Raw genomic sequence first — 84,033 nt, 5'->3', positions numbered from 1 at the left:
GTCGGCCATGACGGCTCTCCTTGATCCGCTCGGGCACATGCCCGCGTCGGTCAAGGTACGCCTCGCGTTCCACCCACTTCCCAGCAGGGTGAGTACCGCGTCAGCGGTTTAGTTCAACGTGTTGTAGACCGCACGTCGGCGCGGTCTATCACGGCAACCCGCGCAGTAACGGGTCGCCCCGCGTGCGATCCAAGTGCTTGTCGAGACTGGATTTTCGTTCCATTTGACTGTTCATTCATACAGTACTAAATTTCAGACCAAAAGCCGCATCCGTTACAAACTTGCTTGGCCGATTCGTGGCTCCGCCAAGTGGAGGCTGCCATGCTGCCTGCCGTCGTGCGTCCCGCCAGCCCTCGCGCGGCTTTGCGCCCGAGCAATGCTGTCAATCTACCGCCGTTGCGTGCCGTCAGGCTGCTTGACCAGTTGCGTGAGCGCGTTCGGATGTTGCACTACAGCCGGCGGACCGAGCAGGCGTACTTGTACTGGTCTCGGGCCTTCATCCGTTTCCACGGCCTCCGCCATCCGGCGGAGATGGGCGGTCCCGAGGTCGAGGCCTTCCTGACCTATCTGGCAGCCGACCGCGGGCTGTCTCCGTCTAGCCATCGCCAAGCCTTGTCTGCGCTCTTGTTCCTTTACGGCAAGGTGCTGGGGCTGCAGTTGCCCTGGATGCAGGAGATTGGCCGCCCGGTGCCCAAGCGGCGCTTGCCGGTGGTGCTCAGCGTCGAAGAGGTGTTGGCGGTGCTTGCCAGACTGCAGGGCGAGCATCAATTGCTGGCGCGACTGCTGTACGGCACGGGGTTGCGCATCACTGAGGCCTTGTGCCTGCGGGTCAAGGACATCGACTTCGCGCAATGCGCGATCTACGTGCGCCAGGGCAAGGGCGGCAAGGATCGGGTGGTGATGCTGCCCCAATCCCTGGTCTTGCCGTTGAGAGAGCAGTTGGGCCGGGTTCGCAAGGTTTGGGCGGCCGATGTGGAGTCAGGGCATGCAGGGGTGGAGTTGCCGCATGCGCTGGAGCGCAAGTACCCCCGGGCCGGTGCCAGCTGGGGATGGTTCTGGGTCTTCCCTCAAGACCATCATTCCACCGATCCCCGCAGCGGCGTCGTTCGCCGGCACCATCTCTACGACGAGACCTTTCAGCGAGCGTTCAAGCGTGCGGTTCAGGCCGCAGGCATCGACAAGCCCGCCACGCCTCACACGCTGCGGCACTGTTTTGCCACCCATCTGCTTCAGGCGGGTAGCGACATCCGCACCGTGCAGGAATTGCTCGGTCACGCAGATGTGGCGACGACCATGATCTACACCCATGTACTCAGGATGGGCGGCAGTGCGGTGCGCAGCCCCTTGGACTCGCTGCCTGGAGCAGAGGCGCCGCAAAGCAGTCGTTGGTGAACTTCCGCAATCAGCCGAGGCTGTGTGAGAACGCGTCAACGAGGCGCTGACGAGCGTGTGCCTCGCCGGTTGAACCCGCTCCGACCACAGGTGATCGCATCGTCCCGAACGGCGGGCATTCGCGTTTGGGCGCCTTGTAGGGCTCGCAGAGTTGGTTTGGCGCGCTGAGGGCGCTCACGCGCCCGTCACCCTCATCGCTTGGATCAGCGGACCGATGCCCAAGATGTGCATCACCCGCTTCAAGTTGTAGGCCAAGACGTGCAGGCTCATCTCCGTGCCGACATGCGCGAGCCGTCGCGTCAGGAAGTGCGTTGAGCCCATCCAATGCTTGAGCGTTCCGAAGACGTGTTCCACGGTGCGCCGTCGGACCCTCATGGCGTCGGGCGCTTGATCCAATCGCTGCTGAACAGATTCCATGACGGCCTCGTGCTCCCAGCGCCTGATGCGGCGGTACGCACTGGTGGTGCATTGCTCTTTCATCGGGCAACGCGGACATGCACTCGACCAGTACAGGCGTATCTGTTGACCCCTCTCGTCCGTGGTGAAGCGGTGAACGGCGCGCTGACCCGCCGGGCATTGGTACTGGTCGTCGCGGGCGATGTAGATGAAGTCGGCCTTGTCGAAGCGTCCTTCGGCCTTGGCGTTGGAAGTCATCGGTTTGGGCACGTACGCCGCGATCCCCTCGTCTTCGCAGGCCTTGAGCTCCACACCGTTGTAGTAACCGCGGTCTGCGATGGCTTGCAGCTCGGTGACGCCCATGGCCTCGCGCGAGACCACCGCCATCTTGCTCAGCTGCGCTCTATCACTGCTGTCGTTGGTCACCTCGTGCGCGACGATCAAGTGGTTCTTTGCATCCACGGCCGTCTGAACGTTGTAGCCAATGACCGCCGAGCCCGGTCGGCTGGTCGCCATGGCGCGTGCATCGGGATCAGTCGTTGACAGTTGCTCATCGGTCTCAGACGCCAGTTGCGCCTTGATCGCATCGAGCTGCTGCATGCGCTGACGAAGCTTCTTGATCTTCTCCTGCACGCGTTCTGTCTTGGCCTGCAGTCCAGCCGTCTGTGTCCGGTCCGCTGTCTCGAGACCGTCCAGATAGCGCTGGATGCTCTCGGTGACGTGCTCCTGGAATCGTTCGATCTTCACCGCGGTGAAGTTCCGATCGCGGTTGTTGACTGCCTTGAACTTGCTGCCGTCGATGGCCACGACGGCCTGCGAGAAGAGGTCCAGTTCGCGGCACAGCATGACGAAGCGTCGACAGACGTTGCGAATGCCCTTGCCGTTGTCGTGCCGGAAGTCGGCGATGGTCTTGAAGTCCGGCGCCAGGCGGCCGGTCAGCCACATCAGCTCAAGGTTGCGCTGGCATTCGCGTTCCAGGCGCCGGCTGGACTGGATGCGGTTGAGATAGCCGTAGATGTAGATCTTCAGCAGGACCGCCGGGTGATAGGACGGTCGACCAGTCGTCGCAGGGTTTGCGCCGTCAAAGCCAAGTTCTGGCAGATCCAGTTCCTCGACGAACGCATCAATCACTCTGACCGGGTTGTCTGCGCCGACGAAGTCGTCGAGGGACTCGGGTAGCAGCGTGACCTGGTGTCGATCCTCTCCCTCGATGAATCGCTTCATGGGCAGACCCGTGCTGTGGCGTTCCCACAATCTAGGCAGCGGCGCGGGCTATCCAAGGAGGGTTTTCACACAGTCTCAGCCTATTGGGGTCGTTGCTGGTCGGCAGCGCTTCGCGGATCGGTCGGTCATCATGGTTAGGATTTCAGCCGCCCCGCCATACGGGCTTCCGTTCCATCGCAGATAGAGCAGGGCGGGCCAGCGCAGGCGCGCAACACAAATCGCCGCTTCCGCGGGAGTTTCTCGGCGCAGCTGGCGACGTCTCATCAGAGCTTCAGCGCCGGTGGAACTTCTCGAGGGAGCGGCTACCAACCATCCATCCACGCCGTGAGCTGCAAGGTAGCCTTGGCAACGTGCTTCTGCACGGCGCTGATCGTGATGCCGAGATCGCGCGCGATCTCGGCATATGTCTGCCCTTCGACGCGGTGTGCCAGGAAGACGCTCCGCGTGGTTTCCGTCAGGCGACTCATCCCTTCGCTCAGGCGCGCCATACGCTCTCTGGCGAGGACCAAGGCGTCGGCGGGCGGAGACACGTCAATGATGACCACGTCTTCGACCAGCACTTCCTCTCCGTGCGTCAGCTGGGCACGATGGGCGTCAATCGACAGATTGAGTGCCGCGCGCATGAGGAAGGCCTCAGGCTGTTGGACCACCTGGTCCTTCTCGTAGCAAGCCAACCGGACCCAGGCCTCCTGCACCAGGTCGTCGGCGTCGTGCGAATTGCGACCGCGGCGCTTCAGCGCGCCCCGCACACGGGCGAATATCTCTTGCCAGCGGTCAACCCGCGGGGCCTTCATGCCGACCAGAAGCGCTGGTCGGCCCTCTGCAGCCTCTGCACGAGGAAGTCAGCGGCAGCGGCCTCGTCGGCAAACGGGCCGTGGCGCCTGATAGCCCTTGCAAGGCATGATTGCAGTTGTGAAGCCACCGCACCAGTGGATTGAACCGCAGCGAGCTGTCGACGGCTGAAGGCGTGCAACGCACGACTCGCGCCAACCTCTTCAGATGCAACCTTTGGCGGCCAGATGACGGCACGGGCGAAGCGTGAACGGCGGTGGATACCGTAGTCGTCGGCGATGGCGTCGATACGTTCAACGCCCCGCTCATGCAGGTTGCAAGAAACATATTCATGCGACGCCTGGGAAGGCCATGCACCTAGAAGCTCATACGCCCCCGGCTTGTACAGCCCCAGCGCCCATCGCCAGGCCACATCCCGGACTGCTCCGTCGTCATTGACGGGCAGGACCAAGATCTTGAACTCTGCGAACGCGTATCTGCTACAGAGAGGCTTCTCAAGCTGACCGGCTTTCATGAGAACGTTCCTTTCATCACGACGCAGAGCAAGGATACCGACAAAGCTACGCAAGTCGTAGTAGTCGGAGTGTACGAAAGCTACGACTCTCGTAGCAACATGGCAAGATCGGGAAACACCGCAGGGGAAGTTTGGCCAAAGCGCTTGAAGGAAGCGCGGACTGCCCGCGGTCTTAGTCAGAAGCAGCTCGGAATTGAGGCCGGCCTCGATGAGTTCGTGGCATCGACCCGTATCAATCGCTACGAGCAAGGCGTCCATGCACCCGACTACCCTATGGCCGTGCGTTTGGCCGCAGTGCTCCAGGTCTCAGTCGCGTTTCTCTACTGCGACGAAGATGAGATGGCCCAGATGATCATGGCATTTCATCGAGCGTCGCGGCCCGCACGGAGGCGCGCGATGGCCGCGCTACAACTTTAGAGCAAGCGAAACCACCGCTGTCGGGCAGCCCGCAACGTCGATACCGTTGAACACCTGACCGAGGTCGCCACCGTCGTCAGGCGCCGCCGAGTTTCGCAGCCACACTTCACGCTGCGAACCGTTGCCAGTCGACGGCGATCTCAGACAAGCCGCCTGCGCAGTCACGACGCTCCTGGCTCCGTATTTCGATCCAGATACTTGAACCCGTTTGAGGGACGCAGTAGCAGCGCGACAGTTGCAGGTCATCGACCTTCGGTCGACACCGGGCCGGGACCGGATGGCGAAAGCCGCCGCGCAGCAATCCGCGCGGCGGCCGGCGCCTCCCCCCGTTTGTTCTGTTCGCTCCGCTGACGCGACCGCGAGCATCGGCCGCATCCCACGGACCAGGGCCGGGGCGCGGCCCGCCTATCAACCCGACGGGTCTTACTTCTTCGACGCGGCGTCGACGATCTTCTTCACGCCGGTCGCGATGGTCTTCAGCGGCCCGCCCACCTTCTTGCCGAAGTCGACCGCCGCCTTGAGCTTGGTCACCACCGGACGCAGCTTGGGCAGCGCCACGAAGATGGCGTCCGGGTCGGACTTCGCCGCGGCGGCCTTCACCTTGGCCACCTCCGTCTTGAGGTCGCCGATGGTGTCCAGGGTCTTGAACGCGCTGTCGATGGACTTCTGCGTCGACAGCACTTCCTTCTCCAACTTGGCGGCCTCGGGGCTGCCGTCCTTGGCCTTGGCCAGCTGGTCGGCCAGACCCTGCAGCTCCTTGATCTGCTTGAGCGACTTGTCGCGAGCCACGGCCGTGAACTTGTCGAGCTGGCCCACGTGCTTGTCCAGCGCCGTGACGTCGGCCTCCATGTAGGCCTTGAAGGCCTTGACCTTGTCCCAGGTGCCGGCCGTCTTCTGGCGGGCCTTGGAGATGCTTTCGTTGGCCTTCTCCAGGTTGGCCATGTCCTTCTCCACGGCCGTCAGCGTGTTGCCCAGCACGTCGTAGCTCTTCAGGATCTCGCTGGCCGAGCCCAGCAGCGCCTTGGTGCCCGTGGCCAGAGCCGCGATGACCACCGGCGCCACGGCCGCCCCTGCGCCCATGGTCACCACGCTCACGGCGATGGTGACGGCCGCGGCAGTCAGCGTCAGCAGCACCACCAGCGCGATCTTCACCGCCACCTTGGCCCTGGCCTTGACGATCTTCAGCTTCATCGCCTTGAGCGAGGCGTCATAGGCTTCGGTGTAGGCCTTCTCGGCAAGCTTGCGCGCCAGCTCGACCCAGTCCTTGCAGCGCTTGGCCAGCACGGCGTTCGCCTTGGCGACCAGTTCCTCCATGAGCTTCTTGACGTCGCCCTTGGCGTTCTTGTCCTTCGCCAACTTCTCGACGGCGTCCTCGGAGTTGTCCAGCACCTTCTGCATCTCGGCGAACCAGCCGTTGCTCATCTTGTTGAACTCGGGCGTGAAGCGCTTCTCGAAGGTCTGCTCGAAGACCTTGAACTGCTTGTCCGGCATTTCCTTGACGTCCTCGGTCGAGAACTTGATGTCGACCGCGATCTCCGGTTGCTTGATCAGCTTCTTCTTCGAGATGACGGGCACCTTCCACGCGGGCACGTCGATGACCACGCCATCCTTCAATCCAGCCATGTCGAATCTCCAGTCCTTGTTGTGAGTGAGGGGTTGTCAGGCAGGCGGCGAGGCCTGGCTCAGTGGTCCTTGGAAACCTGCGTCAGGTTGACGTGCAGGGTCTTGCTCGGGATGTCGAATTCCAGCTCGAAATACAGGCGCCACTTGGTGCCGGTCTTCATCGTGGGCTCGTCGATGTAGGCCTTCCAGCCCTTGCCCGGCTGCTCGTGGCACTGGTGGCCGGTGAACTTCGGCGCCCATCCCTTGCTGCTGCCGCTGCCGCCGACGTAGGTGTAGCTGGCGGTCTTGCCCATCAGCTTCATCAGGTCCTTGAGGTCGCCAACGTAGTCGGTCGGGCAGTCGCCGAGCTTGGCGCCCTTGTTGTGCACCGCCACGTGCGGCGGGTTGCTGTTGCGCTTGATGGCGCGGCCGGTCTTGTCGCTGCTGGACGGCGGGTCGATCTTGAGCTTGAACTTCAGCATCCGGTCCCAGAGCTCGAGCTCGACGTTGTAGGTCCCGGGCTCGGTGATGTTGCTCGTGACCTTGCGCGGCTTGCCGGGCGACTTCACGCCGCTTTCCTTGACGACGGTGTCCCACAGCTGACCCTGCCAGCGCACGGCATCCACGAAGGCGCCGTCCAGGTCGAGCTCGGCATTGGTGCTCGCAAAGGCGAGCGTCTTGCCGTTGAGCTTGTTCTCCAGATCCTTGACGGCGGCCGAGGACAGCTCGGTCGCGCTCATGTCGATGTGGGCTTTCGCCATCGGTTCACTCCGCTGCGGTTTCGTGCAGCGTGAGTGACGGGCCGGCCCCGGCGGTTCCCGGCGTTATTTGCGGACGTTGTCGAGGTCGGGCGGCGGCGTGTAGCCGAGGTCGCGGGCGCGCGACTCGAACTGCGAAGCCAGCAACGGCTGCCCGGTGCTGCGGAAATGCAGGGCCAGCTCGTAGCTCGCGATGCCGTTGCCCAGGGCCACGGCGAACTGCAGCCAGCCCTCGTAGCGCGACTGGGCCGCCGACGAGGCACCGAAGCCGCGGAAGCGCCCGGCCATGCGCGCGGCGGCGTCCTTGTCGCCGCGCCCGCAGCGCAGCAGGTCCTGGCGCTGCTCGGCGGGCATGTCGTCGCTGAGCGCGAAGGCGGCGCGGTACAGGCGCACGTCGTTGCGCTTGAGGGCCTTGACGGCCGAGCGGGCGCCGTCGCGCGCGACCTGCACGCCCGCGGCGAAGCGGCTCTGCGGGCGGGCGTCGAGGAAGGCCTCGGCCACCTGCACGACCTCGGCCGGCCAGGCCAGCTGCTCGAGCTTCCTGAGCTCGGCCTCCTCGTCGATGTCCTTGACGACGGGCGCCGGCGGCCCGGCGCGGCGCGGCTCCACCGTCAGCCGCACGCGCGTGTGGTCGGCGATGAACGGGTCCTGGGCGAGCTGGCGGATGGCGGCGACCGGGTGGTTGAGCATGGTCTCGCGCACGTCGCTGCGCACCAGCTGCATCAGCTCGGGGAAGGTGGTCTCGTCGGAAACGCTGCCCATCAGCCGCACCAGCGAGCCGGTGTAGAAGGTGTTCTGCGTCTCGACGGCCGGCGCGATGGCGGGCTTGCCCGCGCCGGTGGAAAAGCTGATCAGGCAGCCCGGCGGCGCCTCGACCTGGTTCAGGCCCGAGACCTCGCCGGCGCGCAGGCCGGTGCGGCAGGCGTCCACGACGGCGATGACCATGCCGTCGCGACGCGGCGGCAGGCGGCGCACCACGTCGCCCAGGAGCTGCACGCTGGCCGTCTGCAGCAGCTCGCCCTTGGCCGAGGGATTCAGGCCCGCGGGCAGCAGCAGGTTGGCGGCGTCCACCTGCACGCCGTGGCCGCTGAAGTAGAAGAAGATGGTCGCGTCCGGGGGGCTGGCCGCCGCTTCGGCGATGAAGGCGTCCAGCGCGCGGCGCGCCGACGGCAGGTCCAGGTCCAGGGCCGAGGTGACCTTGAAGCCGCGCCGCTCCAGCGCCGTCTCGAGGTCGCGCAGGTTCTTGGGGATGGGCGGCAGGTCGAAGGGCTGGGGGTAGGCGCGGTTGCCCATCAGCAGGGCCAGGCGGATCTCGCTGCTGGGCGCCGGCGCGGCCTCCCCGGCGGCGGCCAGTCCGGCGCCGGCCAGGGCCCCCACGCCCAGCAGCGAGCCGCACAGGCGGCGGCGCTGCAGGTCGGGCTGGGAGGCGGCGGGTTCGGCAGGCTCGGCGGGCATCACGGTGGCGGTCACTTGCAGCTCAGGGCGGGTTGGGCGGCGGGGTCGCATTGCACGGGCGGCGTGGCGCCCTCGCTGCCCTGGGTGGACGGGCGGCCGGGGCCGACCTCGGCGATGACGCCGGAGCGCAGGCGCACGGTCACGTTCTCGGTCCGCACCGTCTCCTGGAAGCGCGCCCGGCGGGCGTCCTCGGCGTCGCCGTTGATGGAAGAAAGCGCGCCGGAGGCCGACGGGGTCAGCGGCAGTACACCGTTATAGATCACCGGGATTTCCGTCGCCTGACGGGCGCCGTCGTGGAAGAAGCGATAGGGCGCGACGGTGCCGGCGCCGACCTCCGGGCCGGCCAGCACGATCACGCTGGCGCCCTGGGCGCCGCCCTTGGGCAGCACCGTCAGGTAGCCGGCGTTGGGGCCGCTCGTGCGGTTGCCGGTGGCCGTCGACCCCACCTCGACCTGCAGCGGCGTGCCGCCGACCACGCCGAAGGCGCCGGACACGCCCAGGGCGCCGGGCGCCAGCTCCAGCGTCATGCTCGGCAGCGACAGGGTCTTGCCGAGCAGGGTCTCGTCGAAGGGCAGCCGGGCGACGAGCTTGGCGGTGCCGAGCGTGGCGAGCTGGTCGGCACGCAGGCTGAGCACGTCGGCCTCGATGCCGCTGCCGCCGACGTTGACCTGCTGCCCGGCCACGCGCACCACCGACTGCACGCCCAGGGCGCCCTTGACGTTGGGCGACCAGGCCGTGCCATAGCCCGCGCCGCTGAGCACCGAGAGCTGGCCCTTGAAGCTGTTGGCGTCCTGGGCCAGCAGCACCGAGCCGCCGCCGGCCGCCTGCACGGCCAGGCTGGCGCCCTCGGCCACCGTGATGGCGCCGGCACCGCCCTGCTGCACGGTCGCCTCGGCCAGGGCCAGACTGACGCCGGCCAGCGGCACCTGGGCCACACCCTGGGGCGTGGCCTTGGCGTCGTCGGGCGCGGCGGTGGCGACCAGGGTGAGGCTGCCGCCGGTCAGTGCGATCTTGCCGTTTAGGTCCAGCCGCGCCGCCTCGATGCGGCCGCCGCCCGACAGGGTGAGGTTGCCCAGCTGCAGGGCCTCCTTCACGGTGACCAGGGCCTGCCCGCCGCCCAGGTTGAGGGGCGCGGTGCCGAACTGGTTGCTGCTGCGGCTGGCGTCGATGGTCGTGCCCGTCAGCGTGAGGCCGGACGGGTTGGCCAGGGTCAGGCTGCCGGTGTAGACCTGCTCGGCCTGGGTGGTGAAGTCGCCGGCCAGGTGCACGCTGCCCGCGGCCTGCAGCGACGCGACCGTCTCCTTGCCGCCGAGTTGCAGCTGCGCTCCGGCGGCCACCTGCACGGCCGAGGCGTCGGGCAGGCGCTCGGCCGCCGTCGTGGCCAGGCTGCCGCCCAGCACCTGCGTGGCGCCCGCATAGGTGTTGCCGGCGCTCGCCAGCGTCACGGCCCCCTGCAGCACGGTCAGGCCGCCGCTGCCGGTGATGGCCTGCGTCAGCTCGACGCCATCGGCGCGGTCGAGGACGAGGCTGCCCTGGTTGCGGATCTCGCCCGCGCCGAGGCTGCCGCTGCCGGCGAGTCTGAGCGTGCCGGCCTCGATGGCGGTGGCGCCGCCGTTGGTCGCGGCGGCGGTGAGCGTCAGCGTACCCGCGCCCTGCTTGGCGAGGCCGCCGCTGCCGCTGACGCTGCCGTCGAAACGGCTGTCCGCCCCGCCGGCGCCGACGGCCAGCGTGGCGCCGTCCAGCACCAGGGCGCCGGAGCCGCCGAGAGTCGCCACGGCCTGGTTCGCATGCACCTGCACGCGGCCGGCCGCGTCGATGGCCAGGGCGCTGCCGCCCGCCAGGGCCTGGGCCGCGGCGAGGTCCAGCGTGCCGGCGGCGACGCGCGTCGTGCCCGTGTAGAGGTTGGCGCCGCCCAGCGTCAGCGTGCCGGTGCCCGCCTTGGTCAGGCCGCCGCTGCCGCTGACGACGCCGTCGAAGCGACTGTCGCGGCCGGTGGCGCCCAGGGTCAGGGTGCTGGCGTTGAGCTGCACCTGGCCGCTGCCCGACAGCGCGGCCAAGCCCTGGTCGGCCTGCAGGTCCAGCGTGGCGCCTGCGGCCACCGCGACGGCGGCGCTGCCCGGCAGCGCCCCGGCCGCGGCCAGCTGCAGGCGGCCGGCGTCGACCCGCACGTCGCCCGCGAGGCTGGCCGCGCCGCCCAGCGTCAGGCGGCCGGTACCGATCTTGGCCAGCCCGCCCGCGCCGGTCAGCGCGCCGTTGAAGACGGTGTCGCTGCCGTTGGCACCGACGCCCAGCTGCGGCGCCTGCACGGCCACCGTGCCGGCACCGGCCAGGGACCCGAGGTTGACGCTCTGTTTGACCGTCAGCGTCGCGCCGGCATCGACGGTCACGGCCGTCGTTTCGTTGAGCGCCGTGGCGCTGTCCAGCACGAGTTGGCCGGCCGCGACGCGGGTGGCGCCGGTGTGAGTGCTGCTGCCGCTCAAGGTGAGCGCGCCAGCGCCAAGCTTGGTCAGGCCGCCGCTGCCGGCGAGGCTGCCGGCGAAGCTGCTGTCGCCGCCGTCGGCGCCGACGCCGAGGGTGAAACCGCCCAGCTCGACGTGGCCGGCGCCGCCGAGCGAACCGGCCGTCAGGTCCGCACCCAGGGCCAGCACCGCGCCGGCCGCGATCTGCACGGCGCTGGTGGACGGCAGGGCCGCGGCGCCGTTGGCGCGCAGCGTGCCGGCGGCGATGTCGGTGACGCCGCCGTAGTGGTTGCTGCCCGTCAGTGTGAGCGTGCCTGAATCGGCCAGGCGCAGGCCGAAGCCGCCGCCCGCGTCGTCGATGGCGCCGGAGACCGTGAGGCCGCCGCCGGCCGCCGATGGGGCGAAGGTCGTCAGCGCCTGCAGCGTGACCGGCCCGGCCAGCGTGCCCGTGCCGGCGCTGTTCAGCACGCTGCCGCCCTGGCCGACGAGGGCGTTGGCCAGGGTCGCGCCGTCGCGCAGGTCGAGTTGGCCGCCGGCGCCGAGCTGCACCGCACCGCTGCCGGCCTGGGCCGCGCTGCCCTGCAGCACCAGCCGGCCTGACTGGATGCGCGTGCCGCCGGCATAGGCCTGGGCCGAGGCGATGGTGAGGCTGCCGCGGCCGTTCAGGACGAGTTCGCCTGCGCCCGACAGCGGCCCGGCCAGCGCGATGGCGCCGGGCGAGGCCAGCTCCAGGCCGGCGGACACGCTGCCGGCGTTGACGGTGACGTCGCCCGCGCTGGCGATGCGGGCCCGGCCGGCGCTGGCCACCGTGAGGCTGGGCAGGCCGTTGTCGGCGCGCAGCAGGGTGATGGCGCCGCTGCCGGCGGCGAACGTCGCATCGCCGCTGACCGCGAGCCGGCCGCTTTGCGTGATGGCCGCGCCGCTGGCGCTGGTGTCGGCCCGCAGGCTGGCGGTGGCGATGCCGGCGAGGTCGAGGGCGCCGGCCGAGCCCAGGTCGAGGCTGGCGGCGTCGCCGGCGAACTGCAGGCCGTCGTGCCGGATGGCATCGCCGTCGCGCAGCTGCACGGCGGCGAAGCTGCCGCCCGGTGACGCCGTCAGCTGCACGCGGGCGAGGTCGTTGCCGGCATGGCGCAGGTCCACGGCCAGGGCCGCGCCGCGTGCGACCAGGGTGGTGAGGCCGCTGACGTCGAGGGCGCCGGTCTGCACGATGCCGGTGGTAGCCGCGGCGGTAAGGGAGCCACTGCGCCCGCCGCCCAGCGTGAGCAGGCCGGTGCTGCCCAGCGACAGGACTCCGGCGTCGCCGCTGAAGCCGAGGTCGAGCGCGTTCTCGATCGTGGCCGCCGTGAAGCGGCCACCGTTGAGCGCCGCGGTGCTGACGGCGCCGTGCAGCTGATTGCCGGCCAGGCCGAGGGACAGGGTCGCGGCGGCGCCGTCCGCGGCGAAGGCGCTGCTGCCGCCCACGGTCAGGGCCCCGGACTGCGCGATGCCCGTGCCGCGCGTCGTGGCGCTGAGGTTGCCGCCGACGGTGCTGGCACCGAGCAGCAGGGCCGCGCCGTTGACCAGCGTGGCGTCGCCCGCCACCAGGCCGACCGCGCCGGTGAAGGCATTGCCGGCCTCGGCCAACTGGATGGCATGGCTGCCGGCGTCGAGCTGGCTGGTGCCGGCGACGGCGAGGCCACCGCTGGCCTGCGTGAGGGCACCGCCGCTGGTGGCCGTGAGGCTGCCGCCCACCGCGCCGCTGCCGAGCTGCAGGGCGCCACCGGACGACACCGTCAGGTCGCCCACGGCCAGCAGGCCCAGGGCGAGGCCGGCCGCGCTCGCCAGGCGCACATTGCCGCCGCTCAGCGCCACCGTGCCGGTGAAGGCGTTGCCCGCCTGCTCCAGCGTGATGGCGGCGCTGCCGGCGTTGAGGCCGGCGCCCGCGCCGACCGCGAGGGCGCCGGTCTGGGTCAGGGCGCCGCTGCTGACGGCCGTCAGGTGCCCGCCAATGCTGCCGCTGCCGAGGTCCAGGGCGCCGGCCGCCGTGACGCCGAGGTCGCCGGTGGCGAGGCTGCCGAGCCGCAGGGCCTCGGCGTTGGCCAGCACCGTCGCGCTGCCGCCGGCGAGGCTGACCAGGCCCTGGAAGTGGTTGGCCGCGTCGGCCAGCGTGATGCCGCCGCTGGCCTGCAGCGTCGTCGCGCCGGCCACGGTGAGGCCGCCGGCCGCCTGCGTGAGGGCGCCGCCGAGGGCGCGCGCCGCCAGCGTGCCGGCGAGGCTGGCATGGCCCAGCTTCAGCGCGCCGGCACTGGTGGCGTCGAGGCTGTCGAGGTTGAGGCCGGCCAGGTCGAGATCGGCCTGGTTGACCACGGTCGCATTGCGGGCCGTGAGGTGCAGGGCGCCTTGCAGCTGGTTGCCGGCCTGGGCCAGCGTGATGTCGGCCGAGCCGGCGTCGAGGGTGGCCGTGCCGTCGACCTGCAGGGCGCCGGACTGCGTGATGGCGTGGCTGGCGCTGGTGGCGACGAGGGCGCCCGCCACACGGCCCTGGCCGAGGCCGAGCACGCCGCTTGACGTGGCCGTCAGGTCGCCGGTGTCGAGCAGGCCGAGGGTGAGTGAACCGGCACCGGTGATCTGGGTGGTGGCGCCACCGAGCTGCACGGTCGACTGCCAGCGGTTGCCGGCCTGGGTGAGGGTGATGCTGCCGGTGCCGGCTTGCACGTTGGCCGCGCCGGCCACGTCGAGGGCGCCGGCCTGTCCGATGGCGCCGCCATGGCTGGAGGCGGCGAGGCTGCCGCCCACGCTGCCCTGGCCCAGGACGAGGGGGCCGGTGGCATCGACGCTGAGGGCGCCGACGGCCAGGGTACCGAGGGTGAGGCCGGCCGCGCTGGTGAGCTGGGTCGCCGCGCCGGAGAGGTCGACCGTGCCGCCCCAGTGGTTGCCGGCCTGGGCGAGGGTGATGGCGCCGGTGCCTGCCTGCACGCTGGCCGCGCCGGCGACGTTGAGTGCCCCGCCCTGGCTGACCGCGCCGCCGTTGCTGATGGCCAGCAGGTCGCCGCCGACCGTGCCCTGGCCGAGGACGAGGGCGCCGCTCGACCGCGCCGTCAGGGCACCGGTGCCGAGCACGCCGAGGGTCAGCGCACCGCCGCTGCGCACCTGGCTTGCGCCGCCCGTGAGCGAGACGCTGCCGCTGAAGCTGTTGGCGAACTGGCCGAGGTCGATGCCGGCGCTGCCGGCGTCGACGCTCAGCCCTCCACCCACGACCAGCGCGGCGTTCTGGGTGACGGCGCCGGTGGACGTCAGCGACAGCAGGCCGACGTTGGCTGCACCGAGCAGCAGGGCGCCGTTGGCCCGCAGCTGGGTGGTGCCGCCGGTCAGCGCGACGGCGCCGCCCCAGTGGTTGGCCGCGTCGAGCAGGGTGATGGCGAAGCTGCCGGCGTTGAGGCTGGTGCTGCCGGTCACGGTCAGGCCGCCTGCGGCCTGGTTGAGGATGCCGCCGCTGGCGGCGGCGAGGTTGCCGCCGACCGTGCCGGTGCCCAGGCGCAGGGCGCCGGCCGCCGTGGCGTTGAGGCTGCCGGTCGCCAGTGCCGCGAGATCGAGCGCGTGCAGGCTGGTGGCGGCAATCTGGGTGCTGCCGCCGGTGAGGCTGACAGCGCCCTGGAAGTCGTTCAGGGGGCGGTTCAGCGTGAGGGCGAAGGCGCCGGCGTCGAACTGGCTGGCGCCTGTCGCGCTGATGCGTCCGCCAGTCTGGACGATGCTGCCGGCGAGGGCCTGCACGTCGAGGGCGCCGGTGGCCGTGACGTCATGGCCGAGCGTCACCGACAGGCCGCCGAGGGTGACGTTGCCGCCCTTGAGCGTGCCGGCCGTGGCGAAGGCGCCGCCCTGGCTGACGAGCTTGAGGTCGGCGCTGCCGGTGTCGATGTTGGTGAGCGCTGCGGGCAAGGTCAGCGTGCCGCCGGCGGTCAGGCGCAGGGCCTGGCCGGGCGCCTGCGAGAGCGCCGCGAGGTTGAGGTCGTGGGCCGTGACCAGATCGACGGCACCGCCCGTGATGCCGATGGCCCCGGTCAGGTCGTTGGTCGGGTCCGTGAGGGTCAGGGCCGCCGTGCCGGTGTCGAAACTGGCGGTGCCGGCCACGGCCAGCTTACCGGCCTGCGTGAGGGCGCCGTGGCTGGTGGCCGCCAGCGTGGCCGCCGTCGTGGTGCCGAGGACGAGGGCGCCGCTGTCGGCGACCTGCACGGCGCCGCCACTGAGCTGCACGGCACCGGTGAAGTGATTGCCCGCCTGGGCGAGGCTGATGGCGGAGCTGCCCGCGCTCACCGTCGTCGTACCGCCCACCTGGATGGCGCCGGCGGTCTGGTTGACGCCGCCGCTCGTGGTGGTCAGCGAGAGGGTGCCGGTAGCGTCGATGTCGTGGCCGAGGTTGAGGCCGGTCTGCGCTGCCAGGGTGATGTTGCGGCCGGCGAGCTTGCCCCCCGCGGTGAAGCTGCCGCCCAGGCTGGTGAGGCTGAGGTCGGCCGTGCCGGTGTTGAGGTCGACGGCGCCGAGCACGAGGTTGCCGTCGGCCGCCAGGGTCAACGCGCGGTTGGCGGGCTGGCTCAGGGCCAGGATGCTGAGGTCGCCGGCCGAGTGCAGGTCCAGCGAATTGCCGGTCAGCTGGACGCCGCCGCTCCAGTGGTTGTGGGTGTCGGTCAGCACGACGTCGCCGGTCCCGGCATTCAACGTGGCCACACCGCTCACGGTCAGCCCGCCCGCCACCTGGCCGAGGGTGCCGCCGCCGCTGCTCGCGCCCAGGGCGCCGGCCACGGTGCCGGTGCCCAGCAGCAGGTTGCCGCCGGCCGTGCTGACGGTCAGGCTGCCGGTATTGAGTGCACCCAGGGTCAGCGTGGAGGCCGCCGTGCGGGTGCTGGACAACACCGTGGCGCCGCCGCTGATGGCGACGCTGCCCTGCCAGTCGTTGGCCGCGTCGTTCAGCGTGATGGCAGCGCCCGTGGCGGTGAGGCTGGCATTGCCCGTGACGACGAGGCCGCCCGCCGCCTGGGTGATGGCGCCGCCGCCGCTGTTGGCCGTCAGCGTGCCGGTGACCGTGCCAGTACCGAGCTTGAGCGTGCCGCCGCCGGCCGTGACGCTGAGGTTGCCGGTGTTGAGGCTGGCCAGGGTCAGTGCGTTCGCGGCGTTCTTGGTGTTGACGACCTGGGTCGCACCGCCGGTGAGGCTGACGGCGCCCTGCAGGTCGTTGGCCGCGTCGGCCAGCGTGATGGCGCCCGCGCCGGCGTCGAGGCTGGAGGCGCCGGTGACGACGAGGCCGCCGCTGGCCTGGGTGATGGCGCCACCGTTGCTGTGAGCCGTTAGCGTGCCGTTCACCGTGCCGGTGCCCAGCTTGAGCGCGCCGCCGCTGGTCGCAGTCAGGGCGCCGGTGGCGAGGCTGGCCAGCGTGAGGGCATGGCCGCTGCCGTTGAGGAGTTGCGTGGCGCCGCCCGTGGCGCTCACGGCGCCTTGCAGGTTGTTGGCGGCATCCAGCAGCGTGATGGCGGCGCCCGTGGCCGTGAGGCTGGAGGTGCCGGTGACGGCGAGGCCGCCGCTGGCCTGGGTGATGGCGCCACCGCCGCTGTTGGCGGTCAGCGCGCCCGTGACCGTGCCGGTGCCGAGCTTGAGCGTGCCGCCGCCGGCCGTGACATTGAGGTTGCCGGTGTTGAGAGAAGCCAGCGTCAGGGCGTTGCCGGCGTTCCTGGTGTTGACGATCTGCGTCGCGCCGCCGATGAGGCTGACGGCGCCCTGCAGGTCGTTGGCGGCGTCGGCCAGGGTGATGGCGGCGGTGCCGGCATCGAGGCTGGTGGTGCCGGTGACGACAAGGCCGCCCGCGGCCTGGGTGATGGCGCCGCCGTTGCTGTGCGCCACCAGCGCGCCCGTGACCGTGCCCGTACCGAGCTTGAGGGCACCGGTCGAAGTGACCGTCAGGTCGTTCGTCGCGAGGCTGGCGAGTGTGAGCGCGCCGCTGCTGAGCAGTTGGGTCGTCGCACCGGTGGCGCTCACGGCGCCTTGCAAATCGTTGGCGGCATCCAGCAGCGTGATCGCCGCGCCCGTGGCGGTGAGGCTGGACGTGCCGGTAACGGTGAGGCCACCGCTGGCCTGGACGATGGCGCCACCGCCGCTGTCGGCCGTGAGGTTGCCGGTGACCGTGCCCTTGCCGAGGTTGAGGGTGCCGCCACCGGCCGTGACGGTGAGGTTGCCGGTGGCGACGGTACCCAGGGTCAGTGCATTCGCGACGTTCTTGGTGTTGACGATCTGCGTCGCGCCGCCGATGAGGCCGACGGCGCCCTGCAGGTCGTTGGCGGCGTCGGCCAGGGTGATGGCGCCGGTGCCGGCGTCGAGGCTGGAGGTGCTCGTCACCACCAGGCCGCCCGCGGCCTGGGTGATGGCGCCGCCGTTGCTGGTCGCCGTCAACGTGCCCGTCACCGTGCCCGTGCCGAGCTTGAGGGCCCCGGTAGACGTGGCCGTCAGGTTGCCGGTGGCAAGGCTGGCCAGCGTGAGCGCGCCGCTCGTGAGCAACTGGGTCGTGGCGCCCGTGGCGCTGACGGCGCCTTGCAGATCGTTGGCGGCATCCAGCAGCGTGATCGCCGCGCCGGTGGCCGTGAGGCTGGAGGTGCCGGTGACGGTGAGGCCACCGCTGCCCTGGACGATGGCGCCACCGCCGCTGTCGGCCGTGAGGTTGCCGGAGATCGTGCCGGTGCCGAGGTTGAGCGTGCCGCCGCCGGCCGTGACGGTGAGGTTGCCGGTGGCGACGGTGCCCAGGGTCAGTGCATTCGCGACGTTCTTGGTGTTGACGATCTGCGTCGCACCGCCGATGAGGCCGACGGCACCCTGCAGGTCGTTGGCGGCGTCGGCCAGCGTGATGGCGCCGGCGCCAGCGTCGAGGCTGGAGGTGCCGGTGACGACGAGGCCGCCGCTGGCTTGGGTGATGGCGCCGCCGTTGCTGGTGGCCGTCAACGTGCCCGTCACCGTGCCCGTGCCGAGCTTGAGCACGCCGGTGGACGTGGCCGTCAGGTTGCCGGTGGTGAGGCTGGCCAGCGTGAGTGCGCCGCTGCTGAGCAACTGGGTCGTCGCGCCGGTGGCGCTCACGGCGCCTTGCAAATCGTTGGCGGAGTCGGTCAGGGTGATCGCCGCGGCCGCGGCCGTAAGGCTGGACGTGCCGGTAACGGTGAGGCCACCGCTGGCCTGGACGATGGCGCCACCGCCGCTGTCAGCCGTGAGGTTGCCGGTGACCGTGCCCTTGCCGAGGTTGAGGGTGCCGCCACCGGCCGTGACGGTGAGGTTGCCGGTGGCGACGGTACCCAGGGTCAGTGCATTCGCGACGTTCTTGGTGTTGACGATCTGCGTCGCGCCGCCGATGAGGCCGACGGCGCCCTGCAGGTCGTTGGCCGCGTCGGCCAGGGTGATGGTGCCAGCACCGGCGTCGAGGGTGGACGCCCCCGTCACCACCAGGCCGCCCGCGGCCTGGGTGATGGCGCCACCGTTGCTGTGGGCCGTCAGCACGCCCGTCACCGTGCCCGTGCCCAGCTTGAGGGCGCCGGTGGACATGACCGTCAGGTTGCCGGTGTTGAGGCTGGCGAGGGTGAGCGCACCGCTCGTGAGCAGCTGGGTCGTGGTGCCGGTGGCGCTCACGGCGCCTTGCAGGTCGTTGGCCGCGTCGAGCAGCGTGATGGCCGCACCGGTGGCCGTGAGGCTGGAGGTGCCGGTGACCGTCAGCCCGCCCGAGGCCTGCACGATGGCGCCGCCGCCGCTGTTGGCCGTGAGGTTGCCGGTCACCGTGCCGGTGCCGAGGTCGAGTGTGCCGCCGCCGGCCGTGACGGTGAGGTCGCCGGTGTTGAGCGTGCCCAGGGCCAGCGCGTGGGCGGTGCCCTTGGTGTTCTTGAGCTGGGTGGTGGCGCCGGTCAGGTTGACGGTGCCCAGCAGGTCGTTGGTCGGGTCGTTGAGGGTGATGCCGCCGCCGCCCGCGTTCAGGCTGGCCGTGCCGGTCACCTTGATGCCGCCGGTGCCCTGGACGATGGCCCCGCCGCCGCTGGTGGCCGTGAGGACACCGGTGACCGTGCCGGTGCCGAGGTTGAGCGTGCCGCCGCCCGCGATGAGGGTGAGGCTGCCGGTGCTGTAGCTGCTGAGGGTGAGGGCGTTGAGCGCGTTGAGGGTGTTGGTGATCTGCGTGGTGCCGCCGGTCAGGGCGACGCTGCCTTGCAGGTCGTTGGCGGCGTCGGTCAGCGTGATGGCGGCGCTGACGGCGTCGAGCGTGGACGCGCCGGTGACGACGAGGCCGCCGGCGGCCTGGGTGATGGCGCCGCCGCCGCTGTGGGCGGTCAGGGTGCCGGTGACGCTGCCCTTGCCGAGGTTGAGGGTGCCGCCGCCGGCGGTGACGTCGAGGTTGCCGGTGGACAGGGTGCCCAGGGTCAGGACGTTGCCGACGTTGGCCGTGTTGACGACCTTCGTCGTGCCCCCGGTGAGGTTGACGGTTCCCTGCAGGTCGTTGTGGGTGTCGGCGAGCGTGATGGCGCCCGAGCCCGCGTTGAGCGTGGAGATGCCGGTCACGACCAGGCCGCCGCTGGTCTGGGTGATGTTCCCGCCCGTGGTCGTCACGTCCAGGGCGCCGCTGACTGTGCCCTTGGGCAGGACCACCCCGCCGCCGTTGCTGGTCAGCGTCGCGTGGCCGCTCATGACGCTGACGAGGTCGATGGTGCCCTTGGACGTGGCCGTGAGGGTGCCGCCGTTGGTGTCGATCGTCGTGGCGGCGATGCCGGTGATGCTGCTGGTGTTGCCGCCCGGCGAATTGCCGCTGGCGTCGGAGCCGGCCAGGAGCTGGACGTTGAGCGCCGAGGGCCCGGCGCTGATCTTGCCGTTGGTGCCGAAGGCGATGTTGCCCTGGGCGATGAGCTGCAGGGTCGCCGCCCCCGCCGGGACGATGTTGGCCCGCACGTCGATGTTGCCGGACTCGGTGCTGCCGGCCGTGGTGGCCGTGCGCACGGTGATCGTCGCCCCGCCGGTGAGGGCCGCGTTGAGGGTGCCGACGTTGAGGACGGCCCCGTCGGCGGTCGTGACGAAGGGCGCCGTGCCCGGCACCTGCTGCGAGCTGGCGTTGGAGATGACGAGGTCGTTGGGATCGAGCAGCCACTGGCCGGCGCGGCCGAGCGAAGCGCCGACGTCGACCTGGCCGGTGGGCATGTTGAGCTGCAGCTTGCCCGAGGTCTCGACCTGGCCGCCGTTGCCGCCGAGGGCGCCGCCGCGGGCGGAGATCTGGCCCAGCATGTCGGTGCGCTGGTCGGCCCAGACGGCGACGCGGCCACCGTCGCCCTGGCCTGTGGCATCGGCGTTCAGGCGGGCGCCAGCGGCGATCCAGGTGCGCTGGGCGTTGTGGTCGGTGCCCTGGCCCTGGAAGCCGCCGCCCACCTGGAGGCTGCCGCCGCCGAGGGCGCCGGAGGCGTCGAGCCGGGCGGTGTCGAGCAGGGCGACCTGGCGGCCGAGGACGGTGATGCCGCCGCCGGTCTCGCCGCTGGCGTCGAGGCGGCCGCCGACCAGGGTGTCGCCGGCGGTGCCGCCGTCGATGACGATGCGGCCGCCCTGCTGGCGCAGGCCACGTGCCTGCACGACGCCGTCCATGTTGAGCACTTGGCCGGCAACGCCGCCGCGGGCCTGGGCGCGCAGCTCGGCACTGCCGCCTTCGGCAAGGATGCGTCCGCTGAACTTGAGCGCCACGTCGCGCTCGTCGTCGTTGCGGAGCTGGAAGAGGACGAGGCCGTCGCCCTCGATGTCGACGCTGGCGGCGCTGGCGGCGGCCAGGCCCACGCGGCGGGCCTGGATGCTGCCGCCGACGTCGAGCCGCGGCGCGAGCAGGGCGACGGTGCCGCCGGGCGCGGTGATGCTGCCGTCGGCCTGCAGGCCGCCTGCGCCCGGGCCGGCGGTGAAGCGGTAGTCGCCCGCCAGGAAGGCGCTGTCGGAGAGGTCCAGCGTGGAGGCGACGAGGCCGCCGACATCCACCTGCGAGCCGCGACCGAAGACGATGCCGCGCGGGTTGAGCAGGAAGACCAGGCCGTTGGACTGCATGCGGCCGAGGATGAGGGAGGGGTCGCCACCGACGACGCGGTTGAGCAGCACCGAATTGACGCCGGGCTGCTCGATGCGCAGGGACTCGTTGGCGCCGATGGAGAAGCCCTGCCAGTTGATGACGGCCTTGTCGGTGGACTGCTGGATGAGGCCCTGGCCGGGCTGGGGCGTCGACACCGTTGCCCGCCCCTGGACGACCTGCGCCCCCTGGGGCAGGGCCTGGGCCGCGGGGTAGGCCAGGGCCAGGCACAGCGCCAGGCCGAGGGGCTGCAGTCGGGAACGGCGGGGCGATGCGCGCATGTCGGCCTCAGAAGTTCCACGAGCCCTGGGCATAGGCGCGCAGCTTGCGAGGCTGCGTGCCGCCGCTGCCACCGCCCTCGGTGGGCGTGGCCAGGCTCATGCGGAAGGAATAGCGGTTGGCCCGCGCCCAGACGAGGGAGAGGCCGGCGCCGCCCAGCCGGGTGTGGTTGACGTAGTCGGGCTCGCGCTGGACGAGGCTGGCGTCGTGGCGGAATTGCACGAAGGCGGCGTCGTAGAAGGCCGCGAGCACCAGCTCGTTGGCCCATTGCCCGAAGAGGCTGGCCGGCGGCAGCCAACGCAGCTCGAGGCTGGCAACGGCGCCGCTGTCGCCGGTGCCCTCGCCGGGGGCGAAAGCGCGCACGCCGTTGGGGCCGCCCGCACGGAACTGCTCGGTGGAGTCGAGGTTGGACAGCGCCCACTGCCCGCGCACGTTGAGATAGGCCAGCAGCCGGTTGCTGAGCAGGTTCTGCAGCCGTGCGGCGGTGAAGCTGAGCTTGTGGAAGCGCGCTGCGTCGTCGCCGCCGCTGGGCGCGCCCCTGGGGTAGCTGAGCCGGCCCTGGGCGAGGTTGAGCTCGAAGGTGTTGACGCTGCCGGTGAGCAGGCTGTCGCGGAAGTCGCCGCTGACGCCGACGTTGACGTCATCGACCCGCTTGCGCGTGGCCAGGGAGGCGACCTTGTCGACGTAGCTCTTGGCGTCGACCGCGCCCAGCACGAAGAGGTTGAGGTTGCGCGAGCGCACCCACGGGTAGAGCCCGAAGAGGTTGACGGTGGTGCCGGTGCCGTGCAGGTCGAGGGGAAATTCCTTGGTGTCGAGCTGGTAGCGCACGGCCGAGAACGAGGCCCCGGCCTTGAAGCCGTCGGCCCCGATGGGGCTGGTGTAGCCGAGCAGGGCGAAGAGCAGGCCGCCGGTGCTGGAGCTGAGCACGGAGCCCGACAGGCCGTCGCCGCGGCCGAGGGGGCTGGAGACGATGGCCTGGGCGCCGAGGCGGGCGCTGCCGATGACCTTGGAGCCGTTGAAGTCGCCGTCGACGCTGCCGCTGTAGCGCGCTTCCGCGCGCGGCGTGAATTCGAGGATGGCCGTACCGGGCCTGGAGCCGGCCTTGACCTCGGCGCGGGTCACGATGCCGCGCAGGTCGTTGATGAGGAAGACGGTGCGCTCGACGGCCTCGACGGTCAGCACGTCCCCGGGCTTGAGGCGCTGCAGGTAGGCTTCCACGACTTCGCGCTTCACCGGCAGGCCCTCGCTCCAGTTCAGCACGACGCGATCGAGCCGCCCCTCCAGCACGGCGATGCGCACGGTCTTGCCGTCGAAGGCCTGTTCGGGGATGTAGGCGTAGCCGAGGTAGTAGCCGAGGTCGCGCTGCAGGAAGCGGGTCACCTCGTTGGCGGCGTTGACGAGGTCCTCGAAGCCGCGGTCGGGGCCGACGAAGGCGGCGGTCAGCCGGGGCAGGGCTTCGCGGAGGGCGGCCGGGGCGTCGTCGGGCAGGGTGTAGGCCTCGACGGTGATCTTGAGTTCGTCTTCGGGCTTGCCGAGTTCGCGCGCGGCGGGCGGGCGTTCGGGCAGGGCCTGGGCGTCGCGGGCCGGCTCCGGGGGCTTGGCCAGTTCGGCCGGCGTGGGCACCACCGGCGGCGTCGTGCCGGCGGCACCGGCCGAGGCACTGAACACCAGCGCAGCCCAGAGGACGGGCCAGCTGTGCAGGGGCAGGCGAGGTTGACGGGCGACGGGCGGCATTCGGGTCCGGACGGGGGACGGGAAGCGGACCGCACAGGATCAGGCCGCCCCACATAGCCTTTCGTCCGGGTGACGCCCCGCCAGGACCTGGCGGCCGCACCCTCGCTGAGTATCGACAGTGGCGTTTGAGTTCCGGCCGGCTCCGCAAATGAGGGGATGCCGGCCGGCGTTCAGATCTTGTGCTGAGGCGGCGTCTGGGGCGCTTCGCGGGCGGTGCCGTCGTCACGGCGGGCCGGCGCGGGCGCCTGTTTGCTCACGGTATGGGCCTGGGTCGCCCGCTCGGTGGCGAACTCGCTGGCGGTGTGCTGCACCGGGCCGCCCGAGCGGGTGGTCTTGGCGCGGTAGTGGGACTTCTGCATGAGGGGCTCCTTCGCGTTCGGCCGGCGATCGGCCTCGCTCCACTGTGCGCCGCCGTCCGGGGGGGCGGGGTCAGGCGGGGTTGCCCAGGAGCGTAGGCCCCGGCCGACGCCGCCTCACCTGCGAACGCCGGACGAAAAAAAGCCCGCGCGAGGCGGGCTTTGCGGGCTGGAGGACCAGCGGCTTATTCGGCGGCTTCGCCGGCGGTCTCGCCTTCGGGGCGGTCGACCAGCTCGACGTAGGCCATGGGCGCGTTGTCGCCGACGCGGAAGCCCATCTTCAGGATGCGGGTGTAGCCGCCCGGACGGGTCTTGAAGCGCGGGCCCAGCTCGTTGAAGAGCTTGCTGACAATGTCGCGGTCACGCAGGCGGTCGAAAGCCAGGCGGCGGTTGGCCAGCGTGGGTTCCTTGGCAAGGGTGATCAGGGGCTCGACGACTTTGCGCAGTTCCTTGGCCTTGGGGACCGTGGTCTTGATGGCTTCGTGCTGGAGCAGCGAAACCGCCATGTTGCGCAGCATCGCAGCGCGGTGGGCGCTGGTGCGGTTGAGCTTGCGGAGGCCGTTACGGTGACGCATGGTGCTTTTCCTTTCACTTCGTTAATGCCGCCAGCCGGATCAGGTACTGGCGGGTGCACCGGGTGGCGTTTGTCAACGCGCCACCCATTTCTTCAAAGACTGATCAGCGCTTGTCCAGGCCCTGCGGGGGCCAGTTCTCGAGGCGGGCGCCGAGGGTGAGGCCGCGGGAAGCCAGGACTTCCTTGATCTCGTTGAGCGACTTGCGACCCAGGTTGGGGGTCTTGAGCAACTCGGTCTCGGTGCGCTGGATGAGGTCGCCGATGTAGTAGATGTTCTCGGCCTTGAGGCAGTTGGCCGAACGGACGGTGAGCTCGAGCTCGTCGACCGGGCGCAGCAGGATGGGGTCGAAGCTGCTGGAGCGCTGGGCCGGCTGGTCGAAGGCGTCGACCAGGTCGGTGCCCTGCAGCTGGGCGAACACGGCGAGCTGTTCCACCAGGATCTTGGCGGAGGCGCGGATGGCTTCCTCGGGCGAGATGGCGCCGTTGGTCTCGATCTCCATCACGAGCTTGTCCAGGTCGGTACGCTGCTCGACGCGGGCGTTCTCGACGGCGTAGCTGACGCGCTTGACCGGGCTGAACGAAGCGTCCAGCACGATGCGGCCGATGCTCTTGGTCGGCTCGTCGCCGAAGCGGCGCATCGTGCCCGGCACGTAGCCGCGGCCCTTCTCGACCTTGATCTGCATGTCCAGCTTGCCGCCTTGCGACAGGTGGGCGATGACGTGCTCGGGGTTGATGATCTCGACGTCGTGCGGGGTCTGGATGTCGGCCGCGGTGACGGGGCCTTCACCTTCCTTGCGCAGGACCAGCGTGACTTCCTCGCGGTTGTGCAGGCGGAAGACGACGCCCTTGAGGTTCAGCATGATGTGAACCACGTCCTCTTGCACGCCGTCGATGGCCGAGTACTCGTGCAGCACGCCGGCGATCGTCACTTCCGTCGGCGCATAACCCACCATCGACGAGAGCAGCACACGGCGCAGGGCGTTGCCCAGGGTGTGACCGTAGCCGCGTTCGAACGGCTCCAGGGTGACCTTGGCGCGATGGCCGCCCAGGGGCTCCACGTTGATGGACTTGGGTTTGAGCAAGTTGGTTTGCATGAGGTCTTTCTTTCAATACCCTCGGTTCGTTACACCGATAAGGCTGAGGACCAGCCGGGCAGAGCCTTCGAGGGGCTTGGACGCCCGGACGAGGAAACGCCGACCGAGCCCCAAGCGGGCCCGGTCGGCGGGGGAAATCATTAACGCGAGTACAACTCGACGATCAGCGATTCGTTGATCTCGGCGCCGAACTCGTCGCGGTCCGGGGCCTTCTTGAACACGCCTTCGAGCTTGCTGCCGTCGACGCTGACCCAGGCCGGCAGGCCGATGGAATCGGCCAGCTTGAACGACTCGGTGACGCGCAGCTGCTTCTTGGCCTTCTCGCGCACGGCGACGGTGTCACCGGCCTTGACGAGGTAGGACGCGATGTTCACGACTTCGCCGTTGACCGTGATGCCCTTGTGCGACACGAGCTGGCGGGCTTCCGCGCGGGTGGAGCCGAAGCCCATGCGGTAGACGACGTTGTCCAGGCGCGATTCCAGCAGCTGCAGCAGGTTCACGCCGGTCGAGCCCTTGCGGCGCTCGGCTTCGGCGAAGTAGCGGCGGAACTGGCGCTCGAGCACGCCGTACATGCGCTTGACCTTCTGCTTTTCGCGCAGCTGCAGGCCGAAGTCGCTGGTGCGTTGGCCCGAGGTGCGGCCGTGCTGGCCGGGCTTGCTGTCGAACTTGGCCTTGTCGCTGATGGCGCGGCGGGCGCTCTTCAGGTAGAGGTCGGTGCCTTCACGGCGGGAGAGTTTGGCCTTGGGGCCGAGATAACGTGCCACTTTGCGTGTCCTTGATCAATCTGACGCCGGAGGCCGCTGGGCCTGGCGCGAGTCCAGCCGATGTTGTTGTGGGCTTGGACGGTGGGCTTACGAGGTGCGACCTGATTGGTTCACCTCAACGGTGAAGCCGGCGCGGCACTTGCGTGCCCGCCGGCTCCGGGGAAAACGCGCGATTATCGCACCGTCATCCGCTCGTGCAATATCCCTCTGGCGTTGCCGGGGCTTAGATGCGACGACGCTTCTGGGGACGGCAGCCGTTGTGCGGCACCGGCGTCACGTCGGAGATGGAGTTGATGCGGATGCCGAGGGCAGCCAAGGCGCGCACCGAGGACTCGCGACCGGGGCCCGGGCCCTTGATCTTGACGTCGAGGTTCTTGATGCCCTGCTCTTGCGCGGCACGGCCGGCCACTTCTGCCGCCACCTGGGCTGCGAAGGGGGTCGACTTGCGCGAGCCCTTGAAGCCCTGGCCGCCCGACGAAGCCCACGACAGGGCGCCGCCTTGACGGTCGGTGATGGTGATGATGGTGTTGTTGAACGAGGCGTGGACGTGCGCGATGCCGTCAGCAACGTTCTTGCGGACCTTCTTGCGAACGCGTTGAGCCGCCGAATTGTTGGGAGCCTTTGCCATATTGACCTTCTTTCAGTTCGGGCAGCTTACTTCTTGCCAGTCGCAGCCGACTTGCGCGGACCCTTGCGGGTGCGGGCATTCGTGCGGGTGCGCTGACCGCGCATCGGCAGGCCGCGGCGGTGACGGAAGCCGCGGTAGCAGCCGAGGTCCATCAGACGCTTGATGTTGATGGACTGCTCACGACGCAGATCACCCTCGATGGTCAGCTTGTTGACCTCGTCACGGATCTTCTCGAGATCGGCGTCGGTCAGGTCCTTGACCTTCTTGTCGAACGGGATGCCGCAGGTCGTGCAGATCTTCTGAGCGGTCGTACGGCCAATGCCGTAGATCGAGGTCAGACCGATCTCGGTGTGCTTTTGCGGCGGAATGTTGATACCAGCAATACGTGCCATGGTTGTCCTCTAGTCCTGTCGTGCGCGCGGCTGGTCAGCCCTGGCGCTGCTTGTGACGCGGGTCGGTGCAGATCACACGCACCACGCCCTTGCGGCGGATGATCTTGCAATTGCGGCACATCTGCTTCACGGATGCCGAAACTTTCATGGTCTGCTCCTTGGCCTACTCTTCTACGCTCTAGTCGCGTTCCCGGGGATACAAATCGCTCACTTCGCCCGGAACACGATGCGAGCACGACTCAAATCGTAAGGCGTCAGTTCGACGGTCACTTTGTCGCCGGGGAGGATGCGGATGTAGTGCATCCGCATCTTGCCGGAGATATGACCGAGAACGACATGCCCGTTCTCCAACTTCACACGGAACGTAGCGTTGGGGAGGTTCTCGAGAATCTCACCCTGCATTTGAATGACGTCGTCTTTCGCCATGCCGTACGTTGAGGTGTAGGTTGAATAAAAACCTTATCTAACGGTCAGCTCGCTGCCTCAGTTGGGCTTGAAGCTGGCCTTTTTCAGCAGTGATTCGTACTGCTGGCTCATGATGTAGCTCTGCACCTGGGCCCAGAAGTCCATCGTCACGACGACGATGATCAGCAGGGAGGTGCCACCGAAGTAGAACGGCACGTTGTACTTCAGCGTCAGGAACTCGGGCAGCAGGCAGACCAGCGTGACGTAGATCGCGCCGGCCAGCGTGAGGCGGGACAGGATCTTGTCGATGTGCTTGGCCGTCTGCTCACCCGGGCGGATGCCCGGGATGAACGCCCCGCTCTTCTTCAGGTTGTCGGCGGTCTCGCGGCTGTTGAACACGAGGGCCGTGTAGAAGAAGCAGAAGAACACGATGGCAGCCGAATACAGCAGCACGTAGATCGGCTGGCCCGGGCGGACCATGTCCGCCAGGTCCTTGAGCCAGCGCAGGCCGTCGCCCGTCGCGAACCAGCTCACCACCGTGGTCGGCAGCAGGATGATGGACGACGCGAAGATCGGCGGGATCACGCCCGACATGTTCAACTTCAGCGGCAGGTGGGAGGACTGGCCGCCGTACACCTTGTTGCCGACCTGGCGCTTGGCGTAGTTCACCAGGATCTTGCGCTGGCCACGCTCGACGAAGACGACGCCGTAGGTCACGCCGATCACCACCAGGATGATGAAGATGGCGGAGCCGTAGCCCATCGCACCGGTACGCACCAGCTCGAACAGGCCGCCGATCGCTCCAGGCAGACCCGCGGCGATGCCGCCGAAGATCAGGATGGAGATGCCGTTGCCCAGGCCGCGCTCGGTGATCTGCTCACCCAGCCACATCAGGAACATCGTGCCGGCCACGAGGCTGGACACCGTCGTGACGCGGAAGCCGAAACCCGGGCTGATCACGAGGCCCGCCGAGCCTTCGAGAGCCAGCGCGATGGACAGGCTCTGGAAGAGAGCCAGGCCCAGCGTGCCGTAGCGGGTGTACTGCGTGATCTTGCGGCGGCCGGCTTCGCCTTCCTTCTTCAGCTGCTCCAGCGTCGGGACGACGTAAGTCATCAGCTGGATGACGATGGAGGCCGAGATGTAGGGCGTGATGCCCAGCGCGAACACGGTGAAGCGCGACAGCGCCCCGCCCGAGAACATGTTGAACAGGCTCAGGATGCCACCGGCCTGGCCCTTGAAGAACTGGGCGAGCTGGTTCGGGTCGATGCCGGGAACGGGGATGTGCGCCCCGATCCGGTAGACGACCAGAGCCAGCAGCAGGAAGACGAGCCGGCGACGCAGGTCGCCGAACTTGCCGCTCTTGGCCAGTTGATTCGCGTTGGTAGCCACGCTGGGTCAGTTCCTTGCGCTGGTTAGGCGACCGAGCCGCCCGCCGCCTCGATGGCCGCCTTGGCGCCCTTCGTGGCGTTCACGCCCTTGAGCGCGACCTTGCGTTCGATCTTGCCGGACAGGATGACCTTGACCGACTTGGCCAGCTGCGGCACCAGGCCGACGGCCTTGAGCGTCGAGACGTCGATCTCGTCGCCAGCCAGACCTTGCAGGTCCGACAGCGTGATCTCGGCGTTGTACTTCAGCGTGGTCGACTTGAAGCCGCGCTTGGGCAGGCGGCGTTGCAGCGGCATCTGACCGCCTTCGAAACCGACCTTGTGGTAACCGCCGGCGCGGGACTTCTGGCCCTTGTGGCCGCGACCCGCGGTCTTGCCCAGGCCCGAGCCGATGCCACGGCCGACACGGCGCTTGGCATGCTTGGCGCCCTCAGCGGGCTTGATCGTGTTGAGTTCCATCGTCTTGTCCTCGGTGTGCGACGGCGCCTTACAGCACCTGCACCAGATAGGCGATCTTGTTGATCATGCCGCGCACGGCGGGCGTGTCTTCGAGGGTGCTTTGGCTGTTGAGCTTGCGCAGACCCAGGCCGACCACGGTGGCGCGGTGCGAGGCGCGGCAGCCGATGGGGCTGCGCACCAGCTTGACCGTCACGGTTTTCTTGTCAGACATCTTGTGCTCCGCTTGGGCGATCAGTTGAAGATTTCTTCAACCGTCTTGCCGCGCTTGGCAGCGACTTCCGCAGCGGTGGTGGAACGCTTGAGGGCGTCCAGCGTGGCGCGGACCATGTTGTACGGGTTGGTCGAACCGTGGCTCTTGGACACGATGTCGGTCACGCCCATCACTTCGAAGACGGCGCGCATCGGGCCGCCGGCGATGACGCCGGTACCGACGGGAGCCGGAGCCAGCATGACGCGCGAAGCGCCGTGCTCGCCGATCACGTTGTGGTGGACGGTGCCGTTCTTGAGCTGGACCTTGACCATGTTGCGGCGCGCCGCTTCCATGGCCTTCTGCACCGCGACCGGCACTTCCTTGGCCTTGCCCTTGCCCATGCCGATGCGGCCATCGCCGTCGCCGACCACCGTCAGAGCGGCGAAGGACAGCGTACGGCCGCCCTTGACCACCTTGGTGACGCGGTTGACCGCGATCATCTTTTCCTTCAGGCCGTCGTCGTTGCCTTCAGTCTGGGCGCCGCGGGGTTGAAACTTTGCCATTTCGTATTCCTATGCGTCAGAACTGCAGACCGGCCTCGCGGGCCGCTTCGGCCAGGGCCTTGACACGGCCGTGGTAGGCGAAGCCCGAGCGGTCGAAGGCGACCTTCTCGACGCCGGCAGCCTTGGCCTTCTCGGCGATGCGCTTGCCGATCAGGGCAGCCGCGGCGACGTTGCCGCCATTGCCCAGTTGCTCGCGCACTTCCTTCTCGGCCGTCGAAGCGGCGGCCAGCACCTTGCCGCCGTCTTCCGACACGACCTGGGCGTAGATGTGCAGGTTGGAGCGGAACACCGTCAGACGGGCCACACGCTGGATGGCGATGCGGGCGCGGGTCTGGCGCGAACGACGCAGGCGTTGTTCTTTCTTGGTCATCATGGCGCTGCTCCTTACTTCTTCTTGGTCTCTTTGAGGGAGACCTTCTCGTCCGAGTAACGGATGCCCTTGCCCTTGTAGGGCTCGGGCGGACGGAAGGCACGCACCTCGGCGGCGACCTGGCCGACAACCTGGCGGTCAGCGCCCTTGATGACGATTTCCGTCTGGGTCGGGCATTCGACCTTGATGCCGACCGGCATGTCCTTCACCACAGGGTGGGAGAAGCCGATCTGCAGGTTGAGCTTCTGGCCCTGTGCCTGGGCGCGGAAACCCACGCCGACCAGGTTGAGCTTGCGCTCGAAACCCTTGCTGACACCGTTGACCATGTTGGCCACCAGGGCGCGCATGGTGCCGCTCATCGCATCGGCCTCGGCCGACTCGTTGACGGGCACGAAGCTCAGCTTGCCGGCTTCGTTCTTGACGGTGACGAGCTTGTTCGCCGGACGCACCAGCGTGCCAAGCGAGCCCTTGACGCTGATGGACTCAGCGCCGATGGTCACATCCACGCCTTGCGGGAGGGTGACCGGCATTTTTCCAACGCGGGACATTGTTCCTACTCCTTCGCTTAGGCGACGTAGCAGAGCACCTCGCCGCCGATACCGGCAGCGCGGGCCTTACGGTCCGTCATGACGCCTTGCGGGGTCGTCACGATTGCCACGCCCAGGCCGTTCATGACCTGAGGAATGTCGTGGCGGCCCTTGTAGATGCGCAGGCCGGGGCGGCTCACTCGCTCGATGCGCTCGATCACCGGACGGCCGGCGTAGTACTTCAGCGAGATCTCGAGCTCGGGGCGGGCGGCGTCGCCGCGGATGGCGAAGTCGTCGATGTAGCCTTCGTCCTTCAGGACCTTGGCGATCGCGATCTTCAGCTTGGACGAGGGCATCGCGACGCTGGACTTCTCAACGCTCTGGGCGTTGCGAATGCGGGTCAGCATATCGGCGATGGGATCACTCATGCTCATTTGTGTACTCCTGTCGGCCGATTACCAGCTGGCCTTGACGACACCGGGGATGTCGCCCTTGAAGGCCAGTTCACGGATCTTGTTGCGGGCCAGGCCGAACTTGCGGAAGGTGCCGCGCGGACGACCCGTCAGCTCGCAGCGGTTGCGCAGGCGGCTGGGATAGGCGTTGCGGGGCAGCTTCTGCAGCTCGAGGCGGGCGGCGTAGCGCTCTTCCTCGGACTTCTTGCTGTCGTCGATGATGGCCTTGAGTTCGGCGTACTTCTTGGCGAACTTGGCGACCAGCGCTTCGCGCTTCAGCTCACGTTGTTTGATCGAGAGTTTTGCCACGGGTCACCTCAGTTCTTGAACGGGAACTTGAACGCGGCCAGCAGGGCCTTGCATTCGTCGTCCGTCTTGGCAGTCGTCGTGATGCTGATGTTCAGACCACGCAGAGCATCCACCTTGTCGTACTCGATCTCGGGGAAGATGATTTGCTCTTTGACGCCGATGTTGTAGTTGCCGCGACCGTCGAAGGAACGGCCGGAGATACCACGGAAGTCGCGAACGCGCGGCAGCGCGATCGTCACGAAGCGGTCCAGGAATTCGTACATCTGGACGCCGCGCAGGGTGACCATCGCACCGATGGGCACGCCGTCGCGGATCTTGAAGCCGGCGATGGCCTTCTTGGACTTGGTGACCACGGGCTTCTGGCCGGCGATCTTGGTCAGGTCGCCCACGGCGTGGTCCATGACCTTCTTGTCGGCGACCGCCTCGCTCACGCCCATGTTGAGCGTGATCTTGGTGATGCGGGGCACCTCCATGACCGACTTGTAGCCGAACTTCTCGACCAGGCCGGGCACGATTTTTTCGCGATAGTGCGTTTGCAGACGAGCCATGTCGGACCTCTTAAGCCTTGATCTCTTCGCCGGTCGACTTGAAGACGCGCACCCGCTTGCCGTCGACGAGCTTGACGCCCACGCGATCGGCCTTGCCGGAGGCGGCGTTGAAGATCGCCACGTTGGATTGATGGATGGGCATGGTCTTGTCGACGACGCCGCCGGTGGTGCCCTTCAGGGGGTTGGGCTTGACGTGCTTCTTCACGACATTGATGCCTTCGACCACGACGTGGTCGACATCAGTGCGCGCGGTCACGGTGCCGCGCTTGCCCTTGTCGCGGCCGGTCAGGACGATGACCTGGTCGCCGGTACGGATCTTGTTCATGGCTTACCTCAGACAGTGGGGGCTCAGAGCACCTCGGGCGCCAGCGACACGATCTTCATGAAGCGCTCGGTGCGCAGCTCGCGCGTGACCGGGCCGAAGATGCGGGTGCCGATGGGCTCCAGCTTGGCGTTGAGCAGCACGGCGGCATTGCCGTCGAACTTGACGAGCGAGCCGTCCTGGCGGCGCACGCCCTTGGCGGTGCGAACCACCACGGCGCTGTAGACCTCGCCCTTCTTCACGCGACCACGCGGGGCAGCTTCCTTGATGCTGACCTTGATGATGTCGCCAATGTGCGCATAGCGGCGCTTGGAGCCGCCCAGCACCTTGATGCACATGACGGACTTCGCGCCAGTGTTGTCCGCGACGTCAAGCCGCGATTGCATTTGAATCATGTCTGTCCCCAACTTGTCCCGAAATGCACCAGGGTGCGAGTCGGTCAGTCTTGGGCCCGTAAGTCAGACAGCTCGCGGCATTGCACCGCTTGCCGCCCGACGGTTGAGGGCGAATCCGAGGCCGCAGCACATGGGCTCATGTGCCTAGCTTTCGGCGAAGCTGCGCATTATGCAGTGAGAACCCTGGGGGCGTCAATGCCTGGCGCAGAAGATTTTGCCGGGCCGCCGGCGGCTGAGCCGGGACGGCCGGCGAGGCTCGTCAGTTCAGGCGGCGGCGCGGACCTGGGCCAGCAGGGTGTCGGCACCGCTGACCTCGAACTTGCCAGGCGCCTCGACGTTCAGCGTCTTGACGATGCCATCCTTGACCAGCATGGAATAGCGCTGCGAGCGCACCCCCATGCCCCGGGCGGTCAGATCCAGGGCCAGCCCCACGGCGTTCGTGAAGGCGGCGCTGCCGTCGGCCATCATGCGCACCTTGCCGGCCGTCTTCTGGTCGCGCCCCCAGGCGCCCATTACGAAGGCGTCGTTGACCGACACGCACCAGATCTCATCCACGCCGGCTGCCTTGAGTTCGTCTGCCTTGGCCACGTAGCCAGGCACGTGCTGGACCGAGCAGGTCGGTGTGAATGCGCCCGGGAGGGCGAAGATCGCGATGGTCTTGCCGGCCGTGGCCTGGCTGATGTCGAAGCTGTTGGGGCCGAGCGAGCAGCCCTCGCCCTCGACCTCGATGAATTCCTGCAGGCTGCCGGCCGGCAGCTTGTCGCCCACTTTGATCATGTGTTGCTCCAGGGAAGGAAATGAGAAAAGCCGGAGCGCCAGTTTCCCAGCGCGCCGGCTTCGTCGTCGGTCCTGCGACCGAAGGTCTTAGACGATCTGGGCCTTTTCGACCAGACGCGTCACAACCCAGCTCTTGGTCTTGGAGATCGGACGACCTTCGCTGATCTCGACCACGTCGCCCATCTTGTACTCGCCCTTTTCGTCGTGGGCGTGGTACTTGCGGGAGCGGGCCACGATCTTGCCGTAGAGCTCGTGCTTGGCGCGACGCTCGACCAGGACGGTGACCGTCTTGGCGCGCTTGTCGCTCACCACGCGACCGACCAGGGTGCGGGTGTTCTTGGCTTGGGCCTCAGTCATTTCGTGGCCTCCTTCTTCTTCTGTGCCAGGATGGTCTTGGCACGAGCGATGTCGCGGCGGGTCTTGCGCAGCTGGCTGTGGTTGGTCAGCTGTTGCGTCGCCTTCTGCATGCGCAGGCCGAAGTGGGCCTTCAGCAGGTCGGTCACTTCCTTCTCGAGGGCAGCGACGTCCTTGGCGCGGAGTTCAGTTGCTTTCATGGTGTCCTTCCTCAGGTACCGACCTGGCGGGCCACGAAGGTGCAACGCAGCGGCAGCTTGGCAGCGGCCAGCGTGAACGCCTCGCGAGCCAGCTCCTCGGGCACGCCGTTGATCTCGTAGAGCACCTTGCCGGGCTGGATTTCAGCGACGTAGTACTCCGGGTTGCCCTTGCCGTTACCCATGCGGACTTCGGCGGGCTTTTGCGAGATGGGCTTGTCCGGGAAGATGCGGATGAAGATCCGGCCGCCACGCTTGATGTGACGCGAGATCGCGCGGCGAGCCGCCTCGATCTGGCGGGCCGTCAGGCGGCCGCGCTCGGTGGCCTTCAGGCCGAAATCACCGAAAGACACCGCAGCGCCGCGGGTCGCAACGCCAGTGTTGCGGCCCTTCTGCTCCTTGCGGTACTTGCGACGAGAGGGTTGCAGCATGCTTATTCTCCTTTGGCCTCACCGGCGGCGGGAGCCTTGCGGATCACGCGCTTGCCGGCGGGCTTGGCTGCGTCACCCGTGGGGGCGGCGGCAGCGGGCTGGTCTGCTCCGTCACGCGGGCCGCGGTCGCCACCCGGACGGCCACGGCCACCGGGAGCGCCCGGACGGGCGTTACGGCGCGGGCGACGATCGTCTTCGGCGCCAGCGGGGGTGTTGATGACGGGGGCCTCGCCGTTGGCCAGGCGGTCACCGCGGTAGACCCAGACCTTGACGCCGATGACGCCGTAGGTGGTCTTGGCTTCGGAGAAGCCGTAGTCGATGTCGGCCTTCAGGGTGTGCAGGGGCACACGACCTTCGCGATACCACTCGGTGCGAGCGATTTCGATGCCGTTCAGGCGGCCAGCCGACATGATCTTGATGCCCTGGGCACCGAGGCGCATGGCGTTCTGCATCGCGCGCTTCATGGCGCGGCGGAACATGATGCGCTTCTCAAGCTGCTGGGTGATCGAGTCGGCGATCAGCTGAGCATCGACTTCGGGCTTGCGCACTTCCTCGATGTTGACGGCGACGGGCACGCCCAGACGCTTGGTCAGCTCGGCCTTCAGCGCCTCGATGTCCTCGCCCTTCTTGCCGATCACGACGCCCGGACGAGCCGAGAAGATCGTGATGCGGGCGTTCTTGGCGGGGCGCTCGATCAGGATGCGCGAGACGGCGGCGTTCTTGAGCTTGCCCTTGAGGTAATCGCGGACCTGCAGATCTTCGGCCAGCATCGTGGCGAAGTTCTGGTTGTTCGCATACCAGCGCGAAGCCCAGTTGCGGGTGACAGGCAGGCGGAAGCCAACCGGATGGATTTTCTGTCCCATAGTCTTCCTTGCGCCTTAGTTGCCGACGGCCACGAAGATGTGGCAAGTGGGCTTGCTGATGCGATTGCCGCGGCCCTTGGCGCGAGCCGAGAAGCGCTTCAGCGTGGCACCCTGCTCGACGTAGATCGAGGTGACCTTGAGCTCATCGATGTCAGCGCCGTCGTTGTGCTCGGCGTTGGCGATGGCGCTTTCCAGCGCCTTCTTGATGATGAGGGCCGCCTTCTTCTGGGTGAAGGTCAGGATGTTGAGGGCCTGGTCCACCTTCTTGCCGCGGATCATGTCGGCCACGAGGCGGCCCTTGTCACACGACAGGCGGACGCCACGGACGATTGCTTTGGTTTCCATCGTCTCTAGTCCTTACTTCTTCCCGGCCTTCTTGTCGGCCGGGTGGCCCTTGAAGGTGCGGGTCAGTGCGAATTCACCCAGCTTGTGGCCGACCATCTGGTCGGACACATAGACCGGCACGTGCTGCTTGCCGTTGTGCACGGCGATCGTCAGACCGATGAACTCGGGCAGGATCGTCGAACGACGCGACCAGGTCTTGATGGGCTTCTTGTCCTTGTTGGCAACCGCCTTGTCGACCTTGGCCTGCAGGTGGTGGTCAACGAACGGGCCCTTCTTCAGCGAACGAGTCATGGCCTAGCCCTTACTTCTTGCGACGCGAGACGATGAAGGTCTGCGTGCGCTTGTTGTTGCGAGTGCGGTAGCCCTTGGTCATGGTGTTCCAGGGCGAGACGGGGACCTGGCCCTCGCCGGTGCGGCCTTCGCCACCACCGTGCGGGTGGTCCACCGGGTTCATCGCGACGCCGCGGACGGTCGGGCGGATGCCCTTCCAGCGGATCGCGCCGGCCTTGCCGTACTGACGCAGGCTGTGCTCTTCGTTGCTCACTTCACCGATGGTGGCGCGGCAGTCGATGTGCACGCGGCGGACTTCGCCGGAGCGCAGTCGCACCTGGGCATAGACGCCTTCGCGAGCCATCAGGACGGCGGAGGCGCCGGCCGAACGGATCATCTGGGCGCCCTTGCCGGGCAGCAGCTCGATGCAGTGGATGGTCGAGCCCACCGGGATGTTGCGGATAGGCAGCGTGTTGCCGGCCTTGATCGGCGCCTCGGCACCGCTCAGGATGGTGGCGCCCACTTCCAGGCCGCGCGGGGCGATCACGTAGCGGCGCTCGCCATCGGCGTAGCAGACCAGCGCGATGTGGGCGGTGCGGTTGGGGTCGTACTCGATGGTCTCGACCTTCGCGGGGATGCCGTCCTTGTTGCGCTTGAAGTCGACGACGCGGTAGTGGTGCTTGTGGCCACCACCCTTGTGGCGCATCGTGATGTGGCCGTTGTTGTTGCGGCCGGACTTCTGCTTCTGGGGCTCCAGCAGCGAGGCCTCGGGCGCGCCCTTGTGCAGGTGCTTGTGCACCACCTTGACCACGCCACGGCGACCGGGCGAGGTAGGCTTGACTTTGACGATGGCCATTTACGCGGCCTCCCCGGAGAAATTGAGCTCTTGACCCGCCTTCAGGGCCACGTAGGCCTTCTTGACGTGGTCACGGCGGCCGGCGCGGCCACCGAAGCGCTTGGTCTTGCCCTTCACGTTGACCACGCTCACCGACTCGACCTCGACCTTGAACATCAGTTCGACGGCGGCCTTGATCTCAGGCTTGGTGGCGTCGCGCAGGACCTTGAACAGCACCTGGTTGTGCTTGTCGGCGACTTGCGTGGCCTTCTCGGACACGATGGGCGCGAGCAGCACCTGGGCCAGGCGGCCTTCAGCAAACTTGGGGGCGCTCATGCCAGCATCTCCTTGAGTTGCTCGACCGCAGCCTTGGTCACCAGCACCTTCTTGTAGAAGACGAGGGACAGGGGGTCGGCGTAGCGCGGCTCGACGACGAGCACGTTGGCCAGGTTGCGCGAGGCCAGCGCGAGGTTGTCGTCCACGGTGTCGGCGATGACCATCACCGAGTCCAGGCCCATGGCCTTGAACTTGGCAGCCAGCAGCTTGGTCTTGGGGGCTTCGACCGAGATCGAGTCCACCACGGCCAGGCGGCCTTCACGGGCCAGCTGCGACAGGATCGCAGCCATGCCGGCGCGGTACATCTTCTTGTTCAGCTTGTGCGAGAAGTTCTCGTCAGGCATGTTCGGGAAGATGCGACCGCCCCCGCGCCACAGCGGCGACGAGGTCATACCGGCGCGAGCGCGGCCGGTGCCCTTCTGGCGGAAAGGCTTCTTGGTCGAGTGCTTGACCTGTTCGCGGTCCTTCTGGGCGCGCGTGCCTTGGCGGGCGTTGGCCTGGAAGGCCACGACCACCTGGTGCACCAGGGCTTCGTTGTAGTCGCGAGCGAAGACGGTGTCAGGCGCATCCACCTTGGAGGTGGCCTGACCTTGCTCGTTCAGGAGCTCGAGCTGCATCAGTTGGCTCCCTTCTTGATCTTGACCTTGACGGCCGGGCGAACGACGACGTGGCCGTTCTTGGAACCCGGGACCGCACCACGGACCAGCAGCAGTTGACGAGCTTCGTCAATGCGCACGATGTCGAGGTTCTGGGTCGTGACGGTTTCGTCGCCCATGTGGCCGGTCATCTTCTTGCCCGGGAACACGCGGCCCGGGTCTTGCGCCATGGAGATCGAACCCGGCACGTTGTGCGAACGGCTGTTGCCGTGCGACGCGCGCTGCGAGCCGAAGTTGTGGCGCTTGATGGTGCCTGCGAAGCCCTTGCCGATGGACGTGCCTTGCACGTCGACCAGCTGGCCAGCGGCGAACAGGGTCACCGGGACGGTCGCGCCAGCCTTGTACTGGGCGGCGACGTCAGCAGCGACGCGGAATTCCTTGAGGACTTCACCGGCTTCGACACCCGCCTTGGCGAGGTGGCCGGCTTCAGGCTTGGTGACGCGCGAAGCTTTGCGCGCACCGAACGCCACCTGGATGGCGCTGTAGCCGTCGGTCTCTTCGGTCTTGACCTGGGTCACGCGGTTGTTGGACACGTCCAGCACCGTCACGGGGATGGCATCGCCATCGTCCGTGAAGATGCGCATCATGCCCACCTTGCGGCCCAGCAAACCGAGACGGTTGCTCAGACTCATGTTTTTCTCCAGCCCCGACCGCTCTCGCGATCAAAGCCATTGCGAACACCCGACATCGATTGGCCGGGCTGACTGTGCAACACCACCAAATCAGATTGGATGGCGCTGCGCGAATTCCGAGCAGGCATGGCCGACCCGGGAAAGCTGGCGAGTATAGCTCGAGGGATAGCCCCAATGCAAGCGTTATGCCGGAGCCCTCCAAAGACGAGGCCCCGGCCTGCATGGGCAGGACGGGGCCTCGGTGTCGCGAGCCCGCGGGCTCACGAAGTTACTGCAGCTTGATCTCGACGTCGACGCCGGCGGGCAGGTCGAGCTTCATCAGCGCGTCGACCGTCTTGTCGGTCGGGTCGACGATGTCCATCAGGCGCTGGTGGGTGCGGATCTCGAACTGGTCGCGGCTCGTCTTGTTGACGTGCGGCGAGCGCAGGATGTCGAAACGCTCCAGGCGGGTCGGCAGGGGCACCGGCCCCTTGACGATGGCGCCGGTGCGCTTGGCGGTCTCGACGATCTCGAGGGCCGACTGGTCGATCAGCTTGTAATCGAACGCCTTCAGGCGGATGCGGATCTTTTGCTTTTGCATGACGGTTCCTTAAAGAGCGGGGTGAGCATCGGGCGGCGGCCGCCCGATGCACGTCACGCGTGATTACTCGATGATCGTGGCGACGACGCCGGAGCCGACGGTGCGGCCACCTTCACGGATGGCGAAGCGCAGGCCGGTTTCCATGGCGATCGGGGCGATCAGCTTCACGGTGATGCCGACGTTGTCGCCGGGCATGACCATTTCCTTGTCCTTGGGCAGCTCCACCGCGCCGGTCACGTCCGTCGTGCGGAAGTAGAACTGGGGACGGTAGTTGTTGAAGAACGGCGTGTGGCGGCCGCCTTCTTCCTTGCTCAGCACGTAGACCTCGGCCGTGAAGTGCGTGTGCGGCTTGATCGAGCCGGGCTTGGCCAGCACTTGGCCGCGCTCGACTTCTTCGCGCTTGGTGCCGCGCAGCAGGATGCCGACGTTGTCGCCCGCCTGGCCCTGGTCCAGCAGCTTGCGGAACATTTCCACGCCCGTGACGGTGGTCTTTTGCAGGTCGCGGATGCCCACGATCTCGACTTCTTCACCGACCTTGACAATGCCGCGCTCCACGCGACCGGTCACCACCGTGCCACGGCCCGAGATGGAGAACACGTCTTCCACCGGCAGCAGGAAGGCGCCGTCCACGGCGCGCTCGGGCGTCGGGATGTAGCTGTCCAGCGCGTCGGCCAGGCGCATGATGGCTTGTTCGCCCAGGTCACCCTTGTCGCCTTCCAGCGCCAGCTTGGCCGAGCCCTTGATGATGGGGGTGTCGTCGCCGGGGAAGTCGTACTTGGAGAGCAGTTCGCGGACTTCCATCTCGACGAGCTCCAGCAGCTCGGCGTCGTCGACCATGTCGCACTTGTTCAGGAAGACGATGATGTACTTCACGCCGACCTGGCGGGCCAGCAGGATGTGCTCGCGGGTCTGGGGCATCGGGCCGTCAGCGGCCGAGCACACCAGGATGGCGCCGTCCATCTGGGCGGCACCGGTGATCATGTTCTTGACGTAGTCGGCGTGTCCGGGGCAGTCGACGTGCGCGTAGTGGCGGTTGGCCGTCTCGTACTCGACGTGCGCGGTGTTGATCGTGATGCCGCGGGCCTTTTCTTCCGGAGCCGCGTCGATCTGGTCGTAGGCCTTGGCCTCGCCGCCGAACTTGCTCGCCAGCACCGTGGCGATCGCCGCCGTCAGCGTGGTCTTGCCGTGGTCCACGTGACCAATCGTGCCCACGTTCACGTGCGGCTTGGTCCGTTCAAACTTGCCTTTTGCCATTTCAAATCTCCAAAAAGAGCATGCCGCCAGTCTGTTGGTTTAGCGTTTCCACAGCGCCCGTGATTCCCGCCGACTGGCGAAGCGGGTGGGCCGCCGTGAAGACGATTCGGTGAAGCGGCCGATCAGGACTTGCCGCGCGCCAGGATGATGGCGTCGGCGACGTTCTTCGGCGCTTCGGAGTAGTGCTTGAACTCCATCGTGTAGGTGGCGCGGCCTTGCGTGGCCGAGCGCAGCGACGTGGAGTAGCCGAACATTTCGCTCAGCGGCACTTCGGCCTTGATGACCTTGCCACCGCCAGGCATGTCGTCCATGCCCTGCACCATGCCGCGGCGGCTGGACAGGTCGCCCATGACGGTACCGGCGTAGTCTTCCGGCGTCTCGACTTCCACGGCCATCATCGGCTCGAGGATGACGGGGCTGGCGCGGCGGCAGGCTTCCTTGAAGCCCATCGAGGCGGCCATCTTGAACGCGTTTTCGTTCGAGTCGACGTCGTGGTAGGAACCGAAGGTCAGCGTGACCTTGACGTCCACGACCGGGTAGCCGGCCAGCACGCCGTTCGGCAGGGTGTCGATGACGCCCTTCTCGACCGCGGGGATGTACTCGCGAGGCACCACACCGCCCTTGATGGCGTCGACGAACTCGAAGCCCTTGCCCGGCTCCTGCGGCTCGACCGTCAGCACGACGTGACCGTATTGGCCCTTGCCGCCGGACTGGCGAACGAACTTGCCTTCGACGTCGGTCGCGGTCTTGCGGATGGTTTCGCGGTAGGCCACCTGCGGCTTGCCGACGTTGGCTTCCACGCCGAACTCGCGCTTCATGCGGTCGACGATGATTTCCAGGTGCAGCTCGCCCATGCCGGAGATGATGGTCTGGCCGGACTCTTCGTCGGTGCGCAGACGGAAGGACGGGTCTTCGGCAGCCAGGCGGCCCAGCGCGATGCCCATCTTTTCCTGGTCGGCCTTGGTCTTGGGCTCGACGGCCTGCGAGATCACGGGCTCGGGGAAGACCATCTTCTCGAGCGTGATGACCGCGTCCGGATCGCACAGGGTCTCACCCGTGGTGACGTCCTTCAGGCCCACGCAGGCGGCGATGTCGCCGGCCAGGATTTCCTTGATTTCTTCACGCTGGTTGGCGTGCATCTGCAGGATCCGGCCGATGCGCTCCTTCTTGCCGCGGATCGGGTTGTAGACGGTGGCGCCCGACTGCAGCACGCCCGAGTAGACGCGCACGAAGGTCAGCTGGCCGACGTAGGGGTCCGTCATCAGCTTGAAGGCCAGGGCGGAGAACTTCTCCTCGTCCGTGCGCTCGCGCGTGACGGGCTTGTCGTCCTCGTCGGTGCCGGACACCGGGGGAATGTCCAGGGGCGACGGCAGGAAGTCGATGACGGCGTCCAGCATGCGCTGCACGCCCTTGTTCTTGAAGGCGGTGCCGCAGAGCATCGGCTGGATCTCGGTCGCGATGGTGCGCTGGCGGATCGCGAGCTTGATCTCTTCCTCGGACAGATCACCCGTCTCGAGGTACTTGTTCATCAGCTCCTCGGTGGCCTCGGCGGCAGCCTCGACCATCTTCTCGCGCCATTCCTGGGCGACGCCGACCAGGTCGGCCGGGATGTCTTCGTAGCTGAACTTCATGCCCTGGGAGGCTTCGTCCCAGATGATGGCCTTCATCTTGAAGAGGTCCACCACGCCCTTGAAGTTTTCCTCGGCGCCGATGGGAATGACCACGGGCACGGGGTTGGCCTTCAGGCGGGTCTTCATCTGGTCGACGACCTTGTAGAAGTTCGCGCCGGTGCGGTCCATCTTGTTGACGAAGGCCAGGCGGGGCACCTTGTACTTGTTGGCCTGGCGCCAGACGGTTTCCGACTGGGGCTGCACGCCGCCCACGGCGCAATACACCATGCAGGCGCCGTCCAGCACGCGCATGGAGCGCTCCACCTCGATGGTGAAGTCCACGTGTCCGGGGGTGTCGATGATGTTGAAACGGTGCTCGGGGTAGGACATGTCCATGCCCTTCCAGAAGCAGGTCGTCGCGGCCGACGTGATCGTGATGCCGCGCTCCTGCTCCTGCTCCATCCAGTCCATCGTGGCGGCGCCGTCGTGCACCTCACCGATCTTGTGGTTCACACCGGTGTAGTAGAGGATGCGTTCGGTCGTCGTGGTCTTGCCGGCATCGATGTGCGCGGAGATACCGATGTTGCGGTAGCGCTCGATGGGGGTTTTGCGGGCCATGGTTTGCTCCAGAAGACAGGAGCCGCCAGCGGGTTGGTAAAAACCCGAGGCGGCTGAAAGACAGTGAATTTAGAAGCGGAAGTGCGAGAAGGCCTTGTTGGCTTCGGCCATGCGGTGGACTTCGTCACGCTTCTTCATCGCGCCGCCGCGGCCTTCAGAGGCCTCCAGCAGCTCATTGGCCAGGCGCTGGGCCATCGACTTCTCGCCGCGCTTGCGGGCCGATTCCTTCAACCAGCGCATGGCGAGGGCCATCCGGCGGACGGGACGAACTTCCACGGGAACTTGGTAGTTCGCACCGCCGACACGGCGGGACTTCACTTCGACCATGGGCTTCACGTTGTTCAGGGCGACCATGAACACTTCCAGCGGATCCTTGCCGGCCTTCTTCTCGACCTGGTCGAGGGCGCCGTAGATGATGCGCTCGGCGACGGCCTTCTTGCCCGATTCCATGATGACGTTCATGAACTTGGACAGATCGACGGAACCGAACTTGGGATCCGGCAGGATTTCGCGCTTGGGTACTTCGCGACGACGTGGCATGGGATTCTTCCTTCTGCTTCAGTTGGAGCGGCGTGTCTCGCCTGGCTCCGCTGGACGACCACCGACCTCTGGGGCCTGTCCACTTACTCGGCTCACTGCCTGGGCAGCAGCCGCAACAACGTTGGGTCGGCCTGAGCGGCCAGCCCGAACAAACGATTTACTTCTTGGGACGCTTGGCGCCGTACTTGGAACGGGCCTGCTTGCGATCCTTGACGCCTTGCAGGTCGAGCGAACCACGGACGATGTGGTAGCGCACACCCGGCAGGTCCTTCACCCGGCCGCCGCGCACCAGCACGACGCTGTGCTCTTGCAGGTTGTGGCCTTCGCCGCCGATGTAGGAGATGACCTCGAAGCCGTTGGTCAGGCGCACCTTGGCGACCTTGCGCAGCGCGGAGTTCGGCTTCTTCGGCGTGGTGGTGTAGACGCGGGTGCAGACACCGCGGCGCTGCGGGCAGTTCTGCATCGCAGGCGACTTGGACTTCGTGACTTCGGCTTCACGGCCTTGGCGCACGAGTTGATTGATGGTTGGCATAAAACGACTTGTTCCCGTTTGAAGTCAGTGAACTTCGGAACTCCGGGGCGCTGTTCGAGCTGGGTGGAGGCACTTCCGTGCGCCCATGGCAAAACGCGCCCAAAAGGCGAAGAGCCGGCGATTGTAGACCGTCGGGGTTTTTGGCACAAGGCCGGCGGTTAAGCTGTGCAGATGGACCTGCGACCGCCCTCCTCCGCCCTGCCGGCCGCTGCCGAACTCCGGCCGGGCATCGTGGTCGATACCCAGGTCGTCATGGACTGGCTGGTCTTCGACGATCCGCGCGTACAGCGGCTGGCGACTGCGCTGACCTCAGGCACCGTGCGCTGGCTGGTGGCGCCGGCCATGCGCGACGAGATCCGCCACGTGCTGGGCCGAGGCGTCGCGGCACGCTATCGGCCCGACCTTACCCGCATCGAGGCCCACTTCGACCGGCACGCCGAGGCCGTTCCCGCCGCCGAGCCCTCGCCCCGCCTCGTCTGCCGCGACCCGGACGACCAGAAGTTCATCGACCTGGCTCTGGCCCTGGGCGCCCGCTGGCTGGTGTCCCGCGACAAGGCGCTGCTGGCCCTGGCTCGACGCGCGGGCCCGCGCGGCCTGCTCATTCAGAAGCCCGAACTCTGGACGCCGGAATGAAAAAGCCGCCCGCGGCCTGAACCGGGGCGGCTTCGGGAGGGCAGACCCTCGCGGCTTACTCGGCCGACGACTCGCCAGCGTCGACACCGGCCATCTGCGCGGCGGCCAGTTCCTCGGCCTCCTGCAGGGCGATGGCGCGGCGCTCTGCGTCGTCCATGGCTTCCTTGGCGCGGCGGGCGTCGTGGAAGGCCATGCCGGTGCCTGCGGGAATCAGGCGGCCGACGATGACGTTCTCCTTCAGGCCACGCAGCTCGTCGCGCTTGCCCATGATGGCAGCCTCGGTGAGCACGCGGGTCGTTTCCTGGAAGGACGCGGCGGAGATGAAGGAGTCCGTCGACAGCGACGCCTTGGTGATGCCGAGCAGCACATCGGCATAGGTCGCCGGCAGCTTGCCTTCGGCGCGCAGCTTGTCGTTGGTGTCCAGCAGCTCCGAGCGTTCGACCTGCTCGTTGAGGATGTAGTGCGAGTCGCCCGGGTTGGTGATCTGCACGCGGCGCAGCATCTGGCGAACGATCACCTCGATGTGCTTGTCGTTGATCTTCACACCCTGGAGTCGGTACACGTCCTGCACCTCGTCGACGATGTAGCGCGCCAGTTCCTCGATGCCCAGCAGGCGCAGGATGTCCTGCGGGTCGGCCGCGCCGTCGACGATGAGTTCGCCGCGGTTCACCACCTGGCCTTCGTGCACCAGGATGTTCTTTTCCTTGGGCACGAGTTCCTCGTGGGCCTTGCCGTCCGGGTCGGTGATCTGCAGGCGGATCTTGCCCTTGGTCTCCTTGCCGAACGACACCGTGCCGGTCTGCTCGGCCAGCACGCCGACGTCCTTGGGCGAGCGGGCTTCGAACAGTTCGGCCACACGCGGCAGGCCGCCCGTGATGTCGCGGGTCTTCTGGCCTTCGACCGGGATGCGGGCGAGCACTTCACCGGGCAGCAGCTCCTGGCCGTCGCGGATCTGGATCAGCGCGCCGACCTGGAAGCCGATGGCCACCGAGTGGTCTGTGCCGGGGATCTTGACCTCGTGGCCCTGGGCGTCCAGCAGCTTGACCTGCGGACGCACGACCTTGGCAGCGCCGCGGCGCTTCGGGTCGATGACGACCAGCGTCGACAGGCCGGTCACCTCGTCCACCTGCTTGGCGACGGTCACACCTTCCTCGACGTTCTCGAACTTCGCCTGGCCCGCGAATTCCGTGATGATCGGGCGGGTCAGCGGGTCCCAGTTGGCGAGCACCGTGCCGGCCTTGATGGTCTGGCTGGGCTTGATGTTGAGCACCGCGCCGTAAGGCACCTTGTGGCGCTCGCGCTCGCGGCCGTGCGGGTCGGCAATGATGATTTCGCCGGAACGGGAAATCACCACCAGCTCGCCCTTGCCGTTGGTCACGTAGCGCATCGTGGCGTTGAAGCCGATGATGCCGTCCGACTTGGCTTCGACGCTCGAGGCCACGGCAGCACGCGAAGCGGCACCACCGATGTGGAAGGTCCGCATCGTCAGCTGCGTGCCCGGCTCGCCGATGGACTGGGCGGCGATGACGCCGACCGCCTCACCGACGTTGACCAGGCCGCCACGGCCGAGGTCGCGGCCATAGCACTTGGCGCACAGACCGAAGCGCGTGCCGCAGGTCAGCGGGGTGCGGACCTTGATCTCGTCGACACCGGCCTGCTCCAGCACGTCGAGGACGTCCTCGTCGAGCATGCTGCCGGCGGCCAGCAGCGAAGCCTGGGTCTCGGGATGGATGACGTCGATCGCAGCGACGCGGCCGAGGACGCGGTCGCGCAACGATTCGATGACTTCACCGCCTTCGACCAGGGCGCGCATGGCCATGCCGTTGTCGGTACCGCAGTCGTCTTCGGTGACGACCAGGTCCTGGGTCACGTCGACGAGACGGCGCGTCAGGTAGCCGGAGTTCGCGGTCTTCAGCGCCGTGTCCGCCAGGCCCTTGCGGGCGCCGTGGGTGGAGATGAAGTACTGCAGAACGTTCAGGCCCTCGCGGAAGTTCGCGGTGATGGGCGTCTCGATGATGGAGCCGTCCGGCTTGGCCATCAGGCCGCGCATGCCGGCCAGCTGGCGGATCTGAGCCGCGGAACCGCGGGCACCCGAGTCGGCCATCATGTAGATGGAGTTGAAGGACTCCTGGTCGACTTCCTTGCCGTGCCGGTCGGTGACCTTCTGGACCTTGAGGTGGTCCATCATCTTCTTGCCGATCTCGTCGCCGGCCTTACCCCAGATGTCCACGACCTTGTTGTAGCGCTCACCGGCCGTCACGAGACCCGAGACGTACTGCTGCTCGATCTCCTTGACTTCCTTCTCGGCGCGGTCGATGACCGTGTGCTTCTCCTTGGGCACCAGCATGTCGTCGATGGCGATCGAGATGCCGGCACGCGTGGCCAGGCGGAAGCCGCTTTGCAGCAGCTTGTCGGCCAGCACCACGGTCTCCTTCAGGCCGCACTTGCGGAAGCTCGTGTTGATGAGACGCGAGATTTCCTTCTTCTTCAGCGCCTTGTTGATGTTGCTGAAGGGCAGGCCCTTGGGCAGGATTTCCGACAGCAGGGCGCGGCCGACGGTGGTGTCGACGAGCTTGGTCTCGGGCACGAACTCGCCGGAGTCCTTGTCCTTGGTCCACTCGGTCAGGCGCACGCTGATCTTGGCCGTGATCTCGACGACGCCGTTCTCCAGCGCGCGCAGCAGTTCGGGGATGTCCGAGAAGATCATGCCTTCGCCGCGGCCGTTGGTGCGCTCGCGGGTGGCGTAGTACAGGCCCAGCACCACGTCCTGCGACGGCACGATGGAGGGCTCGCCGGAGGCCGGGAACAACACGTTGTTGGAGGCCAGCATCAGCGTGCGGGCTTCCATCTGCGCTTCGATGGACAGGGGCACGTGCACGGCCATCTGGTCACCGTCGAAGTCGGCGTTGAAGGCCGAGCAGACGAGCGGGTGCAGCTGGATGGCCTTGCCTTCGATCAGCACGGGCTCGAAGGCCTGGATGCCCAGGCGGTGCAGCGTCGGGGCGCGGTTCAGCAGGACCGGGTGCTCCTTGATGACCTCTTCGAGGATGTCCCAGACCACCGGCGTGCCGGCTTCGACTTCCTTCTTGGCGGCCTTGATGGTGGTGGCGATGCCCATCGCCTCCAGGCGGCTGAAGATGAAGGGCTTGAACAGCTCCAGCGCCATCAGCTTGGGCAGGCCGCACTGGTGCAGCTTGAGCGTCGGGCCGACCACGATGACCGAACGGCCCGAGTAGTCGACGCGCTTGCCCAGCAGGTTCTGGCGGAAGCGGCCGCTCTTGCCCTTGATCATGTCGGCCAGCGACTTCAGCGCGCGCTTGTTGGCGCCCGTCATCGCCTTGCCGCGGCGGCCGTTGTCGAGCAGCGAGTCGACAGCCTCCTGCAGCATGCGCTTTTCGTTGCGCACGATGATCTCGGGGGCCTTCAGCTCCAGCAGCCGCGCGAGGCGGTTGTTGCGGTTGATGACGCGACGGTAGAGGTCGTTCAGGTCGGAGGTCGCGAAGCGGCCACCGTCCAGCGGCACCAGCGGGCGCAGGTCCGGCGGCAGCACGGGCAGCACGTCCATGACCATCCAGTTCGGCTTGATGCCGGACTTCTTGAAGGCCTCCATGACCTTGAGGCGCTTGGAGTTCTTCTTGACCTTGAGCTCCGAGCCGGTCATGTCGTTGCGCAGGCGATCGATCTCGATGTCGAGATCCATCTCCTCGAGCAGCTTCTTGATGCCCTCGGCGCCCATCAGCGCGATGAACTCGTCACCGTACTCGGCACGCTTGGCGTCGTAGTCGTCCTCGCTCATGATCGAGAACTTCTTCAGCGGGGTCATGCCCGGGTCGACGACGACATAGGCTTCGAAATACAGCACGCGCTCGATGTCACGCAGCGTCATGTCGAGCACGAGGCCCAGGCGCGACGGCAGCGATTTCAGGAACCAGATGTGGGCGCAGGGCGCGGCCAGGTCGATGTGGCCCATGCGCTCGCGGCGCACCTTGGTCTGGGTGACTTCGACGCCGCACTTCTCGCAGATGACGCCGCGGTGCTTCAGGCGCTTGTACTTGCCGCACAGGCACTCGTAGTCCTTGATCGGGCCGAAGATCTTGGCGCAGAACAGGCCGTCGCGCTCAGGCTTGAAGGTGCGGTAGTTGATGGTCTCGGGCTTCTTCACCTCGCCGAACGACCAGCTGCGGATCTTCTCCGGGGAAGCCAGGCCGATCTTGATGGCATCGAAATGCTCATCGGGGGTGAATTGCTTGAAAAGGTCGAGTAGTCCCTTCATGCATCTGCTCCTTAATTGCGTTCCAGTTCAATGTCGATGCCAAGGGAGCGAATCTCCTTGACCAGGACGTTGAACGATTCGGGCATGCCCGCCTCGATGGCGTGCTCGCCCTTGACGATGCTTTCGTAGACCTTGGTCCGGCCGTTCACGTCGTCGGACTTGACCGTCAGCATTTCCTGCAGGATGTAGGACGCGCCATAGGCCTCCAGCGCCCACACTTCCATTTCGCCGAAGCGCTGGCCACCGAACTGCGCCTTGCCGCCCAGCGGCTGCTGCGTGACGAGCGAGTACGGGCCGGTCGAGCGGGCGTGCATCTTGTCATCCACCAGGTGGTGCAGCTTGAGCACGTGCATGTAGCCGACGGTGACCGGGCGCTCGAACTGCTCGCCCGTGCGGCCGTCGCACAGCCAGGCCTGGGTGCGCGTGGCCGTGAGCCCCTTCTTGGCGGCGATGTCGTCCGGGTAGGCCAGCTTCAGCATGCCGCGGATCTCTTCTTCCTTGGCACCATCGAAGACCGGGGTCGCGAAGGGCACGCCCTTGGCGAGATTGCCAGCCATCTCCAGCACTTCGTCGTCGGTCAGCTCGTCGATGTTCTCGGTCTTGCCGCCGCTCTGGTTGTAGAGCTCGTCGAACAGCTTGCGCAGTTCAGCCACCTTGCTGTGCTGCTGCAGCATGTCGCCGATGCGCTGGCCGATGCCCTTGCCGGCCCAGCCCAGGTGCACTTCCAGCACCTGGCCCACGTTCATCCGCGAAGGCACGCCCAGCGGGTTGAGCACGATGTCGGCAGGCGTGCCGTCGGCCATGTAGGGCATGTCTTCGATCGGCACGACCTTGGACACCACACCCTTGTTGCCATGACGGCCGGCCATCTTGTCGCCAGGCTGCAGGCGGCGCTTGACGGCGAGGTAGACCTTCACCATCTTCAGCACGCCGGCGGGCAGCTCGTCGCCCTGCGTCAGCTTCTTGCGCTTTTCTTCAAAAGCCAGGTCGAAGCTGTGGCGGGTCTGGTCGAGCGAGTTCTTGATGGATTCGAGCTGGTTGGCGACGTCCTCGTCCGCCGGACGCACGTCGAACCAGTGGAACTTCTCGACGGAGGCGAGGTAGTCCTTGCTGATGACGGTGCCCTTGGCGATCTTTTGCGGGCCGCCGTTGGCGACCTTGCCCACGAGCAGCTTCTCGATACGGTCGAAGGCGTCCGCCTCGACGATGCGCAGCTGGTCGTTCAGGTCCAGGCGGAAGCGCTTGAGCTCGTCGTCGATGATCTGCTGGGCACGCTTGTCGCGCTGGATACCTTCGCGGGTGAAGACCTGCACGTCGATGACGGTGCCGCTCGTGCCCTGGTCGACACGCAGCGACGTGTCCTTCACGTCCGATGCCTTCTCGCCGAAGATGGCGCGCAGCAGCTTTTCTTCCGGCGTCAGCGTGGTCTCGCCCTTGGGCGTGACCTTGCCCACCAGCACGTCGCCCGGGTTCACCTCGGCACCGATGTAGACGATGCCCGACTCGTCCAGGCGGCCCAGTTGCTGCTCGGACAGGTTGGGGATGTCGCGGGTGATTTCCTCGGCGCCCAGCTTGGTGTCACGCGCATTGACCACCAGCTCCTCGATGTGGATCGAGGTGTAACGGTCTTCGGCGATGACGCGTTCGCTGATGAGGATGGAGTCCTCGAAGTTGTAGCCGTTCCAGGGCATGAACGCGACCAGCATGTTCTGGCCCAGGGCCAGCTCGCCGATGTCGGTGGAGGCGCCGTCGGCAATGATGTCCTCGGCCGCCACCTTGTCGCCGCGCTTGACGATGGGACGCTGGTGGATGTTGGTGTTCTGGTTGGAACGCTGGTACTTGATCAGGTTGTAGATGTCGACGCCGACTTCGCCAGCCACCGTCTCGTCATCGTTCACGCGGATCACGATGCGGTTGGTGTCGACATAGTCGACCACGCCGCCGCGGCGGGCGGCCACGACCGTACCGGAGTCCTTGGCAGCCACGCGCTCGACGCCCGTGCCCACGAAGGCCTTCTCGGGACGCAGCACCGGCACGGCCTGACGCTGCATGTTGGCGCCCATCAGTGCGCGGTTCGCGTCGTCGTGCTCGAGGAACGGCACGAGGGATGCGGCGACCGACACGATCTGCGTCGGGGCCACGTCCATGTACTGGATGCGCTCGGGGCTGGTCAGCACCGATTCGCCGTTCTCACGGGCGGAAACCAACTCGTCGGTCAGCTCGCCGCCGGCGTTCAGCGTCGCGTTGGCCTGGGCGATGACGTACTTGCCTTCCTCGATGGCGGACAGGTAGTCGATCTGGTCGGTGACCTTGCCGTCCACCACGCGGCGGTACGGCGTCTCGAGGAAGCCGTATTCGTTCAGTTGGGCGTACAGGGCCAGCGAGTTGATCAGGCCGATGTTCGGACCTTCAGGCGTTTCGATCGGGCAGACGCGGCCGTAGTGGGTCGGGTGCACGTCGCGCACCTCGAAGCCGGCGCGCTCGCGGGTCAGACCGCCCGGGCCCAGGGCCGAGACGCGACGCTTGTGCGTGATCTCAGACAGCGGGTTGGTCTGGTCCATGAACTGCGACAGCTGCGACGCACCGAAGAACTCCTTCAGCGCCGCGGAGATCGGCTTGGAGTTGATCAGGTCGTGCGGCATCAGGGCTTCGGTCTCGGCCTGGCCCAGACGCTCCTTGACGGCCTTCTCGATGCGGGCGAGGCCGCTACGGTATTGGTTTTCGGCCAGCTCGCCCACGCAGCGCACGCGGCGATTGCCCAGGTGGTCGATGTCGTCCACTTCGCCACGGCCATTGCGCAGCTCGACGAGGATCTTGACGACGTCAAGGATGTCCTCGTTGGACAGGTTCATCGTGCCTTCCGGCGTGTCACGGCCGACACGCGCGTTGAACTTCATGCGGCCGACGCGGCTGAGGTCGTAGGTGTCGGTGCTGTAGAAGAGGCGGTTGAACAGGGCCTCAACGGCATCTTCCGTCGGCGGCTCGCCGGGGCGCATCATGCGGTAGATGGCCACGCGGGCGGCGAGCTGGTCGGCCGTCTCGTCGGAGGCCAGCGTCTGGCTGATGTAGGCGCCTTCATCCAGCTCGTTGGTGTACAGGCACTGGATTTCCTTGACGCCGGCAGCGCGCAGCTTCTTCAGCAGCGACTCGGTCAGCTCGTCGTTGGCCTTGGCAATGATCTCGCCGGTGTCGGCGTCGATCATGTTCTTGGCCAGCACGCGACCGACCAGGAAGTCTTCGGGCACCGAGATGTGCTGGGTGCCGGACTGCTCCAGCTGGCGCACGTGGCGGGCCGTGATGCGCTTGTCCTTCTCGACGATGACGGCGCCGGACTTGTCGACGATGTCGAAGCGGGCGACTTCACCCTTGAGGCGGTCGGCCACGAATTCGAGCTGCGCGCCGACGTCCATCAGGCGGAAGTTGTCGAACACGAAGAAGTGGGCCAGGATCTGCTCGGGGTTCAGGCCGATGGCCTTGAGCAGGATGGTGACCGGCATCTTGCGGCGGCGGTCGACGCGGAAGTAGAGGATGTCCTTCGGGTCGAACTCGAAGTCCAGCCAGGAGCCGCGGTAGGGAATGATGCGGGCGCTGAACAGCAGCTTGCCCGACGAGTGCGTCTTGCCCTTGTCGTGCTCGAAGAACACGCCCGGCGAACGGTGCAGCTGCGAGACGATGACGCGCTCGGTGCCGTTCACGATGAAGGAGCCGTAGTCGGTCATGAGCGGCACTTCGCCCATGTAGACCTCCTGCTCCTTGATCTCCTTGACCGTCTTCGCCTGGGGCGACTCGCGGTCGTAGATGATCATCTGCAGGCGCGCACGCACGGCGGCGGCGTAGGTCAACCCCCGCTGCTGGCACTCACGGGTGTCGAACGGCGGCTTGGCGATGTTGTACTCGAGGAACTTCATCTCGACGAAACCGTTGTGCGAAACAATCGGGAACGCCGACAGGAAGGCGGCCTGCAAGCCCTCGGGCTTGCGCTTGACGGGGGCCACGTCCTTCTGCAGGAAGGCTACGTAGCTGTCCTTCTGCATCGTCAGCAGATAGGGGACGTTGAGGACACTCTCGCGCTTGCCGAAGCTCTTGCGGATCCGCTTGCGCTCGGTGTAGCTGTAGGGGGTTGCTTGCGCCATAAACACTCCGTATCGAGTGCATCCCCGGCCGTGGGACGCACCGCGTCGGCGACTGGCTGGCTCATCCGCCCAGAACAGGCGGCTGCCTCGCTTGGTGGTTGGCCACTACCAACCGCTGGCGGACAACTCTGGCATTGCACCAAAGTCCGACCAAACTGGCTCTCTGCAGTCGGATCAGAGAACACGTGAAAGAACTGCGCATCATACGCTGCGCAACGCTTTCAGCTGTTCTCAACGGGGATTAACCCGCAAAGACGAAAAAGGGGAAGCCCTGAGGCAACCCCTTTCTTGAACCTCGGCCGAAGCACGAGATTCGGTCGGCGAGCGGCGTAGCGAGCCGGTCGAGGTCGGGCTTGAGACGCGGAACCGCACTGACGTGCGGTGAGCATCGAAGGCCCGAGACCGGCCGGCGCAGTAGCCGAGCGCCGATCGAATTACTTGAGTTCGGCCTTGGCGCCGGCGTCGACCAGCTTCTTCAGAGCGGCTTCGGCGTCGGCCTTGGCAATGCCTTCCTTGACGGGCTTCGGAGCGCCGTCGACCAGGTCCTTGGCTTCCTTCAGGCCCAGGCCGGTGATTTCGCGGACGGCCTTGATGACGGACACCTTGTTGGCGCCGGCGTCGGTCAGGACGACGTTGAACTCGGTCTTCTCTTCAGCGGCGGCAGCGGCGCCGCCAGCAGCGCCACCGGCGGCCGGAGCGGCCATCGAAGCGGCGGACACGCCGAACTTCTCTTCAATCGCCTTGACCAGGTCGTTGAGTTCCAGGACGGTCATGCTGTCCAGGGCGGTCAGGAAAGCGTCTTTATCGAATGCCATGATGAATTCCTAAATACAGAGTGTGTTTGCGAATAACGCGTGATTCGTCGATCAGGCCGCGGCTGCTTCAGCGGCGGGAGCGGCTTCGGCGCCACCACCACGCTGTTGGGCCAGGGCAGCCAGCACGGCCGCGGTGCGCTGCACCGGCGACTTGAGCAGGCCGGCGATTTGCGACAGCAGCACTTCCTTGCTCGGGACAGCCGCCAGCGCCTTCACGCCGTTGACGTCCAGAGCCTTGCCGCCGTAGGCACCGCCCTTGATGACGAGTTTGTCGTTGGTCTTGGCGAAGTCAGCGATGACTTTGGCCGCAGCGACAGCGTCTTCCGAAAAGCCGTAGATCAGCGGGCCGACCATGCTCTCCGCAGCAGCTTCGAACGGGGTGCCGGCGACGGCGCGACGGGCCAGGGTGTTCTTCAGCACGTGAAGATAGACACCCTTGGACCGCGCGTCGACGCGCAGCTTGTTCAAGGCTTCCACGGTGAGGCCACGGTACTCGGCCAGCGCAAGCGTTTGCGACTTGGCGGCTTGCGCTGCCACGTCGGTCACGACGGCTGCTTTCTCGTTGCGATTGAGACTCAAGGTCTACTCCTCACATTTGCTCTTCAGGCCTTGCAGCCTTGGAGCGCCAGGGATTCAGCGACCATCTGTCAGGAACTCACCCCGATCACTCGGAGCAGAAAACCCTTCAGCGGGACCGCCATCTGCGCTGGTTCCCGGCTTGCACCAGGATTTAAGGGGTCTCCACCAGCGGTCTTGGATGACGCGCCGCCCGGTTGCCCGGTCGGCGCCCCACCAATCTTGTTGTCCGGAGCCAGACTCGCCCCGGGCAGATTCAGTACCCCAGGCCTTGCGGCCTGGCTGCCGTTCAAGCCGCGGCGGATTGCGCGTTGATCGACGCGATTTCGACGCGGGCGCCAACACCCATGGTCGAGGACACGGCGACCTTGCGCAGGTAGATGCCCTTGCTGGACGCCGGCTTGGCCTTGTTCAGGGCCTCGATCAGCGCGCGCAGGTTGCCTTCCAGCTTGTCGGTGTCGAACGAGCGACGGCCGATGGTGCCGTGGATGATGCCGGCCTTGTCGACGCGGAACTGGACCTGGCCAGCCTTGGCGTTCTTGACGGCGGTGGCGACGTCGGGGGTCACGGTGCCGACCTTGGGGTTCGGCATCAGGCCGCGCGGGCCGAGGATCTGACCCAGCGTACCGACGACACGCATCGTGTCGGGGGAAGCGATGACCACGTCGAAGGGCATGTCGCCCGCCTTGACGCGCTCGGCCAGGTCTTCCATGCCGACGACGTCGGCACCGGCGGCCTTGGCTTCTTCAGCCTTGGCGCCCTGGGCGAAGACGGCGACGCGCTTGGTCTTGCCGGTGCCGTTGGGCATCACGACAGCGCCACGGACGACCTGGTCCGACTTCTTGGCATCGATGCCGAGTTGCACGGCGACGTCGATGGACTCATCGAACTTGGCGGTCGCCAGGCTCTTGACGAGATCCAGGGCTTCCGACAGCGCGTAGAGCTTGGTCGACTCGACCTTGCCAGCCAGCGCCTTTTGCTTCTTGGTGAGCTTGGCCATGTCAGACACCCTCCACGATGATGCCCATCGAGCGGGCGGAGCCGGCGATGGTCTTGACCGCGGCGTCCAGGTTGGCGGCCGTCAGGTCCTTGGTCTTGATCTTGGCGATCTCTTCGAGCTGGGCGCGGGTCAGCTTGCCGACCTTGTCCAGGTGGGGACGCTGCGAGCCCTTCTCGATCTTGGCGGCCTTCTTGATCAGCACGGTCGCCGGGGGCGACTTGATCACGAAGGTGAAGCTCTTGTCGGCGAAGGCGGTGATGACCACCGGCAGCTTCATGCCGGGCTCGAAGCCGGCGCCGGACGTCTGGGCGTTGAACGCCTTGCAGAACTCCATGATGTTCAGGCCACGCTGACCCAGCGCGGGACCCACCGGCGGCGAAGGATTTGCCTTGCCGGCCGGAATTTGCAGCTTGATGAAGCCGACAATCTTCTTGGCCATGTTTTCTCCAATCCAGCGAGCCCGCGGCCTGCGGGATCGCCTGAGTGCTAACGCATCGGACTCGGGCCAGGCCCTTACCTTTGCTCCTCTTGTCCGCCTCTCGTTGCAGACTGGTCACGGGTCGACGTTTTAGGGGACGCCGACCGAACCCAGCATTCTAGCCGCCAACCTTGCCTTAGGCCCCGCTGCGGGGTTTAACGAAGCGGCTGCTTCGTCAAACCTTCTCGACCTGCGCGAAGTCCAGCTCGACTGGCGTGGCACGGCCAAAGATCGTGACGGACACCCGGACCTTGGACTTGTCGTAGTTGACTTCCTCGACCGAGCCGTTGAAGTCGGTGAAGGGGCCTTCCTTCACGCGGACGATCTCGCCGACCGTCCACTCGACCTTCGGGCGAGGCTTTTCCACGCCTTCCTGCATCTGGTTGACGATCTTCATGACCTCGGCTTCCGAGATCGGAGCAGGACGGTTCTTGGCGCCGCCGACGAAGCCCGTCACCTTGGAAGTGTGCTTCACCAGGTGCCATGACTCGTCGTCCATGAACATTTCGACCAGCACATAGCCGGGGAAGAAACGGCGCTCGGTGACGGCCTTCTTGCCGTTCTTCAGCTCGACGACTTCTTCCGTCGGCACCAGGATGCGGCCGAACTTGTCCTGCATGCCGGCGCGATCGATGCGCTCGCGCAGATTGCGCTCGACGGCCTTCTCCATGCCCGAATAGGCATGGACGACGTACCAGCGCTTGGGCAGGCCAGCCGAAGCCTCGGGCGTGACGACTTGTTCTTCAGACATCGAAATTCCTTGCGATCAGCGCTTCCAGCCCAGGATCAGGTCGTACAGGACCCATTCCAGCGTCTTGTCGGTCAGCCACAGGAAGAGCGCCATCACGACGACGAAGGCGAACACATAACCCGTCATCTGGGTGGCCTCCTTGCGAGTCGGCCAGACGACCTTCTTGACCTCGCGCGACGAGTCGCGGCCGTAGGCGATGAGGGCCCTGCCGTGCTCGGAGGTGAAGAAAGCCGCCACGCCGGCCGCCAGCAGCACCAGCAGCGAGGCCCACTGGGCCAACGCGCCTTGCTTGGCCAGGCCGTAATAGGCCGCCAGCGCGCCGATCAGCAACAGCACCGCGACGGCCAGCTTGGCCTTGTCGGCGCCGCTGGTCACGGTCTCGACTTGGGGGGGATTCGCCATCTCTTGTCTTTCACGTGCCGCGCCGGACCTGCGTCCTTGACGGCTTTTTCAAACGCTGCGGCGGCTGTCGCCATCAGCAGCAAGGCCCGCCGAGATCACTCTCGCGGGCCGATGCCTTGTTGCCGGGAAACCAACCGTCGTGATCAGCGACTGTTGGCAGGGGCAGAGGGTCTCGAACCCCCAACCTTCGGTTTTGGAGACCGACGCTCTGCCAATTGAGCTATGCCCCTGCGGCCTTTACAACTTACTCGATGATCGTGGCGACGACGCCGGAGCCGACGGTGCGGCCACCTTCACGGATGGCGAAGCGCAGGCCGGTTTCCATGGCGATCGGGGCGATCAGCTTCACGGTGATGCCGACGTTGTCGCCGGGCATGACCATTTCCTTGTCCTTGGGCAGCTCCACCGCGCCGGTCACGTCCGTCGTGCGGAAGTAGAACTGGGGACGGTAGTTGTTGAAGAACGGCGTGTGGCGGCCGCCTTCTTCCTTGCTCAGCACGTAGACCTCGGCCGTGAAGTGCGTGTGCGGCTTGATCGAGCCGGGCTTGGCCAGCACTTGGCCGCGCTCGACTTCTTCGCGCTTGGTGCCGCGCAGCAGGATGCCGACGTTGTCGCCCGCCTGGCCCTGGTCCAGCAGCTTGCGGAACATTTCCACGCCCGTGACGGTGGTCTTTTGCAGGTCGCGGATGCCCACGATCTCGACTTCTTCACCGACCTTGACGATGCCGCGCTCCACGCGACCGGTCACCACCGTGCCACGGCCCGAGATGGAGAACACGTCTTCCACCGGCAGCAGGAAGGCGCCGTCCACGGCGCGCTCGGGCGTCGGGATGTAGCTGTCCAGCGCGTCGGCCAGGCGCATGATGGCTTGTTCGCCCAGGTCACCCTTGTCGCCTTCCAGCGCCAGCTTGGCCGAGCCCTTGATGATGGGGGTGTCGTCGCCGGGGAAGTCGTACTTGGAGAGCAGTTCGCGGACTTCCATCTCGACGAGCTCCAGCAGCTCGGCGTCGTCGACCATGTCGCACTTGTTCAGGAAGACGATGATGTACTTCACGCCGACCTGGCGGGCCAGCAGGATGTGCTCGCGGGTCTGGGGCATCGGGCCGTCAGCGGCCGAGCACACCAGGATGGCGCCGTCCATCTGGGCGGCACCCGTGATCATGTTCTTGACGTAGTCGGCGTGTCCGGGGCAGTCGACGTGCGCGTAGTGGCGGTTGGCCGTCTCGTACTCGACGTGCGCGGTGTTGATCGTGATGCCGCGGGCCTTTTCTTCCGGAGCCGCGTCGATCTGGTCGTAGGCCTTGGCCTCGCCGCCGAACTTGCTCGCCAGCACCGTGGCGATCGCCGCCGTCAGCGTGGTCTTGCCGTGGTCCACGTGACCAATCGTGCCCACGTTCACGTGCGGCTTGGTCCGTTCAAACTTGCCTTTTGCCATCTTGCGCTCCTGAGGCGAACCCGTTGAGACGAGTAGAAAAAGAAAGGTGTGGTGCCCATGACGCGGATCGAACGCGTGACCTCTCCCTTACCAAGGGAGTGCTCTACCACTGAGCCACATGGGCATCGGCACGGGTTTGACGCCAGAGGACTGGCTGGCAAACCGGTATCGACGCTGGCCGACCAAGCCGCTCGCCGGTGGAGCGGGAAACGGGAATCGAACCCGTGTCATTAGCTTGGAAGGCTAAGGTTCTACCATTGAACTACTCCCGCCCTGGGAGCCTTGCAACTGCCCTTCCTCGACCCCAGCACGCTGCAGGTCTTGGTGGAGGAGGCTGGATTCGAACCAGCGTACGCAATGCGGGCAGATTTACAGTCTGCTGCCTTTAACCACTCGGCCACCCCTCCTGAGGCAAGCCCGCAACTATAGCACAGGGCTTGCGCTGCGCAACAGAGCCCCTGCACTTTCGGCCGGCCACTCGCCGCCCAGCCGATGCGGCCATCCGCAGCGACCACTGCGACACCAGCGCCCGCCGCCGCGCCGCACACACCCCGAGAACCCCGGCGTCGCTACGGCACAACAGGCCACAAAACCAATCTAATACCAATTTACGGCCGCAAACGTCAGCTCCACAGAAGAGGAAGCCCCGAACCGAGCCACTCCCTGAGGACACTGGGGAAACCCCTCGTTCGAAACTGGTAGCAAAGTGGCTTTATCAATCGTTAAAGTGGCATGGCACTGGACGCGGAAGCACCGAGAAGGCTCCGCTCCGCGCACCGGACTGAAGGTGGTATGCAACTGAAGCGAAAGCAGCCACCGCCTGCCCACGATTTCATCGGCCATAACGAGGAACATTCCATGAAGGTCAAGCAGACCCCCATCTCGCAGGCGGTTCTCATCGCCCTGCTTGGCGCCACCAGCGGTGCCGCCATTGCCCAGCAGACCCAGCAGACACCGGCGCAGCAGCAACAGCTGGAGACGGTCGTGGTGACCGGCATCCGCGCTGCGCAGGAAAAGTCCCTGAACGTCAAGCGCAATGCCGACACCCACATCGACGTCATCTCGGCCGAAGACATCGGCAAGATGCCCGACAAGAACGTCGCCGACTCCCTGGCGCGGGTGCCTGGCGTGACCATCCTGAACAGCCCCGCCGGAGGCTCCGGTGGCTTCGACGAGCGCGACCGGGTCGGGCTGCGCGGAACCAACCCGAGCCTGACGCAGACCCTGCTGGACGGCCACGGCATCGCCAACGGCGACTGGTTCGTGCTGGACCAGACCGGCGCCGGCGTCGGCCGCAGCGTCAGCTACTCGCTGCTACCTTCCGAGCTGGTCAACCGCGTGGAGGTGCGCAAGAGCGCGGAGGCGTCGCTGGTGGAAGGCGGCACGGCCGGCTCGGTCAACATCATCACCCGCAAGCCCCTGGAGTTCTCCAAGGCGCTGACTTTCGAAGCCGGCGTGGGCGCCGTCTATGCCAACCTGCCGAAGAAGACCGACCCTCAACTGAGCGCGCTGCTCAATTGGCGCGACGACAGCAAGACCTTCGGCGTGCTCGTGCAGGCGTTCTCCGAAAAGCGCCACCTGCGCCGCGACGGCGTCGAAACGCTGGGCTTCATCAATCAGCTCACCAAGGACAACGCCGCCGACCTGATCAAGGCTCACGGCGACCTGGAAGGCGTCTACACCCCGGACCTGATCGGCGCCGCCTACTTCACGCAGGAGCGTGAACGCAAGGGCGGCCTGATTCGCGCCGAATTCAAGCCGACGCAGGACGTGGACCTGACGCTCACCGGCTTCTCGTCCAAGATGGACGCGGACAACTACAACCGCAATTACATGATTGCGCCGCGTGCCGGCCTGATCAACAGCTCCACCATCTCGGACTACCAGATCGTCACCGACAGCAAGGGCGTGAAGACGCTGAGCAAGGCGACGTTCAACTGGGCGGCCCCCTCGACGGCCGGCTACTTCGACCAGATCTCGCGCAAGGCCTCCGCGCAAAGCAACTTCTTCAGCCTGGATGGCTCCTGGAAGGTCAACAACGCGCTGACGCTCTCCGCGAACGCCGGCACGTCCAAGGGCAAGGGCCAGACGCTCGCCCAAGACGTGGTGGAGACCCACATTTCCACCACCCGGGCCAGCTATGCCCTTCAAGGCAATGACACGGCGCCGGCCTTCGGCTTCACCACGCCGACCCAGGGCTTCGACTGGATCTTCGGCACGGAGCACGTCATCGTGCACGACAAGGAGACCTGGGCCCAGGTCGACGGCGAGTACACCCTGGACATGGGGGCTCTCAAGAGCCTGAAGTTCGGCGTGCGCGGCGCCGAGCACAAGCGATACACGGATGCGACGCTCAACCAGGGCCCCGGCTGCGCGAGCGGCACGCCTTACCGCGTGACACCCTTTACCTGGAGCCTGCCGAGCGCCTGCGCCGACGCCAATGGCAACGACGCCCCGCAGAACTCTCCCTACACCCTGCCCGCATTCAGCGGAGCCTATCCCGGCAACTTCGGCAGCGGCCTGGGCGGCGGCTTCCCGACCGGCATCGCCTACATCCCGGCCAACGCGCTGGCCGAATACAACAGCCGCGTCACCAACCGCGACCCCATCGCCCGCCGTTCGCCTTTCGACGGTGGGGAATACAGCGTCAAGGAAACGACCACGGCAGCCTACCTGCAAGGCAATCTCGAGGGCGACGGCTGGAGCGGCAACATCGGCGTGCGGGCCGTGCACACCAAACAGTCTTCCGGCGCCTTCCGGCCCAGTTTCCCGGGCGAGAAGCCGGATGTGTCGTCCGCGTTCGGCGACTTCACCGCCACGACGGCCGACCGGAGCTACACCGACCTGCTGCCGAGCGCCAGCGTCCGCATCGACGTGACCCGCAACGTGGTCGGCCGACTGGCCCTGAGCCGCACGGTCACGCGCGCAGACTACACGGCCCTGTCCGCCTTCACGTCGCTGAACACGACCGGCATGTTCCTGGACAACAACGCCAGCGGCGGCGGTACGGCAGGGAATGCCGACCTCAAGCCCATCCGCTCCACCAACTTCGACGCCAACATCGAGTGGTACTTCGCCCCGCGCGCCTTCGTGTCCATGGGCGCCTTCCACATGGAGATGGCCAGCTACATCACCAATGGCACGTTCAGCGCCACCTACCCGGTCCTGCTCGGCAACACCGGCGGCGGCTCCACCCAGCAGGTGGTCAACCGTCAATTCACGATCACGGGCCTGACCAACAAGAAGGCCGCCGTCACCGGCCTGGAGTTCGCATTCGAGACGCCGATCGCGAACAACTTCGGCGTCAACGCCAACTACACCTACGCCGACGGCCACGATGCCGATGGCCACGTGCTGCGCGGTGACGTGAAGAACTCCTTCACCCTGGGCGGATTCTTCGAGAACGACCAGTTCTCGGCGCGCGTGAACTACAGCTACACCGACGACATCTTCATCGGCACCGACCGCGGCACCGACTACTACCAGAAGGGGAACGGCGTGCTGTCCGCGTCGCTCGGCTACAAGTTCAACAGCAACTTCGCGCTGAGCCTGGATGCGCAAAACCTCAACGACCCGAAGCTGAAGTACTACGCGTCGGAGGTCCAGCCGCGCGGCATCTACCGCAACGGCCGTCAGTTCTACCTGACCGCACGTCTGAAGTTCTGATCAATGAATCCGCCGGGCACTCTGCCCTGGCGCGGTTCGGCAATCAATTGAAGGAAGCGCTGCGGCGCTTCCTTTGTTTGCCTGAGGAGGAACCTCGACCAACCAAAACGGCCGGCCGGTCTGGACACTGACGTACACGCCCTGACATCCAGGCCAACAGCACGGGGACCTGTCGGTCCTCGCCCCTGCAGCTTTACCTCTGGTGAGCCTCAGCCGCCGGCGCCGAGCCGCGCGGCGATGTCCTTGCGCAAGGCTGCGTCCCGCTCCACGTCGAGTTCGCCGAACAGGTGGCGCTGCCCCTCGGGGATATGCGCCAGCGCCTCGCCGCGCGCGCCGAACACGTAGTGGTCGAACAGGGCCCGCCAGCCCTCGCGTTCGCCGTCGGGCAGGTGGCGCAGGGCCAGCATCGCCAGGCGCAGAGCGGCGAGATGCAGGTCGTCGCGCCGGCCCGATGCGGCCTCGGGCCGCCACCAGTAGTTCATCAGCACGTTCAGGTGGGGCGCCAGCGCCTCGACCTGGTGGAACCACAGCGGCGGGATGTAGATCGCGTCGCCCGGCTCCAGCTCGGCCACGCGGGCCTGCGGCAGCGCCTCGGCCAGCAGGGGAAAGCGCGCCGGGTCGGCCTGGAGCAGATCGGGCACCACCGACATGGGCGCGGGGGTGGGCGCATGGTCGGGCGCGGCCAGGTAGAGCCGTGGCGCGCACTGCGGCGGCAGCAGCGTGAAGCGGCGCCGGCCGGCGGCCACGCAGGCGACGTTGTGGGAGTCGTCGAAATGCGCCGGCACCGTGGCGCGGTTGCCGATCCAGATGCGCGGCGCGACGGTCGCGTCCAGCAGCGGGCAGGCGTTGGCCTGTTCCAGGCCCGGCAGGGCCTCCGCCACCAGCGCGCTCTGCGCCGCCAGACTGGGCGGTTCGGGAAAGTGGCTGTAGCGCCAAAGCTGTTCGAACAGGGCCGCGTAGGGGCGCTTGTCGCGGGCGAAGTTGAAGCCGTCCAGGCCCGGCGCGAAGCCGAAGGCGCGCGAGGGGTCGGGCCGCGCGAGCAGGGCATCCACCGGCCGGCCGAGGTCGAAGCCCATCAGGTAGCGCAGGCAGGGCTCCAGGCCCGCACGGCCCTGGGCGACCAGGGGCCAGCCGGCCACCAGGCCGCGCATCACCACCGGCTCGTAAGCGGGCAGCACCTCGCGCTCGAAGCGCTCGCACGTGACGCCGGCCAATTCCCGCATCGCCTGCATGCCATCCTCCTTCAACACCGCCGGGCGGGCGCGCCGCGCAAAACCTCGGGCACGGGGGCCGGCGTCATCTCGCGGCCGGACGAATGCCGTTCATCGCGTCCAGGATCTCGCCGTTGTCCTGGCTGAGCTCCCAGGCGAAGACGCCGGCCAGGCCCTGGCGCCTGGCGAAGGCCAGCTTGGCGCGCACCGCCCTCGGGTCGTCGTAGCCCACGAAGCGCCCGCCGCCGACCAGCGCCCAGGATTGCGTGGCCTTGTCGAACCGCGGCTTCATGCCGACGAGGCCGCCGATGTCCTTGAAGGCCAGCGAGCCGTCCTCGTTGGGCCAGGGGCGGGCATAGCTTCGGTCGGCCTGCACGCCGTCGAAGCCGCGCGCGTACATCGCCACGCCGGCCACGAGCTTGTCCGCCGGCACGCCGTCTCGCAGCAGGTTGGCCACCGACGCCTCGAGGCTGCCGTCCTCGCCGGGGCGCGCGCTGCGCAGCGGCGTGTGGTGGGCCGCCTGCTTCGTCCACGGCCCGGCGAAGTCGTAGGTCATCATGAACACCAGGTCCAGCGACGCCGCCGCGCGGCCCATGTCCATGCGGGCGAGCTGCTCGCGCGTGGTCGCGATCGCCGTGGTCAGCGCATAGCGCCTGCCCCCATTCGGAGCCATCTCGCGGCCGAGCGCATCCAGCCCCGCACGCAGGTCCTGCATCAGCCGCACGTAGTTGCCGGCATCCGCCGGGCTGCCCAGCGCCACGCCGTTGACGGCGCCGTTGGAGCCCGGGTGCTCCCAGTCGATGTCGAGGCCGTCGAAGACCGGGTGCTCGCGCAGCCAGCGCATGGCGGCGCCCACGAAGGCGGCCCGCCCCTCGGCCGTGGCCGCCAGGTGGAAGAAGGGGTCCGAACCGCCCCAGCCGCCCACCGAGGCCAGCACCTTCACCTGCGGATCACGCGCCTTCAGCCGCTCGAAGGCCGCGGTGAACCTCGCCTGGTCGGGATGCGGCGCAATGCCGAAGTTCGGCTGGCCGCGGCAGGCCTCGGCCTCCGACGCGCGCTGGCCTTCGCCGCAGACCAGCAGGAAGGCATAGAGCAGATGGGTCACCCGCCCCGGCGGCAATCGGTCGACGACGTCGACGCCACGCTCGGCCAGGACGTAGGTGCCGACGACGGGGCGCGCCACCTCGGCCTCGCTCGGCCCCGCCCACAAAGACAAAACAAAGCCACCGAGGCACAAAGCCGCAGAGAGAAAGGGCTTTCGCTGCCTCTGTGCCTCCGTGCCTCCGTGGCCGTGTTCGCTAGCCTTCATCCCTGCCTCACAAGTTGCATTCACTGGTCAGCCCTGAATCGGGCACGGTGTCGACGCGGGCCCGGCCCTGACGCTTCAGTTGGTCGGCGCGGGCTTGCATGGCGGCGGGCGTGAGCGTCCTGCCGGCCTCGTGCAGCACCCAGTCGACCTCGAATTCGTGGCTGCGCGGCTCGCCCTCGGCGGCGCCGGCAGAGAGCCAGTGGTTGAAGGCGATGGCCATGGGCTGGCTCGGCACGTTGCGCCCCGTGTGCTCGCCGATCAGCCGGCCGTTGACATAGTGGCGCGTGCGCGTCGCCTCGACCTGCACCGTCAGCAACTGCCAGCCGTCGAAGGATCCCTGCACGATGGACGCCTGGTTGAAGGACTCCCAAGGGTCCAGCCGCACCGTGTGCCAGCTGACGCCGTACAGCCGCGTCTCGGGCTCGCCCCAGCCGCCGTGGGGCAGGTATTCGAAGTCGACCTCGCTGAAATCGGGGTCGTAGTCGTGTCGCAGCGGGCCGGCGAGGAAGAAGCTCTGGATGACGGGATCGCGCGAGCCGGGCGTGTCGCGCAGCCGCACGCGGGCTGCCGTGGTGCCGACGAGGAACTTGCGCGGCCCGCAGAGCTGGGCGAGCGTGGTGTGCTCGGGCCGGCCGTCAGTGCTGAGCCGCAAGCTCAGCAGCCCGCCCTCCAATGACAGCTGCCCCGGCGCGAAGCGCGCGCCCGGCAGGCCGGGGTGGCCGCTGCCCTCGCGCAGCACCCAGCCATCGGCGCGCAGGCCGTCGAGGTCCTTCTGCGAAAAGTCGTCGAAGAATTCGCCGCCTGCCCAGGCTGGCAGGGCGGCCAGCGCCAGCAGCAGCGGCAGCGGCTTCATGCCGGCACCGCCTCGGCGCCGCCGCGCGCCCGCGGCATCGGCACCCACAACAGCAGCAGCAGCGCCGGCAGCCCGCAGGCAATGGTCCAGGCGAAGAAATGCCGGTAGCCCATGGCGAGCTGGACGTCGCCGCTGATGGACTTGCTGAAGACGAAGCCCAGCTGCATGACGCCCGAACCGAGCGCATAGTGGGCCGTCTGGAAGCGGCCGGGCGCGACGGCCTGCATGATGTAGAGGATCATGCCGACGAAGCCGAAGCCGTAGCCGAACATCTCCACGCCGACGGCGACGCCGATGTGCAGCATGTCCTGGGGCAGCGCCGCGGCCAGGTAATAGAAGGTGGCGTTGGGCACGCCCATGGCCACGACGAGCAGGGGCATCGCGCGCCGCAGGCTCAGCCGGCTCGTCACCCAGCCGCCGAGCACCGAGCCCACGAGGAAGGCGCCCGTGCCCACCCAGCCGTAGACATCGGCCACCTGGCCGGTCGTGAGCCCCAGCCCGCCCTTGTCGCGCGCCTCCAGCAGGAAGAGCGGCCCGATGGTCTGCACCTGCCCTTCGGCGAAGCGGAACATGACGATGAAGAGCACGGCGCGCCAGATGCCCGGCTTGCGGAAGAAGTCGACGACGACGTCCCTGAGCATGGCCGCCACGCCGGCCGCAGTGCCGGCGCTCGGGGCGGCGCTCAAGGCGCCGGGCAGGAAGCGCGCGTTGTAGGTCGCCAGCACGGCCACCAGCACGGCCAGCATGAGGAACACGCCGGACCAGGCGTTGAACACGCCCACCTGCCCCTCCAGGTAGCCCGCCAGCTTGAGCACCACGCCGGTGATGAAGAAGCGCGCGCCGTTGAAGAAGGCGCCCTGCCAACCGGCGTAGGCCGCCTGGCGCTTGTCGTCCAGCGAGGCCATGTAGAGGCCGTCGCAGGCGATGTCGTGGGTGGCCGAGGCGTAGGCGATCAGGAAGAGCACCACGATGGCCGCGCCGAACCAGTGCGGCAGGTGCAGGGCCAGGGCCATCAGGCCCAGGCCCGCGGCGCCCACGTATTGCGTCGCCACGACGATGAGCTTCTTGCTGCGGGCCAGCTCCAGGAAGGGGCTCCACAGCGGCTTGATGGCCCAGGCCAGGCCGAGCACGGCCGTCCAGCGGGCGATCTGGTCGTTGGCCACGCCCAGGTTCTTGAACATCAGGCCCGCGATGAGCATGACGACGAAGAACTGCATGCCCTGCACGAAGTACAGGGTCGGCACCCACCGCATCGGCGTGCGGGCCTGCATCACTGCAACCCTTGCGGCGCGCGGCCGCCGGCCTCGGCGCGGCCCTCCAGCCAGGCCTTGAGCCCCGCCAGTGCCCCCGGCGCGAAGCCCCAGGTCAGCACGGTCGGGCCGGCCACGTCCAGGGCCTGGAAGGGGTTCCACAGCGCGAGGTGGAGGTCGGGCCGCCAGCCGGCGGCGGCGAGGCCATAACGGGCCCGGCGCGTGGACACCAGGACGTTGAGGCGGCCGTCGCGCGGCACGCTGGCCCAGTCGAGCTGAGCGATGTCGTCGACCATCTGGACCTGCGCGTCCGTGAAGGCGGCGAACAGGGCCACGGCCTGGCGGCCGGTGGGGCCGGCTTCGGACACCATGTCGGTCGGCACGTCGCCCTGCACGATGACGCGGATGGGCTGGCCCAGGGCCGGCGGCCGTGCGCCTCGCAGCGCCGTGAGGCCCGCCGCCCAGGCCTCGGCCATCAGCGCATGGTCGGCGGCGCGGGCCGCGCCATCGTCCACGGCACGGGCCGGGTAGGCGGCGGCCAGGCGGTCCAGGCGCGCATCGGCCGCCTCGCCCTGGGCGCGGGTCAGCCGGCCATCGGCGAAGGCTTCGCGCAGGGCGTCGATGGCGACGAGCTGCTCGGCTTTCGAACCCTGGGCCAGCACCATGTCGGCGCCGGCCTCGATGGCCATGACGGCGGAGCGCGCGTAGCCGAAGCGGTCGGCCACGGCCTTCATCATCAACGCGTCGGTGATGACGACGCCGTCGTAGCCCCAGTCGTCGCGCAGGATGCCGCGCAGCAGCTGCGGCGACAGCGTGGCGGGTCGGTCGGGGTCGATCTGCGGATAGACGATGTGGGCCGTCATCATGGCCGGCGCCTGGGCCGCCAGGGCCTTGAAGGGCACGAGCTCCAGCGCGTCGAGCTCGGCGCGCGACTTGTCCACCGTGGGCAGGGCATGGTGGGAGTCGACGTGGGTGTCGCCGTGGCCGGGGAAGTGCTTGACGCAGCAGGCCACGCCCTCGCCGAGGGAGCCGCGCATCCACGCGCCGGCCAGCCGGGTCACCTCGATGGGGTCGTTCGAGAAGCTGCGCTCGCCGATGACCGGGTTGGCCGGGTTGTTGTTGACGTCCAGCACCGGCGCGAAGTTCCAGTTGATGCCCAGGGACTTGAGGCCGCGAGCGACCGCCGCGCCCACCGCCTCGGCGCGAGCGGCATCGCCGCCAGCGCCGAGCGCCATGGCCGAGGGAGGCTGGGGCAGGAAGGTGGCACGCACGACGGCGCCGCCCTCCTGGTCGATGCCGATCAAGGCCTCGGGGCCGAGCACCGCGGCGAGGTCGCGCACCAGCGCCCTCACCTCTTCCTCGGTGCCGAGGTTCTTGCGGAACAGGCAGACCGAGCGGATCTTCTGCTCGCGCAGGAAGGCGGCCGTCTCGGTGTCCAGCGACGTGCCGGGAATGTCGACCATCACGAGGCGGCCTGGTTCAAACATGATGCCCCTCGCTCGATGAGTACATCGATCGGCCTTGCAGGCCGCGACGCGGCTCCTGCCGCGCCCCTTCGGCAGGCAAGGCCAGGCCACCGGCCTGGCCATGTCCAGCCTCAGCCCCCGAGGGGATGGCGATGCTCGCGGCATCCAGCCGCGAGCACATCGCCATGGCGGGCCGGCTTGTGGCGGCCCGGCGCTCGGCTCGAAGTTTCATTGTGCTCATGACAGCCTCAATGGGTTTTGGTGACCTTGGCGAGATTCGGCGGCACGTCCGGGTCGAAGCCGCGGGCGCGGGCCAGGGCCTCGACCATGGGATAGAAGCTCTGCACCAGGGCGATGGGATCGAGGTCCTCGTTGCCGGTGGTCACCAGCGGCAGCTCGACGCCAGGCGTCCCGAGGGGCGCGGCCAGCAGCACGCGGCCGCCGCGCGAGCGCATCTCCTCGGCGATGGCGAGCAGCCCGGCCTGGGCCGGCCCGCGCGGCGCGAACACCAGCAGCGGATAGCCGTCCCGCACCAGCGCCATGGGGCCGTGCTTGACCTCGGCGCCCGAGAAGGCCTCGGCCTGGATGCCGCAGGTCTCCTTGAGCTTGAGGGCCGCCTCCATGGCCACGGCCAGGCCCGTGCCGCGACCCAGCACGAAGAGGCGGTCCGCTCCCTGCAGCACGGGCAGGGCGGCGCTCCAGTCCAGCCTGGCCGCCTGTTCGAGCGCCATCGGCAGCACGTTCAGCGCGGCCCGCAGCGCGTCGTCCCGCTGCCAGGCCGCCACGACGCGGGCCCCCGCCACGAGCTGGGCGATGTAGCTCTTGGTGGCGGCCACGCTCTTCTCGGGCCCGGCGTGCAGCTCGAACACGTGCTCGGCCGCGGCGGCCAGCGGCGAGCCGCTGGCGTTGACGAAGGCCACGGTGCGGGCGCCGCCTTCGCGGAAAAACCGCGTCGGCTCGATCAGGTCGGGGCTCTGCCCCGATTGAGAGAAGGCCAGGGACAACAGGCCCTCGCAGTGGATGCGGCTCTGGTAGAGGGTGATCAGCGACATCGGCAGCGACGTGACCAGACGGCCCAGCCGTGCCATGACGAGGTAGGCCAGGTAGTGGGCGGCGTGGTCGGAGCTGCCACGCGCGATGGTGAGCACGCTCGTCGGCGGCCTCTCCTGCAGGGCCTGGCCCAGGCGGGCGTAACTCAGCGGGTCGGCCGCCAATTGGCGGGCCACCGCGTCCGGCGCGCTCAGCGCCTCCTCAAGCATCAGCGACGACATCGATCTCTTCACCTTCCACAAACACGCGCCGCAGCTGAAGCCCGGCGTCCATCACCACCACGTCGGCCCAGGCGCCCGGGGCGAGGCGCCCACGGTCTGCCAGGCCCAGGTATTGCGCCGCCACCGTGGACACGCGGCGCGCGGCCTCGTGCAGGGGCAGGCCCAGGCGCTGCACGAGATTGCGCAGGGCCCGGTCCATGGTCAGGGCGCTGCCGGCCAGCGTGCCGTCGGGCAGGCGCACGCCGCCCAGGCACTTCTGCACCCGGTGCTCGCCCAGGCGGTATTCACCGTCGGGCATGCCGGCCGCGGCGGTCGAGTCGGTCACGCAGAACAGCCCCGGGATGCAGCGCAACGCGGCGCGGATGGCGCCGGCATGCACGTGCAGCAGGTCGGGGATGAGCTCGGCATGCTGCGCATGGGCCAGGGCCGCGCCCACCATGCCGGGCTCGCGGTGGTGCAGCGCGCTCATGGCGTTGAAGAGGTGGGTGAAACCGGCCGCGCCAGCCCGCAGGGCCGCCACGCCGTCGTCGTAGCTGCCATTGCTGTGGCCGACCTGCACGCGGATGCCGGCCTCCCGCAGCGGACCGATGAGGGCCAGGTGGCCGGGCACTTCGGGTGCCAGGGTCAGCACCTTGATGGGCGCGAGGGCATGCAGACGCAGCACTTCGCCGAGCGTGGCCAGGGCCGCATGGGCCGGCTGGGCGCCGAGGCGGTCGGGGTTGATGTAGGGCCCTTCGAGATGCACGCCGACGACCCGCGCCGCCTGGGTGCCGCGTTCGCGGCACACCGGCCCGATGGCCCGCAGCGCCTGCTCGATCTGCTCGACGGGCGCCGTCATCGTCGTGGCGAGCAGGGCGGTCGTGCCGTGCCGGGCGTGTCGCCTTGCGATGGCCTGGATGGCATCGCCGCCCTCCATGGTGTCCCGCCCACCCCCACCGTGCACGTGGGTGTCCACGAAGCCCGGCAGCAGGATGGGCCGGCCGCCTTCGCCGGCACGCGCGGGGTCGATGGGCTCGCCCGCCAACGCCACGATGCGCCCATGCTCGATCTCGAGGCGGCCCTGCAGGCAGCCTTGCGGTGTGACCAGGTCGCCCTCGAGGGTGACTGGAGCGTGTCCGGAGGGCGCCATCAATCCCTGCGCATTTCGGCGACGAAGTCGTAGTAGTCGCTGCGGCAGTAGGAGTGGGTCAGCTCGACCGCCTGGCCAGACGCCAGATAGCCCACGCGGGTGATGAAGAGGACCGCGGCGCCCAGGGGCACTTCCAGCAGCCCGGCGAGCTTGGCGTCCGCATTGAGGGCGCGGATGTGCTGCAGCGCGCGCACCGGCGCCCGCTCGCCCAGGTGGGTGTAGAGCGAGGCCTCGACCTTCTGGGGGTCGGGCAGCACGGACTGGGGCAGCACCGACACCTCGTAGGCCATGACGACGGCATCGGCCAGCCGCAGCCGCTCCAGCCGGGCCACGCGTTCGCCGCTCTTGAGCTCCAGGGACAGCTGCTCGTCCGGCGCCGCGGGCGTGAAGCCGCGCAGCAGCCAGCGCGAACTGGGCACGAAGCCGCGCTGGTGCAGCTCTTCGGAGAAGCTGGTCAGGCGGGTCAGCGGCTGCTCCAGCTTGGGGGCGATGTAGTTGCCCGAGCCGCGCTTGCGGATGATGAGGCCTTGCTCGACGAGGCGGTCGATGGCCTTGCGGGCCGTCACGCGCGACAGCTCCAGCTGCTCGGCCAGCACGCGCTCGCTGGGCAGCGCCTCGTCGGTGTGGAAGATGCCGTCGCGGATGGCCTGGGCCAGGCTCTGCGCCAGCTGCATGTACAGCGGCGACGCGGCATTCGGGTCCGGCTTGAAGTCGAAGACAGCGCTCATGCGTTTGGGTTTTCTCGTGGTTGGATCAGCCGCAGGGCGCCGACGGCGGCATCGCCCTGGGGCTCGATTCGCCGCGCCTGCACGGCCGGTCCGAAGCGGGGCCCCAGGCGCAGCGCGATGCTGCCGGCCAGGGCCAGCGGCAGGGTGGGATGGACGGCCACGGCCAGGGCTTCCAAGGCGCGCGCGGCGGCATCGAGCAGGCTCGCGGCGGCGGCGTCCGCGGCCTCGTGCTCGAACACCAGTGGCGCGAGGCTGGCGTAGCCGGCCTGGCCGGCCCGGGCGCAAAAGGCCAGCAGGGCCTCGCGCGTGGCGCCCACCTCCCGCCACACCGCCTGCGCCAGCGGCCCGGCCGGCGCGCGGTCGTCGTAGGCCGCCTGGGCGAGCTTCATGGCCTGCTGGCCGAGCCAGGCGCCGCTGCCTTCGTCGCCGATCTGCCAGCCCCAGCCACCGACGAGGCGGCGGCTGCCATCCGGCAACAGGGCCTCGGCCACGGAACCGGTGCCGGAAATCAGCAGCGCCCCGGGCCGACCGCCATGGGCGCCCAGCAGGGCGGCGAGGCCGTCGGTGACCAGGCCGAAGCGCGCCACGCCGGGATCGGCCGCGACGAAGGCCTCGAGCTGCGCCGGCACGCCGGTGCCGGACAGGCCGAGGCCGAGGGCGCAGTCCTCCAACGCCACACCGCTCACGCCAGCCCGGGCGACGGCGTCGGCGATGTGCCGCCATGCCTGCTCTGCACCCTGGCCGAGAGCAGAGGCTCCGGATTCACCGCGCCCCAGCACGCGCCCGGCGGCGTCCGCGACCACCGCGCGAGTGCTGGTACCGCCACCATCGATCCCGACCCACCAGCGCACGGCCCTCCCGGAGTCGCGGGAGGTCACGAGGGAGGGGTCGAGAACGAGCGGCATGGCTGATGGCGGCAACATCGATACCACTCTAATACCAAAACCCAAGGTGGTCAATTGGTTTTAAACTGGTCCACGGCCACCGGTGCGAGCTACGGACTGTCCCCTAGGCAGGACAGCGCAGCGCCGGAATGGACAAGAATACCAGTCAGAAACCAACCCGACAGCGCCTTGTTTACCCTTCACCCCGCGGCCAGCGATGCCCTGGCCGAGCTGCTCGAACGCATCGGCCGGGTCGCGCGCCGCCATGCCGGCCTCGCGGAGCGCTTGCTGGACGCCCTCAGCGCCCAGGCTTTCGCCGCGGGCGACACCGCTTCCGCGGTGGATGCGCTTTACGCACGCTTCGGCCTGCTGGAACCGCGCGGGCGGGCGCTGGAGCTGCTGCCGGCCCTGGAGCAGGGCGGCGCGCTGGCCGTGGCCGGGCATTTCCCCATCCAGGCTGCGCGCGTGTGCGAGGCCTTGGGCCGCATCGCCTACCAGCAAGGCGAGTACCAGCTCGCGAGTGAGCAGTGGTCCCGCGCCCTCGACCTCGCGGAGGTCAGCGGCCATGGGCAGACCGGCGTGGCCGCACGCATCGGCCTGGGCCAGATCCATTACGCGCAGGCCGACTGGGCGCGCGGGCTGCGACAGATGCGCGATGCCGGCGAGCAGCTCAAGATCGCCGGCATCGACGACAGCTACCTGGCCGCCAAGCTGGCGCTCAACATCGGCGTCGGCAGCTTCGAGACCGGCGACCTGCCGGCGGCGGAGCGGCATTTCAGCCATGGGCTGGCGGCAGCGCGGCGTGGCGCCCATCGCGTCTTCGAGGCCGAGGCGCACTGGCATCTGGCCCGGGCCGCCCTCGCCCGCCAGCGCATGGACTGGGCAGTGGCCGACTGCCGGCTGGCCCTGGACATCGCCGCCCGCCAGGGCTACCCCTGGCTGGAGGCGGCTGCCAGCCGCACCTGGACCGAGATCGCCCTGGCCCGTGGCGACAACGCTGCCGCCGTGCGCTCCACCCGCCATGCGCTGGCCCTGGCCCAGCGCATCCAGGCCCGGGCCCAGGCGCGCCAGGCCCACCTGCAGCTGGCGCAACTGCTGCAGGCCGAGGGCGATGCGGCCGGGGCGCTGGAGCACCTCTGGCAACACCTGGCCCTGCAGTCCGAAATTGAAAAGCTGAGCCTGCCGGCTCGCGCCACGCTGGCGGCGCCGCCGGCCGACGACGCGGGCGCTCCCGTGACGCCCGAGGAGCTGCTGCTGCACCTGTGCGGCCAACGGCAGCGGCTGGCCGGCGCGCCGCCGTCAGAGGCGCTGGCCGAGCTGAAGGCGGCGGCCACGCGCATCCTGGGCCTCGATCGGGTGGTGCACTGGCGCCTCGGCGAGGGCGGCCTGGATGCCGGCCGACATCCCCGTTATCTGGACCTCCTGGGCCGCCATGGCGCGCCCCTGGCCCTGCCCGACGCCGCCCTGCACCCCTGCCATGCCGAGCTGTCCGGCCTGGCGGGCTCGGCCGAGGCCCGCATCGAGGTGCCGCTGTACGCTGGCGACCGGCTGGCCGGCGCCCTCTGGCTGGTGGACGGCCACGCCACCCGCGCCTGGACGCGGCAGGAGCTGCTCATCGCCAGCCAGTTGGCCCTGCTGTTCGAGGCGCAGCTGCGCTAGGGCGGCGCCGGCATCTACGGCACGCACCCCAGCCTCTCCTACACGCGGGGCGGGTCGGTCTCGCGCTCGAAGTGGCGGTGGCGGGCCAGCGCGGAGATGAAGGCCTCGACGCCCGAGTCGGCATCCTTGTCGATGACGATGCCCGGGTCGGCCGCGCCCGAGGGCAGCGAGGCGCTGACGCCCGCGGCCCGCAGCAGCCCTTCGCCCGCCCCGAGGGCCAGGATGGGCTTGCAGTGCCGGTACTGGTCACGCACGAATTCGAAGGCGTGGCCGTCGCGGCCCAGCATGTCGACACCGGCCTCGCCATCGGGCAGGACGAGGCCATCGAACAGGAAGCCGGGCTCGTTCTCCAGCGATACGTCGGCCTGCAGGTCCACGCCGTCGGCCGTCTGCACAGGCCCGATGCGGGGCGCGGCGATGCGCGGCACGGCGCCCTGCTCGAACAGGGCCTGGTGCACGGCCATCAGCGGCTCGCCGAGCACGCCGTCCGCCGCGAGGAGCACGACCTTGCGGCCGGCGACGGAGCCGTCGCCGGGCCGGGCCATGAGCGACAGCGCCAGAGAGCGCTTGACCTCCGGCTTGGGCACGCGCGCGATGGCCAGCGGCATGGGCTCGGGCAGCGGCATGTTGAGCCCCGCGGCGACCCGCGTGGCCAGCTCCTGCGAGGCGTTGCGCAACGAGGCGACCATGCGCTCGCGCACGGCCGGCACGGTCACCTTGCTGAGCTCGAAGCGGAAGGCCGCGGCGATGTGGGCCTGCTCGGCCGGCGTCTGGCTCTCGTAGAACAGCCGCGCCTGGTTGTAGTGCTCGGCGAAGAGCTCGGGCTTGGCACGCACCTTGGCCTGGTCTTCCCGCGCCCGCAGCCGCGCCGCCACGGACGTGAAGCCCTGCTCGGCCGCGCCGGCCTGGAAGGGGCAGCCCCCTGCCAGTGAGTTGGGTTCATAGGCCACGCGCCCGCGGTGGATGGCCTGCCGGTGCATGCCGTCGCGCTGGTTGTTGTGCACCGGCGCGATGGGCGAGTTGATGGGAATCTCGTGGAAGTTGGGGCCGCCCAGGCGCGAGATCTGCGTGTCGACGTAGGAATGGATGCGGCCGGCCAGCAGCGGATCGTTGGAGAAGTCCAGGCCCGGGATGATGTTGGCCGTGCAGAAGGCGACCTGCTCGGTCTCGGCGAAGAAGTTGTCGGGGTTGCGGTCGAGCACCATGCGGCCGATGGGCCGCACCGGCACGAGCTCTTCCGGCACGATCTTGGTGGCGTCGAGGATGTCGAAGCTGAAGCGCGCCGCCTCCTCCTCCGTGAACACCTGGACGCCCAGCTCGTATTCGGGGAAGGCGCCGGACTCGATGCGCTCCCACAGGTCCCGGCGGTGGTAGTCGGGGTCCGCGCCGGAGATCTTCACGGCCTCGTCCCAGGTCAGCGAGTGCGTGCCGAACTTCGGGTTCCAGTGGAACTTGACGAAGACGGACTCGCCCTGCGCGTTGACCATGCGGTAGCTGTGCACGCCAAAGCCCTGCATCGTCGCGTAGCTGCGCGGGATGGCGCGGTCGCTCATGACCCACATCAGCATGTGGGTCGATTCGGGCATCAGCGAGACGAAGTCCCAGAAGGTGTCGTGGGCGCTGGCCGCCTGCGGCATCTGGTGGTGGGGCTCGGGCTTGACGGCGTGCACGAGGTCGGGGAACTTCATCGCGTCCTGGATGAAGAACACCGGGATGTTGTTGCCGACCAGGTCCCAGTTGCCCTCGTCCGTGTAGAACTTGACCGCGAAGCCGCGCACGTCGCGGGCCGTGTCCTTGCTGCCGCGTTCGCCCGCCACGGTCGAGAAGCGCACGAACACCGGCGTGCGCTTGCCCGCGGCCTTGAAGGGGGCGGCCATGGTCAGCTCGTCCAGCGCCTCATAGCTCTCGAAATAGCCGTGGGCCGCGGAGCCTCGCGCGTGGACGATGCGCTCGGGGATGCGCTCATGGTCGAAGTGGGTGATCTTGTCGCGGAGGACGAAGTCCTCGAGCAACACCGGGCCGCGCGTGCCGGCCTTGAGGGAGTTCTGGTTGTCGGCGATGCGAACGCCCTGGTTGGTGGTGAGCGGCTGGCCGGACGAATCCACGCGCACGCGGTCCAGCGGCGCGATGGTCGCGTTGCGCCCCTCGGGCGCCTGGGTGCCGACCTTGGCGCCGGCCTGCGACTCGGACAGCGTGCTGCCCGTCGCCAGCCGCGACGGCGGCGTCACCAACTGGCCGATCGCTGGCTCCAGGCCCTGGGCCGCGCCGTGCTCGGCCGCCTTCGTGGCATTGAAGGGCATGGCGGCAGCCGTGGCCTGCACGTCTTCCATGCGCTGGGCTGCGAGGTCAGCATCGCGGGCAGGCTCGGGCCGCGAGGCGCCGCTGTCCGTGTTGCGCGCCGCGGCCTTGGCGGCGCTCGCCTTCTTGGCCGGCGCGGAAGTCTTGGCGGACTTCTTTGCCGCCGGAGTCGTGGGAGTCTTGGCCATGGAGCGTCCTGTGCGGGTGAAGTGGCAACGGCGACGGACCGGCATTCGGCATGCCCGGCCCGCGCTTCATCGGGATTTCATGCAGTTCGCCCACAGTGCGGCGCCCGTGCCCACCGCCACGCCCAACCTCCTCCCCGCCGTCGCGCTGGCCGGCCGCGCCCGTCTGCCGGCCGGCTTCGGCCGGGTCATCGGGGCGCAGTTCGCCTCGGCGCTGGCGGACAACGCCTTGCTGGTGGTCGCCATCGCGCTGCTGGCTCAGCAGGGCTTCGCGCCCTGGTGGGCACCGCTGCTCAAGGTCGGCTTCATGGCGGCCTATGTGGTGCTGGCGCCGTGGGTGGGGCCGCTGGCCGACGCCTTCGCCAAGGGCCGCGTGATGGCAGCGATGAACCTCGTCAAGATGGCGGGCCTCGCCCTGCTGGCCTGGGGCCTGCATCCCGTGGCGGCGCTGGCGGTCGTGGGTCTGGGCGCCGCGGCCTACGCACCGGCGAAATACGGCCTCGTCACCGAGCTGGCCGCGCCCGAGGCGCTGGTGAAGGCCAATGGCTGGATCGAGATCAGCGTCGTGTCGGCTGCGCTGCTGGGCGCGGTGCTGGGCGGCGCGCTGGTGAGTCCGGCCTGGCTGGGCTCGGGGCTGGCGGACTTCTGCGACGGGCTGGACCTGCCGGCCGACAAGCTGACCGGCTCGCTTGCGGCCCTGCTGCTGATCTACGCCCTGTCCAGCGCGCTCAACGCCGGCATCCCCGACAGCGGCTGCCGCCAGCGCAGCGAGTCGCATGGCGCGGCGGCGCTGCTGCGCGAGTTCCGCGCCGCCAACCGCCTGCTCTGGCGCGATCGCGAGGGCGGCCTGTCGCTCGCCGCGACGACGCTGTTCTGGGGCGTCGGGGCGACGCTGCAGTTCGCGGTGCTGCGATGGGCCGGCACGGTCCTGGCCCTGCCCTTGAGCCAGGCGGCCTATCTGCAAGCTGCCGTGGCCGTGGGCGTGATCGCCGGCGCCGCGGCGGCGGGGCGATGGCTGGCCCTGCACCAGGCCCGCCACGGCTTGTGGGCCGGCGTGGCGCTGGGCCTGCTGATGCCGGTGGTGGCCCAGGTGAGCGAGGTGGCCCTGGCGGCCGTGGTGCTCGCCGTCGTCGGCGCGGTGGGCGGCGCCATGGTCGTGCCCTTGAATGCCCTGTTGCAGCACCGCGGTGCGGCCCTGCTGAGCGCGGGCCGCTCGATCGCGGTGCAAGGCTTCAACGAGAACCTGAGCGTGCTGGCGATGCTGGCGGCCTACGCGGGCTGCGAGGCGGCCGGGGTGCCCATCACCGCGACGCTCAGCGGCCTGGGCGCGCTGGTGGCCGTGGCCATCCTGGCGCTGATCGCAGTCGATCGGCGACAGCGACGCTGACGGCGCGTCCGGGCGTCAGACGACGGGCTGCAGGCCGCGCAGCCCGATCACCGGCTCGGCGCGTGCGATCGCTCCTTCCAGCACCGCCTCGAAGCGGGCCGTGATGTCGCTCCAGTCGAGGCGGCGCGCCGTCGTGCGCGCGGCCTCGGCCACCGCCCGGCGCGCCGACGGGTCCAGGGCCGCGGCGCGGGTGGCGGCAATGAAATCGGCCTCCTGGCCGGCGCCGGCCAGCCAGCCGTTGACGCCGCTGCGGATCAGCTCGCCCGCCGCGGCGCTGTCGAAGGCCACGACGGCGCAGCCGCTGGCCATGGCTTCGGTGGTGACGTTGCCGAAGGTCTCGGTGAGGCTGGGAAAGAGGAAGAGGTCCAGCCCGGCGTAATGGGCCGCGAGGTCGTCGCCGCTGCGCTGGCCGGCGAACACGGCGTCAGGCGCCCGCGCGGCCAGCTCCGCGCGCATGGGGCCGTCGCCGACGAAGACGAGGCGGGCGCGCGGCTGCAGGGCCTTCACGGCCTCGAAGGCGGCGAGCACGACGCCGAGGTTCTTCTCGGGCGCCAGGCGACCGACATAGCCGAGGACGAGGTCGTCGGCGCCGGCGCCCCAGGCCATGCGCATGGCCTCGCTGCGGCGGGTGGGGTCGAAGCGCTGGGCGTCGACGCCACGGCCCACCACGGACAGGCGCTCGAAGCCGCGCTCGACGAGCTGCACGCGCATGGCCTCGGTGGGCACCATGGTGGCATCGCAACGGTTATGGAACTTGCGCAGATAGCCCATGATGGGCTTGGCCAGCAGGCCGAGCCGGTAGTGGCGGCCGTAGGCGTGGAAGTTGGTGCGGTAGTCGGACGTGACGGGCAGCGCGAGATGCTGGGCCGCCTGCAGGGCCGACCAGCCCAGCGGTCCTTCGGTGGCGATGTGCACGACGTCCGGCCGCCGCAGCGACCACAGCTTGACCAGGCTGCGCTTGCTCGGCACGCCCATGCGCAGGTTGGGGTACAGCGGCACGGCCAGGCCCTTGGTCAGCACCTCGTCGACGGCGGGCCTGCCGCTGGACGGCGGCGTCAGCCGGGACGGCTGGCGTGGCCGGATCAGCTGCACGTCGTGGTTGCGGCGGTTCAGCCCGTCGATGACGCGCGCCATCGACATGGCGACGCCGTTGACCTCGGGCGGATAGGTCTCCGTCACCACCGCGAGCCGGCGCGAGTGGCGCGGCGCGGGCAGGTCATCGACCAGGATGTCGTCGGCCTCGGCAGCCGTGGCGGTGGCGGTCTTCATGCGGTCATGGTCAGCCGCCTGTGCAACAGCACGATGACAACGGCGCAGGCGTGGCGTCGTCACGCCGATTTCACGCAAGCCCTCCACCATGCGCCCCGCCTGACACCCACTGAGCAAGGACGGGACGTGAACGAGTTCTTCCAAACCCTGAAGACCCAGCGCTGGGACGACCACCGCTACTACCACCACAGCCGCATCAACCAGAGCCTGCACCTCGTCAGCGCGCTGAGCTTCCTCGCTGCCTACGCGCTGGTCTTCGTCAACCCCGCCTGGGCCGCGCTGCTGGCCTGGTGCGTGTCGATGACGACCCGGCAGGCCGGGCATTTCTTCTTCGAGCCCCGCGGCTACGACGAGATCAACCAGGCCACCGACGACTACAAGGAAGCCATCAAGGTGGGCTACAACATCCGCCGCAAGATCGTGCTGATGTCCGTCTGGGTGGCGCTGCCGGCCGTGCTGTGGCTGGCGCCGTCCCTGGGCGGCCTGATCCAGCCGGCGGTCGGCCTGACGGGCTATCTCGAGGATGTCGGCATGGCGTGGTTCTGCCTGGGCGTCGTCGGCCTGCTCTTCCGCGTGGGCCAGCTCTGGGTCACGCAGGGCCCGATGCAGGGCCTGGCCTGGATGACCAAGATCCTGACCGACCCTTTCCACGACGTGATGCTGTACCGCAAGGCGCCGCTGTACCTGCTGCGCGGCCAGCTCATCGACCCGATGGAGCACGTCGGCCAGCAGGCGCATTGATGGACGAAACATTGACCCTCTCGGCGTTGGCCCTGGGCGTGTTGGCCCTGCTGCCCGCGGCCAAACGGCGCCTGGAGCTGTCGCGGGCCAAGCACCGTTCCCTGGCCGGCCACTCGCGCATGGCCAAGCGGCTGGCGCGCTGGGTGCCGGGCTATGCCTACGACGAGACGCAGTTCTTCGCGGCCGACGGCGCACCGGCCAACGTGGCGGCAGCCCGCCGCGCGGCCCTGGGCCGCCTGGGCGCCGAGTTCGACACGCGCTTCGCGAAGACGCTGGCCGCGACCGCCACGGCGCGCGAGGCCATTCCCGACCTGCGCTTCACGGCACGCTACCGCGTGCCCTTCCAGTTCAGCCCCGTGTTGCGCGAGCACCTGAAGATGGGGGCCTTTCTTCAGGCCAGCGAGGGCGTGCAGGTGGAGGACCTGGACGGCAACCGCCTCTACGACCTCACCGGCTCCTACGGCGTCAACCTGCTGGGCTATGACGCCTACAAGGCGTGCATCGACGAGGCCGTGGCGACGGCGCGGGACCTCGGCCCCGTGCTGGGCGCCTACCACCCCTGCGTGCTGGAGGTGCTGTCCCGCCTGAAGGCCATCTCCGGCCAGGAGGAGGTGAGCTTCCACATGTCGGGCACCGAGGCCGTGATGCAGGCCGTGCGGCTGGCGCGTTATCACACCCGCAGGAAGCGCCTGGTGCGCTTCGCCGGGGCCTACCACGGCTGGTGGGAGGACGTGCAACCCGGGCCTGGCAACCCGCTGCCGCCGCGGGAGACCTTCACGCTGCAGGACATGTCCGAGCGCTCGCTGCGGGTGCTGGCCACGCGCCGCGACATCGCCTGCGTGCTGGTCAATCCGCTGCAGGCCCTGCACCCCAACGCGAACGCCCCGGGCGATTCCGCCCTCGTCGACGGCAGCCGCCGCGCCGGTTTCGACCGCGAGGCCTACACGACGTGGTTGAGGCGGCTGCGCGAGGTGTGCACGGCCCGAGGCATCGTGTTGATCTTCGACGAGGTCTTCGTGGGCTTCCGGCTCGCGCCCGGCGGGGCGCAGGCGTACTTCGGCGTGAAGGCCGACCTGGTCACCTACGGCAAGACGCTGGGCGGCGGCCTGCCGGTCGGCGTGGTCTGCGGCAGCCGCGCGCTGATGACGCGCTACCGCGAGGACCGGCCGGCGGACATCTGCTTTGCGCGCGGCACCTTCAACGCCCACCCCTACGTGATCGCGGCGATGGCGGCCTTCCTGAAGCGGCTCGACCGGCCCGAGGTGAAGGCCTTGTACGACGGCCTCGAGCCACGTTGGAACGCCCGCGCCGAGCGGCTCAACGCGAGGCTGCAACAGGCCGGCGTGCCGGTGCGCGTGGCCAACCTCTCGACCATCTGGACGGTGCTCTACACCCAGCCCGGTCGTTACCACTGGATGCTGCAGTTCTACCTGCGCAAGCACGGCCTGGCGCTGAGCTGGGTCGGCACGGGCCGGCTGATCTTCAGCCTGAACTACGGCGACGCCGAGTTCGAGGACGTGCTGGACCGCTTCGTCGCGGCCTGCGACGAGATGCGAGCCGACGGCTGGTGGTGGACGGCGCCTGAGCTGACCACCCGGGCCATACGCCGCAGCGTGTTCCGCGAAATGCTGAGTCGCAAGTTCTAAGGGCTGGTTACCGATGGACGAACGGCATGCAGCACCGCCTCTGGACGGCCGCAGCGCAACGGCGGGCCCCGGTTGGCTCAAGCGCCTGGTGGCGCAGGAGGACCTGAACTTCCTGCTGACCAACCGGGTGCCGCGCATCGCGCTGACCCGCCTCATGGGGCGCTTCGCCCGCATCGAGAGCCCGCTGCTGACGCGGCTGTCGATCGGCATCTGGCGCATGTTCACGCCGCTGGACCTGAGCGAGGCCAGGCACACGCGCTTCCGTTCGCTGAAGGACTGCTTCACCCGCGAGCTCAAGGACGGCGCCCGCCCGTTCGACGCGCGGCCCGAGGTGTTCGCCAGCCCGAGCGACGGCATCGTCGGGGCCACGGGCGTGGTGGAGCGCGGCCAGGTCTACCAGGCCAAGGGCTTTCCATATTCGACCGAGGAGCTCTTCGGCCCCACGCAGGACGCGAGCGTCTTCGAGGGCGGGCGTTATGTGACGCTGCGGCTGACCTCGGCGATGTACCACCGCTTCCATGCGCCGGCCGACGGCACGGTGGAGCACGTCACCTACCTGAGCGGAGACACCTGGAACGTCAATCCGGTGGCGCTCGCGCGCGTGGAGAGGCTGTTCTGCCGCAACGAGCGCGCCGTCGTGCGCATGCGGCTGGCCAGCGGTCACCCGGTTGCGCTGGTGCCGGTGGCCGCCATCCTCGTCGCCAGCATCCGCCTGCACTTCCTGGACGTGCTGCTGCACCTGGGCCGCCGGGGCGCGAACGAGATGCCCTGCAGGGCGCCGCACGTCAAAGGCCAGGAGATGGGCTGGTTCGAGCACGGCTCGACCATCATCGTGTTCGTACCGCCGGGGTTCGAACTGGCCGAAGGCATCGCGCAGGGCGTGCAGGTGCGCGCGGGCCAGGCGCTGTTGAAACTGCGCTGAGCCGAGCCGTCAGGCGACGGTGTCGGGTGCGACGGCCTTGGCGGCGGCCGCCACGGGCACGGGCACGGGCAGGGCCGCGGGCGCCACAGGTCGCGCGGCTGGCAGCATGCCGGGAAGCGCCGCCTGGTCGCCGCGGTCGAGGATCTCCAGGCGGCCATCGTGGTGCTCGACCAGGGCCGTGAGGCTCTCGACCCAGTCGCCGTCGTTGCAGTAGAGGATGCCTTCAATCTCGCGGATCTCGGCGTGGTGGATGTGGCCGCAGACGACGCCGTGGGCGCCGCGCTTGCGCGCCTCCCGCGCGACGGCATTCTCGAACTCGTTGATGTAGCTGACTGCGCGCTTGACCTTGTGCTTGAGGTAGCGCGACAGGCTCCAGTACGGCAGGCCGAACTTGGCGCGGATGTGGTTGAACCAGCGGTTGACCTTGAGCGTGAACTCGTAGGCGAGGTCGCCGGCGATGGCGAGCCAGCGGGCGCACTGGATGACGCCGTCGTAGAGGTCGCCGTGGGTGATCCACAGCCTGCGGCCGTCCGCGGTGACGTGCATGGCCTCTTCCACCACGTCGACGCCGCCGAAGTTGTGCGCCAGGTACTTCCGCGCGAACTCGTCGTGGTTGCCGGGGATGAAGATGACGCGCGTGCCCTTGCGCGCCTTGCGCAGCAGCTTCTGGACGACGTCGTTGTGGGTCTGCGGCCAGTACCAGGAGCGGCGCAGCTGCCAGCCGTCAATGATGTCGCCGACGAGGTAGAGGGTGTCGCACTCGACGTCGCGCAGGAAGTCGAGCAGGGCTCTCGCCTGGCAGCCAGGCGTGCCCAGGTGCAGGTCCGAGATCCAGACGGTGCGCACCGACAGCGTGGGCTTGTCGGCGGCTCCACCCGCGGCTTGTGGGTCTTGCGTCGTCGGCATGGTGGGCATGCTGCCCACCGGTCATGACGCGCGCGTGAAGCCTTGAGCTAGGTCAAGCCCTTGAAGGGTCCGCTGGCGAGCCAGGCGTCGATCTGGGCCTGCCGGTCGTTGCCCCAGAAGGGCTCGCCGTCGACGATGAAGTAAGGCGCGCCGAAGACGCCAGCGGCAATGGCGGCATCGTTCTCGCTCTTCAGGCGCGCCTTCCAGGCAGGGTCGTTCCAGGCGGCTTCCGCGGCATCGGCGTCGAGGCCCGACTCGACAAGCAGCAGCTTGAGGGCGGCGGGATCGCTCAGCACCACGCCGCGTGTGAAGTAGGCGCGCAGGCCGGCATGGGCCCAGGCGACGGCGCGCGCCGGGTCCCGGTCGTGCAGCCACCAGAACACGCGTGCGGCGTTCTGCGTCGGGATAGGGAAGGTCCCCGGCTGCCGGTAGGGCAGGCCGGCAAAACGAGCCGAGCGTTCGAAGTCGCGCAGCATGTAGTCGCGCTTGAGGGGGTGGGAAATGGGCGACTTCAGCTCGGCGGCCTGGAAGGTAGCGCCGAGAAGGATGGCATGCCACTGCACGCGTCGGCCATGACGGGCCGCAACGGCTTCGATCCACTCCGAGGCGATGTAGGAGTAGGGGGAGGAGAAGTCGAAATAGAACTGCACCGGCGGACGCTGCAGCGCGGTGTTTTCAGCCAGAAAGCGGTCGTCGATCATGGCGCCACCTTAGCGGCGGCTGCGGCGCCCCGCAGCGGGGCTTACGCCGAGTGCAAGCGGGCCGCAAGCCGGGGCCGGTTATGGCCTGAATTCGCCTGCACCCGTCCAGCGGCCTCGTTTCGGGAGAAACGCTTGCAAATACGCCAAAGAGCGATTTGACTGGTAATGGCCCAGCATGGTTTATCAAGCCAAGTCCAATCCAGCCTTACCCGGCGTTGCCGATTTTCGGCACCTCGACATCCCGGGCCGCAAAAGCAAAACCCCCACCGTGCAGGACACGATGGGGGTTGGCTGGGGTAAATAGCCTGACGATGACCTACTTTCACACGGGAATCCGCACTATCATCGGCGCTGACTCGTTTCACTGTCCTGTTCGGGATGGGAAGGAGTGGGACC

The 84,033-nt window shown here is 68.2% G+C and carries 74 protein-coding genes, 4 tRNA genes and 1 rRNA gene; 9 read left to right on the top strand and 70 right to left on the bottom strand.

What is annotated here, in order from left to right:
* Window positions 1-321: 321 nt before the first annotated feature.
* Window positions 322-1,392 carry an integron integrase gene (locus LXT12_RS25355; protein ID WP_233395080.1) on the top strand — a complete coding sequence of 357 codons (1,071 nt, stop codon included), beginning with the start codon at window positions 322-324 and terminating at the stop codon, window positions 1,390-1,392.
* A gap of 174 nt (window positions 1,393-1,566) precedes the next feature.
* Here LXT12_RS25355 and LXT12_RS25350 read toward each other — a convergent pair whose 3' ends face one another.
* From LXT12_RS25350 to LXT12_RS25340, 3 genes are all read right to left on the bottom strand, one after another.
* The gene (locus LXT12_RS25350; protein ID WP_233395078.1) at window positions 1,567-3,012 is read right to left on the bottom strand and encodes an IS1182 family transposase; all 1,446 of its coding nucleotides are present in this window, start codon (window positions 3,010-3,012) and stop codon (window positions 1,567-1,569) included.
* Window positions 3,013-3,314: 302 nt separating this feature from the next.
* Complete coding sequence (locus LXT12_RS25345; protein WP_233395076.1) at window positions 3,315-3,806, bottom strand: RNA polymerase sigma factor; 492 nt, start codon at window positions 3,804-3,806, stop codon at window positions 3,315-3,317.
* Complete coding sequence (locus LXT12_RS25340) at window positions 3,803-4,576, bottom strand: hypothetical protein (protein ID WP_233395086.1); 774 nt, start codon at window positions 4,574-4,576, stop codon at window positions 3,803-3,805. Before LXT12_RS25340 ends, LXT12_RS25345 begins: the two co-directional genes overlap by 4 nt.
* On the opposite strand from LXT12_RS25340, the gene LXT12_RS25335 reads away from it, so the two are divergent.
* A complete protein-coding gene (locus tag LXT12_RS25335; RefSeq protein ID WP_233395074.1) occupies window positions 4,463-4,735 on the top strand; it encodes a helix-turn-helix domain-containing protein in 273 nt (90 codons plus the stop codon). The two genes, LXT12_RS25340 and LXT12_RS25335, sit on opposite strands and share 114 nt — an antisense overlap.
* Window positions 4,736-5,158: 423 nt before the next feature.
* Here LXT12_RS25335 and LXT12_RS25330 read toward each other — a convergent pair whose 3' ends face one another.
* From LXT12_RS25330 to rpsL, 40 genes are all read right to left on the bottom strand, one after another.
* Entirely contained in the window at window positions 5,159-6,358 is a 1,200-nt protein-coding gene (locus LXT12_RS25330; RefSeq protein WP_233395073.1) for a hypothetical protein, read from the bottom strand.
* A 59-nt stretch (window positions 6,359-6,417) separates the two neighbouring features.
* Window positions 6,418-7,098, bottom strand: a complete 681-nt coding sequence (locus LXT12_RS25325) for a hypothetical protein (protein ID WP_233395071.1) — start codon at window positions 7,096-7,098, stop codon at window positions 6,418-6,420.
* 63 nt (window positions 7,099-7,161) lie between these two features.
* Window positions 7,162-8,565, bottom strand: a complete 1,404-nt coding sequence (locus tag LXT12_RS25320) for a caspase family protein (protein ID WP_233395069.1) — start codon at window positions 8,563-8,565, stop codon at window positions 7,162-7,164.
* Complete coding sequence (locus tag LXT12_RS26990; protein WP_304622788.1) at window positions 8,562-21,365, bottom strand: two-partner secretion domain-containing protein; 12,804 nt, start codon at window positions 21,363-21,365, stop codon at window positions 8,562-8,564. The genes LXT12_RS25320 and LXT12_RS26990 overlap by 4 nt, the downstream gene beginning before the upstream one ends.
* Before the next feature lie 7 nt (window positions 21,366-21,372).
* Entirely contained in the window at window positions 21,373-23,097 is a 1,725-nt protein-coding gene (locus tag LXT12_RS25305; protein ID WP_233395068.1) for a ShlB/FhaC/HecB family hemolysin secretion/activation protein, read from the bottom strand.
* Window positions 23,098-23,267: 170 nt separating this feature from the next.
* The gene (locus LXT12_RS25300) at window positions 23,268-23,456 is read right to left on the bottom strand and encodes a hypothetical protein (protein WP_233395067.1); all 189 of its coding nucleotides are present in this window, start codon (window positions 23,454-23,456) and stop codon (window positions 23,268-23,270) included.
* A gap of 182 nt (window positions 23,457-23,638) precedes the next feature.
* On the bottom strand, window positions 23,639-24,028 hold the full coding sequence (gene rplQ / locus LXT12_RS25295; protein ID WP_233395066.1) for a 50S ribosomal protein L17: 390 nt from the start codon (window positions 24,026-24,028) through the stop codon (window positions 23,639-23,641).
* A 103-nt stretch (window positions 24,029-24,131) separates the two neighbouring features.
* Complete coding sequence (locus tag LXT12_RS25290; RefSeq protein ID WP_056194188.1) at window positions 24,132-25,121, bottom strand: DNA-directed RNA polymerase subunit alpha; 990 nt, start codon at window positions 25,119-25,121, stop codon at window positions 24,132-24,134.
* 140 nt (window positions 25,122-25,261) lie between these two features.
* Window positions 25,262-25,885 (bottom strand): 30S ribosomal protein S4, encoded by a 624-nt coding sequence (gene rpsD, locus LXT12_RS25285; protein ID WP_233395065.1) that lies wholly within the window; start codon window positions 25,883-25,885, stop codon window positions 25,262-25,264.
* Between the two features lie 223 nt (window positions 25,886-26,108).
* Complete coding sequence (rpsK, locus tag LXT12_RS25280) at window positions 26,109-26,513, bottom strand: 30S ribosomal protein S11 (protein ID WP_056194196.1); 405 nt, start codon at window positions 26,511-26,513, stop codon at window positions 26,109-26,111.
* Between the two features lie 26 nt (window positions 26,514-26,539).
* Window positions 26,540-26,905 carry a 30S ribosomal protein S13 gene (gene rpsM, locus LXT12_RS25275; protein ID WP_088484495.1) on the bottom strand — a complete coding sequence of 122 codons (366 nt, stop codon included), beginning with the start codon at window positions 26,903-26,905 and terminating at the stop codon, window positions 26,540-26,542.
* A gap of 34 nt (window positions 26,906-26,939) precedes the next feature.
* Entirely contained in the window at window positions 26,940-27,053 is a 114-nt protein-coding gene (rpmJ, locus tag LXT12_RS25270; RefSeq protein WP_056194202.1) for a 50S ribosomal protein L36, read from the bottom strand.
* 59 nt (window positions 27,054-27,112) lie between these two features.
* On the bottom strand, window positions 27,113-27,331 hold the full coding sequence (infA, locus tag LXT12_RS25265; protein WP_009855680.1) for a translation initiation factor IF-1: 219 nt from the start codon (window positions 27,329-27,331) through the stop codon (window positions 27,113-27,115).
* Between the two features lie 57 nt (window positions 27,332-27,388).
* Complete coding sequence (gene secY, locus LXT12_RS25260) at window positions 27,389-28,699, bottom strand: preprotein translocase subunit SecY (protein WP_233395064.1); 1,311 nt, start codon at window positions 28,697-28,699, stop codon at window positions 27,389-27,391.
* 23 nt (window positions 28,700-28,722) lie between these two features.
* Window positions 28,723-29,154: a 50S ribosomal protein L15 gene (gene rplO, locus LXT12_RS25255; RefSeq protein WP_233395063.1), complete on the bottom strand. Its 432-nt coding sequence runs from the start codon at window positions 29,152-29,154 to the stop codon at window positions 28,723-28,725.
* Between the two features lie 28 nt (window positions 29,155-29,182).
* On the bottom strand, window positions 29,183-29,365 hold the full coding sequence (gene rpmD, locus LXT12_RS25250; protein ID WP_056877725.1) for a 50S ribosomal protein L30: 183 nt from the start codon (window positions 29,363-29,365) through the stop codon (window positions 29,183-29,185).
* Between the two features lie 20 nt (window positions 29,366-29,385).
* Complete coding sequence (gene rpsE, locus LXT12_RS25245) at window positions 29,386-29,907, bottom strand: 30S ribosomal protein S5 (protein WP_233395062.1); 522 nt, start codon at window positions 29,905-29,907, stop codon at window positions 29,386-29,388.
* 16 nt (window positions 29,908-29,923) lie between these two features.
* On the bottom strand, window positions 29,924-30,280 hold the full coding sequence (gene rplR, locus LXT12_RS25240) for a 50S ribosomal protein L18 (RefSeq protein ID WP_233395061.1): 357 nt from the start codon (window positions 30,278-30,280) through the stop codon (window positions 29,924-29,926).
* 11 nt (window positions 30,281-30,291) lie between these two features.
* Complete coding sequence (gene rplF / locus LXT12_RS25235; RefSeq protein ID WP_233395060.1) at window positions 30,292-30,825, bottom strand: 50S ribosomal protein L6; 534 nt, start codon at window positions 30,823-30,825, stop codon at window positions 30,292-30,294.
* Between the two features lie 17 nt (window positions 30,826-30,842).
* On the bottom strand, window positions 30,843-31,238 hold the full coding sequence (rpsH, locus tag LXT12_RS25230) for a 30S ribosomal protein S8 (RefSeq protein WP_233395059.1): 396 nt from the start codon (window positions 31,236-31,238) through the stop codon (window positions 30,843-30,845).
* A 21-nt stretch (window positions 31,239-31,259) separates the two neighbouring features.
* Window positions 31,260-31,565, bottom strand: coding sequence for a 30S ribosomal protein S14 (gene rpsN / locus LXT12_RS25225; protein ID WP_233395058.1), 306 nt, complete (start codon window positions 31,563-31,565; stop codon window positions 31,260-31,262).
* A gap of 8 nt (window positions 31,566-31,573) precedes the next feature.
* The gene (gene rplE / locus LXT12_RS25220) at window positions 31,574-32,113 is read right to left on the bottom strand and encodes a 50S ribosomal protein L5 (protein ID WP_233395057.1); all 540 of its coding nucleotides are present in this window, start codon (window positions 32,111-32,113) and stop codon (window positions 31,574-31,576) included.
* Window positions 32,114-32,123: 10 nt separating this feature from the next.
* On the bottom strand, window positions 32,124-32,438 hold the full coding sequence (gene rplX / locus LXT12_RS25215; RefSeq protein ID WP_233395056.1) for a 50S ribosomal protein L24: 315 nt from the start codon (window positions 32,436-32,438) through the stop codon (window positions 32,124-32,126).
* A gap of 23 nt (window positions 32,439-32,461) precedes the next feature.
* Complete coding sequence (gene rplN / locus LXT12_RS25210) at window positions 32,462-32,830, bottom strand: 50S ribosomal protein L14 (protein ID WP_088484485.1); 369 nt, start codon at window positions 32,828-32,830, stop codon at window positions 32,462-32,464.
* Between the two features lie 264 nt (window positions 32,831-33,094).
* Window positions 33,095-33,607: a peroxiredoxin gene (locus LXT12_RS25205; RefSeq protein ID WP_233395055.1), complete on the bottom strand. Its 513-nt coding sequence runs from the start codon at window positions 33,605-33,607 to the stop codon at window positions 33,095-33,097.
* Window positions 33,608-33,694: 87 nt separating this feature from the next.
* Window positions 33,695-33,964: a 30S ribosomal protein S17 gene (gene rpsQ, locus LXT12_RS25200; protein WP_233395054.1), complete on the bottom strand. Its 270-nt coding sequence runs from the start codon at window positions 33,962-33,964 to the stop codon at window positions 33,695-33,697.
* On the bottom strand, window positions 33,961-34,161 hold the full coding sequence (rpmC, locus tag LXT12_RS25195) for a 50S ribosomal protein L29 (protein WP_233395053.1): 201 nt from the start codon (window positions 34,159-34,161) through the stop codon (window positions 33,961-33,963). The genes rpsQ and rpmC overlap by 4 nt, the downstream gene beginning before the upstream one ends.
* A gap of 11 nt (window positions 34,162-34,172) precedes the next feature.
* On the bottom strand, window positions 34,173-34,589 hold the full coding sequence (gene rplP / locus LXT12_RS25190) for a 50S ribosomal protein L16 (RefSeq protein ID WP_233395052.1): 417 nt from the start codon (window positions 34,587-34,589) through the stop codon (window positions 34,173-34,175).
* A 2-nt stretch (window positions 34,590-34,591) separates the two neighbouring features.
* Window positions 34,592-35,452 (bottom strand): 30S ribosomal protein S3, encoded by an 861-nt coding sequence (gene rpsC / locus LXT12_RS25185; protein ID WP_088484480.1) that lies wholly within the window; start codon window positions 35,450-35,452, stop codon window positions 34,592-34,594.
* Window positions 35,453-35,467: 15 nt separating this feature from the next.
* On the bottom strand, window positions 35,468-35,797 hold the full coding sequence (gene rplV / locus LXT12_RS25180) for a 50S ribosomal protein L22 (RefSeq protein ID WP_233395051.1): 330 nt from the start codon (window positions 35,795-35,797) through the stop codon (window positions 35,468-35,470).
* A 12-nt stretch (window positions 35,798-35,809) separates the two neighbouring features.
* Window positions 35,810-36,088: a 30S ribosomal protein S19 gene (gene rpsS, locus LXT12_RS25175; RefSeq protein ID WP_088484478.1), complete on the bottom strand. Its 279-nt coding sequence runs from the start codon at window positions 36,086-36,088 to the stop codon at window positions 35,810-35,812.
* A 10-nt stretch (window positions 36,089-36,098) separates the two neighbouring features.
* On the bottom strand, window positions 36,099-36,923 hold the full coding sequence (rplB, locus tag LXT12_RS25170) for a 50S ribosomal protein L2 (protein WP_233395050.1): 825 nt from the start codon (window positions 36,921-36,923) through the stop codon (window positions 36,099-36,101).
* The gene (gene rplW, locus LXT12_RS25165; protein ID WP_233395049.1) at window positions 36,924-37,238 is read right to left on the bottom strand and encodes a 50S ribosomal protein L23; all 315 of its coding nucleotides are present in this window, start codon (window positions 37,236-37,238) and stop codon (window positions 36,924-36,926) included.
* Window positions 37,235-37,855, bottom strand: coding sequence for a 50S ribosomal protein L4 (gene rplD, locus LXT12_RS25160; protein WP_233395048.1), 621 nt, complete (start codon window positions 37,853-37,855; stop codon window positions 37,235-37,237). Before rplD ends, rplW begins: the two co-directional genes overlap by 4 nt.
* A complete protein-coding gene (gene rplC, locus LXT12_RS25155) occupies window positions 37,855-38,526 on the bottom strand; it encodes a 50S ribosomal protein L3 (RefSeq protein WP_233395047.1) in 672 nt (223 codons plus the stop codon). The genes rplD and rplC overlap by 1 nt, the downstream gene beginning before the upstream one ends.
* Window positions 38,527-38,794: 268 nt before the next feature.
* Window positions 38,795-39,106 (bottom strand): 30S ribosomal protein S10, encoded by a 312-nt coding sequence (gene rpsJ / locus LXT12_RS25150; RefSeq protein WP_132576760.1) that lies wholly within the window; start codon window positions 39,104-39,106, stop codon window positions 38,795-38,797.
* Between the two features lie 63 nt (window positions 39,107-39,169).
* Complete coding sequence (gene tuf, locus LXT12_RS25145; protein ID WP_233395035.1) at window positions 39,170-40,360, bottom strand: elongation factor Tu; 1,191 nt, start codon at window positions 40,358-40,360, stop codon at window positions 39,170-39,172.
* Window positions 40,361-40,482: 122 nt separating this feature from the next.
* Window positions 40,483-42,588 (bottom strand): elongation factor G, encoded by a 2,106-nt coding sequence (gene fusA / locus LXT12_RS25140; protein ID WP_233395046.1) that lies wholly within the window; start codon window positions 42,586-42,588, stop codon window positions 40,483-40,485.
* Window positions 42,589-42,657: 69 nt separating this feature from the next.
* Window positions 42,658-43,128, bottom strand: coding sequence for a 30S ribosomal protein S7 (gene rpsG, locus LXT12_RS25135; RefSeq protein WP_233375756.1), 471 nt, complete (start codon window positions 43,126-43,128; stop codon window positions 42,658-42,660).
* 157 nt (window positions 43,129-43,285) lie between these two features.
* Window positions 43,286-43,660 (bottom strand): 30S ribosomal protein S12, encoded by a 375-nt coding sequence (rpsL, locus tag LXT12_RS25130; protein WP_233395045.1) that lies wholly within the window; start codon window positions 43,658-43,660, stop codon window positions 43,286-43,288.
* Between the two features lie 171 nt (window positions 43,661-43,831).
* Here rpsL and LXT12_RS25125 point away from each other — a divergent pair, with 171 nt between their 5' ends.
* Window positions 43,832-44,293: a putative toxin-antitoxin system toxin component, PIN family gene (locus LXT12_RS25125; protein WP_233395044.1), complete on the top strand. Its 462-nt coding sequence runs from the start codon at window positions 43,832-43,834 to the stop codon at window positions 44,291-44,293.
* 55 nt (window positions 44,294-44,348) lie between these two features.
* Here the strand turns inward: LXT12_RS25125 and rpoC are convergent, their stop codons facing one another.
* From rpoC to LXT12_RS25060, 13 genes are all read right to left on the bottom strand, one after another.
* Entirely contained in the window at window positions 44,349-48,566 is a 4,218-nt protein-coding gene (rpoC, locus tag LXT12_RS25120; RefSeq protein ID WP_233395043.1) for a DNA-directed RNA polymerase subunit beta', read from the bottom strand.
* An 11-nt stretch (window positions 48,567-48,577) separates the two neighbouring features.
* The gene (gene rpoB / locus LXT12_RS25115; RefSeq protein ID WP_233395042.1) at window positions 48,578-52,699 is read right to left on the bottom strand and encodes a DNA-directed RNA polymerase subunit beta; all 4,122 of its coding nucleotides are present in this window, start codon (window positions 52,697-52,699) and stop codon (window positions 48,578-48,580) included.
* A gap of 434 nt (window positions 52,700-53,133) precedes the next feature.
* Entirely contained in the window at window positions 53,134-53,514 is a 381-nt protein-coding gene (gene rplL, locus LXT12_RS25110; protein WP_233395041.1) for a 50S ribosomal protein L7/L12, read from the bottom strand.
* A gap of 51 nt (window positions 53,515-53,565) precedes the next feature.
* Complete coding sequence (rplJ, locus tag LXT12_RS25105) at window positions 53,566-54,093, bottom strand: 50S ribosomal protein L10 (RefSeq protein WP_233395040.1); 528 nt, start codon at window positions 54,091-54,093, stop codon at window positions 53,566-53,568.
* 286 nt (window positions 54,094-54,379) lie between these two features.
* Entirely contained in the window at window positions 54,380-55,090 is a 711-nt protein-coding gene (gene rplA / locus LXT12_RS25100) for a 50S ribosomal protein L1 (protein ID WP_233395039.1), read from the bottom strand.
* 1 nt (window position 55,091) lies between these two features.
* Window positions 55,092-55,529 carry a 50S ribosomal protein L11 gene (rplK, locus tag LXT12_RS25095; protein ID WP_233395038.1) on the bottom strand — a complete coding sequence of 146 codons (438 nt, stop codon included), beginning with the start codon at window positions 55,527-55,529 and terminating at the stop codon, window positions 55,092-55,094.
* A gap of 214 nt (window positions 55,530-55,743) precedes the next feature.
* Window positions 55,744-56,319, bottom strand: a complete 576-nt coding sequence (nusG, locus tag LXT12_RS25090) for a transcription termination/antitermination protein NusG (RefSeq protein WP_233395037.1) — start codon at window positions 56,317-56,319, stop codon at window positions 55,744-55,746.
* Between the two features lie 15 nt (window positions 56,320-56,334).
* Window positions 56,335-56,721 (bottom strand): preprotein translocase subunit SecE, encoded by a 387-nt coding sequence (gene secE / locus LXT12_RS25085; RefSeq protein ID WP_233395036.1) that lies wholly within the window; start codon window positions 56,719-56,721, stop codon window positions 56,335-56,337.
* Window positions 56,722-56,875: 154 nt separating this feature from the next.
* A tRNA-Trp gene (locus LXT12_RS25080) sits at window positions 56,876-56,951 on the bottom strand.
* Window positions 56,952-56,965: 14 nt separating this feature from the next.
* The gene (gene tuf / locus LXT12_RS25075; protein WP_233395035.1) at window positions 56,966-58,156 is read right to left on the bottom strand and encodes an elongation factor Tu; all 1,191 of its coding nucleotides are present in this window, start codon (window positions 58,154-58,156) and stop codon (window positions 56,966-56,968) included.
* 49 nt (window positions 58,157-58,205) lie between these two features.
* Window positions 58,206-58,280, bottom strand: a tRNA-Thr gene (locus LXT12_RS25070).
* A gap of 74 nt (window positions 58,281-58,354) precedes the next feature.
* Window positions 58,355-58,428 (bottom strand) — tRNA-Gly (locus LXT12_RS25065).
* 50 nt (window positions 58,429-58,478) lie between these two features.
* Window positions 58,479-58,563, bottom strand: a tRNA-Tyr gene (locus LXT12_RS25060).
* Between the two features lie 451 nt (window positions 58,564-59,014).
* Between LXT12_RS25060 and LXT12_RS25055 the strand changes: the two genes are divergently transcribed.
* Window positions 59,015-61,822, top strand: a complete 2,808-nt coding sequence (locus LXT12_RS25055; protein WP_233395034.1) for a TonB-dependent receptor — start codon at window positions 59,015-59,017, stop codon at window positions 61,820-61,822.
* A 209-nt stretch (window positions 61,823-62,031) separates the two neighbouring features.
* On the opposite strand, the gene LXT12_RS25050 is transcribed toward LXT12_RS25055, so the two are convergent.
* The 9 genes from LXT12_RS25050 to LXT12_RS25010 form a co-directional block, all read right to left on the bottom strand.
* A complete protein-coding gene (locus LXT12_RS25050; protein ID WP_233395033.1) occupies window positions 62,032-63,054 on the bottom strand; it encodes a cupin-like domain-containing protein in 1,023 nt (340 codons plus the stop codon).
* 64 nt (window positions 63,055-63,118) lie between these two features.
* Complete coding sequence (locus LXT12_RS25045; protein WP_233395032.1) at window positions 63,119-64,216, bottom strand: glycoside hydrolase family 18 protein; 1,098 nt, start codon at window positions 64,214-64,216, stop codon at window positions 63,119-63,121.
* Between the two features lie 133 nt (window positions 64,217-64,349).
* Window positions 64,350-65,195, bottom strand: coding sequence for a glycoside hydrolase family 16 protein (locus LXT12_RS25040; protein WP_233395031.1), 846 nt, complete (start codon window positions 65,193-65,195; stop codon window positions 64,350-64,352).
* Window positions 65,192-66,448, bottom strand: coding sequence for an MFS transporter (locus LXT12_RS25035; protein WP_233395082.1), 1,257 nt, complete (start codon window positions 66,446-66,448; stop codon window positions 65,192-65,194). Before LXT12_RS25035 ends, LXT12_RS25040 begins: the two co-directional genes overlap by 4 nt.
* 17 nt (window positions 66,449-66,465) lie before the next feature.
* Window positions 66,466-67,932, bottom strand: coding sequence for a beta-N-acetylhexosaminidase (gene nagZ, locus LXT12_RS25030; protein ID WP_233395030.1), 1,467 nt, complete (start codon window positions 67,930-67,932; stop codon window positions 66,466-66,468).
* 227 nt (window positions 67,933-68,159) lie between these two features.
* On the bottom strand, window positions 68,160-69,182 hold the full coding sequence (locus LXT12_RS25025) for an SIS domain-containing protein (protein ID WP_233395029.1): 1,023 nt from the start codon (window positions 69,180-69,182) through the stop codon (window positions 68,160-68,162).
* Window positions 69,163-70,311, bottom strand: coding sequence for an N-acetylglucosamine-6-phosphate deacetylase (nagA, locus tag LXT12_RS25020; RefSeq protein WP_233395028.1), 1,149 nt, complete (start codon window positions 70,309-70,311; stop codon window positions 69,163-69,165). The genes LXT12_RS25025 and nagA overlap by 20 nt, the downstream gene beginning before the upstream one ends.
* Window positions 70,311-71,039 carry a GntR family transcriptional regulator gene (locus LXT12_RS25015; RefSeq protein ID WP_233395027.1) on the bottom strand — a complete coding sequence of 243 codons (729 nt, stop codon included), beginning with the start codon at window positions 71,037-71,039 and terminating at the stop codon, window positions 70,311-70,313. Before LXT12_RS25015 ends, nagA begins: the two co-directional genes overlap by 1 nt.
* On the bottom strand, window positions 71,036-71,944 hold the full coding sequence (locus LXT12_RS25010; protein ID WP_233395026.1) for a glucosamine kinase nucleotide-binding domain-containing protein: 909 nt from the start codon (window positions 71,942-71,944) through the stop codon (window positions 71,036-71,038). The genes LXT12_RS25015 and LXT12_RS25010 overlap by 4 nt, the downstream gene beginning before the upstream one ends.
* Before the next feature lie 168 nt (window positions 71,945-72,112).
* Between LXT12_RS25010 and LXT12_RS25005 the strand changes: the two genes are divergently transcribed.
* Window positions 72,113-73,582 carry an ATP-binding protein gene (locus tag LXT12_RS25005; protein ID WP_233395025.1) on the top strand — a complete coding sequence of 490 codons (1,470 nt, stop codon included), beginning with the start codon at window positions 72,113-72,115 and terminating at the stop codon, window positions 73,580-73,582.
* A gap of 38 nt (window positions 73,583-73,620) precedes the next feature.
* Here the strand turns inward: LXT12_RS25005 and LXT12_RS25000 are convergent, their stop codons facing one another.
* The gene (locus LXT12_RS25000; protein WP_233395024.1) at window positions 73,621-76,068 is read right to left on the bottom strand and encodes a catalase; all 2,448 of its coding nucleotides are present in this window, start codon (window positions 76,066-76,068) and stop codon (window positions 73,621-73,623) included.
* 79 nt (window positions 76,069-76,147) lie between these two features.
* Here LXT12_RS25000 and lplT point away from each other — a divergent pair, with 79 nt between their 5' ends.
* Window positions 76,148-77,452 (top strand): lysophospholipid transporter LplT, encoded by a 1,305-nt coding sequence (lplT, locus tag LXT12_RS24995; RefSeq protein ID WP_233395023.1) that lies wholly within the window; start codon window positions 76,148-76,150, stop codon window positions 77,450-77,452.
* Between the two features lie 15 nt (window positions 77,453-77,467).
* Here the strand turns inward: lplT and LXT12_RS24990 are convergent, their stop codons facing one another.
* The gene (locus LXT12_RS24990; protein WP_233395022.1) at window positions 77,468-78,721 is read right to left on the bottom strand and encodes a glycosyltransferase family 4 protein; all 1,254 of its coding nucleotides are present in this window, start codon (window positions 78,719-78,721) and stop codon (window positions 77,468-77,470) included.
* Window positions 78,722-78,847: 126 nt separating this feature from the next.
* Here LXT12_RS24990 and LXT12_RS24985 point away from each other — a divergent pair, with 126 nt between their 5' ends.
* From LXT12_RS24985 to asd, 3 genes are read left to right on the top strand one after another with little or no spacing between them, the layout of a single operon-like run.
* Complete coding sequence (locus LXT12_RS24985) at window positions 78,848-79,462, top strand: Mpo1-like protein (RefSeq protein WP_233395021.1); 615 nt, start codon at window positions 78,848-78,850, stop codon at window positions 79,460-79,462.
* A complete protein-coding gene (locus LXT12_RS24980; protein WP_233395020.1) occupies window positions 79,462-81,108 on the top strand; it encodes an aminotransferase class III-fold pyridoxal phosphate-dependent enzyme in 1,647 nt (548 codons plus the stop codon). The genes LXT12_RS24985 and LXT12_RS24980 overlap by 1 nt, the downstream gene beginning before the upstream one ends.
* 13 nt (window positions 81,109-81,121) lie before the next feature.
* Window positions 81,122-82,030 (top strand): archaetidylserine decarboxylase, encoded by a 909-nt coding sequence (gene asd / locus LXT12_RS24975; protein ID WP_233395019.1) that lies wholly within the window; start codon window positions 81,122-81,124, stop codon window positions 82,028-82,030.
* Between the two features lie 9 nt (window positions 82,031-82,039).
* Here asd and LXT12_RS24970 read toward each other — a convergent pair whose 3' ends face one another.
* The 3 genes from LXT12_RS24970 to rrf all read right to left on the bottom strand — a co-directional run.
* Window positions 82,040-82,936: a UDP-2,3-diacylglucosamine diphosphatase gene (locus LXT12_RS24970; protein ID WP_233395018.1), complete on the bottom strand. Its 897-nt coding sequence runs from the start codon at window positions 82,934-82,936 to the stop codon at window positions 82,040-82,042.
* 47 nt (window positions 82,937-82,983) lie between these two features.
* Window positions 82,984-83,637: a 2-hydroxychromene-2-carboxylate isomerase gene (locus LXT12_RS24965; RefSeq protein WP_233395017.1), complete on the bottom strand. Its 654-nt coding sequence runs from the start codon at window positions 83,635-83,637 to the stop codon at window positions 82,984-82,986.
* Window positions 83,638-83,940: 303 nt separating this feature from the next.
* Window positions 83,941-84,033, bottom strand: a 5S ribosomal RNA gene (rrf, locus tag LXT12_RS24960); the annotation flags it as partial.

Origin of the sequence: Pelomonas caseinilytica (genome assembly GCF_021353235.1) — a bacterium.
In the GTDB taxonomy this organism is placed as follows: domain Bacteria; phylum Pseudomonadota; class Gammaproteobacteria; order Burkholderiales; family Burkholderiaceae_C; genus Pelomonas; species Pelomonas caseinilytica.
The sequence above is the reverse complement of the archived record's forward strand: the minus strand, read 5'-3'. Positions and strand labels throughout refer to the sequence as shown.

Coding starts and splice junctions, on each gene's coding strand:
- rplQ (WP_233395066.1), bottom strand. CDS start 24,028: ATGCGTCACCGTAACGGCCTCCGCAAGCTCAACCGCACCAGCGCCCAC.
- LXT12_RS24965 (WP_233395017.1), bottom strand. CDS start 83,637: ATGATCGACGACCGCTTTCTGGCTGAAAACACCGCGCTGCAGCGTCCG.
- rpsC (WP_088484480.1), bottom strand. CDS start 35,452: ATGGGACAGAAAATCCATCCGGTTGGCTTCCGCCTGCCTGTCACCCGC.
- rplK (WP_233395038.1), bottom strand. CDS start 55,529: ATGGCCAAGAAGATTGTCGGCTTCATCAAGCTGCAAATTCCGGCCGGC.
- rpsG (WP_233375756.1), bottom strand. CDS start 43,128: ATGCCACGTCGTCGCGAAGTACCCAAGCGCGAAATCCTGCCGGATCCC.
- rpsH (WP_233395059.1), bottom strand. CDS start 31,238: ATGAGCATGAGTGATCCCATCGCCGATATGCTGACCCGCATTCGCAAC.
- rpsL (WP_233395045.1), bottom strand. CDS start 43,660: ATGCCAACCATCAATCAACTCGTGCGCCAAGGCCGTGAAGCCGAAGTC.
- LXT12_RS25000 (WP_233395024.1), bottom strand. CDS start 76,068: ATGGCCAAGACTCCCACGACTCCGGCGGCAAAGAAGTCCGCCAAGACT.
- rpoC (WP_233395043.1), bottom strand. CDS start 48,566: ATGAAGGGACTACTCGACCTTTTCAAGCAATTCACCCCCGATGAGCAT.
- LXT12_RS25125 (WP_233395044.1), top strand. CDS start 43,832: ATGGACCTGCGACCGCCCTCCTCCGCCCTGCCGGCCGCTGCCGAACTC.
- infA (WP_009855680.1), bottom strand. CDS start 27,331: ATGGCGAAAGACGACGTCATTCAAATGCAGGGTGAGATTCTCGAGAAC.
- rplF (WP_233395060.1), bottom strand. CDS start 30,825: ATGTCCCGCGTTGGAAAAATGCCGGTCACCCTCCCGCAAGGCGTGGAT.
- rpsK (WP_056194196.1), bottom strand. CDS start 26,513: ATGGCAAAGGCTCCCAACAATTCGGCGGCTCAACGCGTTCGCAAGAAG.
- rplR (WP_233395061.1), bottom strand. CDS start 30,280: ATGATGACCAAGAAAGAACAACGCCTGCGTCGTTCGCGCCAGACCCGC.
- LXT12_RS25290 (WP_056194188.1), bottom strand. CDS start 25,121: ATGCAAACCAACTTGCTCAAACCCAAGTCCATCAACGTGGAGCCCCTG.
- rplE (WP_233395057.1), bottom strand. CDS start 32,113: ATGGCTCGTCTGCAAACGCACTATCGCGAAAAAATCGTGCCCGGCCTG.
- LXT12_RS25040 (WP_233395031.1), bottom strand. CDS start 65,195: ATGAAGCCGCTGCCGCTGCTGCTGGCGCTGGCCGCCCTGCCAGCCTGG.
- LXT12_RS25050 (WP_233395033.1), bottom strand. CDS start 63,054: ATGCAGGCGATGCGGGAATTGGCCGGCGTCACGTGCGAGCGCTTCGAG.
- asd (WP_233395019.1), top strand. CDS start 81,122: ATGGACGAACGGCATGCAGCACCGCCTCTGGACGGCCGCAGCGCAACG.
- LXT12_RS25355 (WP_233395080.1), top strand. CDS start 322: ATGCTGCCTGCCGTCGTGCGTCCCGCCAGCCCTCGCGCGGCTTTGCGC.
- rplV (WP_233395051.1), bottom strand. CDS start 35,797: ATGGAAACCAAAGCAATCGTCCGTGGCGTCCGCCTGTCGTGTGACAAG.
- nusG (WP_233395037.1), bottom strand. CDS start 56,319: ATGTCTGAAGAACAAGTCGTCACGCCCGAGGCTTCGGCTGGCCTGCCC.
- rpsQ (WP_233395054.1), bottom strand. CDS start 33,964: ATGACTGAGGCCCAAGCCAAGAACACCCGCACCCTGGTCGGTCGCGTG.
- rplW (WP_233395049.1), bottom strand. CDS start 37,238: ATGAGCGCCCCCAAGTTTGCTGAAGGCCGCCTGGCCCAGGTGCTGCTC.
- LXT12_RS25300 (WP_233395067.1), bottom strand. CDS start 23,456: ATGCAGAAGTCCCACTACCGCGCCAAGACCACCCGCTCGGGCGGCCCG.
- LXT12_RS24970 (WP_233395018.1), bottom strand. CDS start 82,936: ATGCCGACGACGCAAGACCCACAAGCCGCGGGTGGAGCCGCCGACAAG.
- LXT12_RS26990 (WP_304622788.1), bottom strand. CDS start 21,365: ATGCGCGCATCGCCCCGCCGTTCCCGACTGCAGCCCCTCGGCCTGGCG.
- rplA (WP_233395039.1), bottom strand. CDS start 55,090: ATGGCCAAGCTCACCAAGAAGCAAAAGGCGCTGGCTGGCAAGGTCGAG.
- LXT12_RS24990 (WP_233395022.1), bottom strand. CDS start 78,721: ATGAAGACCGCCACCGCCACGGCTGCCGAGGCCGACGACATCCTGGTC.
- nagZ (WP_233395030.1), bottom strand. CDS start 67,932: ATGTTTGAACCAGGCCGCCTCGTGATGGTCGACATTCCCGGCACGTCG.
- rplC (WP_233395047.1), bottom strand. CDS start 38,526: ATGAGTCTGAGCAACCGTCTCGGTTTGCTGGGCCGCAAGGTGGGCATG.
- tuf (WP_233395035.1), bottom strand. CDS start 58,156: ATGGCAAAAGGCAAGTTTGAACGGACCAAGCCGCACGTGAACGTGGGC.
- LXT12_RS25010 (WP_233395026.1), bottom strand. CDS start 71,944: ATGCCGCTCGTTCTCGACCCCTCCCTCGTGACCTCCCGCGACTCCGGG.
- rplL (WP_233395041.1), bottom strand. CDS start 53,514: ATGGCATTCGATAAAGACGCTTTCCTGACCGCCCTGGACAGCATGACC.
- rplO (WP_233395063.1), bottom strand. CDS start 29,154: ATGGAACTCAACACGATCAAGCCCGCTGAGGGCGCCAAGCATGCCAAG.
- LXT12_RS25205 (WP_233395055.1), bottom strand. CDS start 33,607: ATGATCAAAGTGGGCGACAAGCTGCCGGCCGGCAGCCTGCAGGAATTC.
- secE (WP_233395036.1), bottom strand. CDS start 56,721: ATGGCGAATCCCCCCCAAGTCGAGACCGTGACCAGCGGCGCCGACAAG.
- rpmC (WP_233395053.1), bottom strand. CDS start 34,161: ATGAAAGCAACTGAACTCCGCGCCAAGGACGTCGCTGCCCTCGAGAAG.
- rplD (WP_233395048.1), bottom strand. CDS start 37,855: ATGCAGCTCGAGCTCCTGAACGAGCAAGGTCAGGCCACCTCCAAGGTG.
- LXT12_RS25345 (WP_233395076.1), bottom strand. CDS start 3,806: ATGAAGGCCCCGCGGGTTGACCGCTGGCAAGAGATATTCGCCCGTGTG.
- rpsJ (WP_132576760.1), bottom strand. CDS start 39,106: ATGCAAAAGCAAAAGATCCGCATCCGCCTGAAGGCGTTCGATTACAAG.
- LXT12_RS25035 (WP_233395082.1), bottom strand. CDS start 66,448: ATGCGGTGGGTGCCGACCCTGTACTTCGTGCAGGGCATGCAGTTCTTC.
- LXT12_RS25055 (WP_233395034.1), top strand. CDS start 59,015: ATGAAGGTCAAGCAGACCCCCATCTCGCAGGCGGTTCTCATCGCCCTG.
- rpoB (WP_233395042.1), bottom strand. CDS start 52,699: ATGGCGCAAGCAACCCCCTACAGCTACACCGAGCGCAAGCGGATCCGC.
- lplT (WP_233395023.1), top strand. CDS start 76,148: ATGCAGTTCGCCCACAGTGCGGCGCCCGTGCCCACCGCCACGCCCAAC.
- LXT12_RS25330 (WP_233395073.1), bottom strand. CDS start 6,358: ATGGCTGGATTGAAGGATGGCGTGGTCATCGACGTGCCCGCGTGGAAG.
- rpsM (WP_088484495.1), bottom strand. CDS start 26,905: ATGGCACGTATTGCTGGTATCAACATTCCGCCGCAAAAGCACACCGAG.
- tuf (WP_233395035.1), bottom strand. CDS start 40,360: ATGGCAAAAGGCAAGTTTGAACGGACCAAGCCGCACGTGAACGTGGGC.
- rpmD (WP_056877725.1), bottom strand. CDS start 29,365: ATGTCTGACAAGAAAACCGTGACGGTCAAGCTGGTGCGCAGCCCCATC.
- nagA (WP_233395028.1), bottom strand. CDS start 70,311: ATGGCGCCCTCCGGACACGCTCCAGTCACCCTCGAGGGCGACCTGGTC.
- LXT12_RS24980 (WP_233395020.1), top strand. CDS start 79,462: ATGGACGAAACATTGACCCTCTCGGCGTTGGCCCTGGGCGTGTTGGCC.
- rplP (WP_233395052.1), bottom strand. CDS start 34,589: ATGCTGCAACCCTCTCGTCGCAAGTACCGCAAGGAGCAGAAGGGCCGC.
- rpmJ (WP_056194202.1), bottom strand. CDS start 27,053: ATGAAAGTTTCGGCATCCGTGAAGCAGATGTGCCGCAATTGCAAGATC.
- rpsS (WP_088484478.1), bottom strand. CDS start 36,088: ATGACTCGTTCGCTGAAGAAGGGCCCGTTCGTTGACCACCACCTGCAG.
- rplX (WP_233395056.1), bottom strand. CDS start 32,438: ATGAACAAGATCCGTACCGGCGACCAGGTCATCGTCCTGACCGGCCGC.
- rplB (WP_233395050.1), bottom strand. CDS start 36,923: ATGGCCATCGTCAAAGTCAAGCCTACCTCGCCCGGTCGCCGTGGCGTG.
- LXT12_RS25340 (WP_233395086.1), bottom strand. CDS start 4,576: ATGGACGCCTTGCTCGTAGCGATTGATACGGGTCGATGCCACGAACTC.
- rpsE (WP_233395062.1), bottom strand. CDS start 29,907: ATGGCAAAGTTTCAACCCCGCGGCGCCCAGACTGAAGGCAACGACGAC.
- LXT12_RS25305 (WP_233395068.1), bottom strand. CDS start 23,097: ATGCCGCCCGTCGCCCGTCAACCTCGCCTGCCCCTGCACAGCTGGCCC.
- LXT12_RS25015 (WP_233395027.1), bottom strand. CDS start 71,039: ATGAGCGCTGTCTTCGACTTCAAGCCGGACCCGAATGCCGCGTCGCCG.
- LXT12_RS25025 (WP_233395029.1), bottom strand. CDS start 69,182: ATGTCGTCGCTGATGCTTGAGGAGGCGCTGAGCGCGCCGGACGCGGTG.
- LXT12_RS25350 (WP_233395078.1), bottom strand. CDS start 3,012: ATGAAGCGATTCATCGAGGGAGAGGATCGACACCAGGTCACGCTGCTA.
- LXT12_RS25325 (WP_233395071.1), bottom strand. CDS start 7,098: ATGGCGAAAGCCCACATCGACATGAGCGCGACCGAGCTGTCCTCGGCC.
- rplN (WP_088484485.1), bottom strand. CDS start 32,830: ATGATTCAAATGCAATCGCGGCTTGACGTCGCGGACAACACTGGCGCG.
- fusA (WP_233395046.1), bottom strand. CDS start 42,588: ATGGCCCGCAAAACCCCCATCGAGCGCTACCGCAACATCGGTATCTCC.